Genomic DNA, 115,343 nt, shown 5'->3' on the forward strand with positions numbered 1-115,343 from the left:
ATCGCCCGCGCGGTGTACTTCGGGGCCAGGGTGCTGGTGCTGGACGAGCCGACCGCGGCGCTGGGGGTGAAGCAGTCCGGGGTGGTCCTCAAGTACGTGGCGGCCGCCCGGGACGCCGGTCTGGGCGTGGTCCTCATCACGCACAACCCGCACCATGCCTACCTCGTCGGGGACCGGTTCGTGCTCCTCAAGCGCGGCACGATGACCGGCAGCCATCTGCGCTCCGCCATCACCCTGGACGAACTCACCCGCCAGATGGCGGGCGGCAGCGAACTCGAAGAACTCAGCCACGAACTCCAGCGCGCCACCGGGCCCGGCGAGCCCGGCGGCCCGTCCGACAGCGAGTGAGCCGGCCGCCCCGGGCCACCGGGGCGGCCCCTCCGCGCGAGGTCCGCGTTCCGGCGGGGTGGCAGAATCGGGCTCGATGACCACGTACCGCGACTTCGCCCTAGCCCACCGGGGTTCCGCCCGTGCCACCGTGCTGCGCACCGTAGGCACCCGGGAACGCCGCTCACACCTCACGGCCCCCCGGGTCCCCACCGTCGGCATCGACATCGGCGGGACGAAGGTCATGGCCGGCGTCGTGGACGCGGACGGCAACATCCTGGAGAAGCTCCGCACGGAGACCCCGGACAAGTCCAAGAGCCCCAAGGTCGTCGAGGACACCATCACCGAGCTCGTCCTCGACCTCTCCGACCGGCACGACGTGCACGCCGTCGGCATCGGCGCGGCCGGCTGGGTCGACGCCGACCGCAGCACCATCCTGTTCGCCCCGCACCTCGCCTGGCGCAACGAGCCGCTGCGCGATGCCCTCCAGGCCCGCCTGGCGGTCCCCGTGATGGTCGACAACGACGCGAACACGGCCGCCTGGGCGGAATGGCGCTTCGGCGCCGGACGCGGCGAGGACCACCTGGTGATGATCACGCTGGGTACCGGCATCGGCGGCGCGATCCTGGAGGACGGGCAGGTCAAGCGCGGCAAGTACGGGGTCGCCGGTGAGTTCGGCCACATGCAGGTCGTGCCCGGCGGACACCGCTGCGCCTGCGGCAACCGCGGCTGCTGGGAGCAGTACAGCTCCGGCAACGCCCTGGTCCGCGAGGCCCGGGAACTGGCCACCGCCGACTCCCCTGTGGCGTACAACATCATCGAACGCGTCGGCGGCAACATCCCCGAGATCACCGGGCCGCTCATCACCGAACTGGCCCGCGAGGGCGACGCCATGTGCGTCGAACTGCTCCAGGACATCGGGCAGTGGCTGGGCGTCGGCATCGCCAATCTGGCCGCCGCGCTCGACCCGTCCTGCTTCGTCATCGGCGGGGGCGTCAGCGCCGCCGACGACCTGCTGATCGGGCCCGCGCGGGACGCCTTCCGCCGCCACCTCACCGGCCGCGGCTACCGCCCCGAGGCGAGGATCGCCAAGGCGCAGCTCGGCCCCGAGGCGGGTATGGTCGGCGCCGCCGACCTCGCCCGGCTGGTGGCCCGCCGCTTCCGCCGCGCCAACCGCCGCCGCGTCGAGCGGTACGAGCGGTACGCCAAGGCCGCCGAAGCCGTCCGCAGGACGGGCACCACCCGCACCACCCAGGAATCCGACTGATGACCCCATCCGACCGCCCCGCAGTGCCGCGCCAGTCCTCGCCGCCGGACGAGAAGCCCCCGGAGACCCGGCGGCAGATGATCCGGCGGCGCTGGATCACCGCGGTGATCATCGTGTTGCTCATCGGCGTGCCCGCGGGCTATCTGGCGATCTCCGCCGAGCAGAGCCGCACCAGCGGCCGCGACAGCGAGGCGGCTTCCTCGCCGCACGGCCTCCAGCACGACTGGCCGTCCAAGACCCAGCGGCGCATCTACGACGTGCCGGTCCCGACGGACGCGATCTACGTCGCCTACTACGAGACGAACAGCTGGAAGGTCAGCAAGCTGTACGTCCAGTTCAAGACGAGCGCGGCGGGCCTCGCCGAGTTCATGAAGGACACCGGCACCAGTACGGCCGCGCTCAAGCCCGGCAACGTGACGATCGTCGCCGAGGACGCCCAGAAGGTCGGCTGGACCTTCCCCGCGGGCCACGACTGGGCGGGCACCACCCACGCCCAGAAGGACCCGCTGCCGACGCAGAACATCACCGTGGATGAGACGGACCCTGACAAGCCGGTCGTTTTCGTCGTGGCCACGGCAACCCCCTGACCCCTCGCCGGGGAGCGGGGGAGCCGGGTGTCGGGCTATGAAACGTGCTGCGCCTGGCAGGTGAGGTCCTTGGCCGGGAGCCTGCCCGTGGTCAGATAGGCCGTGGCGCTCTTGTCCGCACAGGAGTTGCTGACACCGTAGACGCCGTGCCCCTCGCCTCCGGCGACGGTGACCATCCGGGAGCCGTGCAGCGCCCGGTGCATGCCTTGGGCCCCGGCCAGGGGCGTTTCGGGGTCCCATTGGTTCTGCAGGATCAGCGCACCGACCTTGTTGTTCACCGTCGTCGCGGGCTCGCTGCCCTGCTTCCAGAAGGCACACGGCTTGATGCCGGACGCGAAATCGCCGTACAGCGGATACCGCGCCTTGTCGCGGATCGCGTCGCGCCGGTACTGCCCGGGGTCGCGCGGCCACGACGTGCGGGTGTCGGCGCAGAGAACGGCCCAGGCGCTCGCGGCGTCGTTGTCCGGGGGAACGTCACGGGCGGACGCCGACGGGACGGGGCTCGGGTCCTGCTCGGGCGTGCCGGACGGCGCCGGCTTCTTTCCCTCGGCCGCCTTCTTCAGCTCGGCAACCCATGCGGCAGCGCGCTGAACGCGGAAGAACGTGGCGCGCTCGGCGCGGATGGCGTCACCGGTGAGGAGTTCCCCGCCGACGTCGATGGGCGTGTGGTCGGCCCGGGTGACCAGGCTCCAGAAGGTCTCGCGGACCTCGGCCGGGGTATCGCCCAGGTTGTACGTCGTGTGCCGCCGGGCGGTCCATTCGCTCCATCTCGTGAAGGCGGGCTCGGTCCCCGCCGCCATCGCCTGGAACATCCCCCGTCCGTACAGCGCGGGGTCGACGGCACTGTCCAGCACGAACCGGTCGGTCCGCCGGGGGAACATCTGTGTGTAGACGGCGCCGAGGTAGGTGCCGTAGGAGTACCCCAGGTAGGAGATCTTCTTCTCGCCCAGCACGGCACGGATGACGTCCATGTCGCGAGCGGTGTTGCGGGTGGTGAGGTGCCGCAGCGTGTCGCCCGCCTTGGCCTGGCACTTGGCGGCCACCGTACGCGCCCAGTCCACATCCTTCGCGAATGTCCCGGCCTTGTACGGGCGTTCAGGATTCTGTTCGTCGTCAGTCAGCCCGCAGCTGACGGGAGAGCTCTGCCCGACGCCCCTCGGGTCGAACCCGATGAGGTCGTACTGTCTCTTCACCTCCTCGGGGAGGTGCGGTACCGGGCTGACCGGCATGTCCAGGCCCGGCCCGCCGGGGCCCCCGGGGTTGAGCAGCAGAACGCCGCGACGTTCCTGTGCGCTGCTCGCCTTCAGCCGGGATATGGCGATGTCGATCGTCTTGCCGGGATGGCTGTAGTCGCTGTAGTCCAGCGGCACCTTGAGAGTCGCGCACTGATAGGTGGCGGGGTTCTTCGTGTCGCAGCGCTGCCATCGGAGCTTCTGCTCCGTGTACTGCCGCAGCGGGTCCTTGGGCGCAGTGGTCCGGGAGGCGGCGAAGGCCGTTGCGGGTGCAAGCGCCGAGATGACGGTCGCCGCGGTGCCGATGGCCAGAAGAGATGCCGTTCGTCTGTTTCGCACGAGGGTGCAGGTCCTTGCCGAGTCGGCCGAACCGCCGAAGGTCGTGGTGATCACCACCTTCGAGAACGACGGCTACGTCACCGCCGCGCTCAGCGCGGGGGCCAGCGGGTTCGTCCTCAAACGGCTTCCGGTCCGGCAGATCGCGGAGGCCGTGCGGGTGGTGGCGGCGGGGGAGGCGATCCTCTTCCCGGCGGCGCTGCGCCAGATGGTCGCCGCCCGCCCCCTGGGCTCCGCCGAGGCGCTGCCGAAGGCGGCGTTGACGGGGCGGGAGGAGGAGGTGCTGCGGTCGATGGCCACCGGCCTGTCCAACCCGGAGATCGCCGAGTCGCTCACGGTGAGCCTGGAGACGGCGAAGACGCACGTCGGGAACGTGCTGACCAAACTCGGCGCGCAGAACCGGACCCACGCGGTGGTGATCGCGTACGAGTCCGGCCTCGTGGTACCGGGGTTCGCCGGCTGAGGCGGCCTGAGGTTGCCAGACCCCGTACGGACCCTGCGCGTCTGGGGGCAGCGGGTGCCGCGGTCGTAGGCCACCCCGGCCAAGGGTTGGGGTTTGCTGCGTACATCCGTGACGGGGTCGCATCTGCGGCTCGGTGCAGAGAGCCGCCGCGCTGTCCGATGAGGACGGCCGTCGCCGCCGGGCAGCTCGTGGCCTTACATATGCGGTGTCGCATATTCGGCCGTATGTCGGCTCCTTTGCCCGGCGGGGTTCTGGGACCCCTGGGCTGCCCCTCCGTCCCCGCACCAGGGGGAACAGGACCATTCATGGCAGTGCAGGCCGATTTGCCCCCTGACTGGAAAACGGCCGCAGGGCCCGGGAGTTGAACCGTACGTGAGACGTCGGTCACCCAGTGCGTGCCATGATGCCGCCCGGTGCCGGGTCCGGCGCCGACGGCCCTCGTCCGGGGGGAATTCATGGCCCTTTCCTTGCAACAGTTACGCAGGCTGTTCCCCGTTCCGGGCGGGGATTTCGAGCTGCCCGTCGACCTGCTCAACGATCTTCCGGGGGTCGGCCCACTGCTGGCGACCTGGCTGGACTCGGCGGATCTGACGGTCCGGACCACCGTTCCCGACCTGGACGAACTGACCGTGCAAGGCGCGTTCTCCTTCACGGTGGCCGACGGGCCGTGCACGGTGCTCGTCTCGTTCGGCATCAGCAATACCGACTACGTGAACGCGATGACCCTCGACTTCGCCCTTCCGGCGACGGCGGACGACGCAGGGGAGGAAGACCCCTTCGCCCTGCACCTGGTGCTGTCCGCCGGTGCGGACCTCTCCGCGTCGCTGGCGCTGAGGTTCGCCGACGCGGACGGCAAACCCAAGGAGATGCTGTTCGCCGCCTCCTACGAGGGCGGCGTCCTCACCGGCAACTTCTCCTCGGCGGAAGGGATTTCCTGGAACGACGTCGCCCACGCCATCGGCACTTCCCCCACCGATCTGCCGCCCGCGCTCGTTCCTGTTCTCCATCAAGTCGTGTTCAGCTACGCCAAGCAGAAGAAGGCGTTCGTGCTCTCGGCCCGCACCGGGCACGTGCAGCTGGCCTTCGCCTCCCTGCCGCAGCGAGCCGCTGCCGGGGTCCCCGGAACACGGCTGCGCGCGGTGCTGCTCCAGGGGGAGTTCAAGGCGGGGATCGCCGATCTGCCCGCGATCGGCGCGCAGATTCCGCTGGACGAGGATCTGCTGTTCGCCGGGCTCCAGGCGTTCCATCTCTCCACTGCGCTCAAGGCCGAGAAGGTCGCGGCGCTCAATGAGCTGCTGGCCGGGGTCGCGGTCGAACTCGGCTTGCCTGGACGGGACTTGACCGTCGGAGGGTCGCTGGCCGTGACCGCCACCCTCGGTATCGTCGACAAGACCCACAGCCTCGTGTATCCGCTGCGGCGTCGGCAACAGACCGTTGCCCGGCGGGCCGGAGACGTGTTCCCTTCCGAGGTCAGCATCCCCGTCGACGCCGTCTTCGGCCCGCTCCGCATCCACGAGCTCGCCCTCTCCTACACCGACGGCACGGCCCGCATCACCCTCGACGCGACGCTCGACTCCGGCGGTCTGGAGCTGAGCGTGAACGGGCTCGGCTTCGAGATTCGGCTCGCGGACGGCAGCTGGGACTTCCGGCCCACCCTCGGCGGGCTGGGGCTGCTCGTCGAGCGGCCGCCGGTGCGGATCGGTGGCGCGTTCCTCGTCAAGGAGAAGCAGAAGCCGTACGACCTGCTGTTCGCCGGCATGGCCGTGATCGAGGTGCCGGTGGTGAGCGTCAAGGTGCTCGGTGCCTACGCACGGGCGGAGGGCGGGTATCCGTCGCTGTTCCTGTACGGCACCCTGGGCGGACGGCGCGGCATCGGCCCGCCCCCGTTCCAAGTGCGCGGAGTCGCGGCCGGGTTCGGCTACAACAGCTCCGTACGTCTGCCCGCGCCGAGTGAGACGCCGTCCTTCCCGTTCGTGTCCGAACTGGGCAGCGGAGGCGAGCAGCGCCCGCCGCTGGACGTGCTGGACGACCTGCTCGTCGGGACCGGCGGCAATCCGCCGTGGCTGAGCCCCGCGCAGGGGCAGGTGTGGTTCGCCCTCGGGCTCGACTTCACCGTCTTCCAGCTGGTGGAGGGCAAGGCGCTGGCCCTGGTCGAGTTCGGCGACGACTTCACCGTCGCCGTGCTCGGTCTTGCGACCGCCTCGTTCCCGGTCTCCGGGCGGGCCTACGCCCGGATCCAGCTCGCCATGCAGGCGCTGTACACCTCCGCCGACGGGATGCTCGCCCTGGCGGCGGAGCTCACGCCGCAGTCGTACGTCCTCGACCCCGAGTGCCGGCTGACGGGCGGACTCGCGTACCGGACCTGGTTCAGCGGCGACCATCAGGGCGACTTCGTGTTCAGCCTCGGCGGCTACCACCGCGACTTCGACAGGCCCGGCCACTATCCCGAGGTGCCGCGGCTCGGCTACACGTGGGGCATCTCCAACTGCGTGACCGTGCGCGGCGAGGCGTACTGCGCGCTGACCCCGTCGGCGTTCATGGCCGGTGGCCGACTGGAGGTGTCGTTCCACTCGGGCATCGTCGACGCGTGGCTGGTGGCCCGGCTGGACGTGCTGATCCAGTGGAAGCCCTTCTACTTCCGGCTCGGTATCGGGGTACGGATCGGGTTCGCCGTCGACCTGTGGCTGTTCACGGTCCGCGGGGAGGTCGGGGTCGACGTCGATCTGTGGGGGCCGCCCGTCGGCGGCATCGCCACCGTGCACCTGTGGTGCATCGACTTCGACGTGTCGTTCGGGGCGAGCGCGGGCCGCAAGCCCGAAGCGGTGAACTGGAACGAGTTCCAGGAGCAACTCCCCGCGCGCGATCAGATGCTGCGAATCACGCCGCTGACCGGGATCCTGCCCGAGACCGAGGACGTCCGCGCACGTCGGCGGGCCGCCGGAGACGACCGGTGGGTGGTCTCCGCCGACGGGTTCTCCTTCGCCACCGCGACCGCGCTGCCCGCCTCGGAGGCGACGGCCGGATCGCGGCGGGTCGAGGGCAAGACACTCGACATCCGGCCCATGGAGGCCACCGGTCTGTCCTCCCGGCACAGTCTGCAAGTGACCCTGAACAGCGCCCCGTTCGACCCCTTCGCCCCGTCTCTGCCGGAAGAGCAACGCTGGCGGCTCACCCCGGAGCGGACCAACGTGCCCCAGGCCCTGTGGGGCAGGGGCGACCCCGATCCCACGGACCAGCTGGTCACCGGCCAGCTCATCGGGGTCACTGTCACCGTACCCAAACCGGTGGACGGCCCGACCCCCGGCGAAATGACCGACGTCTCCCTCGGGTTCGAGCCGCTCGACCCCAGCGACGCCCTGCCCATCACCCCGGGCGATCGGCCCACCGGACCGGTGCCCCGGCCCTGGCAGCCGGGGACGCCCACCACCATCGCGGCCATCGCCACCGGAATCGCGACGACCACTGTCGCCGCCCGGAACGCACTGCACGCCGAACTCTCCGCACTCGGCCTCGAACCGCCCACGCACGACCGCCTGGACGGCTTCGCCGCCCTCGCCGCCAGCACGTTCACCGCCGAACCGATGACGATCTAGCCGCGCGAGGGCAGCAGACATGACATCCACGGCACGAACCAACTGTCCCGAGGACGAACCCCGGTTCAGCGTCCACTTCCACGACGACCACGTGGCCCCCGCACCGGCCGGCCGCTACCGGCTGACGCTCAACCACCAGGTGTCCGGCGCCGGGGTGGGCAGCGACAGCCTGCCGCCCGCCGAGCAGGAATTCGACGTCCGCGCACCGCAGTTCACACTCGACGAGTCCTTCGTCCACGCCGTCCACCCGGCGCCCGCGGCGAGCGGCGCCTTCGAGTACGTACTGCCGCACATCACCCTCAACCGGCTGATCCTGCCGTGGGAGCGCGTTCCCGGGGCCTCGGCACCCGGGCTGCCCTGGCTGGCCCTGCTCCTGTTCGCGGAGGAGGAGCTGCCCGAGGATCCCAAGTCCCAGGGACACGTGGGCACATGCACGGTTCGTGAGCTCCTCTCCACCTCCGACAGCGGTGTTCTCGTCCCCGGTATCCGCCTCGGCGATGTGCCCGCGGAGCTGCACGACAGCGAGTGCGCCACGGTCGACGTACCGTCGGACGTGTTCGCCGCGCTCGTCCCCCGCCGCGCGGATCTGCCCTATCTGTGTCACGTCCGCAAGGTCGGCGACCTGCAGGCAGCTCGCGTACGGGGACGGGACGGTGAGGAGTTCGAGGTCGGTGACTACGCCGTCGTGACGGCGAACCGCTTCCCGCGCACGGCCGGCCGGTACGCCGCGCACCTGGTCTCGCTGGAGGGCTTCGCCGACCACCTCGACGGCCGGCGGCCCGCACAGTCTCTCGTCCGGATGGTGTCCCTGCGGGCCTGGTCCTTCGAGGCCGTGCCCGATGCCGACAGCCATTTCGACGCGCTGATCCAGCGGATGGCCGACGACCCGGCCGGCCTCGGTCTGCGCCTGAACCCCCAGCCGCAGACCGGAGCCGCCACGGGCCCCGCCACCGAACGGCTCGGCCTCGGCTACGTGCCCGTGAGCTACGGACTCCCCTCGGGAGAACGGACGTTCGCCTGGTACCGCGGCCCGTTCACCCCGGTCGTGGCGCAGAACGTACCGAAGCCCACCGCCTACGCGGACGCCGACGAGGCGCTGGTCTACCTCAACGACGCCGGGGTCTTCGACGTCAGCTACGCGGCCGCGTTCACCCTGGGCCGGTCGCTCGCGCTGTCCGACTCCGCGCTGGCGAGCGCGCTGACGTCCTTCCGCTCGCGGTCGCGGCGCACCCTCGGGCGGGCGCTGAGGCGCGCCACGCGTACGGGCGAACGTGCCGACACCGCCGCGCTGTTGGGCGCCCACCCGGCACGCGACCGGTTCCATGAGCTGATCGGTGACGGGCTCGGCAGCCGTCTCCACGCGGCCGCCACCGCGCCGCCCGCCGACCGCGCCACAGCGCCCGTACCGCGCCGCCGGGCCCGGGGCGTGCCGCGGCCTCCGGCGATGGCGGGGCTGAATGAGCAACTGCGCGACGGCACGCGGCGGGAATTGCTGCGGCACGCGCTGGCCGACGACCTCGGTCCGCTGCTGGGCGCCGTCGCGCAGGTGACCCTGCTGGCCGCGACCCCGCTGCACCATCTGGTGCCGGACGCGCGCATGCAGCCCCCGGAGAGCCTGCGCTTCTTCCATGTCGACCCGCAGTGGTGTGCGGCGCTGCGCGACGGGGTGCTCAGCACCGGGATCGGAACCTCGCTCGACGCCGCGGTCAACGACCTCGTCCGCGACATCCTCGAACCGCCGACTCCGCTGTCCGGGCTCCTGATGCGGTCGGCGCTGGTGCGGAACTGGCCCGACGTGGTGGTCGAGCCGCTGGGCGCGGACCGGCCGGAGCCGCTGGACATCGTGGACCGAGTGATCATCGGCCAGGACCTGCTGCTGTGCCTGATCGACGGCGTGCCCGACCAGGTGGTCTTCCGCGAGCCGCACGAGGGCATCCACTTCGGCATCGACAAGGACGCCCGCGAGATCGAGCGCATCCGCCTGCGCCGCCTCACCGAACCCGTGGGGTGCCCGCTCGGCGCGTACTTCCCGCCGGAGGGCGAGGGGAACATCACCCGCTTCCTGCGCGCCGCCACCGATGCCGGTACGGCCGAGATCCTCCAACTCGCCGTCGGTGACGACCCGTTGGTCCCCGCGCTGGCCGCCGCACTGCGGGCGGCCGGTGAACTGGGCCCCGACGACACCCTCACGCCCGGCGCACTGGCAGTGGAGCTCGTCAACGCCCCGCAGCGCATCTCCTTCACCCCGGGCCGGACCGGCCGCCGGTGACCCGGCCGACAGCGAAGGCGCCGACCGCGAAAGCGTCGACAGAGACAGTGAGGACGAGCACGATGAGCTCTCAGCCACCCCTGATCGTCCCCGTCCAGGTGGACGCGCTCCTGGTCAACGACGGCGTGCTGCGCAACGAGACATTCCACCGCTGGCACGCCAGATTCGACCGGCTCGACAAGCGGCAGCCGCCCGAGCCCGACCCGTACGACACCGCCGCGAGCGACCCGAACCCCGGCATCCATCTCCAGTGGCTGATCCCCGACGCGCTGCGGCGCGGACGGCAGGACGGTCCCGCCGGGCGGGTGAAGTTCCCGTTCGTCCCCAACCGTTGGCTCGTCGTCCGCTACAGCCGCCCGGCCGACCAGCCCGACGACACGCCGTCCGCGGCGGGCTGGATCGTCGACAGCGACTGCCTCGGCGACGACGGCGAGACGCCCTTCCTCGACCCGTGGGCGGACGGCCTGGAGCCGGAGTGGATCGGCCGCGTACACGACCTCGGCCGCCGCCCCTGGGAAGAGCCCGAGGGGCGCCGGCAGTTCCTCACCGCGGTGGGGCCTGGCCTGCCGACGTTCGCGATGTTCCAGCCGTACAACGAGAACGTCTTCTCCTTCCGCGACCCGCTGACCGGTGTGGACGGCCCGGTCCTGCTCAGCTATCTCGTCGTCGGCTGGTACTCGGAGGCCACGTGGGACATCCTGACCACCGCGCCGGGCGGGAACGTGCGCGCCCTGCTCGACTCCTTCCGGTGGTCCACGGCCGACGAAGCGCTCCGCCCCGCCCGCTCGTTCTACGCGGGGACCGCGCTGCGGCTCCTCTGGAAGCGTGACGGCGACTCGCCGCGCAACGGCAAGCCCGGCGTGGACGAAACCCGCGTCGCCGTGGGGCACATCGCCCCCGACGCCGAGACCGCCCTCCACCCCGCCACGCTGGACGACCCCGAAGCCGCCCTGTTGTGGGAGGCGTTCACCTACGACCTGCTGGACGTCCTCGACGAGGACGAGGAACACGCCCTCGACCAGGCCACTCACCGGACCTGGTTCGGCGCCGAGCCCGGCGGCTACACCTGGCGCGTCGTCGACCGGCCCGCCCCCGCCGACGGCGCCTGGCCGCAGCGAACCGCGCGGCAGATCGACGACGAGCGGCAGTGGCTGGCCGAACTCAACGCCACCCAGGCCGAACACGACCACGCGAGCCGTGAGTTGGCGAGCCTGCAGCAGCGGCTGTACGGGCTGTGGTGGCTGCGCGGGCGCGAGCGCCGACCGGGCCAGGGGTGGGATACGGCGTGTGACAACCAGCTCGATCCGGACTGGGTGGGACCGGACGAGGAGAAGTCCGTCGCCGGGCAGGTCCGGGAGAAGCTCACGGACATCTTCGGCCCCGGGGGGCTGCGCTCGCGCATCCCCTGGGGGGACACCGCCGAAGAACTCGCGGACGCCGTGGCGGAGTACGGGCACGAACCCGCACCGGGGCGCGAACTCCAGCGGTGCGCCGAGCCCGAGTTCCACCGCGTCCCCGACCCGACGGTCATCGTCAGCGGCGCCAAGCTGGACCGGCCGCTCACCGACGAACAGGACCTCTCGTGCCGCACCGTCGCGGAGACGGTGAGCGCGGTCCGCATCCGCGAGCAGATGGTCGAGCCGCCTTCCGAGCTGCCCCGGCCGGATCTGACCCGGCTGCCCGAACCCGCTCTCCTGGCCGCTCTCCTCGGCGAGTTCTACCTCCTCGACCGCGCCGCCGTCACCCCGGGCCGCGCGCCCGGCAAGACCGCCCTGGACGAGGCGCTGGAGTATCCCGGCGCCAACGTCACCGGCACGCTTGCCCGTTGGACGCGCTCGTGGGAGCGGCAGCCCTGGTCGCCGCTGTTCGTCATCTGGAAGACGAACGTCTACCCGACGCCGTACCGCAGCGCCGGCGAGGACAACTGGGAGTTCGACGGCACCGGTTACCGCTGGAAGGGCAGCAACGCCGTGACCGCCCCGACCGCCCTCTCGGGGCGCGCCATGCTCAACCCGCTGCCCGGGTTCAACACCCGGGCCCGTCTCGCGCAGCACGCCGCGACGCATCCGCGCGGACCCGTGGCGAAGCTGCTCGAACTGCGCCAACAGGCCGATGACTGGGACATGCTGTCCCAGAGCCTCGACGGCACCAACGACTGGCTGGCCCAGCATTCCCCGTCGACCAACATCGCTCCCGTGGGCGCGCTCGGGGATCTGACCGACACCAGCAAGTCGCGGGTATCGCTGAGCGAGGTGCCCGACCCGGGGCCGGGCTCGGCCGGCGACGGCCGGGAGTTCCGGCCGGTCCGCGCGGGGCAGTTCACCTTCGAGGAACTCCTGGTGGTCGACCGGTTCGGCCAGTCCCTCGCGATCATCAGCACGGACAACGTGCGCCGCTACCCGGTGGAGCGCGCGGACAGCGTCACGCCGGACATCACCGTGCATCCCGACGATCCGGATCGCTGGGTCGAGCTGCCGCCGCGGATTCTCCAACCCGCCCGGCTGCGCTTCGACTTCGTCTCGGCGCGTGACGACCAGCACCGCATCGACGTCGACGCGGGCCCCGGTGAGGCCGACGGGCAGACACCGCTCTGCGGCTGGCTGCTGGCCAACCGGCTCAGCAACTCCCTGCTCGTGCTCGCCCCGGACGGCCGGGGGCTGGGCGAGATCCGTACCGTACTGGACACCGCGCACCGGCAGATCGCCGTCTGGTCCCCGCTGCCCGGCTCGCCCTACCCCGACGTCGAGGCCGGTTCGCCGTCCGAGCGGGAGTTCGCCGCGGACCTGCCTCATCTGCACGGCTTCGTCACCGAACTCCTGGATCCCCGGCGCGGAGCGCCCGCCTTCGCCGAACTCCTGGCCGTGGTCGACGCCGCCATGTCGGCGACCGCGCCCGGCGGGGACGACGACAGCCTGGCCGCACTGGCGGGCCGGCCGCTGGCACTGCTGCGGGCCCGGCTGGGGTTCGAGCTGGACGGGCCTGCGATGACGTCCTCGTCCTGGGGCGATGTGGTGGCCCCACCGGCGCCGGAGTTCACCGACTACCTGTGGAACGTCCGGCTGGGCGCGGCGGACATGCTCGGTGACGGGCTGGCGGGGTTCTACGCCGATACCGACTACACGCGTCTGCACAGCGTCGCCGAACTCACCTCGCCGCAGTACGCCGTCCCCGTCGACGGCCAGGAGATCGCGATCCCGGCGCGGCCCGCTCCCGGGCCCGCCGGTGCCGGGAACGCCGAGGCGGCCTGGGTGACGCTCCTCGCCGACCCCTGGGCCGCCGTCCACGCGGTCACCGACATCCTGCCCGTGGGGCGGCTGCTGCTCCCGCCGACGTGGGTGCGCGAGCCCCTGTCCCGGATCAAGCTGTCCTTCCGGATGGGACCGCTGCTCGCGGGGACACGTGCGGTGCCGGGGGAGGAGGGCGACGCGCCCGTCGAGCACGTGGTCATGCCCGGCCCGTCGGGCTGGCGCGGTACTTGGGCGTGGGCCGAGCCCACCGTGGGCACTCGCCTGACGGCGACGGGTCCGGAGAGCTGGACCACCTTGCCGCTGGCGGAGCCCGATGCGGCCCTCGCCCTGTCGGACGCGGCACCCGCGGCCCGTACCGGATTCCTCCAACTCTCCGGCGCGCTGGGGGAGTTCGATGAATCCGCGCGTCGCAGGCCGCCCGTCCAGAACCCGCCGGCCTCCGGGAGCACCTCATGACCGCCGCTCTCTCCTATGCGGTGCACACCAGCCCCGCCCCGCTGCGGGCCGGCCAGGACGCCACCGTGCGGATCACCGTCACCAACCCGGGCCCCGACCCCGTGACATGCGAGGGGATCACGGTCACCGTGCCGACGGGGCCGGGCATCGACGCGCTCACCTCCGTACCGGAAGCGATCACGGCCCGCACCGACGACGCCGGCTGGCTGCCCGAGCACCGGGGCGGCGGGGTCTTCGCCGTACGCTCCACCGCTCCCGGCGCCCAACTCAAGCCCGGCGCACAGTTCGAGGTCACCCTCGACGGCATCGAGGTCGGCCGGACCATCGGCACCGCGACGCTCGGCATCAGCGAGGTGACGGGCTCCGGCACCCTGCGCCGTGAACACGCCACGGGCGGCAGGCTGCTGGCCAAGGCGCCTGCGGACGCGCTGCTGGAGGACTTCGTGCCCGACCGGGTCTCCGTCCAGAACGGCGAGTGCGTGACGCTGACCTGGAAGTGCTCGCCGGGCCCGGACTACGATCTCTACTACGGCACCGAACCGCCCGTGCGCGTCAACGACTTCATCGTCGACGGCAGCGGATCCTGGCCTTCTCCTCCGCTCCACACCGCCACGGCCTTCATGCTGCTGGCGTCGACGAAGGACGCCGGTGGGTCGCCCGTGACCTACGGTCTCACCACCGCCGTGATCGTCAGAGAGCCGGACCTCGTGGTCGGCAGTCTCGACGCCAACGGCAGCGTCCGCCTCTTCGGAGCGGTCCAGGAGATCGCCGGAGGCACCCAGTCCAAGACGTCCACGTACTTCGCCGACACGGACGGGGTGATCACCGGCTACATCAAGACCGCCGAGACCGGGAACCCGGCCTACCTGACCGTCACGGTCACGCCGAAGGACGCACGACAGTCACCGCAGCAGTTCGCGACACAGTCCTGGGACCCCCGAGGGGGCGATCAGAACCAGGAGGCGAGCCTGCTGGTTCCCGTGCCGCGGAACTCGACGGTGAAGGTGGTGCAGAAGGGGGACGGCGACTTCGACGCGTCCGTCACCTGGTTCCCGTTCGGCACCGGACCGTTGCGGGAGTACCAGCCATGACCCTGCCGCGGGAGTACGAGCCGTGCACCGACCCCGACGGACGCGAGGAGCCCCGAACATGACCGAGACCACCGCCGACCACACGCCCGCGGGAATCGGCGCCGCGTTCAGCGTCCCCGACACGGGGGGCGCTCAGGCCGCCGTCTTCATGATCCGCGGAGGCTGGGCCGTCCAGCACGACGCGGCACTGAGCGAGCCGCCCCGGCGCGGCACCACCGTTCGCGAGCTGTGGCCGAACCTTCCCGGCGCCTTCCCGAACGGCTTCGACGCCGCCTGCTCGACCAACACACCACGTGTGTATCTGTTCAAGGGCTCGACCTGTGTGCTGTACGACATGGAGCGCAACGCGCCGGTCGGCGGTGTCGCCCCGATCGAAGGCAAGTTCCCCGGCCTGCTCAAGGACGATCCGGCCTTCACGGGAGGGATCGACGCAGGCCTCCCGGCACCCGACGGCACGATCCACCTCTTCCGTGGCGACCGGTGGGTCAACTACGACGTCGAGTACGACGAAGTGGTGGACCGGGGTGCGATCGCCGAGCGCTGGGGCAGCCCCGAGTTCCCGGGCTCCGAGGTCCACGGCGGCGTGGCGGCGGCGTTCAACTCCCCGAACAGCCGCAACGGCTTTCTGGTCGCACCCGGCGGGAAGCGCTACGTGGAGTGCGACACCCGCACCCACCGCATCACCTCGGCCGGGAAGGCGCTGCGGGACCGCTGGCCCTACCGCACGTTCGTCGGCGTGGTCGAGGAGACCGAGGGGATGCTGTGGGTCTTCGACGCCGCGAGCGGGCAGAAGATCCGGCAGGTCCAGGCCGGCCGTTCCGGCAGCGTGTCGATCGCGCCCGACGGGTTCCGGGCACTGGCGCCCGTCGACCGGGACGGACAGCTCGCGCTCGTCGACATCACGGCGGGCACCCGGACCACGCTGGCGACAGGGGGACGGCCGTACGGTGTGGCGGCGCTCCCCGACGGTTCCGCCGCGTACGTCGGCGATACGAGCGGGCCGTCGATCCGTGCCGTCGACCTCACCACCGGTACCACGACGTCGATCGACGTGGGCAGCGACGTCTACGGACTCGTGGCCGCCCCCGACGGCCGCTACGTGTACGCCAGTTGCTACCCCCGGGCCGAGGTGGCGGTCGTCGACACGGAGAGGCAATCGGTGGTCCGCAGGCTCGACGCCTTCAACAAGCCGAGCCAGACGGTGATCACCCCCGACGGCAGCGTGCTCGGTATCGCCAGCTCCGAGGCGGGCAACGGCTACGTCGTCCTCGCGTCCACGTCCGGCGGCAGTGCCCGTACCGTCCGGATCGGACAGGACGCCATGGGCGTCGCCGCCTCTCCCGACTCCCGGATCGTGTACGCGGTCGACCTCGCCTCCGAGGTGAAGGTGATCGACATCGCGAGCGCGAGCCAGATCGGCGCGATCGGTGGAAGCGGACGGCTGTCCTCGGTCGTGGCCGATCCCGACGGCCAACACCTCTATGTCACCGCCTACATGGGGAACGCCGTGCAGAAGCTCTCGGTCTCCACCGGTGAGAAAGTCGACGAATTCCCCCTGGGAATGTCGCTGAACCAGTACGCGTACGTCGGCATCGGCCAGGCCTGGGGCTGACCGGCGGTGATGCGGTGACGACCGGATACGAAGGAGGAGTTCGCGCCATGGGAAGCGGGCGAGCGGACGACGAGGACCCCTGCGTCCTCGACTACAGGGTGGTGGCCGAACCGGCCCCGATCCAGGTCTCGCAGGGATCCACGCCCGCGAGGGCGACCCTTCGGATCACGGTCACCAACCGTCATGAGGAGGACGTCGCACTGGATCGGGTCCGCTTCTCGTTTCCCGAAGGGAGCGGGCCCGATGACCTGACCGCCAATCCACGGAGCGCCAAGCCCAGGATGGCGCCCGAGACGTCGGCCTGGGCATTCGAGCGCGACGACGAGGATCCCGCGACATTCTCGCTGTACTCGCCGCGCAACCGCCCCTTCAAGCCCGAGGACAGCTTTGACCTCACTCTCGCCGACATCGAGGTCAACTCGACCGTCGGAACCAGCAAGTTGGCAGTAGCCGAGCACATCAGGGACATCGACAGGCCCAACCGCAAGGAAGAGCTCTTGGCGAAGGTCCCGGCGAAATTCACCGTCGGCGACTTCCGTCCCCGGCACATCCTGGTCGACAGCGGCAAGCCCGCCGAGCTGACCTGGCGGGGCGACTCCCTCCCCACCGCGACGTACACGATCCTCCACGACGGCGAGCCCGAGGACGTCACGAGAGTCAACTACTGGAAATCACCGGCACTGCACCACGACACCGCGTTCGCGCTCGTGGTCGAGGTGACGGGGGTCCACGGTGTCGCCAAGTACGCGATGACCACTCTGGTCACGGTCGCCCGCCCGCATCTGGTGGTGCGTGACCTGACGGTCAACGGACACACCGACCTCACCCGCATTCCGGCCGAGTTCGACCTCGGCGGCGAGTCCAGCCGTACGTACACCGCCGAGACCGACGGCTTCCTCATCGGGCATGTCCTCGCGGACGAGGACGTGCCCGACCGAGAGGATCCGCCGCCCACCCTGACCGCCACGGTCACCGCCGGCGCGGCCGCCCCGCGCACCACCAGCGTCCAGTCCCGCCAGGCCAAACGCGACGGCGCCGACGGCAGCGACCCGGGCAGCCGGCTGATCGCGGTGGTCCCGCGCGGGGCCACCGTCGTCGTCGGCCACGCCGGGACCACGTCCAGCACGCACCGCCTGGCGTGGCTGCCTTTCGGCAACGGCGAGTTGAGGGAGGCCGAATCCGCTGGAGGACGCTGAGGCACTGATCTCCGCCGATGCCTGGCGGTGCGACAGGTGCACACCAGCCCCACGACCTGCACCTTCACGATGCGCACCGCTCAGTGATCCCTACGTTGTTGCACGGGCTGAGCGAGCCATTCGTTGGGCTGGCTTACCCAGGGGTCCGGGTGTGGCTCTCAGTATTCTGCCGTCCATGGTCAACGTCGATCGGCCGCCCGGACCCTACGGCGACCCGGCTGCTGATTTAGAAACTGCGACACCGATCGCTCAGTAGGGACTTGACAGCGAGGTCGTCCGGGCACCTGTCCGCGTACGACCTGCGGAGACGAACGTGACAGCGATCCGGGCCGGCATCGGCGCCGGGAAGAACCACCACCACTGCGTGGCCATCAACGACACGGGAAAGCGACTGTCGTCCCGACGGGTGGCCAAACGACGAGACAGAACTGATCAAGCTCCTGGGCGACGTGCTCGCCCTGGGCGATGTCACCTCGTGGGGCATCGACCTGGCCGACGGGGTGCCGCCCTGGTCATCACGCTCTTGCTCGACCATGGCCGGCAGCTGCTGTACATCCCTGGCCGGGTCGTCAGCCGCGCCTCCCCGGCAATGTCGGCCCGCTGGTGCTGCTGGCCGGCCAGCAGACCCCGGCCGTGATCCGCCGCACCGGAACCACGGGCCTTGCCGCTTGGTTACGCAGGCGGAAGGTGCGCGGCGCCGACCGGCTCGCGGCCACGGCTGTCCGGGCAGCCGAGGGCCAGCACGCCTCTCTGCGGGGTGAGCGGATCACCGCCCACCTGGTGCAGGTCCTCGCCGAGGAGGTACTGGCCCTCAACCAGAAGATCACCGAGACCGACCAGCTCATCGCCAGCCGCTTCCAGCAGCACCAACACGCAGGCGTGATCACGAGCGCCCGGGATCGGCCCACTGCCGGGGGCCGAGTTCCCCGCCGCCACCGGCGGAGACATGGCCACCTTCGGCCGCGTCGACCGACTCGCCGCGTTCGCCGGAGTCGCTCCCGCCGCGCGAGACTCCGGTCGGATCAGCGGCAACCTCCACCGCCCCCACCGCTACAGCCGCCTCCAACGCGTCTTCTGCACCTCCGCGTTGATCAGTATCCGATGCTGTCCCGCCTCGCGCTGCTTCTACGACCGCAAGCGCGCCGAGGGCAAGCGGCACGTCCAGGCAGTCCTCGCGCTCGCCCGCCGACGCGTCAACGTCCTGGGGCTCTGCTGCGAGACGGGCGCCACTACGGCCCGACCCCCTCGTCACTGCGGCCCGGGTGTCGCCGGGGCCGCAGGGCACGGTCACCGTCGCCGCGATCCGTCTGTGACTTCGTTCGTGGGCGGCAATCCGGTTCAGGGCGTCAACGTGCCTGACAGGATGGCCAATCCCGCCCGCCGATCACCGTCCCAGATCAATGTGGTGTCCGTGCCGGACATCCGGCCCCACAGCACGGGCAGAAGCTGCTCTGCCGACACGGAGAGCGTGGCGACAGGAACGGCCAAGTCGCCATCGAGGCACGCGGAACGCGGAACGCGTTGAGCTCATCATGCAGGTGGTGAAGCAGCGAAGCCGAGTTCATGACCGGTGAACCTAGCCCAGCCCTCTGAGGAGGCCAGCTTCACGGCCCACCTTGCCCAGGCCGAACGCACCTTGCCCGAGCCCCACCGGTCCAGGCCTGGGCTGCCGCCTCCCGGACTCCCAGCACTCGCAGAGGAACGCTTGTACCAGGAAAACGGTGCGCCGGCCTCTCAGCTCTGCCGAGAAAACAGACATGGCGGGCAATCTCAGAGGCGGCGGCCCCCATCTGAGAAGAACGGGCACCGCGGGCCATCTGGGATACGGACGGCACCGATCACCCCACCGCTTGCTCTACCGGGACAACCATCCCCCGCCCCCCTCACCAAGCCCCTGAACTGCGGGTACCGCCCGCATCCGCAGCCTGGTGAGCGAGGTGGTCGACAGCACCGTGAGAACCCGTCCTCGAACCTGGCCTCAGCCGAGCAGGCCGCCCAGCAGTCCGGTCACGGTGCCCAGCAGTCCGGTCACGGTGTTCAGGAGGCCGCCGAGGAGGCCTCCTCCGTCGGAACCGCCACTGCGGGCTTCGTTGAAGCCGGTGTCGTCCTGCACGACCGCGGGGCCGTGGTGGTGAGTACCGGCCGGCACGGCCGCGGCAGCGGATGGAACCAGCAGCGTCAGGCAGAGCACCGGAGCGGCGATGACCGCCGCGACCCGGGCGCGGGTCGATTTGCGTATGCGATGTGACATGGCTGTCCTTTCAGCGGGTCGCGAGGACCGCGACGCGATCACGCTCACCCAGTTCGATGCGTCGCGCAACCTGAAATCACTCTCAGTAGTCGCGGAGGCGGGACTCGGCGAGTGCGGATGTCGTGTTGCCTACCTGCTCTCACGGAGGCCAAGTCACACCAGAGGGCGACTGTGCCGCCGGTGAGGGGGATGATGCGCCGGCCGGGTGACTGGTGGTCGGGTGCGGATGCGACGGTGATGCCGATGCCCGTTCCGTCCGCCTCGCAGAGCGGCGACAAGCTGGCGGTCCTGGAGCAACTGGCGGTCTTCGTCGCGCAGATGGGCATGCAGTGGATCGGCGTGGGCGACATGCCGGGCAACAACTGGAGCGGTGGCGGCCCGCGACGATGTGAACCGGCTGGGCTCGCGGCTGGGTCTGATGAGCCAGAGCCACGCCGACCAGGGGCCGGAGCACGCCGGATCGTGCGGCGACCGGATGAACGCGGAGCGGTACGGCGAGCGGATCGCCCGGCTGACTCAGCGTTGGTCGTTGAGCCGGACCGTCAAGCGAAGCGCACAGCGAGGCCCCGGGCCCTCGTGGTCCCGGGGTCTCGTGCCGTCAGTGCTCCGGCGCGGGAAGGCCGGCCGCCGAGCATGCCTCCCCCGATGCCGCGCTCCCGGGAGGGGAGTTGGCGGCGGTCAGGCCGTGGGTGTGAGCATGCCTTGGGCCACCGCCGCGTCCCTGACTTCCTGGTACAGGGCGGTGAGGGTCTCGCTCACCTGGACGCGCGGCAGTTGGAGGCGGTCCAGTGCCTGCGCGTCGGCGCCGACGTCCTGCCAGCCCTGGCCGGTCAGGTAGCGCATGAGCGCGGGGTTGAGCCGGTCCACTCCGCGTACGATCCGGGCTTCGAGCGTTTCCCCCGCCTCGTACTCGTGCCACAGGCCGAGGAACTCGGTGCCGAGCCCTCCCGGCAGCGGTGAGAACCGGCGTTGGGCAACCTCCTCCTCGATCCGGGCCTTGTCGTCACCGGGCCGGCTGCTCCAGGCCGACGGGTCACCCGCTTCGATTTCCACGAGATCGTGCATGAGGCACATCTTGAGCATTTTTTCCAGATCGAGGCCGTGGCCACATTCTCGTTCGAACTCGCGGTGCAGGATCCAGCTGCCCAGTGCCAGGTGCCACGAATGTTCGGCCACGCTCTCTTTTCTGGTGGAGGTGGCATTGTTGTGTCGTTCCACTTCCCGCAGTCGGGCGGTGAACGAAATGAAGTCGAATAATTCCCGAAGACTACCGTCCATGACATTTGCCCTTCTTTTCGTGACTTTTACTTGGCTCCGCCGTCGAGAGGATCCCGAGGCGCCCGAGCCGCTCTACGAACCGCTCGCGTCGCTGCTGCGTGAACGGGCCCAGGAGCCCGGCGCCTGGCCGCCCCGCCTGGCCGACGCCGCCGCCTTCCGCGACGTGTCGCGCCACCCGGCGCGGATCAAGTGCGCGCTGCTCTCCTGGACGGCACTGCGGAAGGCGCTGTCATGAGCCAGCGCGTCATCCTGGACGGCGACTACGGAATCGACGATGCCCTGGCACTGCTGTATCTCGCAGGCACGGGCACCGTGGAGATCCTCGCCGTGGGCAGCGTGCACGGCAATACCGGAGCCGACAAGGCCGCGGACAACGCTCTCCACGTCCTCGGCCTGGCCGGGCTGCCGGACGTACCGGTGGCCGTCGGCGCCCGGCGGCCACTGGCCCAGGCGGTGCACCTCAGCTCCCTGGTCCATGGAGAGGACGGGATCGGCGGGCAGTTGCACCCCTCGCACATGACCGGCGGGTGGTGCGTGCGTCCGCCGCGGAACAACTGGTCCAGGTCGCCCGCACGCACCCGGGGGAGTGCGCGATCCTGGCCACCGGCCCGTGCACCAACCTGGCGCTCGCCCTGCTCATGGAGCCCGAACTGCCGTGCCTGGTACGGCACGTCGTGGTGATGGGAGGTGCCGTCGCCGAACCGGGCAACGTGACAACCGCGGCCGAGGCGAACGTCTACCACGATCCGGAAGCAGCCGAGATGGTCCTCTCCGCCGACTGGCCGGTCACCATGGTGACGCTGGACGCGACCATGAGCACCTGGCTGGAGCCGCCGGACCTCGATCGCATCGAGTCCGCCACCACTCCACCAGGTGCGTTCGTCCGGGCATCGCTACATCACTACCTGCGGTTCCACCGCGAGAACTACGGCCGTAACAGCTGCCCTCTGCACGACCCCTCCGCCGCCGTGGTGCTCGCGCACCCCTCGGTGGCGACCTGTGTGAACGCGCCGGTGAAGGTCGAACTGCGCGGGGAACACACACGTGGCACGACCGTGATCGACCGGCGTGACAACGCGGATCCCAAACCGTCGGGAACCCCCGACGCGCGGGTGGTCGTCGCGCTGGACCGCGACCGGGTAGTGCGAGAGGTGCTCGACACCGTGGTGGGCCCGCGGATCTGAGGCCATCCCGCGGCAGGCCGGCTGTCGTCCCCGCCCGACGGAGCGGGGACGACAGCGCAGCACCGGCAGGGGACCGGGACGCGGACTTCGGGACGGCGCCCCGGGTTGGTCAGGAGCCGTGACTGCGGCATGATGGGCCGTCAACAACACTGCAAGTAAAGGGAGTTGGCGTTCATCACGCTGACAGGCGCAGCGGTGTGGCCCCTCGGTCGTGCAGTGATCGGGGTGGGCACCGGACTGTGTCTGTACGCCGCCTCCTGTTCCTGAACGGCCGGTGACTCGGACAGGGCCGATCGTGGCGACCGGCCCGGACAGGACGTCGTGTTGAACAGATCGAACCTCAACCCGCTGAATCGGCGTGGGCTGCTGGCCGCGGCAGGCGCGGTGGCTGCGGGTGGCGCGGCCGCGGGTCTGGTCGGCCAGCCGGCTTCGGCCGCCGCGGCCGATACCGGCGCGGCGGGGGAGGAGAGTCGGTTCGGGCCGGTGACGGTCCGTCCGGGCGACACCCGGTACGACAGCCTGCTGCGCGGCAACAACTTCCGCTTCGTGGGGCGGCCGGACGAGATCCGTGTCGTCGGCTCGACCGGGCAGGTGGTGCGCGCGGTGACGGACGCCGTACGGTCCGGGCGCACCGTCGCGGTCCGCAGTGGCGGGCACTGCTTCGAGAACTTCACCGCCGACCCGGCCGTGCGGATGCTCCTGGACCTGTCACCCATGGACGCGGTCGGCTACGACGTGGCGCGTGGCGCGTTCGCGGTGCAGCCGGGAGCCACGCTCGGGCACGTCTACCGGACGCTGTTCAAGGGCTGGGGCGTGACCGTTCCCGCGGGCGGCTGCCCGGAGGTGGGCGCGGGCGGGCACTTCGCCGGTGGCGGGTACGGACCGCTGTCGCGCCGGTACGGATCGGTGGTGGACCACCTGTATGGCGTGGAGGTGGTGGTCGTCGGCCGGGAGGGCACCGTCCGCGCCGTGGTGGCGACGCGGGAGCCGGGCGACCCGCACCGCGACCTGTTCTGGGCGCACACGGGCGGAGGCGGCGGGAACTTCGGGGTGGTCACCCGGTACTGGCTGCGTTCCCCCGGGGCGAGCGGGAACGACCCGTCCCGGCTCCTGCCGCCCGCCCCGCGCGAACAGCTGGCCTGCCTGGTCACCTGGGCCTGGGACAGGCAGACGATGACCCAGCGGGCGTTCACCAGGCTGCTGCACAACTTCGGGACCTGGCACGAACGCAACAGCGCGCCCGGTTCGCCGTACGCGGGTCTGTACGCGATCCTCATCCCGACCCACAGCAGCGCGGGCGGCTTCCTGATGACCGTCCAGATCGACGCGGACATCCCCGACGCCCGGCGGCTGGTCACCGAGTTCCTGCACGCCGTGTGCGCGGACACCGGCCTCAAGGGCAAGGAGACCTGGCTGACGATGCCCTGGCTGCACCCGACCACCTGGCCGGGCACCGGCGAGCCCGGCAACGTCGGCACCCGCCGCTACAAGATCAAGGCCGGCTATCTGCACCGCTCGTTCACCGACGCTCAACTCGCGGCCGTCTACCGGAACTTGACCAACAGCACGGGCACGTCGGGCGGCGGCATGCTCCTCGTCGGGTACGGCGGCCAGGTCGGCGCCGTACCGTCGAACGCCACTGCCGTCGCCCAACGCGACGTGATCATGAAGGCCGTCTACCAGACGATCTGGTCCGACGAGTCCGACGACGCCGCCAACCTCGCCTGGGTCCGCAACTTCTACCGCGACGTGTACGCCGACACCGGCGGCGTCCCCGCGCCCGGCGCGGTCAGCGACGGCTCGTACATCAACTACCCCGACACCGACCTGGCCGACCCCGAATGGAACACCTCCGGCGTCCCGTGGCACACCCTCTACTACAAGGACAACTACCCGCGGCTCCAACAGGTCAAGGCCCGTTGGGACCCGCGCGACGTCTTCCACCACGCACTGTCGGTCCGACCGCCCACCTGATGCCGGCGCGGTCAGGGCCCATGACGCGCGGACCCCAGCGCCGATCCATGCTCCGCGAGCCTGTCCGGCTATTGCTCAAGGCGGGTCGTGTCGGGTGCGCGGGCGCCGGCGGCATGGCCCACTGCCGCGGCCGTGGCCCGTAACTGGCCGTTGGTCAGGCTCAGTTGGAGTGCGTCGATGTTCTCGCGCAGGTGGGTCCGGCGGCGGATGCCGGGGAGAGGGATGATGTCGGGGCCCTGGGCGAGGAGCCAGCCCAGCGCGAGCTGCGCGGGGGTGCAGCGGGTTTGTGCCGCGAGGGTCTGCAGATGGTGGGCGAGGTTCAGGTTGGTGGTGAGGTTGGAACCGAGGAAGCGGGGCTGCTGCCGGCGGATGTCGTCGTCGGCCAGCTGGTCCACCGTCGTCACGCGGCCGGTGAGGAGACCGCGGCCCAACGGCGCGTACGCGACCAGGGTCACCCCCAGCGCACGGGCGGTGGGCAGGATCTCCTGTTCCAGACCGCGGGTCCACAGCGAATACTCGCTCTGCAGCGCGGCGATCGGCGTCTGTGCGCAGGCGCGGCGCAGGGTGGCGGAGTTGACCTCGGACAGGCCCAGGTGGCGGACCTTCCCGGCGGTGACGAGTTCGGCCATGGCCCCGACTGTGTCCTCGATGGGGATGTGGGGGGCGCGCCGGTGCAGGTAGTAGAGGTCGATGTGGTCCACTCCGAGCCGTTTCAGTGATGCCTCGCACGCGCGCTTGGCGTACTCCGGGGAGGAGTCGACCCGTCGTGCTCTTGGGTCCCTGCCGCGGACGACGCCGAATTTGGTGGCCAGGAAGACCTCGTCCCGTCGTCCGGCGATCGCGCGACCCACGAGTTCCTCGTTCGTGTGCGGCCCGTACATGTCGGCTGTGTCGAGGAAGGCCATGCCGTGGTCGAGGGCCTCGTGGAGGGTGGCGATCGACTCCGCGTCGTCGGCGGGGCCGTAGAAGTCGGACATGCCCATGCATCCCAGCCCCAGGGCCGACACCCACGGCCCGCCGTGGCCCAGCTGCCGCACCTGCACGCTTCACTACCCCTTCCCGCGCTCCCCGGCGTGGAGAGCAGGGGCCCGAACCGCCGCTGCACGAGGGCGGGTCAGAGCCTTCCTGCCCGGGACCGGGCCGCCCTAGGGGGTGTCCGGTGGGTCATGGCCGGGGTCGCGGCGGCTGGCACGGCACCTCGCCGCGCTGCCGAAACGTCCCCATAGCTCCTCCCCCAAGGCCTCAAGGGCCAGGGGGGACCCCCATTGAAGACGCTCCGGCGCCTTGCGATGCACCGCACCAGCCGCCGCGCCCTGTCCGACCCTGACCCACCGGACACCCCCTAGCCTGAACCCTGGACGGGGCAGCGGCAAGTAGGGGTGGTGCGCTGTGGCAGGGACGGAGCACGGCTGGGACCAGCAGAGCTTCACCGGTACGGAGTCCTGCACCATCGACTACGACCGGGACCACCGGGCGCTGGCCCGGCGCCTGTGCGAACGTCTGGACCACGGCGACGGCTTCGCCGTGGTGACCGGCGTCCCGGTCCGCTCAATGACCACCACGCAAGCCCAGGAACTGGCCGCCGCGCTGTGCCGGCCCCTCGGCGGCCTCCTGCGGCAGGGCAGGGGGAGCGATACGGCCATCACCTGGCTGGTCCGGGACGAGGGCGTCTCCGCCTACACCGACGGCCGAAGGTTCACCGAGGGCGCCTACACCTCGAAGTCCCGCGGCGATCTCCACCTGCACAACGACACCGCGGTGACACCCTTCGGCGCCGAACCCGACTACATCGCACTCCTCGCCCACCGTGCGGCCCGACGGGGCGGTGACTCCCTCCTCGCGGACGCCGTCACCGTGCACCGCGTCCTGGCCCGCGACTACCCGCGCGAACTCGCCCTCCTCCACACGCCCTTCGCCTTCGACCGGCGTCACGTCACCCCGCCCGGTCGGCAACCGGTCGTCTGGGGTCCGCCCTTCGACGCGGCGGCCGGCCGCATCCGCGTACGGTGCAACGTCCGACGCATGCGCAGCGCCTACGACCTGCTCGGCGAACCTCTGCCTCCGGAACGCAGCGCCGCGATCGACGCCCTGGACGAAGTCCTCACATGCCCCGGAATCGCGATCAGCATCCCACTGGCGGAAGGGGACTGCCTCCTCGTGGACGACCGGCGCATCCTCCACGGCCGGACCACCTACGAAGACCACGAGGATCCGTCCCGCCGCCGCTGTCTGGTCCGCGTCATGGTCCAGAAGCACCCGGCGGAGAAGACGTCCACCAGGATCACCGCGGGATTCTCCGGGTAGGACGCTCGGTCATATCTGTGCTGCGCGCTATGACCCTGTGGTGTGCTCCACGGGGAAGTCGGCGCTGAGAGTCACCGCCCGCCACCCGTCGAAGCTGGTTTTGAGGGAGTCGAGCTTGGCGGTGGCGATGTCGTACGCGGCCTTGCCCAACAGCAGCCGCAGCGGCGGCTGTTCGGCCGTGACGGCGTTGATGACGGCTTGTGCGGCGCGTGCCGGATCTCCGGGCTGGTGGCCGTGAGTGGCCAGGGTGCCGGCGCGCCGTGCGCCTGCGGTGAGGGCGTAGTCCTCGATGGTGGTGGCCGACTGGCGCATGGAGGGCCCGGACCAGTTGGTGCGGAATGCGGCAGGCTCGGCGATCGTCACTTTGATGCCCAGGGGAGCAACCTCAGCGGCGAGTGACTCGGAGAGACCTTCTACGGCGAACTTGGTGGCGTGGTAGTAGCCGGTGGCGCCGAAGCCGACCAGGCCGCCAAGGGAGGAGATGTTCACGATGTGGCCGACGCGACGGGCGCGCATGCCCGGCAGGACGGCCTTGGTGGTGCTGATCAGGCCGAAGACATTGGTGTCGAACAAGGCGCGGACCTCGTCGTCGTCGCCTTCTTCGATGGCGGCGAGGTAGCCGTAGCCGGCGTTGTTGACCAGTACGTCGATTCTTCCGAAGGCCGCATGTGCCTCGGCGACCGCTTTCGCGATCTGCTCGGCGTCGGTGATGTCCAGCGCAACGGTGAGAGCGCGGTCCTCGTGCCCGGCGACCAAGTCGGCGGTCTCGCGCGGATTCCGGGCGGTGACCACCGCCCGCCATCCGCGTTCCAGCACGGCGGTGGCCAGCGCCCGGCCCAGGCCGGAGGAGCAGCCGGTGATGAACCAGACAGGGGTGTCAGAGGAGGCCATGCGGGAGGTGTCCTTCGCTTGGAATGTCGTGGAAATCGGTGAGCGTGAAGCTGCCCAGCAGGGCCAGTGACTGTTCGGCTGCGGTGCCGGGTTCGGCTCGGTAGACGACAAGGTGCTGGCCGGGGGCGCTGTTGACGGAGAAGGTCTCGAAGCCCAGCGTGAGGTCGCCGACCAGCGGATGGCGGAACCGCTTGGCCGAGGCCGTCTTGGCTCGTACCTCGTGGCGCGCCCACATGCCTGCGAACTCGGGGCTACGGAACGACAGTTCGCCGGTGAGTTCCTTCAGCCGCGGATCGCCCGGGGTGGGATGCGCGGCTCGTAGCGCGGCCACGCACCCCTGCGCGACGACGTCCCAGTCCCGGTAGAAGTCCCGGGCGCCGGGCGTGAGGAACATTGCTGTGATCAGACTCGTCTCGCTGCCGAGCCATGAGAACAACGCCTCGCCCAGCGGGTTCACGGCCAGCAGGTCGAGATACCGGCCGTAGACCAGAGCCGGTGTGTCCGCCCAGGCGTCCAGCAAGGACACCAGTTGCGGGCCCGCGTACTGCGGAGTGTGCGGGGGCCGCCCGTGCGGGGGCGGATCGACCAGCGCGCGCAGGTACGCGGCTTCCTCGCCCTTCAGCAACAGGGCGGTTGCCAGCGCCCGCAGGACCTGGGGCGAGGGATTGCACTCACGTCCCTGTTCCAGCCGCACGTAGTAGTCCGTGCTCACCCCGGCGAGGACCGCGATCTCCTCGCGTCGCAGACCCGGAGTACGGCGCGCTCCGGCGGGCATCCCGTGGTCCTCGGGACGCACCAGTGCACGCCGGGCCCGTAGGAACTCACCCAGCCGTTTCGTGTGCATGCCGACCAACGTACGGGCAGGCGCCGCGAAGAGGGTGGCCCTGCGGCACCCACTCTGATGACGGCTCAACAGCTGTCGCAGGCCGAGCCGGCCGTGACCCCATCGGTCGAGGAGGGGGTTGGAGAGGTAGGAGCGCCAGCGATGTCATGGGCGGAGCGCGGCGCGCTGACCGGGAAGAGGAAGAACCGGATCCGCTCGCGCAGTAGGGCGGGGCCCTGAGGGGCGGCGAAATGATTTTGCTGACGCCCCTCTCCCGTATCGTTCCGCGGTCCCTGCCTGAAGGCCAGACGACCTGGACGCTGCGGTAGGGGGAACCGCTGTCCGCCTTCGACGTCGTGCAGGAGTGGTGTCGCGGACGTCGGTGACATGGTCGGCCGGGCGTACGGCAATCCGCAGACGGCGTTCAGTGGATGTCGGCCTCCTCCGGGACCACCACCTGATCGATCATCTGCTGGATCTTCTCGGTCGGCAGGGCCACCGCGAGCGCCCAGTAGTAGATCGCGAGGCTGAACGCCGCCACCGCGAGCATGTCCCACCACAGCGGGAACCATGGGTGCGTCAGCGGGCCGAAGTCGCTGGCGTAGACGATCAGTCCCATGCCGATCAGATACACGGGCAGCCACTGCGCTGCCCGCAGATCGAGCTGAGGCGTGATCGGGTTCATCTTGAACACCCGGTTGGCGATGAGGATGACGTAGCCGATGAGGATCGCCACGCCCAGCTTCCAGTCGGTCTGCCATCCCGACCACAGGATCAGCAGGTTGGCGACGACGAAGGCCAGAGGCGACATCCAGGACCCGCCGGGCAGACGGTAGGGACGGTCGGCGTTCGGCAGGCGGTTGCGGAAGACACCGAAGGACAGCGGCGCACCGGCGTACATGAGCACGCTGGCGCTGGTGATCAGCCCTACCAGCGACTGCCAGCTCGGGAACGGCAGGAAGCAGATGCAGCCGGTCACGAACGCGGCGATGAGGCCGGGCCAGGGAACACCGCGCCGGGTGGTCTTCTCGAAGACCTGCGGCACATAGCCGTTGCGGCTGAGGCCGTAGGAGACTCGGGAGGACCCGGTGATGTAGATCAGGCCCGTACCGGCAGGGGAGACCACCGCGTCCAGATAGAGGACGGTGGCCAGCCAGCCCAGGCTGATGAGCGTGGCGAGCTGGGCGAACGGACCGGTCAGGGTGTTGAACGCGGCGGTGGTCCAGGTGCCCTGGACCTGCGAGGCGGGGAGCGCTGCGAGGAAGACGACTTGCAGCAGGATGTAGATGATCGCGCCGATCACAATGGAGCCGATCACCGCACGCGGAATGTCGCGTTTCGGGTTCGCGCTCTCGCCGGCGAGCTGGTCGGCCTGCTCGAAGCCCAGCAGCGCGAAGATGATGCCGCTGGTGGAGACCGCGCCCAGGATGCCCTTCGCGCCGTAAGGGTTGAACCCGTTGGCGGCTGTGAAGTTGCTTCCGTGGAACTGGATGATGGCGAACACGAAGATCGTCAGCAGCGGGATGCCGACCTTCCACCAGGTCGCCGCGCTGTTGGTACGTGCCAGCAGCCGGATGCTGAGGAAGTTGATGGCGGTGATGACCGCCATCAGCACGATTGCGACGGCGATCCCGGAACCGGTCAGCAGGTCCTGGCCGCCCTTGATCTTCAGCCAGCCTTTCGCCCAGGAGTAGTGCTGGCCGTACGTGATCATCGCCAGCACCTCGATGGGTGCGACCGTGGCCGCCTGCAGCCAGGAGAACCATCCGAACGACGCTCCGGCGGCTCCGCCGAACGCGTAGTGCGGGAAGCGGGCTGTGCCGCCGGAGACCGGATACATCCCGCCGAGCTCGGCGTGCACCAGAGCCAGGATCAAGATCGCGACACTGCCGATTCCCCAGGAAATGATCGCGGCCGGCCCGGCCACTCCCAGCGCCTTCTGCGCGCCGAAAAGCCAGCCGGATCCGATGATCGACCCCTCCGAGGCCCAGATCAGCCCCACAAAGCCGATCTCTCGCCTCAAGCCGGGATGGCCGCTGTGCGTGACGGGTGCCGCTTCGGATACGCCCATGGCCCGCACCCTTCATTCAAGGTGAGGTACATCACAAGCGTATCGCTAGTCGGCGGGACTCCGTGAGGTCTGTCGCGATGGTGGGGTCGTGCTGGGCAGGGGCTGGTGGCGGGTGTGCAGACGCCTGTCCAGCACCTCAGGGTGCCTGCGTCGCTGGGCCAATGCTCAGTTCCTTCCTCGCCTGTCCGCAGTCGTGCAGGGGTGCACGAGATGCCGAAGGCATGGCCTACAGGCGGCGAAGTGAGGTGAGCGGGCGCCGGTGCCGTGGAAGGCGAGGCGGTGCGGGGCGGACTGTGGCGGGGGCCCCGTCGTCGGCGTTCGGTTTGGAGCCGATCGGCAGGAGGTTCTGCGCGTATCCGTCAGTGGCCGGGGGTGGTCAGGGCGCGGCGGCTGCCAGGTCGGTGTCGGCGGGGGTGTCGTGCAGGCCGAGGCGTAGGTGTTCCACGTGGTAGAGGGCCTGTTCGAGGAGTTCGGCGACGTGGTTGTCGTAGAGGCTGTAGATGATGGAGCGGCCGTGTCGCTCGCCGGTGACCAGGCCGAGGTTGCGCAGCAGGCGGAGCTGGTGGGAGCAGGCGGACTGTTCCATGCCGACCGCGTCGGCCAGTTCACCGGCCGCGCAGGGGCCCTCCTGGAGGTGGGCGAGGATCCGAAGTCGCGACGGGGTGGCCAGCGCCTGCAGCGTGGCGGCGACGTCACCGGCGCCCACCGCCTCCAGCCGTTCGCGCGGGGTGGTGGTTTTGTCGTCGACTCCGTGACCCATGACGCCATCCTACAGATTACGAATGAAGAGGTATTCATTCATTCCTGTACGGTGGAGGTGTTGCAGTCCCCACGCCCGTGAAGGGTCTCTTTGTCATGCCTTCTGCCCTTACCGAACGCCCGGCTCCGGTTGCGGCCACGGCCGCGCGCGGCGCGGCCGCCCCCAAACGCCGCACCCGTGTGTTCGCGCTGGCCGAGGCCCGCTGGGCCGCAGCCGCCCTGCTGCTGTTCCTGATCGCGCTGCCGCTCCAGCTGACCGGCGCACCGGCCTGGGCGTGGGGGCCGCTGTACGCCCTCAGCTACGTCACGGGCGGCTGGGAGCCGGGATGGGAGGGCCTCAAAGCCCTCAAGGACAAGACGTTGGATGTGGATCTGCTGATGGTCGTCGCCGCGATCGGTGCGGCGTCCATCGGGCAGGTGATGGACGGCGCGCTGCTGATCGTCATCTTCGCCACCTCCGGCGCTCTGGAGGCGGTGGCCACGGCCCGTACCCAGGACGCGGTCCGCGGCCTGCTCGACCTCGCGCCGGTCACTGCCACCCGCCTTGGGGACGACGGCAGCGAGGAGACCGTTGCCACGGCCGATCTGGCTGTCGGGGACACCATCCTCATCCGTCCCGGCGAGCGGGTCGGCGCCGACGGCCGCGTGCTGGACGGGGCCAGTGAAGTCGATCAGGCCACCATCACCGGCGAGCCCCTGCCGGTCGCCAAGGAGGCCGGCGACGAGGTGTTCGCGGGCACCCTGAACGGCGCCGGCGCGCTGCGGGTCAAGGTCGAGCGTGATGCCTCCGACTCGGTGATCGCCCGGATCGTGGCCATGGTCGAGGAAGCCTCCGAAACCAAGGCCCCCACCCAGCTGTTCATCGAGAAGGTCGAACAGCGGTACTCCCTGGGCATGGTCGCCGCAACCCTGGCCGTCTTCGCGATCCCGCTCGGCTTCGGCGCCGACCTCACCAGCTCGCTGCTGCGCGCCATGACCTTCATGATCGTCGCCTCGCCGTGCGCCGTGGTCCTGGCCACCATGCCGCCGCTGCTGTCCGCCATCGCCAACGCCGGACGCCACGGCGTTCTGGTCAAGTCCGCCGTCGTCATGGAACGCCTCGGCCAGATCGACTCAGTCGCCCTGGACAAGACCGGCACCCTGACCGAAGGCACTCCCCGCGTCACCGACATCCGCCCCCTGGCCGGCAGCAACGTCGACGAGGACAGCCTGCTTGCCCTCGCGGCAGCCGCCGAGCACCCCAGCGAACACCCCCTGGCACGCGCCATCGTGGACGCCGCCCGCGAACGCGGCCTCGCCATCCCCGAGACGCGGGACTTCAATTCCGCCCCCGGCATCGGAGTGACCGCCACCATCAACGGCGCCGCCATCGCCGTCGGCGCCCCGGCGAGGCTCCTCAACAACGCCACCGACCCGTGCTCCGCCCGGACCGCGGCCGTCGCCGAGGAGCTGGAGTACGGCGGCCGCACCGCCGTACTCGTCGAACGCGACGGCATCCCGGTCGCAATCCTCGGCATCGCCGACCGGCTCCGCCCGGACGCCGCCACCACCGTCGCCGCCCTGAAGGCGCTGACCGGCACCAGCCCACTGCTGGTGACCGGCGACAACCCGCGCGCCGCCGCCCGCCTCGCGGCCGAGGCCGGCATCGTGGCCGACGACGTTCACGCCGGGCTCCTGCCACAGGACAAGGTCGAAGCGGTACGGCGCCTGGAGGCTCGTGGCCGCAAGGTGCTGGTGATCGGCGACGGCGTCAACGACGCCCCGGCACTGGCCGCCGCCCACACCGGCGTCGCCATGGGCCGCGCCGGCTCCGACCTCGCCCTGGAAACCGCGGACGCCGTCATCGTCCGCGACGAACTCGCCACCGTCCCCAAGGTCGTCGCCCTGTCCCGTGCGGCCCGCCGTCTGGTGGTCCAGAACCTGGTCATCGCCTGTGTGTTCATCACCGGCCTGGTCGTCTGGGACCTCGTGGCCACCCTGCCCCTGCCTCTCGGCGTCCTGGGCCACGAGGGCTCCACCGTCATCGTCGGCCTCAACGGCCTGCGCCTGCTGCGCGACGCCGCTTGGAAGCGCGCCGGCACCGACGGTGTCCAGTGAGCAAGCGCACCCGCCGGGCCGCCTCCGCGCCGAAGGCGGCGACGGGGGCCGCCCGGCCCACCGTGACCGTGTGCCGGGGCTGCTGCTGCGGCACCTCGGCCAAAGTCCCGCACCTGGACCACGAAGCCCAACTCACCGACCTGCGCACCTCGTTGGCAGGAGTCGCCCTGGTCCGGCGCACCGACTGCCTGGACGCGTGCGAGCGCGCCAACGTCATCGTCATCCAGCCCTCCGCCGAAGGCCGCAACGCCGGCGGCCGGCCCGTCTGGCTCGGCCAGGTCAACAACCCGGACGCCGCTGCTGACATCACCGCCTGGGTCAAGAACGGCGGACCCGGCCTCGCCGACCCACCCGACATCCTCGACCTCTACACCTTCCAGCCCTCGCGCCGCGTCCGACACGAACTCGACGACTGATTGCCCAGTTGAGCGCATCCGGCACGGCACATGCCGATACCCCGTGCCCGCGCCACGCCTGCGGAATCCGCTCGTTCCTCAAGGGGGCTGCTGACCGTCAGGTCGGCGGGGTCCCGTGATCGCCCGTCAGTGCTCGGCGTATGCCGGTCAGGCCGTACTCGAAGGCCCGGTCGACGTCGCCGCCGAGCCGGAAGGCGCCGTTGGTTCCATCTCGATGAAGCCGGTGACCCAGGCCGTCACCAGACGCGCGGCGTCGAGCGCGTCCTGTTCCCCCGCGAGTTCCCTGGAGGCGCGCAGTAGCGGGCCGACTGCGCGAGTGAGGGCCTGAGGTGACGCGTGCGCGGACTGCACCAGCCGGAAGCCCGCGGGCCGTGCCCCGGCGAATTGCCGGTAGCGGCGTGCCAGTTCCTCAAGCGAGCCGTCGGCCGACTCCAGTTGAGCGGCCAGGTCGTCGATGATGGCCTCGGCCACGGCAGCCAGCAGGGCCGTGCGGTTGTCGACGTGCTTGTACAGCGACGGCGCCCCCACTCCCACTCGCTCGGCGACGCGCTGCATCGTCAATCCCTGCTGGCCGCCCGCCTCCAGCAGGTCGCGGCCCGCGGTGACGTCACTCGTTGCAACGACGGTCGGGGGCCACTCGGCGAAGCCGTTGGGGACTTCACAGCAAGCCGGGCTCCTGCCCGGCAGTGAGCGGGAAGTAACCAAGGAAGGTCACGTTCTCGTCCAAGGCGTCGAAGTGCGCGATGGGAACCCCGGCGGGCTCGAAGAACACATCGCCCGGACGCAGAATCACCTCGGCCTCGCCCTCGACCTGGAACAGGACCGAGCCCTTGACGATGCTCCCGAATACCGGCCCATCGTGAACATGCCGCCCCGCGGGGTGCCCCGCGAGAATGTGGATGCGCCTCACCTCAACCCGCTCAGTCGCCAGTGCCACTGGCAGCCGTCCGTCCAGCAGCACCTCGCGGGTCATCGGTTGCTCAGGGGGTCGGGGCACTTCCCATGATCGAATCCTTCTACGCCTCGTGATCAAGCCGGGCGTGAGTCTACGAACCACACATGTGGCCATACGCGCCGCCCCGGCAGGAGAGGACCTTCTTCAGCCGCCTCCAGCAGATGAGGCCGCAGCCCAACGCGAGGAAGGCGTCGCGGAGTTCGAGGCGCCGTTCCCATCGGACGGCGAGGCGTTTGAACTGGTGGAGCAGGGCGAGGGTCTGCTCGACGACGAATGGGGTCTCCCCTGCTCGAGCGAAGCCGAGAGCTTGGGGATGCAGCTTGCCCAGACCCTTGATGTTCGGGGCGCCTCCGCGGGAGATCACCGGCGTGATCCGACGCTTGCGCAGTTCACGGCGGACGGCCCGGGAGTCGTACGCCTCGTCGCCCGGCACGGCGCCGGGGCGCCGACGGGGATGGCCCGGACGCCCGGCCCCCGGCGGGATGCCGTCGACCAGGGCCGGGGGTCTGCGTGATGTCGTTGACGTTCGCCGCGGTCGTGACGATGTGGAGCGGGGTGCCCTTCGCGTCGCAGGTCGGGTGGTGTTTGCTGCCCGTCTTGCGCGGGTCGACCGGCGACGGCCGGTCGCGGCGCCCCCCTTTTTTCGCGCGGACGTGGGAGCCGTCCACGCAGGCGCGGGACCAGTCCAGCTCGCCCGCCGCGTTCAGTTTCGCAGGCAGGATGCGGTGCAACTGCTCGAAAACCCCCGCCTGTTGCCAGCGGTCGAGACGTCGCCAGCAGGTCTGCCCGGAACCGAACCCCAGCTCCAGCGGTAGGAACTGCCACGCGATGTCCTGGTGCAGGACATACGGGATCCCCTGCAAGCACAGCCGGTCCGGCACCGGTTTCGGCCCCGGCGACCGCTTGGGCCAGGGCGGCAGCAGCGGCTCGATCAGCATCCACAAGTCGTCGTCCACGATCCACGGCCGAGTCGTCACCACCCACCCGAACGGTCAGATCGTCACAACAGTCACGCCCAGCCTGGAACGTTCGGCAAGATCCTGTTACGAGCCCGTAGGGCGCGAAAAGAGGAGCGAAAAAGCTGTCGGCTCTGGTGCTGGCCGCCCTCAAGGCGTTCAGGGCTCTCCAAGCGGAGCAGGCGTGAGCCCCGCGGGTCCACCAGCCGAGCGACTTGCCGAGCCGCATGGCCAGCAGGATTGAGGTGGATCTGGAGTCCGGCTGCTGGCTGTGGACCGGTAGCAGTAACCGGGAGGGCTCATCCGGCTACGGTCAAGTCTCCTACCAGGGGAGGACAGACCTTGTTCACCGTGTGGTGTTCAAAGCTGCTGGTGGGCGAGATTCCCGAAGATTTCCAGGTGAGTCACACCAAGCCTCGGCCTCGCCACCACGCTCGATGCTGCAACCCGAACCGCCTGGAGGCCGTGACCGGGAGCAAGGTCTTGCTCGCAGAGGCTGGGGGAGAGCGCGAGCCGAGGGGACTCACCTGCGACACGGGAGGAGTACGTGCTGGAGAACACATACCTGGACCTCGGGTGGGTTCGGCAGTGCCGGACTTGTCGCCGTGAGCGGGACAGGGCCCGCTTGCTTCACCCCGGCGATGTGACATCTCGTGAGAGATGAGAGGGTCGGGCGGGTGAGCGAGACACCGAAGAACACCCTGCAATACCGCGTTGACGGGCCAGAAGACGCTCCTGTCCTGATCTTGGGTCCCTCACTGGGTACCACATGGCACATGTGGGACCGCCAGATACCCGAGCTGGCCGGCCAGTGGCGGGTCGTCCGCTATGACCTGCCGGGTCACGGCGGCGCCCCCGCCCAGGCGGCCGACTCCGTCGCCGAGCTCGGTGACCGCCTGATCGCCACGCTCGACGGACTCGGCGTCCAGCGCTTCGGCTACGCCGGCTGCTCCATCGGTGGCGCGATCGGTGCCGACCTGGCCCTGCGCCACCCGCACCGGGTCGCCTCGCTGGCCCTGGTGGCCGCCTCGCCCCGGTTCGGCACCGCCGACGAGTTCCGCCAGCGCGGCGTGATCGTCCGCACCAACGGCATGGACCCGATGGCGCGCTCCGCGCCCGAGCACTGGTTCACCGCCGCCTACGCCGCCGCCCAGCCCGCGATCGTGGAGTGGGCCGTGCAGATGGTCCGCACCACCGACCCCGCCTGCTACGTAGCGGCCTGCGAGGCGCTCGCCGCCTTCGACATCCGCGCCGAGCTCGGCCGGATCGGCGCCCCCACGCTCGCCCTGGTCGGCGCCGAGGACCGGGTGACCGGGCCCGGCGAGGCCCGCACCCTGGTCGCGGGCATCCCCGGCGCCGGCCTCGCCGTGGTGCCCGGCGCCTCCCACCTCGCCCCGGTCGAGCAGCCGGGCGCCGTCACCGACCTTCTCGTACGCCACTTCTCGACGTCCTGGCAGGCTGTGCTCGATTCGAGTACGGGGCACACCGCGATCCCCGCACTCCCCGCCGTACCGGCGCCCCTGGCCCCCCTCTCGCCTCCGGTCCCGGCCGAGGCGCCCCCGGCCGCGGTCGAACCCGCCGCCGCGAGCCCGGACCCGTACGAGCTCGGCATGAAGATCCGCCGCGAGGTGCTCGGCGATGCCCATGTGGACGCCGAGACGGCCGGCGCCGACGCGTTCGGCACCGACTTCCAGCAGCTCGCCACCCGCTACGCCTGGGGCGAGGTGTGGTCCCGGGACGGGCTCGACCGGCGGACCCGGGCCGTGGTGGCCCTGGCCGCGCTGACCTCGGGCGGCCACCTGGACGACCTCGCGGCCCACACCCGGGCCGCGCTGCGCGCCGGGCTCACCCCGGACGAGATCAGGGAAGTGCTGATCCAGACCGGCGTGTACTGCGGCGTCCCGCAGGCCAGTGCCGCGTTCCGGGTGGCGGGCGCGGTCGTCCGGGAGGAGACGACGCCCCGCGGATGACCTGATCCCGTGCCTGTCCGCGCCGCCGGGAGCAGGATGGGGGGCATGACCTTGAAGCTGACCAAGAAGACCCATGCCTGCATCCAGCTGGAGAAGGACGGCCGGACCCTCGTCATCGATCCCGGCACCTTCAGCGAACAGGACGCGGCGCTCGGCGCCGACGCGATCCTGGTCACCCACGAGCACCTCGACCACTTCAACGAGGAGCGGCTGCGGACCGGCCTCGAAGCCAACCCGGCCGCCGAGATCTGGACCCTGCGCAGCGTCGCGGAGAAGATCTCGGTGGCCTTTCCCGGCCGCGTCCACACGGTCGGCCACGGCGATGCCTTCAGCGCGGCCGGGTTCGACATCCAGGTGCACGGCGAACTGCACGCCGTGATCCACCCGGACATCCCGCGCATCACCAACGTCGGCTATCTCGTGGACGGTTCGGTCTTCCACCCCGGCGACGCGCTCACCGTCCCCGACCACGCGGTGGACACCCTGATGCTTCCCGTGCAGGCGCCCTGGAGCAAGATCTCCGAGGTGATCGACTACGTGCGCGAGGTCAAGCCGCGCCGGGCCATCGACATCCACGACGCCCTGCTCACGGAGCTCGCCCGGCCCATCTACGACGCGCAGATCGGCGGCCTCGGCGGGGCCGACCACGCCCGTCTCACGCCCGGGGACTCGACCGAACTGTGACTGTCACAGCCGGGCGGTAGGTTGGGATCCATGCGCATCGCCACCTGGAACGTCAACTCGATCACCGCCCGGCTGCCCCGCCTCCTGGCCTGGCTGGAGGCCACCGGCACGGACGTGCTGTGCATCCAGGAGACCAAGACCACCGCCGAGGGCTTCCCCACCGCCGAGCTGCGCGAGCTCGGCTACGAGTCCGCGGTCAACGCCACCGGCCGGTGGAACGGGGTGGCCCTGGTCTCCCGGGTCGGCCTCGACGACGTCGTGCCCGGACTGCCCGGCGGCCCCGACTACGAGGGCACGCAGGAGCCGCGCGCCATCTCGGCGACCTGCGGCGGGGTCCGCCTCTGGTCGGTCTACGTGCCGAACGGCCGCGAGGTCGAGCACGACCACTACGCGTACAAGCTGAGCTGGTTCGAGGCCCTGAAGGCGGCCGTCGCCGAGGACGCCGCGGGACAGCGGCCGTTCGCGGTGCTCGGCGACTTCAACGTGGCCCCGACCGACGAGGACGTCTACGACCCGAAGGTCTTCGAGGGACTGACGCACGTCACCCCCGCGGAGCGCGCCGCGCTCGCCGCGCTGCGCGAGGCGGGCCTGTCCGACGTGGTGCCCCGCCCGCTCAAGTACGACCGTCCGTACACCTACTGGGACTACCGCCAGCTGGCGTTCCCCAAGAACCGGGGCATGCGCATCGACCTGGTCTACGGCAACGAGCCGTTCGCCAAGGCCGTGCAGGACAGCTACGTCGACCGCGAGGAGCGCAAGGGCAAGGGCGCCTCCGACCACGCTCCGGTCGTCGTGGACCTGGAGGTCTGACCCGGGGCGCGGCCGCCCCGGGCGGTACGGGATTTGCGCGTGGCTGTGGTGCAACCTCGCGTTCGAATGGGAGCCTGGAGCGTATGAACTTCCTCCAGAACTGGCGAAAGCGGCACACGTCGGCCCACGGTGTGGCGGTCTACGGGGCCGTCAGGGAAGACCCGGAGGGCGTCGCGGAGCTGCTCTCCGAGTGCGAGCTGCTGCGCGCCCGAGCCGCGCAGAACCAGCTCGAACTCGACGACTCCCCGGCCTCGTTGGGCGCCCTCGACCAGCTGACCCCGCGCTGGCGCGAGGACCCGGAGGAGCTGCCCTGGCTCGGCAACGACGCCGGGCTCTATCTGGGCACCGTCATCGTCCGCACCGTCCCGGGCGCGAGCTGGGACGTCTGGCCCAGCGGCCAGCCGGTGGTGCGGCTCGCCTCCGGCCGCGAGGTCGACGTGGTGGACGCGGGCCTCACCTGGGCGGCCACCGGCGCGCCCGAGCTGTTCCAGGTGTACGCCGAGGCCTCGGAGGCCTGAGCCCCCTCGCACTCGAACATCCCCCGCAGACCGCCGAGGTCAAAATACGGTTTATGCCCTATTCGTGCGTGTCGAAGTGAAGTGCCCTACCGGGCTGGATAGTTTGCGCTGACCTCGACACAGCGATGAGTGGGCAGGACAGCGTATGGCCGTCGATCCGTTGATCGAGCTGCGTGACGTCAACAAGTACTACGGGAAGTTGCACGTCCTCCAGGGCATCAACCTCACCGTCGACCGCGGGGAGGTGGTGGTGGTCATCGGCCCGTCCGGCTCGGGCAAGTCGACGCTCTGCCGGACGATGAACCGCCTGGAGACGATCGAGTCGGGCTCGATCGCCATCGACGGCAGCCCCCTCCCTGAGGAGGGCAAGGGCCTCGCTGCGCTCCGGGCCGAAGTGGGCATGGTCTTCCAGTCGTTCAACCTCTTCGCGCACCGGACCGTCCTCGCGAACGTGTCGCTGGCCCAGATCAAGGTCCGGGGCCGCAAGAAGGAGGACGCCGACCGGCGCTCCCGCGAACTCCTCGACCGGGTCGGTCTCGCCTCCCAGGCGGAGAAGCTCCCCGCCCAGCTCTCCGGCGGCCAGCAGCAGCGCGTGGCGATCGCCCGCGCCCTGGCCATGGACCCCAAGGTCATGCTCTTCGACGAGCCCACCTCGGCGCTCGACCCGGAGATGATCAACGAGGTGCTCGAAGTCATGCAGCAGCTCGCCCGGGACGGCATGACCATGGTCGTCGTCACTCATGAGATGGGCTTCGCGCGTTCCGCCGCCAACCGCGTCGTGTTCATGGCCGACGGACGGATCATCGAGGACCGCACCCCCGACGACTTCTTCACCAACCCGCAGAGCGATCGGGCCAAGGATTTCCTCTCCAAGATCCTGAAGCACTGAACGGGGGGTGTACGCAACGATGATGGCCAAACGACGTGCGCTCGCCGCACTGCTTCTCGCGCTGGCCGTGGCCGGCTGCGGCAAGTCGGGCAGCCCGCCGGTGAAGGGCCCGAAGGCCGAGCTGCTGCCGCACTACACGGTCGCCCAGGGCTTCAGCCTCCCCGGCTCCTCGGTGTGGCAGCGGGCGAAGAACCGCGGCCACCTGGTCGTCGGCGCCAAGGAGGACCAGCCCTACCTGGGCGAGAAGGACCCGGCCACCGGCGTCTACACCGGCTTCGACATCGAGATCGCCAAGATGATGTCGGCCTCGCTCGGCTTCGACCCCAACACCATCGAGTTCAAGACCATCGCCTCGGCGAACCGCGAAACCGCCCTGCAGAACGGGCAGATCGACTACTACGTCGGCACCTACACCATCAACGCCAACCGCAAGAAGCTGGTCGGCTTCGCGGGCCCGTACTACCAGGCCGGCCAGGGCCTGCTGGTGCGCACCGACGAGAAGAAGGTCAGCGCGCCCCAGGACTTCGACGGCAAGCGGGTCTGCTCGGCCGCCGGGTCGACCCCGTACCAGCGGATGCAGAAGGAGTACCCGAAGGTCGAGATGGTCGCCTACGACACCTACTCGGTGTGCGTGGACAACCTGCTCACCTTCCAGGTCGCGGCCGTCACCACCGACGACACCATCCTGAGCGGCTACGCGGCCAAGGTGCCCGACGAACTCAAGGTCGTCGGCAAGCCGTTCTCGAAGGAGCCGTACGGCGTCGGCGTACCCAAGGGCGACAACACGCTGCGGTTCGCGCTCGACGACGCCATCGAGGCCCACGAGAAGAACGGCGACTGGCAGAAGGCGTACGCCGCGACGCTCGGCCTGTCCGGGCGCCCCGCCGCACCCGCTCCGCCCATCGACCGCTACCCGGCGAGCTGAGGCCGCACCATGGACGTACTGACCAAGAACTTCTCGCTGTACGGCAAGGGCTTCCTCGGCACCGTCGAACTGACCGTCTACGCCTCGGCCCTCGCGCTGGTGCTCGGCTTCGTCATGGCGTCCTGCCGGGTGTCGCCGGTCGGCTCGTTCCGGGTGCTCGGCACGGTGTGGGTGACCGTGCTGCGCAACACCCCGCTGACCCTGCTGTTCTTCGCCGTGCTGCTCGGCCTGCCGCGCTTCGGCCTGGTGCTGCCCTTCCAGCTCTTCGCGGTGATCGCGCTCGGCTGCTACACCTCGTCGTTCATCTGCGAGGCGCTGCGTTCGGGCATCAACACCGTGCCCACGGGCCAGGGCGAGGCGGCCCGCAGCCTCGGGATGACCTTCGGCCAGACCCTCTCCGCGGTGGTGCTGCCGCAGGCCTTCCGCTCGGTGATCCCGCCGGTCGGCTCGACGTTGATCGCGCTCGCCAAGAACTCCGCGATCGCCGGGGCGTTCAGCGTCACCGAACTCCTCGGCACGTACAAGACGTTGAGCGAGCTCGGCTACAACATCATCTGGACCTTCGTCTGGATCGCCATCGGCTACCTGATCATCACCCTCTTCATCAGCGCCGTCTTCAACATCCTCGAAAAGCGCTGGGGAGTCGCCCGATGACCGCGCAGCTGTCCACCCAGTCCACCGCTCTCTACGACGTCCCCGGGCCCAGGACCCAGCAGCGGCACTTCGTCTACGGGATCATCTCGACTGCCCTGATCCTCGCCCTGTTCGGCTGGATCATTTATCTCCTCTTCGACACCAACCAGTTCACCTCCACCAAGTGGACGCCGTTCGAGTACAAGGGCATCCAGGACCTGCTGCTCACCGGGCTCGGCAACACCCTCAAGGCCTTCGCCTTCGCCTCGGTGTTCTCGCTGGCGCTCGGCGCGGTGCTCGCCACCGGGCGGCTCTCCGAACACCGGCCGGTGCGCTGGATCGCGACCCTGCTCGTCGAGTTCTTCCGCGCGATGCCCGTCCTGGTGATGATCTTCTTCATCTTCGTGGCGCTGAAGGTGCAGCCGCTGCCCGCGCTGGTGGCCGGGCTGACCCTCTACAACGGCTCGGTGCTCGCCGAGGTCTTCAGAACCGGCGTCAACTCCGTGGAACGCGGCCAGAAGGAGGCGGCATTCTCACTCGGCATGCGCAAGACGCAGGTCATGACGTACGTGCTGGTCCCGCAGGGGATCCGGGCAATGCTGCCGACCATCATCAGCCAGCTGGTGGTCGCCCTGAAGGACACCTCGCTCGGCTACCTGATCACCTATGAGGAGTTCCTGCACGCAGGGAAGCTCATCGCGTCGAATCTCGACTACGATTTGCCGTTCATCCCCGTGGTGATGGTGATTTCGCCGATCTACATCGGGATGTGCATGCTGCTCTCCTGGTTCGCCACCTGGATGGCCAGGAGACAGAAGCGCAATCCCAAGACGGAGGCCGTGGACGTCGCACCGGCCGAACCAGGGACGCTGCTGCCGAGAGGGCCCCTCCAAGGCCCTTGAGGCCTTGAAGGAGTGCAGTAGCTCAGGGGCAATGGCCCGCCCGGCAGCAGCCGGTGATCACTTCTCGCGGAGCGGGACCGTCAGCGACGACGGGTCCGACGCGGGCGAGGAGAAGGTCAGCTGCGCGCCGAGCGGGTTGTGCTCGATGTGGAGCGGGTCGACGGTGTCCACCACCCGTGCCAGATGGTGGCCCTTGCTGACCGGCTTGCCGAGGCCGAGCGGGCCCACGTCGTAGGCGTACGGCGGGGGTGCCGCTCTCCTTGGGGCCGGGGGTCAGTTGCCCGTGGTGCCGGTGTTGCCCGCCAGGGCGCTCTTGGCCTTCCAGGCGTCGTAGCTGAGATTCCATTCGCCGTAGCCGTTGTTGAGGGCCTGGGTGCCCTTGGCGTCGTCGCCGGTGATCTCGAACGGGTCGCCGACCTGCACCGCGTCGTAGATGAACTTGGCGTCGGTGTCGCTCATGCCGATGCAGCCGGAGCTCTTGTTGGCGGAGCCGAAGTACTCGGCGTTCCACGGCGCCGCGTGCGCGTACATGCCCGACCAGGTGAGCCGCATCGAGTAGTCGACCATCTTGTCGTACGACTTCCCGAGGCCGACGGTCTCCGAGTTCATGTTGATCGTCCCCTCCTTCGCCATCAGGACGGTCTTGCCGCGCCAGGACGCCTTGTCGCCGCCGGGGGTGCCGGCCGACACCGGGGTGTCCTTCACCAACTGGCCGTCGCGGTACAGCTTGAGGCGGTGGTTGTCCAGGTCGACCTTGATGAGCTGGTTCTTGCCGATCGTGAAGTTCACCGGGTAGTCGCGGACGAACCAGCCGTTGCCGGAGTCCACCCCGTTGAGGTCGGCCTCCAGCTTCACCTTGGTGCCGGACTTCCAGTACTCCTTGGGCCGCCAGTCCACCCGGTCCTTGCCGTCGTAGTCCTTCATCCAGCCCCAGGAGCCCTCGGTGTTGTTCGAGGTCGTCACCTTGAGGTGCTTCTCCACCTCGGCCTTGTTCTTGACCGAGTGGTCGAAGGTGAGCGAGATGGGCTGGCCGATGCCCACCGTGGCGTTGTCGCCGGGCTTCCAGTCCATCTTGTTGACCTTGTCGGGGGCGGCGGTGGCGAAGTCGGCCTTGGCGCTGCCGCCCTTGTCGTCCTTGGCCTCCACGGTGTACGAGGTGCCGGGCGCGGCGGTGCGGTCCGAGGTCCAGGTCCTGCCGTCGGCGGATATCTTCCCGTCGAGCCTGCCGCCCTTGGCGTCGGTGACCGTGACCGTCTGGAGCCTGCCGTCGGCGAGCGTCACCCGCACCGGCTCGCCGGCCTTCGCCTGCTTGCCCGTCAGGTTCACCGATATCTCGGTCTTCTTCGCGGCCTTGAGGTCGGCCTTCGAGTCACCGGAGGAAGAACCGCCGCCCCCGCAGGCGGAGAGGGCGGCGGCGAGGACCGCCGTTCCCGCGATGGCGGCGAGACGGACCGGGCGGCGGGGCGAGGTGGTGCGGCGCATGCGGCTCAACTGGAAAACCTCCGTTGCAAATGCTTTTCCGTAGGTGAGAGTCACCAGCTGGACTTTAGGTTGCGGGACACGCCGAAAATCTCGGAATTCCCTGTGTGACGAGGACCGCAGAGCAACGGTCATCGTCCCGTCACATGGGCCGCGCGGGCCCGTCATGGACCGCTGTGAGCATCCTGTGCATCCCCCGAAGAACCGACGACGGGGCACAGTTGGGAGGCCACAGACGTGTCCGCACTGCTGGTGACGGGTGACCGCGACCAGGACGCCGGGGTCCGCGGCCTCGGCACCGCCGAGTACAGCTCCTTTCTCGCGGGCCGCGGCGACGCGAGCTTTCTCCAATGTCCGTCGTGGGCCGAGGTGAAGGACCAATGGTTTGCGGAAAGGGTCGGATGGTCCCTTGACAAGGGAGAATTGACCGGAGCGGCCCAGGTGCTCTACCGGCAATTTCCGGGCACCCGGAAATACTTCGCGTATCTGCCGGAGGGGCCGGTGGCCGACTGGGCCGATCCTGAAATGGACCGCTGGCTCGGCCCGTTGCTGCGCCATCTGCGGCGGGCGGGCGCCTTCGCGGTACGGATCGGCCCCGGGCCCGCCTACCGGCGCTGGGACGCCGCCCGGCTGAAGGCGGCCACCGGAGCCGGCCGCAAGGTCGGCGACGTACTGGCCACCGAGGTGGACCCGCTCGGCTCGGCCGTCGCCGAACGGCTGCGGGCCCGCGGCTGGCAGCGCTGCGGCGGGGACGACGGCGACGCCGACGCCCAGCCCCGCTACGTCTTCCGGCTGCCGCTGGCCGGCCGCACCACCGACGAGCTGTGGCGCGGGCTCAACCAGGAGTGGCGGCGCAATGTGCGCACCGCCCGCAAGGCCGGCGTGCAGGTGCTGGTCGGCGGACCCGAGTACCTCCCCGAGTTCTACCGGCTGCTCAGGATCACCGAGGAGCGCGACGGATTCCGGCTCGGCCGCTCCCTCGCGTACTACCAGCGCCAGTACGAGGCCCTCAACGCCGAACAACCCGGCCGGATGCGGCTCTACCTCGCCGTCCACCAGGGCGAGCTGCTCGCCGCGCACACCATGATCACGGTGGGGAGGCGGGTCTGGTACCAGACCGGCGCCTCCGCCGACCACCGCCGCGAGGTCCGCCCCAGCAACGCCCTGCAGTGGCAGATGATCCAGGACGCCCACGCACTGGGCGCCGAGGTGTACGACATGCGCGGGGTACCCTCCACTCTTGATCCGCGGGACCGGCCCTTCGGACTGCTGCGCTGGAAGCTCGGCACCGGCGGCCAGGTTGTCGAGACGCTGGGGGAGTGGGAGACATCCATGGGCGGCACCGCCAACAACGCGCTGTACCGCGCCTTCCAGGCGTATCTGGCCCGCCGATGACGGCGACGGCGACCGCCGCCGCGGCGGAGCGGAGCGACGGCGGGGGCGGCGCGCTGCTGCGCAGCAGCGCGCTGATGGCGGCGGGCTCGATCGTCTCCCGCGCCACCGGATTCGTACGCTCCGCGGTGATCGCGGCCGCGCTGGGCGTCGGGCTGCTCGGCGACGGCTACGCGGTCGCCAACAACGTGCCCAACATCCTCTACATGCTCCTCATCGGTGGCACCCTCAACGCGGTCTTCGTGCCCGAGCTGGTGCGCGCCGCCAAGGAGCACGCCGACGGGGGCGCCGCCTACACCGACCGGCTGATGACCGCCTGCACGACCGCGCTGGTCGTGGTCACCGCCGTCGCGGTGCTCGCCGCGCCCTGGATCGTCGGCGGATACACCGACTACACCGGAGCCCAGGCCGACCTCACCGTCGCGCTGGCCCGCTACTGCCTGCCGCAGATCCTCTTCTACGGGCTGTTCACCCTGTTCGGCCAAGTCCTCAACGCGCGCGGCAGGTTCGGCGCCATGATGTGGACGCCGGTGCTCAACAACCTCGTCGTCATCGGGGTGTTCGGGCTCTACCTGGCGCTGGCATCCGGCAGCGGCGGCACGCTCGGCGCCGCCGACACCCGCCTGCTGGGCTACGGCACCACCGCCGGCATCGCCGTCCAGGCCCTCGCCCTGATCCCGTCCCTGCGCTCGGCCGGGTTCCGCTGGCGGCCCCGGTTCGACTGGCGCGGCAGCGGGCTCGGCCGGCCGCTGAAGTCGGCGGGCTGGGCGGTGCTGCTCGTCGTCTCCAACCAGCTCGCGTACTGGGTGGTGACCCGGCTCTCCACCACCGCCGGCGCCGAGGCCGTCCGGGAGGGCGTCGGCGGGGGCGCGGGATACACCGCGTACACCAATGCGTATCTGCTCTGGATGGTTCCCCACGGCATCGTCACCGTGTCCCTGGTCACCGCCCTGATGCCGCGGATGAGCCGGGCCTCGGCCGACGGCGACCGCGCCGGGGTCCGGCGGGACCTCTCGTACGCGCTGCGGACCAGTGCCGCGGTGATCGTCCCCGCGGCCTGCGCGCTCTTCGCGCTCGCGCCGTGGATCCTCGGTTCGGTCTTCGAGTACGGGAAGACGGGCGCCGCCGACATCACGGTGATGGCCGGGATGCTGATGGCGTTCGCACCCGGCCTGATCGCGCTGTCGGGACAGTACGTCCTGTCGCGCGGCTTCTACGCGCTCGGCGACACCCGCACCCCGTTCCTGCTCAACCTCGTCATCGCCGGGGCGAACGCCGCGCTCACCGCCGTCGCCTACCTCGTGCTGCCCGCGCGCTGGGCGGTGACCGGGATCGCCGGGGCCTACTCGGTGGCGCTCTTCGCGGGGCTCGCGGCCACCGCGTACACCCTCGACCGCAGGCTCGGCGGCGGGCGGCTGCTCCGCTCCCCGGCGCTGCTCGCCCAGCTGCGGCTGCTGCTCGGCTGCGTGCCCGCGGCGGCGCTCGGCTACGCTGCGGCCCGTGCGGCCGACCCGCTCGGCAACATCGCGGCCGCCGGCGCGGGAGCCGTCGCCCTCGTCGTCGCCCTCGCCCTGCTCGCCCGGCCGCTGGCCCTCGTCGACATCACCGCCGTGCTCGACAGGGCGCGCGGCCCCCGGCGCCGAGGCCGGCACCGGGACAATTGAGACCCTTGGGATACTGACACCTATGCCACGCGTGCTCCTCATAGAAGACGACCCCTCCGTACGCGAAGGGGTCGAGCTCGGGCTGCGCCGGCGCGGCCACGAGGTGCGGGCGGCCGAGACCGGCGAGGCCGGGCTCGCCTCGCTCAAGGCCTTCCAGCCCGAACTGGTGCTGCTCGACCTGATGCTGCCCGGCATGAACGGCGTCCAGGTCTGCCGCCGCATACGCGAGACCAGCCAGCTGCCGATCATCATGCTCACCGCGCGCGGCGACGACTTCGACGTGGTGGTCGGCCTCGAAGCGGGCGCCGACGACTACATAGTCAAGCCTGCCCGCACCGAGGTCATCGAGGCGCGGATCCGGGCCGTACTGCGCCGGCTCGCCGACCCCGGCACCCGGCCCGGAGTGGAGTTCCACGACGAGCTCGCCGTGGACCGCGCCGGGCTCACCGCCGCCAAGAACGGCGAGCGGCTGGCGCTGGCCCCCTCCGAGCTGAAGCTCCTGCTCCACCTCGCCGCCTCGCCCGAGCAGGTCTTCAGCCGCCAGCAGCTCCTCGAATCGGTGTGGGAGCACAGCTATCACGGTGACGCCCGCCTGGTCGACGCCTGTGTGCGGCGGCTGCGGCAGAAGCTCGGCGACACCGGCGGCACCGACGGCGGCCCCCGCTACATCCAGACCGTGCGCGGCTTCGGCTACCGCTTCGGGCCGCTGTGAGGTTCCCGGCGCGCCGCACCCGGCGCCTGGGGCTGCGCAGCCGGCTGATCGCCGCCTTCCTCCTGGTGGCCGCGATCAGCGCGCTCACCACCGCCGCCCTCACCTACCAGTCGGCCCGCTCGGCCATCCTCAAACAGGCCCAGGACCAGGCCGTCGACCAGTTCCGCGACCAGATCGCCAACCAGTACTTCGTGCTGCCGACCTCCACCAAAGCGCTGCAGGAGACCTGCCTCGTGCTCGCCAGGGCGGGCAAGCCCCACCCCTGGTTCGTGTTCGCCGAGTACGGCAGCCTGCGCGCCTCCTCCACCGACCGGTCCACCTCCACGGTGATCAGCGACGAGCTGCGGCGGCAGACCCACGGCAGCACGCACGCCTCGTTCCAGCGGGTGGCCAAGGACGGCAGGCCGTATCTGACCATGGGCATGCCGATGATGTTCGGCAGCAGCGGCAGCCAGCCGAGCGGGGTCTACCTGTACGCCGTGATGGACCTCAGCCCGGAGGGCGTCACCATCAAGGCCATGGTGTCGGCCGCCAAGAACGGCGCGCTGCCCGCCCTCGCCGTCGCCGTGGTGCCCGCCCTGCTCGCCGCGCGCAGCGTGCTGCGCCCGGTGCGCGACCTGCGGCGGGCCGCCAGCAGCATGGGCAAGGGCCGGCTCGACACCCGCATCGAGGTGAAGGGCTCCGACGAACTCGCCGATCTGGCCTGGACGTTCAACGAGTCGGCGGAGGAACTGGAGCGCTCGGTCGAGGAGTTGCAGAAGGCCGAGGCGCGGGCCCGGCGCTTCGCCTCCGACGTCTCGCACGAGCTGCGCACCCCGCTGGCCGGCATGCTCGCCGTGACCGAGGTGCTCGACGAGGACGCGGAGAGCCTCGATCCCGACACCGCGCGCGCCGTCCGGCTCATCTCCGCCGAGACCGGCAAACTCGCCACGCTGGTCGAGGACTTGATGGAGATCTCCCGCTTCGACGCCAAGGCCGCCGAGCTCAACCCCGACGAGGTCGACGTCGCCGAGACCATCCGCAAGACCCTCCAGCGACGGCACTGGGAGGACCGCGTCGCCACCGAACTCCCCGAGGGCGTACGGGCGATGATCGATCCCCGGCGCTTCGACATCGTGGTCGCGAACCTCGTCGGCAACGCGCTGCGGCACGGCTCCGAGCCGGTGACCGTACGGCTGCGCCCCGGGGCCGGCGGCGGTCCGCTGGTCGTGGAGGTCGCCGACAGCGGGCCCGGCATCGAGGCGGCCGTGCTGCCGCACATCTTCGACCGCTTCTTCAAAGCGGACGCGGCTCGCACCCGGTCGGCGGGCAGCGGCCTCGGTCTCGCGATCACGCTGGAGAACGTACGGCTGCACGGCGGCACCGTGCGGGCGGCGAACGGCGCGCACAGCGGCGCCGTGTTCACCGTCGAGCTGCCGACCGGCCTTGCGGCCGCCGGTCAGGTCCGGCCGGGGGAGGCGGCGCGGTGAGACTCGGGATCGGATCGGCGCGTGCGCTGGCAGCGGCGGCGCTGCTGCCCACGGCGCTCCTCGCGGCCGGCTGCGGCATCCAGTCCACCGACGTCATCGCGGTGGGCGGGCCCGCGACCGCGCACGTGGAGGGGAGCGAGGGCGGATCGACCGTGCTCTACTTCACCGGCCCGGACGGGCTGATGCCCGTCGTGCGGTCCGGCCGGGGCGTGGGGCCGGCCCTCCCGCTGCTCTTCGCGGGACCCGGCAAGGCGGAGGCGGCGGCCGGGGTGCGCACCGAACTGCCCCCGCTGCGGGGCCCGGCGAGCATGAACGTGGCCGAGGGCATGGTGACGGTCGTGCTCGGCCAGGAGGTCGGCGGCCTCTCGCCGCTCGCGCAACGGCAGATCGCCTGCACCGTCCTGCACCAGGTGGCCCGGAGCGGGCACGTCCGGGTGACGATCACCGGAACCGACGCCCGGAGCTCGCTGAGCCCCATCGCCTGCGAGACCTGACCCGGGGGCCGGGCGAGGCCGCCCGTTGACTTCAATTCAGTAAACCCATGGGTAACACTCTGGCGTCCTGCCCGCTGACGGACCAAGCTCTGCGTGTGGAGAATTCAGCCGGCGCAACCGAGCCCGTGGCCGCCCCGATCGTGCTGCGGCTGCGGCGCACCCTGACCTGGATCCCGCTCGCCGCGGTCGCGGTGGCCGTGCTCTGGTGCCTCGCGGCCGCCGCCGTCTTCGACGGCCCGAACGGCGGCTTCGCGGGGCCGGTCATGGCCGTGTCCGGGGCTGCCGTCCTGGTGGCCGCGGCCACCTTCGCGGGCTATCTGGTGCGCCCGCTGCGGCTCGACGTGGACGCCGACGCGCTCACCGTGCGGCTGCCGACCTGGCTCGCCGGACGCATCGACTGGGACGACGTCATCGCCGTGTCCGCGGTCGCCGTGCGCACCGGCGCCAGGGTCCGCCGCTTCCTCGTCGTGGACCTGCGCTCGCCGTCGCTGCCCTACATCAGCCGCCCGAGGTCGATGTACCGCCGCCTCGCGCCGGTGCTCGGCCGGGCGAAGGACGCGCACGGGCTGTGCTTCGAGGAGCAGGTCTTCGACTTCGACGCGGCCGAACTGCTCGATCCGGTACGGCGGTTCGCGCCCCAGGACGTGAGCATCGAGAACCGCTCGGTGGAACCGGCCGACAGTCCATGGGAGTTCTGACCGGCTTCTTGCCTCGTGGCGGGGCGACCGCCACCGTGTACGCGTACGTCTCGCGCGCCGACCGCACCACCTCGCGAGGCCGTATGCCCGTACGACGACCGCTGCCCGGAATCGGAGTCTCCCATGGCCGGATTCACGCTGCCCCACACGCTCCACGGCGACGGCCCGCACCGGGTCGTCGCGGTGCACGGCTGGTTCGCCGACCGCGGCGCCTACGCTGCCGTGCTGCCCGACCTCGATCCCGCCGCCTTCACCTACGCCTTCGTCGACCTGCGCGGCTACGGCGAGGCCCGCGACGCCACCGGCGCGTTCACCACGAGCGAGGGCGCGGGCGACCTCCTCGCACTCGCCGACCGGCTCGACTGGCACCGCTTCTCGCTGATCGGGCACTCGATGGGCGGTGCCGTCGTCCAGCGCGTGCTGGCCGCCGCCCCGAACCGGGTGCGGCGCATGGTCGGCGTCTCGCCGGTCCCCGCGAGCGGCATGCCGATGGACGAGGCGACCCGCGACCTGTTCACCGCGGCCGCGGACGAGCCCGCCAAACGCCGGGCCATCATCGACCTCACCACCGGCGGAAACCGGCCCGACGCCTGGCTCGACCGGATGACCCGGCGCTCCGTGGAGCGCAGCGACCCCAAGGCGTTCCGCGCCTGGCTCGACTCCTGGTCCGGCGAGGACTTCCACGAGGAGACCGAGGGCTCCCCGGTGCCCGCGCTCGCGGTGTGCGGAGCGCTCGACCCGGCGATCAACTCCCGTTTCCTGAACTCCACTTGGCTGCGCTGGTACCCGGCGGGACAGCTGGTCGAACTGCCCCTCGCCGGGCACAACGCCATGGACGAGGCCCCGCTCGACCTGATCCGCACCGTCGAGGACTTCCTGCGGGCGGACAGTGTCTGAGGCCGCCCGCCGTGCCTGACGCGCCCGACGTCTTCGACCCCCGGCTGTATGCGGCCGGGCCGCCGCACGCCGCCTACCGCGAGCTGCGCGAGCACCGTCCGGTCGCCTGGCAGGCGGAGCCCGAGGTGCTGGGCTGGCCGGCCGGGCCCGGCTTCTGGGCGGTCACGCGGCACGCGGACGTCGTAGGCGTCCTGAAGGAGAGCGGCGCCTTCTCCTCGGCGCTCGGCGCCACCCAGATCCGCGACCCCGACCCGGCCGACCTGCCGTTCATCCGCCGCATGATGCTCAATCAGGACCCTCCCCCAAGCTCTCAACTTCGTTCGAGCAGGGGAGACCCCCATGACCACGGCAGGCTGCGCCGCCTGGTCAGCCGCGCCTTCACCCCGGGCCGGACCGACCGCTTCGAGGCGCTGGTGCGGGAGCGGGCCCGCGCCCTGCTGACCGGGGCCCGCGACGGCGCCGAGGACGGGGTGTTCGACCTGGTGGCCGACGTCACCGACGACTACGCGCTGCTCAACCTCACCGATCTGCTCGGGATCCCGCCGGGCGACCGGGGACTTCTCCTGGAGTGGACCGAGCGCGTCATCGCCTACCAGGACCCGGACGAGCCGCCGGTGCTCGGCCCCGACGGGCGGCCCGTCAACCCGCGCTCGCCCGCGATGCTGGCGGAGATGTTCGCGTACGCCCAGCAGCTCGCCGCGTACAAGCGCGAGCGCCCCGCCGACGACATCATGACCTCGCTCGCCCACTCGGAGCTCGCCGACGCCGAGCTGGAGATGTTCTTCTTCCTGCTGACGGTGGCGGGCAACGACACCGTGCGCGGCGCGGCGCCCGGGGGCTTCCTCGCGCTGGCCGAACACCCCGATGAACAGCGCCTGTTGACGACAGATCAGGTGGCGCCGCACACCGCCGTCGAGGAACTCCTGCGCTGGCACCCGCCCGTGCTGAGCTTCCGGCGCACCGCCGTGCGCGACACCGTCCTGGCCGGGCAGCCCGTCGCCGCCGGGGACAAGGTCGTCGTCTTCCACGCCTCGGCCAACCGCGACGAGCGGGTCTTCGCCGGCCCGGACCGCCTGGACCTCGGCCGCACCCCGAACCCGCACGTCTCCTTCGGGGGCGGCCCGCACGTCTGCCTCGGCGCGCACTTCGCCCGGCTGCAACTGCGGGTGCTGCACGAGGAGGCGCTGCGCGTCCTGCCCGGCACCGAACTCGCCGGGCCGCCCAGGCGCCTCGTCTCCAACTTCATCAACGGCATCAAGTCCCTTCCGCTGAAGGTGAGTTAGCCGGTTGCCCGGTGCGAGGTGCGGATCACCGGGGCCGGTTCCTGGGCGGCCCGTGTCACGTCGGCGACCAGCTCCACCACGTCGGGTCCGTACGCCTGCGAATTGACGACCTTCAGGAGCAGGCAGAACGAGTGGTTGCCGTACTTGCGGGCGAGCTTGTCGGCATTGCGGGCGAGATAGCGGCTGGCGGCCTGGTTGTTGATCGCGCGCTGGCCGCAGAAGAGGAACACCGGGCGGGCGTCCTGACCGGCCGTGATCCGGGCCAGGATCACGTACTCGGCGACGCCGCGCTCCATGCGGTAGCGCTCGGGGCCTATCTGGAACGAGCCGCGGTCGGGGCTCGGGTCGGTGTCCAGGTTGATCTTCACGCCGGGCAGCAGGGAGCCGAGGTGCGCCGCCGTCCGGCGATTCGAATAGGGGCCGCCCAGGCAGAACTCGGTGCGCTCGCCGAAGCCCTGCTGCGCGAGGTCGCTCTGGATGATCTGGGCGTGTGCCCCGCAGTCCTTGATGAGGGAGGCGAGTTCGAGGAGCGCGAACACGTCGAAGCGGTGCACGGCCCCGTCGTGTCCCGCGTCGCGGTTGACGACGAGCAGGCACTCGGAGTTGTCGGGCAGCCCGAAGAAGGCCTGCTTGCGGTGGAGCTTCCGCTTCCAGAGGTAGGTGCGGGTCAGCCAGCCGAGGGCGGCGCTGATGCCCGCGGCCACCACTCCCAGCACGATGTTGCGTACGTCGTCGTTCATGGGCGGGCATGCTAGCGGGAGTTCGCCCCCCTGTTCGACGTGCTCATGACGTGACCCTCGTGACGGCGTTACGCTGCGCGGACGTTCGCCAACGGGAGGTATGCATGCGTCGTCCTGCTGCCCGGAGTCTGTCCCTCCTCGCCGTCGCGGCCGCCGTGGCCGCCTCGGTCGCCGCGGCCCCGCCCACGACGGCCGCGCCGCCCGCCCGGACCCCCGCCAAGGTGCCGGAGGCGGTCGGTTACGGGGGAGTGGTCTCCAGCGTCGACGCGGACGCGTCGGCCGCGGGCCTGGAGGTCCTGAAGAACGGCGGCAACGCGGTGGACGCGGCCGTCGCCACCGCCGCGGCGCTCGGCGTCACCGAGCCGTACTCCGCGGGCGTCGGCGGAGGGGGCTACTTCGTCTACTACGACGCGAAGAGCCGTTCCGTGCACACCATAGACGGCCGCGAGACCGCGCCGGGTTCGGCCACCTCCTCGCTCTTCCTGGAGAACGGACAGCCGCTGCCGTTCGCGGACGCGGTGACCAGCGGGCTCAGCGTGGGCACCCCGGGCACCCCGGCCACCTGGGACACGGCGCTGCGCACCTGGGGCAGCACGTCGCTGCGCACGCTCCTCAAGCCCGCCGAGCGGCTCGCGCGCGACGGGTTCACCGTCGACGACACCTTCCGCTCGCAGACCGCGGGCAACCAGGCCCGGTTCGCCGACTTCCCCGACACCGCCAAGCTGTTCCTGCCGAACGGGCAGCTGCCGGTGGTCGGCTCCACCTTCAAGAACCCCGATCTGGCGCGCACCTACGAGGAGTTGGGCCGCAAGGGCGTCGGCGCGATCTACCGGGGTGACCTCGGCGAGGACATCGTACGGACGGTGCGCAAGCCGCCCGTCGACCCCAAGTCGACCCGCAAGGTGCGCGGCGGCGACCTGACCGATAAGGACCTGCGCGGCTACGCGGCGAAGTTCCGGGCCCCCACCAAGGTCGACTACCGGGGCCTCGACGTGTACGGCATGGCGCCGTCCTCCTCCGGTGGCACATCGGTCGGCGAGGCGCTCAACATCCTGGAGCACACCGACCTCTCCAAGGCCTCGGACGTGCAGTACCTCCACCACTACATCGAGGCGAGCCGGATCGCGTTCGCGGACCGGGGCCGCTGGGTCGGCGACCCGGCCTTCGAGGACGTACCCACCAAGGGGCTGCTCTCCCGGCGGTTCGCCGACTCGCGGGCCTGCCTGATCAAGGACAACGCGGTCCTGACCAGCCCGCTCGCGCCCGGTGACCCCCGCCACCCCGCGGCCTGCGGAACGTCGGGCGCCGCCGCGCCGACCACGTACGAGGGCGAGAACACCACGCATCTGACGGTCGCCGACAAGTGGGGCAACATCGTCGCGTACACGCTCACCATCGAGCAGACCGGCGGCAGCGGCATCACCGTGCCCGGCCGGGGCTTCCTGCTCAACAACGAGCTGACCGACTTCTCCTTCGCGCCGGCGAGCCCCGCCGTCCCCGACCCGAACCTGCCGGGTCCGGGCAAGCGGCCGCGCTCCTCCATCTCGCCGACGATCGTCCTCGACCGGCACGGCAGGCCGGTGCTCGCGCTCGGCTCGCCGGGCGGCGCGACCATCATCACCACCGTCCTCCAGACGCTCATCAACCACCTGGACCGGGGCATGCCGCTGGTCGAAGCGATCGCCGCGCCGCGCGCCAGCCAGCGCAACGCGGCGAAGACCGAACTCGAACCCGCCCTCTACAACAGCCCGCTGCGGGCCCAGTTGGAGGCGCTGGGGCACTCCTTCACGCTGAACCCGGAGATCGGCGCGGCGACCGGAGTGCAGCGCCTGCCCGACGGCCGCTGGCTGGCCGCGGCCGAGAAGGTGCGGCGCGGCGGCGGCTCCGCGATGGTGGTCCATCCGAGTGGAAAGCAGTAGCCCCGGCTGAAGTTGCCGGTGAGGCCCGTGGCCCCGTCCTGAACGGCCGGGAGCCACGGGCCTCTTGATGTGCGCGGGATTGACGCGATCGTGACGAGGAGCCGGATCGTTGCGCAACGGGTAAGGAACTTTCCTAACAGAAAGGGTGCCCACGTGCGTACCAGAACGCTCGCCCTCGCCGCCGCATCCGGTGCCGCCCTGCTCGCCTCGGCGGTGCTCCCCGCCACCGCGCGGGACGCCCGCGTCGTCGGCGTGCCCGCCTCGGCATCGGAGGGCTCGGTCAGCGCGGCCGCGCTCCTGGCCAAGGTGACGACCTGCTCCCAGATTTCCCAGGGAAAGTACAAGACGGACACGCAGGCCGCGGCGACCGTCCCGGTCTGCGGCAAGATCGGGGCCGTGTTCTGGAAGGCCGACCTGCACATCGACTGCGACGGCCAGACCACCGCGGCCTGCAACGAGGACACCGACCCCTGGTTCCAGCCCGACACCCGCTTCCGCCAGTCGAACGGCAAGTCGCTGAACGCGGAGAAGCTGCCGTACGTGGTGGTGCCGAGCGCCGGCCCCATCTGGAACTACGCCTCGGCCGGCATCAAGGGCGGCGGTGCGGTCGCCGTCATCTACCACCACAAGGTCGTGTACGCCGTCGTCGGCGACACCGGGCCGAGCACGGTCACAGGCGAAGCCTCGTACGCCACCGCCAAGGCGCTCGGCATCGACCCCGATCCGAAGACGGGCGGCGCCGATTCCGGCGTCACCTACATCCTGTTCAAGAACTCCCAGGTCAAGCCGATCGAAAGCCACAGCGCGGCGGTGAGCCTGGGCGAGAAGCTGGCCCGGCGGTTCCTGGCTAACAACTAGGGAGTGTCCGGCGGATCACGGCCGGGGTCGCGCGGTTGCTCCTTATGATGTTCCGGACTACTCAGCCGCCCCGGGAACGCGGACGCGTGGCCGGGGGCACGGGAAAGTACAGGGGACATGCACGGAGACAAGCTTCGCTATGCGCTGCTTGGGCCGGTCAGGGTGGTGGGCGACGAGGGGGAACCCATCGCGCTCACACCGCAGCAGCAGGCGATCGTGGCGATGCTGCTCGCCCGGCGCGGCAGGGCCGTCACCGCCGTCGACCTCGTGGACGGGGTGTGGGGCCACGCCGTTCCCGCACGGGTCCACTCCACCTTGCAGACCCAGATCTCCCAGCTGCGCCGCAAACTGGAGCCCGGCCGGCCACCGCGTACGCCCGCCGCGGTCCTGGTCTCCGCACCTGGTGGCTACCGGCTGCTGACCGGCGAAGGCGCCTGCGATCTGGACCAGTTCGACACGCTCCTCGCCGAGGCCGACCGGGCCGTCCGGGACGGTCACCGTGAGGACGCCCGCCGACTCCTGCGCACGGCACTCGACTTGTGGCGCGGCGAACCGCTCACCGGCGTCTCGGGGCCGCACGCCGAGGGCCTGCGGGCCGTGCTCGCCGAGCGTCGGCTCACCGCCGTGGAGGCCCGCATCCGTCTCGACCTGGAGTCGGGCGCGCACGCCGGGAGCGTCCCGGAGCTGACCCTGCTGGCCGCCGAGCACCCGCTGCGCGAGGGCCTGCGGGCCCTGCTGATGCTCGCCCTCTACCGCTGCGGGCGACAGGCGGAGGCGCTCGCCTCGTACGCCGACGTCCGCTCCCTGCTCGCCACCGAACTCGGCGTGGACCCGGGGGCGGAACTGCGCGACCTGCACCAGCGGGTGCTGGGGTCCGACCCGTCGCTGGCCATCGCCCCGTCCCCGGAGGCCGCGGAGGGTCCGCCGCCGTCGGGCACCTGGCCGGGCGAGGCGGCAGGCTACCGGCATCCGATACCCGCCCAGCTCCCGGCGGCTCCTGCCGACTTCACGGGGCGCACGGCTGTGGTCGAGCGCCTTGTCGCCGCGCTCGACACCGAGTCGCCCCGGTCCGTCGTCGCCGCGGTGTCCGGTCTCGGCGGAGTCGGCAAGACCGCGCTCGCCCTCCACGCGGGCCACCGCGTGCGCGACCGCTACCCGGACGGCCAGCTCCACGCCGACCTCGGCGGCGCGTCGGCCGTCCCCGTCGAACCGGCCGAGGTCCTGGCCCGGTTCCTGCGGGCCCTGAGCATCCACTCCGTGCCGGACGGTCTCGACGAACGGGCGGCGCTCTACCGCTCCGCGCTCGCCGGGCGCCGGGTCCTGGTCCTCCTCGACAACGCGGCGGACATGCGGCAGATCGCGCCGCTGCTGCCCGACACCCCCGGCTGCGCCGCCCTGGTGACCAGCCGGGTCCGACTCCATCTGCCCTCCGCCCACGCCGTCGAGCTGAACGTCCTGCCCGCCGACGAGGCGATGGTGCTGCTGTCCCGGCTCGTCGGCCCCGCGCGCACGGCCGCCGAGCCGGAGTCCGCCGCGGCGCTGGTCGCCGCCTGCGGCCAACTGCCGCTCGCCGTACGCATCGTGGGCGCCCGGCTCGCCCACCGCCCCGCCTGGACGATCGCCGGACTCGTGGACCGGCTCGCCGACGAGCGGCGCAGGCTCGGGCAGTTGGAGATCGGCGATCTGGCGGTCGACGCGACGTTCCGGCTCAGCTACGACCAGCTGTCGCCGGAGCTCGCGCGGGCCTTCCGCCTGGCCGCGCACGCCGACGGCCCGCTGCTCTCGGTTCCGATGGCCGCCGCCCTGCTGGACCGGGACGAGCGGCAGACCGATTCGCTTCTCGAACAGCTCGTGGACGTAGGGCTGTTGGAGTCACCGGGCACGGGCCGCTACCGCTACCACGACCTGCTGCGCCTGTTCGCACGCGCACGGGCCGACGAGGCGAGTCCGGGCGCCGCCGAAACGGGAGCGGCGAGCGGGGCGAGGCAGTCGGAAGTCGACGCCGCACTCGACCGTCTCGTCGACTTCTGCCTGGCCACCGTACGCGGCGCGTACCGGCTGTCGCGCCCCGGTTGCACCACCCCCGACGACATGGCGGCCACGAGCTCGGCCCCCGTCCGCTTCGACCACTCCGCAGCCGGCCTCGCATGGGTGCGCGACGAAATCGACACGCTGCTGGACGTGTTGCGGCAGTCCGCCCGCAGACCGGGCGTGCGGCTCGCGCCCGCGGCCGACCTGCTCCTGGCTCTCGACCCGTTCGGCGAACTCGACTTCCTGTGGCCGCGTTTGAACGGCCCCGCCGCAGCCCTCGCCGACGCTGCCGCCGTGCGCGGCGAGCCGGACGCCGAGATCCGCGCCCGTTACATGCTGGGCGGCGGACTGTGGCAGGTCGGACACTCGGACGAGGGGCGCGCGCAGGTGGTCCGCGCACTGGAGCTGAGCCGCGCCACCGGCGACGAGGTGATGCTCGGCAAACTCCTCAATGTGAGCGGCCTGTTGGAGTCGACGGGGCCGTCGATCCCCGAGGGTTACGAGGTCGGTCTCGCCCTGTTCCGCGAGAGCATCGCCGTCCACGCCCGGCGCGGAAACCTCTGGGGCGAGCTGGAGTCGCGCTACAACAGCGCCTATCCGCTGCGCCGGTTGGGCCGCACCCCGGAGGCTCTGGACTGCCTCACGGAGGCCTTGTCCCGCGCCTCCTGCCTCGGCTGGACGCTGGTTCGGGTGTACATCCAGGCGGGCCACGCCCGCACCCTGGTCCACCTCGGCCGCACCGCCGAGGCGGTGGTGAGCTACACCAAGGCCCTGGGCGGTTGCCGGGAGATCGGCTCGGAGCACATGGAGTTGATCGTGGAGCGCGGTCTGGGCGAGGCCATGCACGCGCTCGGCCGGTACGGACAGGCGGCAGCACACCTGGAGCGGAGCCTTGCGGGCGCGCGGCGACTGGGCAACGAACCGCTCCAGGCGATGGCGCTGCTCGCCCTGGGCACGACACTGTCCGCCGCGGGCCACACCGAACGCGCGGAGGCTTGCCTGCACGCCGCCCACGGTCTCCACGTACGCCTCGGCATGGCCCTTCCGGAGCTGCTGACCGCGTACGAGACCGGCACCTGACGTGTGGGTGCTCAGTACCGGTTTCCTCTTCGGGCGCGGCGCGCCGGCATGGGGCGTACGGGGTCGACGGCCGGCGCCCTACGGCCGGGTGAGGATCCGGGGTCCGGCATCGGTGACGGCCACCGTGTGCTCGGCGTGTGCCGCCCGCGCCCCGCTCAGCGTGCGCAGGGTCCAGCCGTCGGACGCCGGGTAGTAGCCGTCGCTCCCGTCGGCGATCAGCATCGGCTCGATCGCGAGCACCATCCCGTGCCGCAGCACCATGCCCCGCCCGGCCCGGCCCTCGTTGGGCACGGCCGGGTCCTCGTGCATGTGGCGGCCGATGCCGTGCCCGCCGAACCCGTCCGGGATGCCGTAGCCCGCGCCCCGGCACACCTGCCCGATCGCGTGCGCTATGTCGCCGATGCGGTTGCCGACGACCGCCGCCGCGATGCCCGCCTCCAGCGCCCGGAACGCCGTCTCGACGAGGCGTACGTCCTCGGGCCGGGCCCGGCCGACCGTGAAGCTGATCGCCGAGTCCCCGGCCCAGCCGTCGAGCACCGCGCCGAAGTCGACGCTGACCAGGTCGCCGTCGCGCAGCCGGTAGCCGTCCGGGATGCCGTGCACGATCGCGTCGTTGACGGAGACGCAGGCGGTGGCGGGGAAGGGGACGGGCGCGAACTCGGGGTGGTAGTCCAGGAAGGGTGAGGTGGCGCCCGCCTTCCCCAGCATCTCCTGTGCGGCGGCGTCGAGTTCGGTCAGGCTCACCCCGACGTCCGCCGCGTCACGCGCCGCGGCCAGGGCGTTCGCGACCACGCGGCCGGCCTCGCGCATCGCATCCATCTGGGCATCGCTCTTGATCTCTACCATGCCCATTACTATACCGGTATTTGAATGGGGTGCGTGCCGGGGTTCCGGACTGACGGGCGAGAGTCTTGATGTGACGGTGCGTCAGACAGCTTCCAGGATCGTCGCGTTGGCGAGGCCGCCCGCCTCGCACATGGTCTGGAGCGCGTAGCGCGCCCCGCGTTCCCGCATGGCGTGCGCCAGCGTGGTCATCAGCCGGGCGCCGCTCGCGCCGAGCGGGTGGCCGAGGGAGATCGCGCCGCCGTGCACGTTCACCTTCGCCGGGTCGGCGCCGGTCTCCTGCTGCCAGGCCAGGACCACGCTCGCGAAGGCCTCGTTGACCTCGAAGAGGTCGATGTCGCCGAGGTCGAGCCCCGCCTTGCGCAGCACCTTCTCGGTCGCCGGGATGACGCCGGTCAGCATCAGGACCGGATCGGAGCCCGTCACGGCGAAGCTGTGCAGCCGGGCGAGCGGGCGCAGCCCGAGGCGGGCCGCCGTCTCGCTGGAGGTGATCAGGACCGCGGAGGCGCCGTCATTGGTCGGGCTGCTGTTGCCCGCCGTCACCGACCAGTCGATCTGCGGGAAGCGCTCGCCGAAGCCCGGGTCCATGAACGACGGCTTGAGCCCGGCGAGGATCTCGGGGGTGGTGGCGGGGCGTACCGACTCGTCGCGGGTGAGGCCCGCGATCGGCGCGGTCTCGGCGTCGAAGAGGCCGTTGCTCCAGGCGTGGGCGGCCTTGTGGTGCGAGGCCGTGGCGAACTCGTCCATCGCGCCGCGCCCGATCGACCACTTGGCGGCGATGAGTTCGGCGCTGATCCCCTGCGGAACCAGTCCCTCCGGATAACGTGCGGCGACCCCTGGCCCGAACGGGTCTTTCCCCGCAGGCACGTTGGACCACATCGGCACCCGGCTCATCGACTCGACGCCGCACGCGACGACCAGGTCGTAGGCCCCGGAGATCACGCCCTGCGCGGCGAAGTGCACGGCCTGCTGCGAGGAGCCGCACTGCCGGTCGACCGTCGTCGCGGGCACGGAGTCCGGGAACCCGGCCGACAGCCAGGCGTACCGGGTGGTGTTCATGGCCTGCTCGCCCACCTGGTCGACGGTGCCGCCGATGACGTCGTCGACGAGCGCCGGGTCGACGCCGCTGCGGTCCACGAGGGCGCGCAGGGTGTGGGCGAGCAGCTCGACCGGATGGGTCCCGGAGAGGGCCCCGCCCGGCTTCCCCCGGCCGATCGGTGTGCGTACGGCTTCCACGATCACGGCGTCACGCATGATGCGCTCCCTCGGCTGTACCCGCGAGTAGGTTGGAAAACTGGATTCACTGTATCTCTGTGGGTAGGGAAATCCAACGGACTGGGTGCGGCTGGATTACGGTGGGGCCATGACCGTGTCCGACCAGCCGCAGCAGAAGCCGTCCCGGAGCGCCGCCGGGCAGCAGTCCCGCACGTCGGGGACTTCAGGGACCGCCGGGATTTCGGGGGCCTCGGAGGCTTCCCGTTCCCCCCGTTCCTCCCGGGCGGCGCGGGGCAAGAACCCGCGCCCGTGCTCGATCGCCGACGCCCTCGCGGTGGTCGGCGAGAAGTACTCCCTGCTCGTCCTGCGCGAGATCTTCCTCGGCGTCCACCGCTTCGACGCGATCGCCAGGAACATCGGCGCCCCGCGCGACATCCTGACCACCCGGCTGCGCAGCCTGGTCGACGCGGGCGTCCTGGAGCGCACCCTCTACAGCGAACGCCCGGCCCGCTACGAGTACCGCGCGACGCGGGCGGGACAGGAACTGCGCCCGGTCCTGCTGATGCTGATGAACTGGGGCGACCGCCACCTCGCCGAGGTGCCGCCGACGGTGTGGCGGCACAAGTGCGGGGCGGATCTCGACCCGGCGGTGATGTGCCGCTGCTGCGGCGAGGAGGTGCACCGCTCCGACATGACCGTACGGTTCCAGGTCCCGGGCTGGTCGGCGCAGGGCCCCGAGTGACGTGACGCCGGGCGGCCTCGTGACCGGCCGGTCACGGCCGGGCCCGTGCCACCCGACACCCCCTAGAATCGCCACATGGTCCGCACTCCTCTCACCCCCGAAGAGCGTGAACGCGGCGAGCGGCTCGGCCGGTTGCTCCGCTCGGCGCGGGGCGACCGCAGCATGACGCAGATCGCGGCGGCGGCGGGCCTGTCCGCCGAGACCCTGCGCAAAATCGAGACGGGCCGCGCCCCGACCCCGGCGTTCTTCACGGTGGCGGCGCTGGCCGCGGTCCTCGGCCTGTCCATGGACAAGATCGCGACCGCCTGCGAACCCCCGCCGGCGGTCGCCGCATGAGACACGCGGCCGCCCGCGCGGCGAGGCGGGCGGCCCGTCCTGCCCGGATTCAGTCGGACACCGCCAGCTGAACCCGCGAGTGCCGGGGCTCCTCGATCTCGTCCAGGACGGCGACGGCCAGGTCGGGGTGCGCGATGTGCCCAGGGCCCTCGATCGCCGTGCCCACCGCCGAGCGGTAGCGGCCGGTGCGCGGGGCGGCGGCGTCCAGGTCCATCGGCGGCACCACCATCAGCCAGTCGAGCCCGCCCCCGGCGCCGGCCAGCGTCTCCAGTTCGGCGACGTGGCCCTGCGAGAAGAGCCGGTACTGCTCGGGAAAGTCCGGCGCGTCCATGATCCGTACACCGGGCGAGGTCTCCAGGGTGGTGGCGATCCCCAGCACCACCAGCCGGGCGACACCGGCCTCGGCAAGACCCTCGATGAGGGCCTTCGCCGCCGAGACGAGGTACTCCTCGGACGGCACGTCCAGCCGTACGGAGGCGTTGACGGCCGCGTCGTGGCCCGCGGCGACCGCCGCCACCGAACGGGGGTCGGTCGCGTCACCGCGTACGACGGTGACGGAATCCGACGCGAGATCCGCGTACTTGGCGGGGTCGCGGACGACGGCGGTCACGCGATGGCCGCGCGACACGGCCTCCGCGACGACGGCCCGGCCGACGCGGCCGCCGGCTCCGAGGACAACAAGGCGCAGGGAAGAGTTCGTTGAGGTCATGGCGGGGACGTTAGGACGGAACCCCCTGGTTACTGCAAAGGTACTGGGCTAGCGTCAGCCCATGACCGACCGCCTGACGCCCGACATGTTCGACGATCCGGACTGCTCGGGACGGTTGCAGCCGTTCCGGGTCGGCGACAAATGGACCGGGCTCGTGCTGCGCTGCCTGGAGAGCGGTCCGCGCCGGTTCTCCGAACTGCGGGTTCCGCTGCACTGGATCACCCCGAAGGTGCTCACCGAGACGCTGCGCGCGATGGAGCGGGACGGCTTCCTGACACGTACCGAGTACGACGAGAACCCGCCGCGCGTCGAGTACGAACTGACCGGGCTCGGCCGCTCCTTGCTCGGGCCGCTGGACGCCGCCTGCGACTGGGCCCGCAGCCATGTGCCCCAGATCGCCGAGGCCCGCGCCTCCTATCTGCGCGGGGCCTGAACGAAGGGGAGGCCCCGCGCTGCCTGATCGGCGCGGCTCACATCGCGGAGGCGTCCTGGCGGCAGGGCGTCGACCTGTACGGGCCGACGGCCGAGCGGCTGAAGGCGGCCCTGGAGTTCCACGCCCGCCGCCAACCGGGCGCGCCGGTCCCGAGCTGGCCGTGCGGCGGCATGATCGTGCTTCCATGGGCCCGGACGTCGAGGTCGCGCTCAACCACCTCCACAACCGGCTGCACACGGAACTGCCCGAGACCGAGAAGCCGCGATGGACGCGCGCACCGCGCATTTCCGGACTTTCAACAGAACGTTGAAAAGTTGGGATTGAGGTGAGTGGGCGGGTGGGCATGGTCCGTAGCAATGGACATGAACACCCGCATCCACCCCGAGGGCCGCGAGCGACGGCCCGCCGCCGCTGCCTTCTTCGACGTGGAGGGGACGCTGCTCGCCGCGTCCGATCTCGCCGCCGTCACCCAGCCGCTCGGCCGGCTGTGGCATCCGCCGGTCCTGGCGGCGCTCCACGGCCACGCGGCGTGCGGGCACCTCGTGGTGCTGGTCTCCGGCGCCAGCGCCGCCGAGCTCGAACCGGTCGTCCGGCACCTCGGCCCCGACGCCGTGCTCTGCTCCCGGCCGCAGGCCCCCATGCTCGGCCAGGGCAAGGGATACGCGGCCCGCAACCTGCTCCGCGAGCACGGCATCGCGGCCGCCGCCTCGTACGCCTACGCGGACGAGGCGGCGGACCTTCCGCTGCTCGCCGAGGTCGGACACCCCGTGGTGGTCGGCGACGACCCGGTGCTGCTCCGGCACGCCCGCCGCGGCAACTGGAACCGCCTCCCGGCCCCCGAACCGCGCGGCCACTGACTCGGATCCGGGCCCCAGGACCCGTACGAACGCCGAGTGGCCGGTCCGAGATTGCGGCCCGCCGCGGTGGCGGCCCGAAGCGGCCGGCCCGAGTCCACCGGCCGGCGGCGGATCGCCCGGCTCGCGGCCGTCGTCGTCGGCCGGTCCGTCAAACGCCCGACCGCCCGCACCGCCATCGGCTGACCTGTGGCGCCGCAATTAGCCTCGCCGTAACTGCGATGGTCTTGCCACGGTGCGTGACGCGCCTTACGGTCTCATCCACACGCGGATCTACGCGTGTGGATTTGGCTGGCTGACGACCCGTCGAAGGAGCAGCTCATGGCCAATGTCGTGCGCGCCGCACTGGTTCAGGCGACCTGGACCGGCGACACCGAATCCATGATCGCCAAGCATGAGGAACACGCCCGCGAGGCGGCCCGGCAGGGTGCGAAGATCATCGGCTTCCAGGAGGTCTTCAACGCCCCCTACTTCTGCCAGGTGCAGGAGGCCGAGCACTACCGATGGGCCGAACCCGTACCGGAAGGCCCCACCGTCACCCGGATGAAGGAACTCGCCCGCGAGACCGGCATGGTCATCGTGGTCCCGGTCTTCGAGATCGAGGGCGAGGGCTTCTACTACAACACCGCGGCCGTCATCGACGCCGACGGCAGCTACCTCGGCAAGTACCGCAAGCACCACATCCCCCAGGTCAAGGGCTTCTGGGAGAAGTACTACTTCAAACCGGGCAACCTCGGCTGGCCGGTCTTCGACACGGCCGTCGGCAAGGTCGGCGTATATATCTGCTACGACCGCCACTTCCCGGAGGGGTGGCGCCAACTCGGCCTCAACGGAGCCCAGTTGGTCTACAACCCCTCGGCCACCTCGCGCGGACTCTCCGCTTACCTCTGGCAGTTGGAGCAGCCCGCCTCCGCCGTCGCCAACGAGTACTTCATCGCCGCCATCAACCGGGTCGGCCGCGAGGAGTACGGCGACAACGACTTCTACGGGACCAGCTACTTCGTGGACCCGCGCGGCCGGTTCGTCGGCGAGGTCGCCAGCGACAAGGAGGAGGAACTCCTCGTCAGGGACCTCGACTTCGGCCTCATCGAGGAAGTGCGCCAGCAGTGGGCGTTCTACCGCGACCGCCGCCCCGACGCCTACGAGGGCCTGGTGAAGCCGTGACCCGTCACCTCCACGACCGCCACAAGGCCGTCCTGCCCGACTGGCTCGCCCTCTACTACAAGCAGCCCATCGAGATCACGCACGGCGAGGGCCGCCACGTCTGGGACGCCGACGGCAACAAGTACCTCGACTTCTTCGGCGGCATCCTCACCACCATGACCGCCCACGCCCTGCCCGAGGTCACCAAGGCCGTCGCCGAACAGGCCGGCCGGATCATCCACTCCTCGACCCTCTACCTCAACCACCAGATGGTCGAACTGGCCGAGCGCATCGCCCAGTTGTCCGGAATCCCGGACGCCCGGGTCTTCTTCACCACCTCCGGCACCGAGGCCAACGACACCGCCCTGCTGCTCGCCACCGCGTACCGCGGCTCCAACCAGGTCCTCGCGATGCGCAACAGCTACCACGGCCGTTCCTTCAGCGCGGTGGGCATCACCGGCAACCGCGCCTGGTCGCCGACCAGCCTCTCGCCCCTCCAGACGCTGTACGTGCACGGGGGCGTCCGGGCCCGCGGCCCGTACGCGCACCTCAGCGACAGCCAGTTCGTCGAGGCCTGCGTCGTCGACCTCGAAGACCTGCTCGGCCACACCCGCAACGTGGCCGCGCTGATCGCCGAACCCATCCAGGGCGTGGGCGGTTTCACCTCGCCGCCCGACGGCCTGTACGCCGCGTTCCGCGAGGTCCTCGACCGGCACGGCATCCTGTGGATCACCGACGAGGTGCAGACCGGCTGGGGCCGTACCGGTGACCACTTCTGGGGCTGGCAGGCCCACGCCCGGAGCGGCCCGCCGGACCTCCTCACCTTCGCCAAGGGCATCGGCAACGGCATGTCCATCGGCGGTGTCGTCGCCCGCGCCGAGGTCATGAACTGCCTGGACAGCAACTCCATTTCGACCTTCGGCGGTTCCCCGGTCACCATGGCCGCGGGCCTCGCCAACCTCACCTACCTCCTCGAACACGACCTCCAGGGCAACGCCCGCCGCGTCGGCGGACTGCTCATCGAGCGGCTGCGCGCGATCGCCGCCCAGCTCCCCGTCGTCCGCGAGGTGCGCGGCCGCGGCCTGATGGCCGGCATCGAACTGGTCAAGCCGGGCACCGACGAGGCCGACCCCGAAGCCGCGGCAGCGGTGCTCGAAGCGGCCCGCGAGGGCGGCCTCCTCATCGGCAAGGGCGGCGGCCACGACACCAGCGTGCTGCGCATCGCCCCACCGCTCACCCTCACCGTCGCCGAGGCGGAGGAGGGCGCGGCCATCCTGGAACGCGCCCTGCACACGGTGTAGTTGAAGAACTTGTACGTGATGTGTACGTGAACGTGTACGTGATGGTGCACGCGAACGTGTACGTGTACGAAAGGGAGCTCCACCCATGAGTACCCGCACCCTCATCCGCGGCGGCCTGGTCATCACCGCCGCCGACGAGATGCACGCCGATGTACTGATCGAGGACGGCCGGATCGCGGCCATAGCGGCACACGGCTCGGCCGCCGCGGAGAGCTGGACGGCGGACCGCACCCTCGACGCCACCGACAAGTACGTCATCCCGGGCGGCGTCGACGCCCACACCCACATGGAACTGCCTTTCGGCGGCACCTTCGCCTCCGACACCTTCGAGACCGGCACCCGGGCCGCCGCCTGGGGCGGCACGACCACCATCGTGGACTTCGCGGTGCAGTCGCAGGGCCAGTCGCTGCGAGCCGGGCTCGACGCCTGGTATGCCAAGGCCGACGGCAACTGCGCCGTCGACTACGCCTTCCACATGATCCTCTCCGACGTCAACGAGTCCTCCCTCAAGGAGATGGACCTGCTGGTCGAGGAGGGCATCACCTCCTTCAAGCTCTTCATGGCGTACCCCGGCGTCTTCTACAGCGACGACGGGCAGATCCTGCGAGCGATGCAGCGTTCCGCCGCCAACGGCGGGCTGATCATGATGCATGCCGAGAACGGCATCGCCATCGACGTCCTGGTCGAGCAGGCGCTGGCGCGCGGTGAGACCGACCCGCGCTACCACGGCGAGGTGCGCAGGGCCCTGCTGGAGGCCGAGGCCACCCACCGGGCGATCCAGCTGGCGCGGGTCGCGGGGGCTCCGCTGTACGTCGTGCACGTATCGGCCGAGGAGGCCGTGGCCGAACTCGCGTCCGCCCGGGACAAGGGTCTTCCGGTCTTCGGCGAGACCTGCCCGCAGTACCTCTTCCTGTCCACCGACAACCTCGCCGAGCCGGACTTCGAGGGCGCGAAGTACGTCTGCTCAACTCCCTTGCGCCCCAAGGAACATCAGGCGGCGCTGTGGCGCGGGCTGCGCACCAACGACCTCCAGGTGGTGTCCACCGACCACTGCCCGTTCTGCTTCGCGGGACAGAAGGAGCTGGGCCGCGGCGACTTCTCCAAGATCCCCAACGGCCTGCCCGGGGTGGAGAACCGCATGGACCTCCTGCACCAGGCCGTCCTGGACGGGCACATCACACGCCGCCGCTGGATCGAGATCGGCTGCGCGAGCCCGGCCCGGATGTTCGGGCTCTACCCGAAGAAGGGCACGATCGCCCCGGGCGCCGACGCCGACGTCGTCATCTACGACCCGCATGCCGAGCAGGTCATCTCCGCCGAGACCCACCACATGAACGTGGACTACTCGGCGTACGAGGGCAGGCGGGTCACCGGCCGCGTCGAGACGGTGCTGTCGCGGGGCGAACTCGTCGTCCACGAGCGGCAGTTCACCGGCCGGGCCGGACACGGCAGCTACGTCCCGCGCGCCACCTGTCAGTACCTCGGCTAGGAGCACCGCACCATGGACTTCGGACTCGTCCTGCAGACCGATCCGCCGGCCGCACAGGTCATCAGCCTGATGAAGCGGGCCGAGCGCAATGGGTTCCGCTACGGCTGGACCTTCGACTCGGCCGTGCTGTGGCAGGAACCCTTCGTCATCTACAGCCAGATCCTGGCGAACACCAAGCGGCTGACCGTCGGCCCGATGGTGACCAACCCCGGCACCCGCACCTGGGAGGTCACCGCCTCCACCTTCGCCACCCTCAACGACATGTACGGCAACCGCACGGTCTGCGGCATCGGCCGCGGCGACTCCGCGATGCGGGTGGCCGGACGCAAACCCAACACGCTGGCCCGGCTCGGCGAGGCCATGGGCGTCATCCGCGACCTCTCCGAGGGTCGAGCGGCCGACGTCGACGGAAAGCGCCTGCAACTGCCCTGGGTCAAGGACGGAAGGCTGCCGATCTGGATGGCGGCGTACGGCCCCAAGGCCCTCGCCCTGGCGGGGGAGAAGGCGGACGGCTTCATCCTCCAGCTCGCCGACCCGTTCCTGACCGAGTGGATGGTGAAGGCGGTCCGCAAGGCGGCGGCGGACGCCGGCCGTGATCCCGAGTCGATCACGATCTGCGTCGCCGCACCCGCCTACGTCGGCGACGACCTCGACCACGCGCGCGAGCAGTGCCGCTGGTTCGGCGGCATGGTCGGCAACCACGTGGCCGACCTGGTGACCCGCTACGGCGAGCACTCCGGACTCGTACCCGAGGCACTCACCGAGTACATCAAGCAGCGCCAGGGCTACGACTACAGCCACCACGGCCGCACCGGAAACCCCGACACCGCCTTCGTACCCGACGAAATCGTCGACCGCTTCTGCCTCCTCGGACCGGCCGAGGCGCACATCGAGAAGCTGAAACGGCTGAAAGCGCTGGGCGTCGACCAGTTCGCTGTCTATGCGATGCATGACGCCCGCGAAAGGGTCATTGACGGCTACGGGGCCACCGTGATTCCGGCGTTGCGGGACTGACCGAGAGTGAACGGGCGGGTCAGGAGGAGTTGACTCCCTATCGCCTCGCTGCCGTGACGTTCAGAACGGCATCGGGTGCTGACCTGCGCTCTACACGGAGCTCCTGCAGGCTAGGAGGAACTGCGCTCGCTGTTTCTCACTGGCCTGCAGGGCTTTCAACCTGATGTGCTGCAGACGCCACCTTTCAAGGCACATTGGTCGGGCTGTGCTGATTTAGGAGTGACTGTACAGGGTCTGGATCTGGGTGGCGGTGAGGGCCATCGGGTAGGTGCGGACGTCGGAGATGGAGCCGTTCATGGGGTCGTACGGCTGGTGGGTGGTGTCTGCCGTGGAGGTGTTGCCGCCGATGGTGAGCGGCGCTGAGGAGTCGTAGGCAGGGTTGTTGTTGATGGCGGCGTTTTGGGTGAGGATGCCGTTGACGTAGAGGGATACGACGTGGCTGTCCGCGTCGTAGACGCCGGTGAGGTGGGTCCAGGTGCCGGTGGTGGGTGTGGGGCCGCCTGTTGCGGTGGGGTAGGTGGTGCTCGGACTGGCGCTGGCGGTGGTGGTCATGAACTGCCAGGTTTTGTTGCTGGTGTAGCCGAGGTAGAACGCCTGGTGGTTGGCGGTTCCTTGGCTGACGGCGACCTCGGTGGTGGCCAGGGAGTTGAGATTGACCCAGGCGGAGACCGTGTAGCTGTGGGTGGTGTCCACGGCTGTGTTCTTGGTGGCGAGGTAGCCGCCGGTGCCGTCGAAGGTGGCCGCACTGGAGGCGGTGCCGGTGTGACCGGGGCCCCAGCCCACAGTGTTGTAGGCCGTTGCCGGATTGGGGCCGTCTGTGTCGGTGGTGTTGCCTGCCAGGCGCCACTGGTCGGCGGCGATGTTGGTGCTGCCTATGGTGCTGGCGGTGTCGAACGCGGTGACCGCGGTGGAGGCGGTGCCGTCCGTGGTCTTGCCGGCCCAGGTTTTCACCTGTCCGTCGCTGGTGACGGCCCATAGGTCGGAGATGCCGTCGCCGGTGAGGTCGCCGTCGGAGCCGACGGTCGGGTAATCGGCGGCCGGGAGGTTTCCGATCTTGGTGCCGGTGGAGATGCCGGTGAGGGTGGGCACGGTTGCCGGGGGTGTGTCGGTGCTGCCCGGGACAGGAGTGGTGCCGGTGGTGAAGGCATAGGCGGTGATGTCGCCTGTGGTGCGGTCGCGAGCCCACAGGCCGGGGCGGCCCGTGTGGTTCCAGTCGCCGGGTGACATGAGGTCCAGGTTCTTCCAGCCGGTGGCCGCCAGGCGGACGGGGGATCCGAGATGGGAGTCGGAGACGATGGGGTAGAACCACAGGGCCGCGTCCCCTGACGGGTTGGTCTCCTCGGTGAGCAGGCCGGTGCGGTTTTGGAAGTGTCCGGCGTTCAGGGTGGTGGTGGAGACGTCGCCGAGAGCTGCGATCTGCGTGGCCGTGGACCAGTCGCTCTGGTAGCCGGTGCAGTCGGTGCCGGAACTGCTGTCCGCACAGGTGGGTTTGGAGATGGATACACGCTTGTCGAAGCGGCCGTCGGTGCCGGTGTTTCCGGGGTTGTAGTAGAAGAACAGCGAGCTGGCGCCGTCCTTGTGGACGATGAGATCGTCAACGTTGAGGCCGCCGCGCAGACTGCCTCGGTGGGTGAAACGGTAGTTCTTCCACGAGTCTCCGTTGAGCGAATTCAGTTTGACCGCAGCGAGCGAGGTGGCGGGGCTGGTGGCCTGAGTGTTGCCGGGGACGCTGTGGGCGTAGAGGTTGTCGTCGCTGTGGGGGACGAGGATGTCGGGGGAGCCGTCGCCAGTGGTGTCGCCGAAGACTGGTGCGGGGCCGCTGGGGTTCCAGGGGACGTAGAAGGCGTAGGGGGCTATCTGGGAGTAGTTGCCGGCGTTGTCCTGAGCTTGGATGTAGAGGATGTTGGTGCCCCAGTGGGTGGGGGTCACCGTCAGATTTCCGGTGGGGCGGGTGCTGCCGCACTGCCAGGTGGCGCCGGCCATCGTGGGATCGAAGCCCCAGCGAACGCAGGCGAGTCCGGAGGCGATCCCGGTTGCGGGACTGGGGTCGGCGGCGGTGAAGGGTACTTGCCCGCTCTGCCCGACGTGCAGGGTGGTGGTCTGGCCGTTGCCGGCGGGAGGGAACGTGGTGCTCGGGTCGGCGACCTGGCCGGTGGGTGTGGTGACGGTGGGCGGGGTGAGGTCTACACGGAAGTGGCAGGTGCCGTTGGCCGCTGAGGCGAGGAGGCCGTCGCTGGCCGATACATCCCAGGCGTAGGCGTGGCCGTCGGTGAGGTCACTCTGCGGGATGGTGAAGGACACCTGCTTGCCGGAGGACACGTAGCCGCCGCCGTTGCTGTAGCCGGCGCCGTGCGAGGTGGTGGGGAATCCGCTGACGGAGTCGTCCCACAGGTCGAAGTAGCCGCGCACGGGCTGGGAGGCGGGGCTGGTAACGGTGGCGTTGAGCTGGAGACCCTGGGCCAGGCCCGGGTTGCCGACGAAGGCCCGGTCGGTGGGGTTGGTGGTGGGCTCGCACGGCTGGGTGGTGTTCGTAGAGGTGTACTGCGGGTTGGGTGTTGCATTCAGGGACGTGGGCAGGCTTGGGGTCCGGTCGTAGGTGACGGTGAGGCTGGGGCTGTAGGTCAGGCGCTTGAAGCCGATCTTGTCCTCCTCCATGCCGTGCAGGCCGAAGGCGATGCGAGTCCAGTTGCCGCTGGCAGCGCGCTGAAGTGTGGAGGTGACATCGAAGGAGAACGGCACGTTGCCGTAACAGCCGGACGAGCCTGAGCCGCCGACCTGCACGTTCTGGTTGAGGGAGACTTCGGTGGGAGCGTTGTTCCAGGTGGTGCTGTTAGTGATACCTGCTTCGGCGAGTTCCAGGTACACCGGGTAGGTGTTGGTGCACGACCAGTCGGACGAGAGGTACTCGGACAGGTTCAGCGTCGCGGAGTGGATGACGGCGCCGCCCAGCGCACCGATGTTGTTGAACTGGTAGAAGGTCCGCTCCAGGCCCGTTGCTACCTGGTAGTCCTGCAGCCCGATTCCGGGATGGTCACTGTCTCCGCCGGTCTTGCCGAAATTGGAGGTGCCCGGATACGCCTGCTGGATCCACGTCCAGTCGGGGGCCGTGGAGTCGAAGGGGAGCCAGGACGGGTCGATGTAGACCGGGTACTGGGTGCCCGAGCCGGCCAGCACGCTCTGCACCGGAGTGATGTTCACGTTGCCGGCGCTCGCCGAGGTGGACATCACGGCGGTCTGCGCACGGGAACCGGGGCCGTCCGCGCTGCTCGCGGCCGGGTTGGGACTGGCGACTTCAGCGGGACTGGCGGCTCGGGCCGTCATCAGCCGTGAAGCGGATTTGCTGGGGGCCGGGGTGGTGCTGGAGTCCCACATCAACGGGGCTGAGGCGACGAAGCCTGGGGTATTGCTGGTGGTGTCGACGGCCTGAAGGTTGCCGTTCGCGTCGGCTGAGACGTTCAGTCCGCTGCCCGAGGTGGCCAGCTTCAGTTGCGCCAGAGCCGGATTGGCTGCGGCCGTAGCGGACTTGACGATCAGCACATGCCGGATGCCGCCCTGCGCGGTGACCTTCGCCTGGAGGTCGACGCCGGGCAGAACCTCGGCATAGGTGGCGTCATCCCCGACCAGGGTCGGCTTGGGCAGGGTGAACGGCACACTCACCGACAGTGTCTTGCCCGCTGCGTTGGTCAGCGTGGCCAGCGGTCCGCTGCCGCCACCCGACAGCCGCACCGGATCGACCACGGCCTTCGGGGAGATGGAACCGTCGCTGTTCGATATCAGCGTCACGTCCACCGGGACCCAGTTCGAGCCACTTTTGGCCCGGGCGGGCTGCATGCCGGTGGTCGTGGCCAGGGTGCCGTCCGGGTTGGCGAATGTCTGCGCATAGGGCGTGGTCAGTGTATCGATGACCTGGGCCTGCCCGGTGGCCTTGGCCCTGGCCTGCGCAGCGGCGGTCGCCGCCTCGTCCGGAGGTACTTGGGCCAGATGCTGGGCGTCGCCCCGCGCCGGGTCGGGCGGTGTGTCGGCCTGAGCCGGCAAGGCCAGCCCGAACACGGCGGTGACCAGGGCGATGACCAGCGATCCGCCCGTACGCCGCCGCTGCGATCTGCGCCGTCTGCCCTGCCTGTGCGTACTGCTGCCCCCCATGCGGGCTCCCCTCCCAAAAGCGAACGCGCCGGTATGGGCGCGTGGTTGGAGCACAGTAGCCGGGCTGAAGAGATGCAGGTCAAGGACACATTTCGGATGTTCCCCACTACCTGCTGACAGGGCGGGTGTTATTCACGCACCGCAAGCTAATGATGAGGCCAAGTGTGGGTCATGTGTTGGTTTGGTGTTCGAAATCCCCGTTACCGTCGCGAAGTTGACGCCGTCTGCCATGGGCATGGCGGTTCTTTGTTGTGTGAGGGGTGGGGTACATCGTGGGGGGTTGGGGTAGAACGTGGCGCCGCTGGGCGCGCGGACGCCGGAGCGGTTGGCTTGGCACGGTCACTGTGGTGGTGACCACAGCGACGCTGATGGGCCCGGTGCCCGCGCAGGCGATGGACGCCGCCAAGCCGGTGGATTCGCACAAGAAGTGGACCCCGCCGCACACCGCTCTTCCCCGCGCCATCCCCGTGCACACCACCAAGGCGCCAGGCCCGTCGGCGGTGAAAACGCATTACAAGGTGCCAGGAAACTGGGCCGGACCGGTAGCTGCGGCCCCGGCTCCCGAGGGCACTGCACCGCTCACTCTCACTGCCCAGGTGGACGCGGCTTCGAAGCAGGCTCCCCGAGCGGGCAAGCTCCCGGTCTGGGTGACCCCGGCCGACGGCGGACGCAAGCAAGCGGCCTCTGACCGGCAGGCCGAGACAGCTCAGCCCGCCAAAGCTGGCACGGCGTTGACGGTCGGCGTCCTTGATGCCGCGACGGCACACTCCATCGGCGCCCAGGGGCCCGTGGTGACCGTGGACCGCGGTGGAGCCGGCCCGGCAGGCCGGATCGAGGTCGGCCTCGATGTCCGCCAGCTCGATGCATCTTTTGGCGCCGACGCGTCGTCGCGGTCCCGTCTGGTCGCCCTGCCGGCCTGCGCACTGACCACCCCCGCGGCGCCGGACTGTCGCCAGCAGACCCTCCTTCCCTCCCGCTTTGACTCCGCAACGGGCCGTTTGGTGGCCGCTGTCACCCTGCCCGCCGCGGCACCGGCCCCCGCCTCGGCGGAGAAGTCCGCGGCAGTCGATACCCAGCCGCTGGTGCTCGCCGCGACGACGACCTCCGGCGGCGGGGGCGGCACGTACACGGCCAGCAGCCTCTCGCCGAGCGCGGCCTGGGAGGCCGGATCCAGCAGCGGCGGCTTCACCTACAGCTACCCGATCCAGGTCCCCACCCCGATGGGCGGGGACGCGCCGAAGATCGCCCTGTCGTACGACTCGTCCGCGGTGGACGGACGCACCTCCTCGACCAACAGCCAGGCGTCGTGGATCGGGGACGGCTGGGACTATTCACCGGGCTTTGTCGAGCGCACGTACAAGTCCTGTGACCAGGACGGCCTGAAGTACTCCGGCGACTCCTGCTGGGGCGGCTACAACGCCACCCTGTCCTTGCCCGGGCACTCCAGCGAGCTGGTACGCGACGACACCTCTGGAACCTGGAGACTGAAGAACGACGACGGCTCGAAGGTCGAATTCCTCACCGGCGCCGACAACGGCACCAGCACCGGCGAGTACATCAAGGTCTCCACGACCTCCGGCAGCACCTACTACTTCGGACTGAACCACCTGCCTGGCGGCGACAAGAGCGACCCGGCCGCCAACTCGGCCTGGACCAAGCCGGTGTACTCGCCCAAGAGCGGTGACGCCTGCTACGACGCGGCCAAGGGCGATGCCTCCTGGTGCCAGATGGGCTGGCGGTGGAACCTCGACTACGCCGTGGACCCCCACGGCAACCTCACCACGTACAGCTACACGGCCGAGTCCAACTACTACGCGCGCGGCGGCGGTCAGAACCAGGGCACGGGCACCCAGACCTCCTACACCCGCGGCGGAGCCCTCGCCTCCATCGCCTACGGGCAACTCCTGTCCGACCAGGTGACCGCAAAAGGCAAGCTCAATCCCGCAGCGAAGGTGCTCTTCAACGCGGCGGCGGAGGGCCGCTGCTCCACCGCGGGCAGCTTCACCTGCACCGGCGCGACCCTGTCCGCCTCGAACGCGGCCCACTGGCCTGATGTTCCGTACGACCAGAACTGCACCAGCACCGGTACCTGCACCAACTACGCGCCGAACTTCTGGTCCAATATCCGCTTGGCGTCGATCAGCACGCAGGTGCTGTCCAACGGCGCGTACAAGAACGTCGATACCTACGCGCTGACCCACACCTACCCGGACCCGGCAGACAGCAACAAGCCCACCATGTGGCTGGCCGGCATCCAGCGCACCGGCCAGGACGGCACCCCGGCGATCACGCTGCCCCAGGTGTCGTTCACGGCAGCCGAGCTGCCGAACCGGGTCGACGGGACCAGCCTGGTACCCGCGCCGACCATCTTCAACCGGCCCCGCATCCAGACGATCACCACCGAGACCGGTGAGCAGATCCAGGTCGACTACAACCTGCCCGCCTGCTCCCGGGTGAACAAGGTCATGCCAGCCTCGGCCGACACGGACACGCTGGCCTGCTACAACGTCAAGTGGTATCCGCCGGGAAGCATCTACGGGGCGGACCCGGCCTCGGACTGGTTCAACCGCTACACCGTCGCCAGCGTGACCGAGAACGACCCGGTTGCGCACACCACCTCCAAGGTGACCAAGTACCAGTACGGTGCCGCCGCCTGGCATTACGGCACCAGCGAGGTGATCGACCCCAAGACCCGTACCTGGGACGAGTTCCGCGGCTTCGCGTCGGTGACCACGGCCACGGGCAATGGTCAGGACGGCCCGGTCACCCAGGCCGTCACCAAATATCTGCAGGGCATGGACGGCGACACCCTGCCCGGAGGCGGCACCCGTTCGGTCAAGGTCGCCGATTCGCTGGGCGAGCAGGTCACCGACTCCGACTGGCTCTCCGGCCGGACCCTGGAATCCGACACGTACAACAAAGCCGGCGGCAGCCTGACTGCTTATTCGGTCACCACCGCCACCGACCCCGCCACCACCGCCACCCACGTGCGGGGCTCCGGACTGCCCGACCTGGTTGCCCGCTACAACGCCACCACCGCGGTTGCCACGTCCAAGGCCCTCAAGGCGGACGGAACCTGGCGCGCCACCGTCACGACTACACGCACCGACGCGGCCCATGCGAACCGCACCACCAGCGTGGACGTCGCCGCCGACGGGCAGCCGGAGCAGTGCACCCTCACCTCGTACGCCGACAGCAGCAACGCCCTCATGACCGGCATGGCCGATGAGGTCAAGACACTGTCCGGCAGCGGTGCCTGCACCGCCACCCCGACTGCGGCGAACACGGTGAAGGACACCCGCACCCTGTTCGACGGGCAGCCTTTCGGCAAGTCCGGCACCCAGGGCGACGCCACCAGCGGCCAAGTGCTCGACCACTACGACGGCTCGGGGACCCCGGTATTCACCACTACCGGAGTCAACACCTACGACGGCTACGGGCGCATCACGTCGGTAACCGACCCCAACACCACCGACACCCAGCACCCGGGCGGTGCCACCACCAGCACCGTCTACACGCCGGCCAAATCCGGCGAGCTGCCCGCCACCGTCACGGTCACCAAACCCGCCCCGGGCAGCAGCACGGACTGGACGTCCACCACCACCATGGACGTGGGGCGCAATCAGGTACTCGCCAGCACGGATCTCAACGGGAAGACCACCACCAAGAGATACGACGCGCTCGGCCGCGTCACCGCGGTGTGGGCGCCGGGCCGCACCACCTCCCAGAACGCAAACGCCACGTTCACCTACGCCGTGAACGGCAGCACCGGCCCATCCACGGTCACCTCGGGTGTGCTGCGCAACGACGACGGCTACAAGCAGTCGTTCGCCCTCTTCGACGGATTTGGGCGGCAACGCCAGACTCAGGCCACCCCGGGCCTGTCCGCCTTCACCGGGCGGCTCATCACCGACACGTACTACGACTCCCATGGCTGGCCGGTCGAGACCCGCAGCCCGTACTACGATGACGCCACCGCCCCCGGCACTAGCCTGGTCACCACCACTGACAACCAGACCCCTGGCCGGACCAGCACCGTCTACGACGGCCAGGGACGCCCGACCGCGTCCGTCTTCTCTTCCTACGCCGCCGAACAATGGCGCACCACCACGGCATACCCGGGCGTGGACGAGACGGATGTGACCCCGCCCCAGGGCGGCACCCCAACCACTGCCATCACAGACGCCCTTGGGCACACCAGCGAGCGGTGGCAGTACAAGACACCGACGGCGACCGGCCACGCCAGCGATGCCGACGTCACCGCGTACACCTACACACCGGACGGCAAGCCGGCCACCCACACCGATGCCACCGGCCAGAACCGCTGGTCGTACACCTACGACCTCATCGGCCGGCAGACCTCCACCACCGACCCCGACACCGGCACCACCACCCTCACCTACGACCGCGACGGGCGGCTGGCCACCTCCACCGACGCGCGCAAGCAGACACTCAGCTACGACTACGACCTGATCGGCCGCAAGACCGCCGAATACAGCACCACCTCGCCGTCCACCACCCCGGTGCCGCTCGCGGCCTGGTCGTACGACAGCGTCAGCAGCGCCAAGGGCCAGCCCGTCAAGGCAAGCCGGTTCGTGAACGGCAAGACCGACGCCCCCTACACCAGCGAGATCACCGGGTACGACAACGGCTACCGGGCCACCGCCACCACGGTCACCATCCCGGCGAGCGAGGGCAAGCTCGCCGGGACGTATACGTCGACGGCCACCTACGACCCGGTCACCGGGGAAGTGACCGAGTCGTCCACAGGCGCCCGCGGCGACATTCCCGCCGAGACCCTGGACTACAGCTACGACGTCTACGGTCCGCTGGGCTCCTTCGGGTCGAGTGCCACCACCTACGACGTGTCCACCGACTACGACGCGTTCGGCCGGGCAGTGCGTACCACGGCCAACCCGTGGGGCACCCAGATCGTCGCGACCGACAACTACGACCAAGCCACCGGCAACCTGCTCTCCTCCTGGATCGACAAGCAGACCGCCGCCAACGGCGCAGTTCAGCAGACCAGTTACAGCCGCAACCCGGCCGGGCAGCTCACCGCCATCCAGAACATCCCCGACAACGCCCCGGCCCAGACAGACCTGCAGTGCTTCAGCTACGACTACCTAGGCCGCCTTACCACCGCATGGACCGACACCGGCGCCACCAGCGCCAAGGCGCAACCGTCCGTGCCGAACATCGGGGGCTGCAAGAACACCACGCCCACCAGCGGGGCAGCAGCGGGCAAGACCACCGTCGGCGGGCCGGCCGCCTACTGGTCCTCCTACGCCTACGACACCACCGGCAACCGCACCGGCCTCACCCAGCACGATCCCTCCGGTGACACCACCAAGGACGTCACCACCACCCCGGCATTCGCCCCTGCCGGACAGGCCAACCAGCCGACCACGGCGGCGAACACTGGCGGCGGCACCGGCGGCGCCCATGCCCTGCTCTCCACCACCAGCAGCGGTCCCGGTAACCCCGGTTCGAGTGCATACCAGTACGACGCCACCGGCAACACCACCGCCATCACCACCACTGCCGGCACCACGTCCCTGACCTGGGATGCCGAGGACAAGCTCGCCACCGTCGCTTCCACCGGCAGCAGCGGCACCACCAGTTACGTCTACGACACGTCCGGCAATCAGCTCGTCCGCCGTGACCCCGGCAAGACCACTCTCACCATCGGAACCGACGAACTCACCCTCGACACCAACACCAACCAGGTCACCGACACCCGCACCTACGCCCTGCCCAACGGCCTCAGCGCCGTCCGCACCGGCAGTGCCATCACCTGGCAGTCGAGTGACAACCACGGCACCGCCGCCCTCTCCCTCGACTCCAAGACCCTCGCCGAAACGCGCCGCCCCACCGACCCCTTCGGCAGCCCCCGCGGCACCCAGCCCACCAGCTGGGCCGGCGACCACGGTTTCGTCGGCGGCACCCAGGACCCGGCCACCGGCCTGACCAACCTCGGGGCCCGCGAGTATCAGCCCTCAACCGGCCGCTTCATCAACCCCGACCCGATCCTCGACCAGGCGCAGCCTCAGCAGTGGAACGGCTATGCCTACAGCAACAACAACCCCGTCAACCTCTCCGACCCCACCGGACTGTGCCCACGCGACCTCTGCGGCGACGGCTACCTCATCGGCGGAGACGGCTCCCGCGGCTACACCGGCGAACGACCGGGCGACGTGGAATGCAAGTCGTGCAATGACCGGCTCGGCAGCATCGGCAGCGGCCCTGTAAGGGATGACTCGTCCAGCGACGACACGTCCAGCAAATCCACCTGCTATTACGCGATGGGGATGAACATGTGCAGCGACGGCGGTGCCCCGGCGGCCGCAGACGCTACACGAGACACCACCAACACCTACAACCCCCGGGGCAATCCGGGCGGCTACCCCGTCGGCGACCCCAGCCAGAACGGCCCGTGCACTACCGCATGCAAGGTGGCACTTGGCGGCACCGCAGTGATCGGGTGCGCGCTGCTCTGGGAAGCCTGCCTGACCGGAATGGCAGACCTCGCGGCTGGAGGCACCGCCTCCATCGAGCTCCAGGCTGCCGGCACCGGAGCAGCAACAATCGGGGCGGGAGACACAGCCTGGAACCTCTTCAAGGGAGGCTCCGAGGCAGGCGAAGGAAAAACAGCCGGATCCCTCGGAAACTGCTTCCTCGCCGGCACCCAGGTCCTCATGGCCGACAAGTCGACCAAGAACATCGAACAGATCAAGGTCGGCGAAGAAGTACTGGCCACCGACCCAACAACCGGCAGGGCATCAAGAAACAAGGTCACCGCCCTCATCGTCACCGAGGGAGACAAGCACCTCAACGAACTGACCATCACCACCAAGGACGGCCCGAAAAAGCTCACCGCCACAAGCCAACACCCCTTCTGGGTCCCCGCCGAACAGCGCTGGGTACTGGCCGCAGACCTCAAGCCCGGCACCGCCCTGCTCACCGACCAGGGCGCAACGGTCACCCTCCAGGCCAATCGCGCCTTCAGTAAGCGCACACGCACCTACAACCTGACCGTTGCCGACGTCCACACGTACTATGTGCTGGCAGGGGCAACGCCGGTGCTGGTGCATAATTCCAACTGCCCCGACGTAACTGTTTTCCACTACACCGACAAGAAGGGCTTCAATGGAATCCGGAGCCAAAGCCCTTACCGAATCGATCCTGGTGACTCAAAGAATGGGGCTGGTCCGTTCTTTACGACAAAGAGCCCAGATGACCTGACTGCTCCGAGTGCATTTAAGAAGCTCGGGATCACGAATGCCAAGTCGCAATTTGTGATGCAGTTTACAGTTCCCAGGAGTTCGCTCGTGCCGCTGCGCGGCGATCGCGGCCAGTTCATCTTTACGATCCCTCAGGGAGTCACTATTCCGAGGCCTAATGCACCATACTTCGGACCTACGAACGGTTGGAGCGGCCAGTGATCACAGGTAGTGACAGCGTCTTCGTGGCATGTGGGCCAGTCTCAAGAACCATCGAGCGATTCCTGGATGATTGGCTACTCCGATGGCCGGAGCTCAGGATCGCGCTTGGCGACGATCCTGAGGTGGGATTTTCTGCTTGGGCTTCGGCCGAGTTGAGGATCCCAGACTCGGGCCAAATTCTCATTGCTCGAGATGAAGTAATGGAAGCAGAGTGGGATGAACTCGGCTACGAACTTGATTCAAGTCAAGAGGGTCCGTTCTGTATCGCGTATGAGCCTTGCCAGCGCAGGACCTTGAACGTAACCGCTCTCGAGGATCCATATGTGCGCGATGGATTCGGTTACGATCCCTATGACGTCACGCTAGTCGGGCCCCGGCTTCATCTGGTTTCGGTGGTGACGCCAGACATTGAAAGTGGATTTTCTCGTGCAGTTCTTGCGGGTCTAAGGAAGCGGCTTAGCGAGGCCGGAGAATCCGCAACCCAGTAATGTGCCAAAAGTGCAGGAAGCTTCGCCGGGGGTCGCTCCGGCGAAGCTTCTGCACTGCAGCTGCACACCTTGTGACGTCTTATCGCTGTCGTCGTTAAAATCCCGGCTGGCACTGCTAATTAGCCGCCGGGGTTGATCTGTTACTGCATAGGCTGCACTGAGGCAAGTGCTGATCGGTCATAGATAGACGAAGCCTATCCAGATGGAACGGCGCTGCCCCTGGGGCATGTTCGTCTTCTCTGGCGATCCGCGGCTGGCGACGGAAACAGCCGAGCTCGTGCAACGAGGCGGCCTGATCCTGCGTCTGGATGGAGGCTGGGAACAACGGGAGGCGATGTCTCTCTTCCAGGCAGCCTGCGCCCGGGAGCTTGTGCTACTTCGGCCGGCTTCACTGTGAACTCCACTGCGTGCGGCCAGGGCTTCTATTCGTGCCGTCGGCTACACCTGGCTGCTGTAGGGAGCTGAGTCGGGTGGGCAGTTCGCGGGCTGTACCGGAACAGAGTCAGGCACGACCCCTGCGCGATCTCGAGGTGTCGAGTCCCTGATCGCCGACGGAAGACCGCACCTGGCCGTCCATCATCACTCATTCCGGGGGGATCGGCTCGCCGCTGCACTATCACCGCCGACGCCACGTCACCCTCGTACGCATCTACGCAGTCACCGACCTGACGGCCCACCAGGCTGGCACCCCCGAGATTGCGCACCGCTTGCATCGGCCCTGGGACGTCGAGAACAAGATCCACCACCCCACGCCATGGCCAGCCTGTGCGACCTGGCCATCGGAGTCCTTAGCCTCGCCGGCCACGCCAACATCGCAGTCAGCTTCCGCCAGCACTCCCGCAATGCCACCCGACTCCAATCCACGACCGACATCACCTGGCCAACCTGCACTGGTCCCCTGAACGACGTCCGCTGGACCGCGATTCGCATGCCAGCTAGGGCGCGTTCGCATGCGAGTCGGACGATGACGCGCAGGTAGTCGCTGCGGTCGCCGGTGTCGTAACGGCGGTAGATGAAGACCACGCCGTATACGGGGGCCGTCGTCGTTCTCGCTGGGGGACATCTCCTGCGGGGCGGCGGTGAGCTGGATCTTGTCGCCGCGGCCGGGCGGGATCTTCTTGATGGATTCGAAGACTGCCGGGTCGACCACGTACCGGCCGGTGATCGCGTAGGCGGAGGGGGCCTCGCCGGGCGGTGACGCTGCCGCCGCATCTTCCTGCAGGTCGATCATGCGGGACAGCAGAGGGTGCGCGGGGCGATGAGGTCGTCGCCGAGCAGCACGGCGAAGGGCTGGTCGCCTACGTGGGGTTCGGCGCAGAGCACCGCGTGCCCAAGGCCCTCGGGGTCGCCCTGGCGCACGTAGTGCAGGGTGGCCAGTTCACTGGACTCCCGTACCCGGGCCAGACGGGAGCCGTCGCTCTTGCGGATGAGCGCCTCTTCGAGCTCGTGGTTGCGGTCGAAGTGGTCTTCCAGGGCGCGCTGGGTCCAGCCGATGATCACCAGGATGTCGGAGAGGCCCGCCGCCCGCGTCGCCTCGACCACGTACTGGATGGCCGGCTTATCGACGATTGGCAGCATCTTCCTGGGCGTGGCCTTCGTCGCCAACAGGAGGCGGGTGACGAGGCCGGCCGCTGGGATGACGGCCTTGGTCACGGCGCAGGGTCGGGGAGTGCGTGACGGCATTGCTGTGCGCGTTTCCTTGGCGGTCGTAGACGCCTACGATCAGCAGATCATCCCTGCCCTGCGCTGACCCACCGCCGCTCAACTCCCCTACCCGCACGGCCCGTTCGCCTCCCGCATCGTCTCCCCGAACGAATGGCCTGTTTCATGACCGAACCCACCGTCATACCCGTACCCGCCACCGACGACGCTCCCGACGGCCGGTTCGCCAATGAGGATCTGCGGCCGGTGCCGCCCGGGGAGCGCCGCTGGACGACGTACAACTTCGCCGCCCTCTGGGTCGGCATGGCCCACAACATCCCCTCCTGGACGCTCGCTTCCGGTCTGGTCGCCCTCGGCATGGACTGGAAGCAGGCGGTCTTCACCATCGCGCTCGCCAACCTGATCGTCCTGGTCCCGATGCTCCTGACCGGGCACGCGGGACCCAAATACGGCATCCCGTTCCCCGTGCTCGCCCGTGCCTCGTTCGGACTGCGCGGGGCCAACCTGCCCGCGATGATCCGCGCCGCCGTCGCCTGCTGCTGGTTCGGCATCCAGACCTGGATCGGCGGGCAGGGCATCTTCGTCCTGCTCGGCAAGATCTTCGGCGGCTGGAGCGAGGTGTCGCACATCGGCGGCCAGCCGTGGACGCTCTGGCTCTGCTTCCTCGTCTTCTGGGCGCTCGAACTCGCCCTCATCCACCGGGGGATGGACACCCTGCGCCGCTTCGAGAACTGGGCGGCGCCCTTCGTCCTGGTCGGCGCGCTGGTCCTGCTCATCTGGATCGCCCACAAGGCAGGCGGCTTCGGTCCGCTCCTGGACCAGCCCTCCAAGCACGGCTGGGGCCCCGGTTTCTGGCCGGTGTTCTTCCCGTCCCTCATGGGCATGATCGGCTTCTGGGCGACGCTGTCGCTGAACATCCCGGACTTCACCCGCTTCGGCAAGGGCCAGCGCGCCCAGGTCTGGGGTCAGACGCTCGGCCTGCCCACGACCATGACGGCGTTCGCGCTCCTCTCCGTCCTGGTCACCTCCGGCTCCCAGGCGGTGTACGGGACGCCGATCTGGAACCCCGTCGACCTGGTGGCCAAGACCGACAACGTCTTCGGCCTGCTCTTCGCGCTGCTGACCGTCCTGGTCGCCACCGTCTCCGTCAACGTGGCGGCGAACGTCGTCTCACCCGCGTACGACCTCGCGAACCTCGCCCCGAAATTCATCAACTTCCGCAGGGGAGCGCTCCTTACGGGCGTGATCGGCGTGGTGATCCTCCCGTGGAAGCTGACCTCCACTCCCGAGCTGTACATCTTCACCTGGCTCGGCGTCGTGGGCGGGCTCCTCGGCACGGTCGCCGGGATCCTCATCGCCGACTACTGGGTGGTGCGCCGCACGGTCCTCGATGTCGCCGACCTGTACCGGCCGGGCGGCCGCTACTGGTACACCGGCGGCTGGAACTGGCGGGCGGTGGCCGCCTTCCTGGCCGGCGGCCTGCTGGCGGTGGGCGGCTCGTACTCCACGCTGGACGCGAAGGGAGCCAAGCTGGGCCCGTTCCCGGCGGACGGCCTGATCCCGTTCCTGAAGCCCCTGGCGGACTACGGCTGGGCGGTGGGGCTCGGGTCGGCGCTGGTGCTGTACGTCCTGCTGTCGGTGGGCCCGGGTTCCGCACGGCGCGGCGCCGGTCAGCGGTAGCCGCAGGCGCTCGTGCCCGCGCCTACGGCACGCGCGCCGTCCACTCCTCGCTGCTGAACTTCGTCGCCGCGAGCTCCCGCGCCCGGGTCATCTCCTCGTCCGTGACCCTGCCTTCGGACAGGCCGTACCGGGAACGGAAGGACGCGATCATCCGCTCGATCACGGCCTCGCGCGGCAGACCGGTCTGACGCCGCAGTGGGTCGACGCGCTTCTTGGCGCTCTTGGTGCCCTTGTCGGACAGCTTCTCCTTGCCGATGCGCAGCACGTCGAGCATCTTGTCCGCGTCGATGTCGTACGCCATCGTCACGTGGTGCAGCACCGCGCCGTCGTCCGCCACCATCCGCTTCTGCGCCGCGCCCGCGATCTTCCCGGCCTCGGTCGCGATGTCGTTGAGCGGCTGGTACCAGGCCTTGACGCCCATGTCGCCGAGCGCGCCGAGGACCCAGTCGTCCAGGTAGGCGTAGCTGTCCGCGAACGACAGGCCCTGCACGAGGGCGTCGGGCACGGACAGCGAGTACGTGATCGTGTTGCCGGGCTCGATGAACATGGCGCCGCCGCCGCTGATCCGCCGCACGACCGTGATGCCGTGGCGCTCGGCGCCCTCCGGGTCGACCTCGTTGCGCAGCGACTGGAAGCTGCCGATGACGACGGCGGGGGCGCCCCACTCCCACACGCGCAGGGTGGGCGGGCGGCGGCCTGCGGCGACTTCGGCGGTGATGACCTCGTCCAGGGCCATGTGGAGCGCGGGGGACTGCGGGGCCTCGTGGATGAGCTGCCAGTCGTAGTCGTTCCAGTCGGTGGCGTGGGCGAGCGCCCGGCGGACGGCGACCGCGACGCCTTCCGAGGTCAGGCCGTACATGGTGGTGCCGGGCGGCAGTGCCGCGTCGATGCGGGCCGCGAGTCCCGCCGCGTCGGTGTCGGCCGGGGCGCCCTCCAGGGCCCGGTTGATCGCCAGGATCGCCTCGTCGGGCTCCAGGAAGAAGTCGCCCGCGACCGTCACGTCCCGCAGGACTCCGTCGCGGGTGTCCAGATCGACCACCACGAGCTTGCCGCCGGGGACCTTGTATTCGCCGTGCACCGCTTTGCCTCCATCTGCTCCGAGCGGGCTCAACGGTAATCGGACCCGTCGTATTCCGGCGCCGCTGCCGGCGCGCGGGACGTGGCGGCGCCGGGTTGCCACGTGCGGCCCGTTCACCTCGATGTCCTGCGGTGTTGGCCGGTTCGTCGGAGGAGGCTCGCCGATTGTCAGTGCCGCGTGATTTGCTGGACACATGATCGACGAAGGCTTTCTCGCAGGTGGTACGGCAGCGGTCGAAGAGGCGGTCCGCAAGGCGGCCGCCGTCGAGATCATGCCGCGCTTCCGGCAGCTCGCTTCGCACGAGGTGGTCGAGAAGAACGGCCCGCACGACCTGGTCACGGTCGCCGACCGGCTGGCGGAAGAGCATCTGACCGCCGCGCTCACCGCGATACTTCCCGGCTCGGTGGTCGTCGGCGAGGAGGCCGTGCACGCCGACCCGGCGGTGTACGAGGCGCTGCTCGGCGACGCGCCGGTGTGGATCGTCGACCCGGTGGACGGCACCCGCCAGTTCGTCCACGGCGAAGCCGGATTCTGCACCCTGGTGGCGCTCGCCCACCGCGGCGAGCTGCTGGCCTCCTGGACGTACGCGCCGGCGCTGGACGAGATGGCGGTGGCCGTCCGGGGCCGTGGCGCGACCCTCAACGGCGAGCCGCTGCACGCCGGTTCGCCCGAACCCGGCGCCGTCATCGAGGTCGCCACCTCCCACCCGGACTACACGACACCCGAGCAGAAGCGCGCCCTGCTCGGCCTGCGGGTCGACGGTGTGCAGCCCCGGCCGTGCGGCTCGGCGGGTCTCGAATACCTGGCGATAGCCCGCGGCGAGCTGGACGCCCTCGCGTTCTCCTGGGAGTACGCCTGGGACCACGCGGCGGGGCTGCTCCTGGTGGCCGAGGCGGGCGGCGCCCAGACCACGGTCGCCGGCGAGCCGTTCCGGATCACCGGGGGCAACGCGCTCCCGTTCACCGCGGCCCGCGACGCGGCGACGGCGGAGCTGGTACGGAGGCTGCTCGCGGGCGAGTAGGAGCCGGTGTCCGAGCCCCCGCCCGGGTCCGCGGCTCGCCCGGGTCCGCCTGGGCTCGCTCGCGGGGGAGCGAGGCCACGGCTCGTCCCAGGGCGGGACCGAGGCCACGGCTCAGGAGAGCGCTGCTCGCACCTCGCGCACCAGGTCGTCGGCCAGATCGACCGCCCCGGCGTCCAGCGCGCGCAGGGCTGCCGCCGCCCCCTCGGCGAAACCGGCCGGGGCGGCGTCCAGAGCGGCCGCCGAGGCCAGCGCTCCCTTCTCGTTGAGGAGCCAGCGCCGGTGATGGGCGTGCAGGGACTGGGCCAGGACGCCGAACGCGCGGGACAGGCAGAGCGACACATGCAGCGCGTCGCGACAACCGGCCGACTTGCGAGCGGCCGCCACCGAGAACTCCGCCTCCCAGGCCGTCGCGACCAGCGCCGCGCGCAACGGCTCCGGGTAGTGGCGGGTCTGTTCCTGAAGGACCGTCAACTCGCCCTGCGGATCGGCCAGTACGAGTCCGAGGGCGACCTCCCCCGGATAGGCGGGCGACCAGAACCCCAGCGGGTGGCCGGGCTGGACACCGACCTCGTACCGGCCTGCCAGACAATCGGTCCAGACGCGTTCGACGCGGTCCAGGTCGCGCAGGATCCAGTCGACCGCGACGCCGTCGAGCGTCAGCCAGGCGCCGCCGTTGACCCAGGGGCCCCAGCCGCCCGGCCCGGCCACCTCGACCGGAGTGCCGCAGACCTCGGAGGCCAGCCGGGACAGTGCGGGAACGTCCAGGTCACCGCGGTAATACAGGCCCAGGTCCCAGTCGGAGTCCGGGCGGTGGGTGCCTCGGGCGCGGCTGCCGCCCAGGGCGACGGCCCGCACCCCGGGCACCTCGGCGAGCCGCTCGGCGAGGGCGGCCATACGGTGGCTGACAGCGGGGTGCGCGGGCGAGTTCACCGGCCGGACGCTACCCCGAGCCGGATTGTCGGTGCACCGGAATATCCTGGGTGCCTTGGCCGACGTGGCGTGAGGAGTCCGAGGTGCCGTCGATGATCGATGCCGTCGTCGTGGGGGCGGGGCCCAACGGACTGACCGCTGCCGTCGAACTGGCCAGGAGGGGCTTGCGCGTTGAGGTCTTCGAGGCCAAGGACACCGTGGGCGGCGGAGCCAGGACCGAGGAGCTCACGCTGCCCGGCTTCCGCCACGACCCCTGCTCCGCGGTCCACCCGCTGGGCATCGGCTCGCCCGCCTTCAAGAACATGCCGCTCGACCGGTACGGGCTGGAATGGCTGCACCCCGAGCTGCCGATGGCGCACCCCTTCGACGACGGGACGGCCGCCGTGCTGTCCCGCTCGGTCGCCGAGACCGCGGCCTCCTTCGGACCGCGCGACGCCGGTACGTACCGCCGTCTGCTCGCCCCCTACCACGGCAAGTGGGACGTGCTGGCACGGGACTTCATGTCGCTGCCGCTCACCGCGCTGCCGCGCGATCCCATCGGGCTCGCCCGGTTCGGGACCGTGGGCCTGCCGCCGTACACCTGGCTGATGCGCCGCTTCCGGGACGACCGGGCGCGCGCCCTGATGGCCGGGCTCGTCGCCCATGTCATCGCCCCGCTGGGCGGCCTCGCCACCGGAGGCGTCGGCATGCTCTTCGCGCTGGCCGCGCACGAGAACGGCTGGCCGCTGCCGCGCGGCGGCTCCCAGTCGATCTCCGACGCCCTGACCGCGTACCTGCGCGACCTGGGCGGCGCGGTTCACACGGGCTTCGAGGTCAAGCGGCTCGACGACCTGCCGCCGGCCCGCGCCTACGTCTTCGACACCTCGCCCACCGCCCTCGCCCGGATCGCGGGCCTGGGCAGGGCGTACGAGCACTACAAGTACGGCGCCGCCGCCTTCAAGATCGATTACGCCCTGGACGGGCCGGTTCCGTGGACGGCGAAGGAGGCCAGAATCGCCGGGACCGTCCAGATCGGCCCCTCCAGCCGCGACATCGGCACCGCCCTGAACCAGGCCTCCGGCGGCACGGCCCCCGAGACGCCCTTCCTGATCACCGCCCAGCCCAGCCTGGTCGACCCGTCCCGCGCGCCCGAGGGCAAGCAGGTGTTCTGGGCGTACGGACACGTCCCCAACGGCTGGGAGGGCGACCTCACGGACGCCATCGAGCGACAGATCGAGCGCTTCGCCCCCGGCTTCCGCGACCGCGTCCTCGCCCGCGCGACGGCGGGCCCGCCCCAGCTCGCCGCGCGCAACGCCAACTACGTCGGCGGCGACATCGCCTGCGGCGCGGCCCGCGGCATCCAGCTGCTGCTCCGCCCCAAGATCTCCCTGTTCCCGTACACGACACGGCACCCGTCGGTGTTCCTGTGCTCCTCGGCCACCTGGCCGGGCCCCGGCGTGCACGGAATGTCCGGTCACAACGCGGCGAAGGCCGTGTGGCGCAGCCTGCGCAAGGCCGATCAGCGATGAGCCGGCCCCGGGCGGACATCGTGCTGGTGCGCGGCGACATCACCGAGCAGTCGGTGGACGCGATCGTCAACGCGGCCAATTCCTCACTGCTCGGCGGCGGAGGCGTGGACGGCGCGATCCACCGCCGAGGCGGGCCCGCCATCCTCGAAGACTGCCGCAGGCTGCGCGCCTCCCAGTACGGCAAGGGTCTGGCGACCGGGCAGGCGGTCGCCACCACCGCCGGGCGGCTGCACGCGCGCCATGTGATCCACACCGTCGGTCCTGTGTCCACCGACGCGGTGGACCGGTCGGAGCTGCTGGCTTCCTGCTACCGGGAGTCGTTGCGGGTGGCGGATGAGCTGGGCGCCCGTACCGTCGCCTTCCCGGCGGTCTCCGCGGGCGTCTACGGGTGGCCGATGGAGGACGCTGCGCGGATCGCGGTGGAGACGGTGCGGGCGGCGGAGACGTCGGTCGAGGAGGTCAGGTTCGTCCTCTTCGACGAGGCGGCGTACGAGGCGTTCGCCCGGCAGATCCGCTGACCGTCCTGCTGCGGGGACACGCTCATCCGGGTCCCTGGGCCTGTACCCGGGCCAGGTGGGGGAAGCGCTGCCGCCAGCGGGGGTACGCGGGGTTCCCGGCGCAGGCGGCCAGGTAGCCGTCGCCGACCCTGCGCAGGACCTCGGCACCGTGGGCGGCGAGCGGTCCGGTGCGGTGCCACGCCAGAAGGTGGCGGTACCAGAGGGGGTTTCCGGCCAGCGGGCGGACGGTGACTCCGGGGACCTCGATGAAGGTGGCCTGGCACAGGGTGACGGCCAGTCCCGCCCGTACGATCTCGACCAGCTGCCTGCCCTCGGCCTCGTACGGGGTGAAGGGACGGCGGTGCGTCAGGGCGCAGACGGAGGACCAGTACTCCCGGGTGCGGTCCCGGTCGGGGCGCGGCACCGCCCAGTCCTCGTCGAGCAATTGCGCCAGGGAGACGTCCTCCTGGGCGGCCAGGGGATGGGCCGTGGGAAGCAGCGCGAACACGGGCTCGGTGACGAGCGGGGCGAGGGTGACGCCATCACGCGGCAGGAGTTCCTGCTCGGGGTTGTCGCCGAGGACGGCGGCCTCCAGGCGGCCCGCCGCCAGGTCGTCCAGGAGCGGGGCCGGGGAGTGCTGGCAGCGCGAGGTCACGTCGGCTCCGGGCAGCAACTCCCGTACCGCCAGGATGAGATGGGCGAGCAGGGGGGCGCCGACGGATCCCAGGCGAAGGCGGTTTACGGGTGACCTGTGGCGGGTGGCGCGGGCGGTGTCGGCGAGCAGTGCGTCGATGCCGGGCAGGATGGTCTGGGCGCGGGCGAGTACGAGTTCGCCGAAGTCGGTGGGGACCGCACCGGATCGTCGGCGGTCGAAGAGCATCCCGCCGAGCATGGCTTCGATGCGTCGCAGTTGGGCGCTGACCCCGGGCTGGGTCATGCACAGTGAGGCGGCGGCCTTGGTGAGGCTGCCGGTCTCGGCGATCGCGCAGACCACTCGCAGGTGCCGTACCTCAAGATCCATGGCGCGGATGTTATGGACCGCCGACATCTTTCGGCCAGAGACGGCCTCCTTCAGTCTTATGTGAAATGTCACACGGCGTTCATTGAGGGGTCGCGCATCCATGAGACGTTCCGATTCTCCAAGGGCGGCAGCCCGCAAAACGCTCCTGTCCGCCCTGGTCACCGGCCTGCTCCTGCTCCTGTTGGGCGCACCGGCCGCCCATGCGCAGGGGGACGGCGCGTCCGCCTGCGCTCTGCACGGGACGACCGGCTGGACGGACGAGGGGCATGACACCGACTACTCCGTCTTCCAGCGTCCCGCCGGCACCATCAGGGTGGCCATGATCTTCGTGGACTTCCCGGACGCCCCGGCCACCGAGTCCCCGGCGAGCGACGCCGCCCAGCTCACACCGGGCGCGGACTGGGTGTGGAACGCCTCCTACGGGAAGGTGTGGCTCGCCATCTCGCAGCACCAGCAGTGGGTGCGGATGCCGCGCAACTCCACCGACTACGGCTTCGCGCGCGGACTGAGCCACGAGGCACACGAGGCGTACGTCAAGGACGCCGTGACCGCCGCCGACCCCGATGTGGACTTCTCGCAGTACGACATGGTCTATGTCGTCCCCACGAGGAACGCGGCGGCCATCTCCTTCACACCCACCTATGTGTACGAGCCGGGCACGGCCGGTGTCGTCGCCGACGGCACCACCATCAAATGGGCGGTCACCTTCGGCCAGGACATGTGGAACTGGGGGCCCAAACTGCTCGGCCACGAGACCGCGCACACCTTCGGGCTGCCCGACCTGTACGCCTTCGACGCGGGCACTGACGCCCACCGGTTCGTCGGCGGCTGGGACGTGATGGGCCTGGTCGGCGGGAAGGCGCCGCAGTACTTCGGCTGGGAGTCCTGGAAGCTCGGCTGGACCGACGACAGCCAGGTCTACTGCCAGGCTTCGAGCGGCAGCGGCACCGTGTCCCTCACGGCCGTCGAGTACGGCAGCGGCACCAAGTTCGCCGTGGTGCCCACCGGACCGACGACCGCGTACGTCGTCGAGTCCCGCCGGGCCGTCCAGGCCGATGCGGGGGCCTGCTCGACCGGCGCGCTGATCTACAAGGTCGACACGTCCGCGCAGTCCGGCTACGGCCCGATCCAGGTCATGGACGCCAAGCCCGCCGCCACCCCGGTGAGCGGCTGCCGCCCGCTGGACGACGCTCCGTACTGGGCCGGTGAGTCGTTCACCGACTCCTCTGCCGGCGTGCGCATCGATGTGCTGGGCGCGGACGGGTACGGAGAGACGGTGCGTGTCACCAAGTCGTAGGCGAATATGGGCAGTTGCGGCCCGGCCGTCGTGATGGGCGACCGGGGCGCAACTGTGTTCAGACGCTTCCGGGGAAGTGGCGGGCGACCTGCCGTGCCTCGCCCGGTGCGGCGGTCCGCCGAACCGGTATCGCCCGCGCCGGTGGGTGACCCGCTGGCCCGGCGAGGTCGATGTCGGATTCTCGCCAGCCGGGGCGGGTGCCCGTGCCCGATGCTTGACGCATGCACCCCGCCGCTCCCGCCCCGATGCACACCGACACCGAGCGTTGCGTGCGCGCCGTCCAGTCCAAGGACGCGCGCTTCGACGGCTGGTTCTTCACGGCCGTCCTGACCACCCGCATCTACTGCCGGCCCAGCTGCCCGGTCGTGCCGCCGAAGGTCGAGAACATGACCTTCCACCCGAGCGCGGCCGCCTGCCAGCAGGCCGGATTCCGGGCCTGCAAGCGATGCCGCCCCGACACCACGCCCGGCTCGCCGGAGTGGAACGCCCGCGCCGACACCGTCGCCCGCGCCATGCGCCTGATCAGGGACGGAGTGGTCGACCGCGAAGGCGTCCCCGGCCTCGCGACCCGCCTCGGCTACAGCGCCCGCCAGATCGAACGCCAACTGCTCGCCGAGCTCGGTGCCGGCCCCCTCGCCCTGGCCAGGGCGCAGCGGGCGCAGACCGCGCGGATCCTCATCGAGACGACCCCGCTGCCCATGGCCGAGGTCGCCTTCGCCGCCGGGTTCTCCTCGATCCGCACCTTCAACGACACCGTCCGCGAAGTCTTCGCGCTCGCCCCGACCGAGCTGCGCGCCCGCGCCGCCCGGGGCATCGCCCACCAGACGCCGGGCGCGATCACGCTCCGGCTGCCCTTCCGTGCCCCGCTCAATCCCGACAACCTCTTCGGCCACCTCGCCGCGACCGGCGTCCCCGGAGTCGAGGAGTGGCGCGACGGCTCCTTCCGCCGCACGCTGTCGCTGCCGTACGGCCACGGCATCGCCGAACTCACCCCGCAGCCGGAACACATCGGATGCGTGCTGCACCTCACCGATCTGCGCGATCTCACCATCGCCATCAGCCGCTGCCGCTGGATGCTCGACCTCGACGCCGACCCGGTCGCCGTCGACGACCGGCTGCGCACCGATCCGCTGCTCGCGCCGCTGGTCGACAAGGCGCCGGGCCGCCGCGTGCCGCGCACGGTGGACGCCGCCGAATTCGCCGTACGGGCTGTGCTGGGCCAGCAGGTCTCGACAGCCGCCGCCCGCACCCACGCGGCCCGGCTCGTCGTCGCGCACGGCCGGGCGATCGACGACCCGGCGGGCGGGCTCACCCACCTCTTCCCGACCCCCGCCCAGCTCGCCGAGATCGACCCGGAGCGGCTCGCCCTGCCGCGCAGCCGCCGCACCACCCTCACCACGCTGGTCGCCGCGCTCGCCGACGGCACCCTCAAGCTCGGCCTCGACAGCGACTGGGACCTGGCGCGGGCCCAGCTCATGGAGCTGCCCGGGTTCGGCCCCTGGACCGTGGAGGTGATCGCGATGCGGGCGCTCGGCGACCCGGACGCCTTCCTGCCCTCCGACCTCGGCATGCGCCGGGCGGCCGGAAAGCTCGGACTGCCGTCCACCCCCGCCGCGCTCACCGCGCGCGCCGCCGCCTGGCGACCCTGGCGGGCCTACGCGGTGCAGTACCTCTGGGCGACGGAAGACCACGCCATCAACCACCTTCCCGCATAAGGGAGTTCAGTCGTGCACATCACCCACACGGTCATCGGCAGCCCCTACGGCCCGCTCACCCTCGTCGCCGCCGACGGGGTCCTCAGCCGCCTCTACATGGAGGGCCAGCGCCACCGGCCGTCCGAGGAGACCTTCGGCGAGCCCGACCCGGACGGCCCCTTCCCCGAGGTCGTCCGCCAGCTTCAGGCGTACTTCGCCGGTGAGCTCACCGAGTTCAAGCTGGACTTGAACCTTCGGGGCACGCCCTTCCAGCAGCGCGTCTGGGCGCAGCTCCAGCAGATCCCGTACGGCGAGACCCGCTCCTACGGCGAGCTGGCCGAGGCCCTCGGCAACCCGAACGCCTCCCGCGCGGTCGGCCTCGCCAACGGCAAGAACCCGGTCGGCATCATCGTGCCCTGCCACCGAGTCATCGGCGCCAACGGCAGCCTCACCGGCTACGGCGGCGGCCTCGACCGCAAGCAGCGGCTGCTGGCCTTCGAGCGCGGGGAGGCAGCGGACGCGCTCTTCTGAAGGGGCGTCCGGCTAGGGGGTGTCCGGCGGATCTGGTCGCCCACAGCGGGCGGTGCCCCTTGGGCGCTGGTGAGCGGGGGTCTGGTGCGTGCAGCTGCAAGGCGGAGGAGGGAGTCGACGCGGAGCGTCGGCGAGTGACGACAACGCGGCAGATGTGCGTGCCAGACCCCCGCGTCCCAGACAAGATCCGCCGGACACCCCCTAAGGGGCGTCCGGTGCCACCGGGCGGCCGTTCTCCAGCTCCACCGTGCCGCGGCCCCCGGTCACCGCGTCCAGCGCGGCGAGCACGCGGCCGTACAGCGCGCCGGAGAGATGGCCGGCGAGCTCCTCGCGCGGCACCAGGCGCCACGAGAGCAATTCCTCCTCCTGGAGCCGGATCGCCTTGAACTGCTCCTCGTCCAGCACCCCGCCGTCGTAGACGTAGCCGACGATCGGCGGACGCGCCGTGCCGTGGGCCCAGTCCACCGCGAGCAGCCGGCCCGGCTCCACGTCGAGGCCGATCTCCTCGAAGGTCTCGCGGCGGGCCGCCTGGCGCGGGGTCTCCTCGGTGTCGGACTCGATGGTGCCGCCGGGCAGCGCCCATCCTTCGCGGTAGTTGGGCTCGACGAGCAGCACCCGGCCCTCGGCGTCCCGGAACAGGGCGGCGGCTCCGGCCAGGACGCGGGGGAGCCCGGCGATGTAGGTGGTGTAGTCGTTGCTGATGTTGTCGGTCACGTGGCCAGGGTAGGGGGCGCGCGGCGGCCGCCGAAGCCTTGGCCAACGCCGGTGCCCGCCGCCGTCAGGCCTCCGGCGTGCCCGAACCGTCCTCGCTCGTACGGGACTTGGCGGCGCGGCGCAGACGGTGGTGCAGGGCGGGACCCTGCTCGGTGATCGCGTCGCCGACCATCGCCCGTACCGCGTCGCCGAGCCCGTGCAGCGCGCCGTGGCGGGAGGGGCCCGCGCCCGGGTCCTCGCGCAGTTCCTTCACCAGCGACCAGCACAGGCCCAGCATCACGAGCACGAAGGGCAGCGCGACCAGGATCGTCGCCGTCTGGAGGGACTTGAGCCCGCCCGCGACGAGCAGCACCGCCGCGACCGCCGCCATCAGCACGCCCCACATCACCACCAGCCACGTCGGCGGGTGCAGCGAGCCCCGGCTGGTGAGCGAGCCCATCACGAGGGAGGCGGAGTCCGCGCTGGTGACGAAGTAGGTCATCACCAGGGCCATCGCGATGTACGAGGTGACCGTGCCGATGGGCAGCGCGTCCAGCATCGCGAAGAGCGAGGCCTCGGCGCCGTTCTTCACCGCGCCCGCGAGGTCGGCGGCGCGGGTGGATTCCAGCCGGATCGCCGTGCCGCCCATGACGCAGAACCAGATGACGGTCGCGCCGCTGGGCACGAGCAGCACCCCGATGAGGAACTCGCGGATGGTGCGGCCGCGCGAGATCCGGGCGATGAAGGTGCCGACGAACGGCGCCCAGGACAGCCACCACGCCCAGTAGAAGATCGTCCAGGCGCCCAGCCACGCGCGGTCGGTGAAGGCGCCGGTGCGGCTGGCCATGGGGAGCAGATCGTGCAGATAGCCGCCGATGGAGGCCGGGACGGTGTCGAGGATGTAGACGGTGGGGCCGAGCAGGAAGACAAAGGCCATCAGGAGCGCGGCGAGCACGATGTTGATGGTGGACAGCCACTTCACCCCCTTGTGCAGACCCGAGAACGCGGAGAGCACGAAGGCCGCCGAGAGCGCGGCGATGATGACGAGTTGTGTCGACTGTGAGTTGTTCACGTTCGAGGTGATGTCGAGGCCCTCGGCGACCTGGAGGGCGCCCAGGCCCAGGCTGGTCGCGGTGCCGAAGACGGTCGCGAAGACCGCGAGCAGGTCGATGCATCTGCCGGGCGAGCCGGCCGCCCGCCGCTCGCCCATGAGCGGCACGAACGCCGAGGAGAGCCGGTTGCCGCGTCCCTTGCGGAACCCCGCGTAGGCCAGCGCGAGCCCCGCGATGCCGTAGATCGCCCAGGGGGTGAGCGTCCAGTGGAAGAACGAGTACTCCAGCGCGGTGCGCGCCGCGTCGCCCGTGCCGCTCTTGGCGCCGCCCGGCGGCGGGGTCAGGAAGTGGGTGAGCGGTTCGCCGACTCCGTAGAACATCAGCCCGATGCCCATGCCGGCGCTGAACATCATCGCGATCCAGGCCAGATTGGTGAACTCCGGCTCGGAGTCGTCGGCGCCCAGCCTGATCCGCCCGTACCGGCTGATCGCGAGGACCACGCACAGTACGAGGAACGTGTCGGCGGCGACCACGAAGAGCCAGGCGAAGTTGTCGAGCACCCAGGCCAGCGCCGTCGACGAGGCGCTGTCGAAGGAGCTCTTGCCCAGGGCCGCCCAGGCGACCACGGCCGCCACCGCGACCACACCGATGGCGATGACGGTGTGGTCGGGGGAGGGATCGGGCGCCGGGGCGGGGCCGCCCGGCGGAGGGCCCGAGGCGGAATGATCGATCGAATCGCTACTCATGGCGCCCCACTATGGTGTGGAATCTTTGCATTTTGCGGGGTGGCGCGCCGTCCGTGGGACCTGGCAGCTATGGGCAGGCGCGCGCCGGGCGGATAGGGTCTGAAGCGGCGCGACTGCCTGTTCGAAAGCAAGGGATAGCAAGGTGACGGACGGCGCAGTTTTGGAGACCGCCCGCGTACTCGTGGCGGCGGACAAGTTCAAGGGCTCGCTCACGGCCGTACAGGTCGCGGAGCGGGTGACGGCCGGGCTGCGGCGGGTCGTCCCGGATCTGCGGGTGGAGACCCTGCCGGTCGCCGACGGCGGCGACGGCACGGTGGCGGCCGCGGTGGCGGCCGGATTCGAGCGCCGCGAGGCGCGGGTCACCGGGCCGCTCGGCACCCCCGTGACCGCGGCGTACGCGGTACGCGACGGTGTCGCCGTGGTCGAGATGGCGGAGGCCTCCGGGCTCCAGCACCTTCCCGAGGGCGTCTTCGCGGCGCTCACCGCCACCACCTACGGCTCGGGGGAGCTGCTGCTCGCCGCGCTCGAAGCGGGCGCGCGGACCATCGTGTTCGGCGTCGGCGGCAGCGCGACGACGGACGGCGGCGCCGGCATGCTGGCCGCGCTCGGCGCCCGCCTCCTGGACGCGTCGGGCGAGCCGGTCGGCCCCGGCGGCGGTGCGCTCGCCGACCTCGCGACGGCCGACTTCTCGGGCCTCGACCCCCGTTTCGAGGGCGTGGAGCTCGTCCTCGCCAGCGATGTCGACAACCCGCTGACCGGCCCGAAGGGCGCCCCCGCGGTCTACGGCCCGCAGAAGGGTGCCTCGCCCGAGGACGTGGCGGCCCTGGACGCGGCCCTGGCCCACTACGCCAAGGTCCTCGAAGCCACGCTCGGCGCGAAGGCCGCCGCGGCGGCGCTCGCCCCGGGCGCCGGTGCGGCCGGCGGCATCGGCTACGGCGCGCTTGTCGCGTTGGACGCCGCGTTCCGGCCCGGCATCGAGGTCATGCTCGACGTGCTCGGCTTCGCGCCCGCGCTGGCCCGAGCCACCCTGGTGATCACCGGCGAAGGCTCGCTCGACGAGCAGACCCTGCACGGCAAGGCTCCGGCGGGCGTCGCCGCCGCGGCACGCGCGGCCGGCATCGAGGTCGTCGCGGTATGCGGCCGCCTCGCCCTCCAGCCCAAGCAGCTCGGCGACGCGGGCATCCGCCGGGCCTACCCGCTGACCGAACTGGAGCCGGACCCGGCCCAGTGCATCGCCAACGCGGGCCCGCTCCTGGAGCGCGTCGCCCAGAACATCGCGCAGGACTTCCTGCGGTAGCCCCCCGCACGACAAACGGCCCCCGACGCGAGTGATCGCGCCGGGGGCCGTTTTCGTATCCCGGCGGACGCAGGGCACCCGAGAGGCACACCCAGCAGAATTGTGAGACACTGATGTCTCATTCGATACTGGAGTGTTCCATGACCGCGCACCTCGACCCCCGGCGCTGGGCCGTCCTCGCGATTCTGTCGGGCAGCCTGCTGCTCATCGCCATGGACACCACGATCCTCAACGTCGCCTTCCCCTCCCTCGTTGGCGACCTGCGCCCCAGCTCCGTACAGCAGCTGTGGATCATCGACATCTACGCCCTCGCGCTCTCCGGCCTGCTGGTCACGGCGGGTGCGCTGGGAGATCGCTGGGGGCGCAAGCGGCTACTGCTCATCGGGTTCGGCATCTTCGCGGCCGCCTCGCTGATGGCCGTCTTCGCCACCGAGGCCTGGCACCTCATCGCCGCTCGGGCGCTGCTCGGCATCGGCGGCGCCGCGATCATGCCGTCGACCCTGTCGATCCTGCGCCACGTCTTCACCGACGCCCGTGAGCGCGCCTTCGCCTATGCCGTGTGGGCCGCCGTGTTCGGCGGCGGCATGGCGCTCGGCCCGGTCGTCGGCGGACTCCTCGTCGAGCAGCAGGGCTGGCACTCGGCGTTCCTGATCAACATCCCGGTGGCGCTGGTCATCATCGCGCTCGGCGTGCGGCTGATCCCCGAGTCCCACCAGCCCCGCGCCGGGCGCTGGGACTGGTGGGGCGTGGCCCAGTCGATCGTCGGCATGCTCGCCCTCGCCAGCGGCATCAAGCAGCTCGGCAAGGGCGGCCCCGCCGACCCGCTCGCCTGGGGGCTGCTGGTGATGGCGGCTGTGACGCTGACAGTATTTGTCCGGCGTCAGCTGAAACTGCCCCAACCGCTGCTCCAGGTAAGGCTGTTCGCCAACCGTTCCTTCACCATCGCCGCCGTCTCGATCTTCCTCGGCATGATCGCCCTCGGCTCCGCGCTGTTCCTGGTCACGCAGTGGTTCCAGTACGGGCAGGGGTACACCCCGCTGGAGGCGGGCGTGCGGCTGCTGCCGGCGCCGCTCGGTCTGATGGCCACCTCGATGGCCACCCCGGCGCTGATGCACCGCCTGCCCATCCGGTACGTGCTCGGCGGCGGACTGCTGCTCATGACCGCCGGCCTCGCGCTGCCCTGGTTCCTGGGGCAGTCCGGCGCTCTCGGATACCCGGCCGTCGCGCTGGCCCTCGCCGTGATCGGCTGCGGCGTCGGCATCGCCACCACGGCCGCTTCGGTGACGCTGATGGCCTCCGCCCCCGCGAAGGACGTCAGCGGCGCGGCCGCCGTCGAGGAGACCTGCTACGAGCTGGGTGCGGCCATGGGCGTGGCGGTCCTCGGCAGCGTGGCGACGGCCCTGTACCGGGTGCACCTGCCCGACCTCGGCCTGGCCGGCCCGACTGCCGAGGCCGTCCGGGACTCCGTCGGCGAGGCCGCGCACGTGGCCTCGGGCATCGGCGGCCCCGCGGGTGCGGCGCTGCTCGGCAAGGTCTCCGAGGCGTTCACCTCGGGCATGACGCCGACGTTCCTGCTCGCCGCGGCCCTGCCGCTGGCCGCCGCCGTACTGGCCTGGGCGAAGATCCCGAAGGACCTCCGCCCTACGGAACACGCCCACTGACCACCTCAAGCCCGTCATGGGGGTCCCCCTGGCCCTTCAGGCCTTGGGGGAGATTGAGGACGGCACCCGGGCGGCCGCCCGGCTCCGGGCAAACAGCGAGTGGCCCCGGACCAGATGGTCCGGGGCCACTTCGTTCGCTCACGCCGCGCAGCGTTACGGAAGCTGCGCCGCCCGCGCCTCGCGGCGGTTGTCGCGGAAGGTGTTCACCCGGCGCGCCGTGGCGAACAGCGGGATCGTCGCCGCCAGCACGATCTGCAGAGCGCAGCCGGTCTGGAGCAGCATCTGACCGCCCGGAGCGTCGAACGCCCACGCCGCGAGCAGCCCCATCGCACCGATGATCCAGCTGAGCATCGCCACCGCGAGGATGCCCCGGGGCTTCGGGTACTCGACCCGGCTCACCATCAGCCAGGCGACCCCGATGACGGCGAGCAGCGTCGGGACGAACGGCAGCTCAAGGAGGACGATCGAGACGACCGTGAGCGCACCGAACGGGCTCGGCATGCCCTGGAACATGCCGTCCTTCATCGTCACGCACGAGAAGCGCGCGAGTCTCAGCACCACGGCGAGCAGCACCGTGATCGCGGCGACCGCGGCCACCCGCTGGTGGGCGTCGTCCGCGACCATTCCGTACACGAGCACGAAGTAGGCCGGGGCGAGCCCGAAGCTGATCAGGTCGGAGAGGTTGTCCAGCTCGGCGCCCATCGGCGAGCTGCGCAGCTTGCGGGCGACCAGACCGTCACAGAGGTCGAAGATCGCCGCGAGCAGCATCAGGATCACGGCGGTCGCGGCGGAGTGCCGCGCCATGCCGGTCTCCTGGCTGCCGGACAGGTGCGGGATGAGGATGCCCGTGGTGGTGAAGTACACCGCCATGAATCCGCACGTGGCGTTGCCGAGGGTGAGGGTGTCCGCTATCGATAGCCGCAGCGACAGCGGCATCTCCTCGACGTCGTCCTCGGACTCCGCCTCGGGGACCCAGCCGGCCTGTGTCTCGGGATCAATCACGGTCAATTCGAGTCACCCCCGCCGTGGTCGCCTGCCCGACCTCGACCGCGACCTCGACACCCTCGGGGAGGTAGATGTCGACCCGCGAGCCGAAGCGGATCAGGCCGATGCGCTCGCCCTGCTCCACCTTGGTGCCCTGCGGGACGTACGGCACGATGCGCCGCGCGACCGCACCGGCGATCTGCACCATCTCGATGTCGCCGAGCTCGGTGTCGAAGTGCCAGACAACGCGCTCGTTGTTCTCGCTCTCCTTGTTGAACGCCGGAACGAAGCCACCGGGGATGTGCTCCACCGACGTCACCGTGCCCGCGAGGGGCGCGCGGTTGACGTGGACGTTCAACGGGCTCATGAAGATCGCGACGCGGGTACGCCCGTCCTTCCACGGCATGATGCTCTGCACCACACCGTCGGCGGGGGAGATGACCCGCCCCTGCGTGATCTCACGCTCGGGGTCGCGGAAGAACCACAGCATGCCCGCCGCGAGAGCGGTGGCGGGCACGGCCACGATCGCGGCGCTCCTGGAGCGGCGCGATCGGGCCAGGCTGAGGGCTGCGGTGGCGACGGTCGGCAGAAGCCACGGCGATGCTCCGCGAGCAAGGCGTCCCTTGAGGAAGCCGTCGCGTGTTGCAGAGGTTTGGCTGTGGGGCATGGATGACCTTCGTAGCGGATGATGCCGCGCTGGCAACGGGGGACGGCGGCTGGTTTACCGGCGATGGTATCGGTTGCGAGCCGCAACTGGGCAAGCCAGAAGCCGAGTCGGCGGCCGGAAGACGATGACAGGGTGTGATCTTCTTCGCGGCCAAACCGACCTAAAAGCGGCAATCAACCCTGGAACCGGTACTCCTCGAGAAGCCGGCGCCCAATGATCATTTTCTGGATCTCGGCGGTACCCTCACCGATGAGCAGCATCGGCGCCTCGCGGTACAGGCGCTCGATCTCGTACTCCTTGGAGAAGCCGTAGCCGCCGTGGATGCGGAAGGCGTCTTCCACCACCTCCTTGCAGTACTCGGAGGCGAGGTACTTCGCCATCCCTGCTTCGAGGTCGTTTCGTTCCCCGGAGTCCTTTTTGCGTGCTGCGTTGACCATCATCGCATGGGCGGCTTCGACCTTGGTAGCCATCTCGGCGAGCTTGAACTGGATCGCCTGGTGCTGGGCGATCGGCTTGCCGAAAGTGTGACGTTGCTGGGCATAGGAGACGCCGAGCTCAAATGCACGCTGCGCGACCCCGCAGCCACGTGCCGCGACGTTGACGCGGCCGACCTCGACGCCGTCCATCATTTGGTAAAACCCTCGGCCGGTGACCCCGCCGAGCACGCGATTGGCCGGAATGCGCAGTCCGTCCATGATGAGCTCGGTCGTGTCGACGCCCTTGTAACCCATCTTGTCGATCTTGCCGGGGATGGTCAGTCCGGGCCGGACCTCGCCGAAGCCCGGCTCCTTCTCCACCAGGAAGGTCGTCATCGACTTGTGGGGCGCCGTGCCCTCGGGGTGTCCTTCGTCACTCCGGCACAGAACGGCCACCAAAGACGACGTTCCGCCGTTGGTCAGCCACATCTTCTGGCCGTTCAGGACGTACTCGTCGCCGTCCTTGACACCCTTGGACGTGATCGCCGACACGTCCGAGCCGAGCGCCGGCTCCGACATCGAGAACGCGCCGCGCACCTCGCCCGCCGCCATCCGCGGCAGGAAGGTGTCCTTCTGCTCCTGGGTGCCGTGCTGCTTGAGCATGTACGCGACGATGAAGTGCGTGTTGATGATGCCGGACACCGACATCCAGCCACGCGCTATCTCCTCGACGCACAGCGCGTACGTGAGCAGCGACTCACCCAGGCCCCCGTACTCCTCGGGGATCATCAGGCCGAACAGGCCCAACTCCTTGAGGCCCTCGACGATCTGCGTCGGGTACTCGTCCTTGTGCTCCAGCTGGGTCGCGACCGGAATGATCTCCTTGTCGACGAAGTCCCGCACGGTGGCCAGGATTTCCTGCTGGATGTCGGTCAGACCGGCGGTCTGGGCGAGACGTGCCATCGCTACTTCTCCGACTTCTTCGAGGGCTCGATCAGCTCCGGGCGGCCGGGCTGTTCCCCGCCGCGCTCCTTGATGTACGTCTCGGTCGGCACCATCACCTTGCGGCGGAAGACACACACCATGGTGCCGTCCTGCTTGTAGCCCTTGGTCTCCACGTACACGATGCCGCGGTCCGACTTCGACTTCGACGGGGTCTTGTCGAGCACCGTCGTCTCGCCGTAGATCGTGTCGCCGTGGAAGGTCGGCGCCACGTGCTTGAGCGACTCGACCTCCAGGTTGGCGATCGCCTTGCCGGACACGTCCGGCACGCTCATGCCGAGCAGCAGCGAGTAGATGTAGTTGCCCACGACGACGTTCTTCCCGAAGTCGGTCGTCTTCTCCGCGTAGTTGGCGTCCATGTGGAGCGGGTGGTGGTTCATGGTGAGCAGACAGAAGAGGTGGTCGTCGTACTCGGTGACCGTCTTTCCGGGCCAGTGCTTGTAGACGGCGCCGACTTCGAACTCTTCATAGGTGCGGCCGAACTGCATGGTGCTCACGCCTCCGGGATCTCGAACTTGGACGTGCGCTGCATGCCCGCCGCCCGGCCCTTGCCCGAGATGACCAGGGCCATCTTGCGGCTGGCCTCGTCGATCATCTCGTCGCCCAGCATCGCCGAGCCCTTCTTGCCGCCCGCCTCGGACGTGCAGTACTCGTACGCGTCCAGGATCAGCTCGGCGTGGTCGAAGTCCTCCTGCGAGGGCGAGAACACCTCGTTCGCAGCCTCGACCTGGCCCGGGTGCAGCACCCACTTGCCGTCGAAGCCGAGCGCCGCGGCGCGTTTCGCGACCTCGCGGTAGCCGTCCACGTTGCGGATCTGGAGGTAGGGGCCGTCGATCGCCTGGAGGTCGTTGGCCCGCGCGGCCATCAGGATCTTCATGAGGATGTAGTGGTACGCGTCCGCGCCGTAGCCGGGCGGCTGCTCGCCGACGACCAGGGTCTTCATGTTGATGGAGGCCATGAAGTCGGCCGGGCCGAAGATGATCGCCTCGGTACGGGGCGAGGCTTCGGCGATCGCGTTGACGTTGTTCAGGCCCTTGGCGTTCTCGATCTGCGCCTCGATGCCGATCTTGCCGACCTCGAAGCCCATCGTCTTCTCGATCTGGGTCAGCAGCAGGTCGAGCGCCACGACCTGCTGGGCGTCCTGGACCTTCGGCAGCATGATGCAGTCGAGGTTCTGCCCGGCGCCCTCCACCACCGTGACGACATCGCGGTACGTCCACTCGGTCGTCCAGTCGTTGACGCGCACGACCCGCGTCTTGCCCGTCCAGTCGCCCTCGTTGAGGAACTTCACGATGGTGTGCCGCGCCTCCGGCTTGGCCAGCGGGGCGCAGGCGTCCTCCAGGTCGAGGAAGACCTGGTCGGCCGGCAGGCCCTGGGCCTTCTCCAGGAAGCGGGGGTTCGAGCCGGGTACCGCCAGGCACGAACGGCGCGGGCGGAGACGGTTGACCGTGGTCATGCGGGGACCTCCAGAGGGTCGAGCTTGTTCGCTTTCCGGATCTCGTCGACGATACGGCCGATGATCTCCGTGATACCGAAGTCCTTAGGGGTGAAAACGGCGGCAACGCCCGCCTTGCGCAACTCTTCGGCGTCCGCGGGCGGAATGATCCCGCCGGCGATCACCGGAATGTCGGCCGCGCCCGCCTCCCTCAGACGTACCAGGACGTCCGGGACGAGTTCGGCGTGCGAGCCGGACAGAATGGACAGACCGACGCAGTGCACGTCCTCGGCGAGGGCGGCGCTCACGATCTGTTCGGGGGTCAGTCTGATGCCCTGGTAGACCACCTCGAAGCCGGCGTCCCGGGCACGCACCGCGATCTGCTCGGCGCCGTTGGAGTGCCCGTCCAGGCCCGGCTTGCCGACCAGGAGGCGCAGCCGCCCCGAGCCGAGGTCCTCGGCCGTCCGCGCCACCTTCTCGCGGACCAGCGCGAGCGGCGTGCCCGCCTCGGCGGTCACCGCCACCGGGGCGGAGGAGACGCCGGTGGGCGCCCGGAACTCGCCGAACACCTCGCGCAGCGCCTCGGACCACTCGCCGGTGGTGACCCCGGAGCGCACGCACTCCAGGGTGGCCTCCATGAGGTTGCCGGTCCCCTGGGCGGCCTCCTTCAGCTTCTCCAGCGCCTTGCAGGGGCGCGGGTGGTTGAAGGGCGGCTGGTAGCGGGAGTCGCGCCAGTTCTTGAGCGAGGCGACGACGCGGGCCTCGACGGCCGGGTCGACCGTCATGATCGCGGCGTCCAGGTCGGCGGTGAGCGGGCTCGGCTCGGTCGACTCGTAGCAGTTGACGCCGACGATCTTCTCCTCGCCGGCCTCGATGCGGGCCCGCCGCTCGGCGTGCGAGGAGACGAGCTGCGACTTGAGGTAGCCCGACTCGACGGCGGCGAGCGCCCCGCCCATCTCCTGGATCCGGTCGATCTCGGCGAGGCATTCCTCGACCAGGGAGCTCACCTTGGCCTCGATGACGTGCGAGCCCTCGAAGATGTCCTCGTACTCCAGGAGGTCGCTCTCGTGCGCCAGGACCTGCTGGATGCGCAGCGACCACTGCTGGTCCCAGGGGCGCGGCAGGCCCAACGCCTCGTTCCAGGCGGGGAGTTGGACCGCGCGGGCGCGGGCGTCCTTCGACAGGGTCACGGCCAGCATTTCGAGCACGATCCGCTGCACGTTGTTCTCGGGCTGGGCCTCGGTCAGTCCGAGGGAGTTGACCTGGACGCCGTAGCGGAAGCGGCGCTGCTTGGCGTTCTCGATTCCGTACCGCTCCCGCGTGATCCGGTCCCAGATGCGGCCGAAGGCGCGCATCTTGCACATCTCCTCGACGAAGCGGACGCCCGCGTTCACGAAGAAGGAGATCCGGGCCACCACATCGCCCTTGCGGTCCTCGGGGATCTGCCCGGAGGCGAACACCGAGTCGAGCACGGCGATCGCGGTGGACATCGCGTACGCGATCTCCTGGACCGGGGTGGCGCCCGCCTCCTGCAGGTGGTAGCTGCAGATGTTGATGGGGTTCCACTTGGGGATGTTGTTGACGGTGTAACAGATCATGTCTGTCGTCAGCCGCAGCGAGGGGCCCGGCGGGAAGACGTGCGTCCCGCGCGAGAGGTACTCCTTCACGATGTCGTTCTGGGTGGTGCCCTGGAGCTGGGTGATGTCGGCGCCCTGCTCCTCGGCGACCACCTGGTACATCGCGAGCAGCCACATCGCGGTGGCGTTGATCGTCATCGAGGTGTTCATCTGCTCCAGGGGGATGTCCTGGAACAGCCGCCGCATGTCGCCGAGATGGGACACCGGGACCCCGACCCGGCCCACCTCACCGCGGGCGAGGATGTGGTCGGGGTCGTATCCGGTCTGCGTCGGAAGGTCGAACGCGACCGACAGACCCGTCTGACCCTTGGCGAGGTTGCGGCGGTACAGCTCGTTGGACGCTTCGGCGGTCGAGTGGCCGGCGTACGTCCGCATGAGCCACGGCCGATCCTTCTGACGCTCTGTCATGAATGGTCCTGGCCTCAGATGTTACGGAAGCGGTTGATGGCGTCGATGTGCTGCGCGCGCAGTTCGGGGTCGCTGACGCCGAGGCCCTCGCGGGGGGCGAGCGCGAGCACGCCGACCTTGCCCTGGTGCAGGTTGCGGTGCACGTCGTAGGCGGCCTGCCCGGTCTCCTCCAGGGAGTACACCTTGGAGAGCGTCGGGTGGATCTTGCCCTTGGCCACCAGGCGGTTGGCCTCCCACGCCTCGCGGTAGTTGGCGAAGTGCGAGCCCACGATCTTCTTCAGCGACATCCACAGGTAGCGGTTGTCGTACTCGTGGTTGTAGCCCGAGGTCGAGGCGCAGGTCACGATGGTGCCGCCCTTGCGGGTGACGTACACGCTCGCGCCGAAGGTCTCGCGGCCCGGGTGCTCGAAGACGATGTCCACGTCCTCGCCGCCGGTGAGTTCGCGGATGCGCTTGCCGAAGCGCTTCCACTCCTTGGGGTCCTGGGTGTGCTCGTCCTTCCAGAACTTGTAGCCCTCGGCATTGCGGTCGATGATCGCCTCGGCGCCCATGGCCCGGCAGATCTCCGCCTTCTGCGGCGAGGACACCACGCAGATGGGGTTGGCGCCGCCCGCGAGCGCGAACTGCGTGGCGTACGAGCCGAGTCCGCCGCTCGCACCCCAGATCAGGACGTTGTCGCCCTGCTTCATCCCGGCGCCGTTGCGGGAGACCAGCTGGCGGTACGCGGTCGAGTTGACCAGACCGGGCGCCGCCGCCTCCTCCCAGCTCAAGTGCCGCGGCTTCGGCATGAGTTGGTTGGACTTGACGAGCGCGATCTCGGCGAGGCCGCCGAAGTTGGTCTCGAAGCCCCAGATGCGCTGCTCGGGGTCGAGCATCGTGTCGTTGTGCCCGTCGGAGCTCTCCAGCTCGACCGACAGGCAGTGCGCGACGACCTCGTCGCCGGGGCGCCAGGCGTTCACGCCGGGCCCGGTGCGCAGCACGACGCCCGCCAGGTCGGAGCCGATGATGTGGTACGGCAGGTCGTGGCGCTTGGTGAGCTCGCTGAGCTTGCCGTAGCGCTCCAGGAAGCCGAAGGTCGCCATCGGCTCGAAGATCGAGGTCCAGACCGAGTTGTAGTTGACCGAGGAGGCCATCACGGCCACCAGGGCCTCGCCCGGCCCGAGTTCGGGCACCGGCACGTCGTCCAGGTGCAGGGACTTGCGGGGGTCCTTGTCGCGGGTGCTGAGCCCGGCGAACATCTCCGTCTCGTCCTTGTGCACGGTGATCGCGCGGTACGACTCGGGGAGCGGCAGAGCGGCGAAGTCGGCGGAGGTGGACTCCGGCGACTGGATCGCGTCCAGGATTTCCTTCACGGTGTTGCCTCCGGCGAAGCGCCCGAAAGGGGCGTTGAGGGTCTTCGGGGGTGGTGCTGTGGAGGTGTGCCGTCGGTTCGGCGGTGTGGTGCTCGTGCGGCGGCGCCTGGTGGGCGCGGGAGGGGTGCCTGTGACGCAGGCGTCCGGGCGCACTCGCCAGTGGCGGCTTGTGGGGACAGCCGGCGTACGAAAGGTCTCTGCACGCCGGCCGCCCGGACAACATCAACGTATGACACCCGGTGCCAACTGACAAGGCACTGCGTGCCAACAATTTCTCTCAATTGCGTAATGACCTGCGCAGATGAGCGATGATCGATCGTTGCAGGTCAGGGCGTACGCCGATGGCCGCACCCCTCGGTGAGGGATGCGGCCATCGGGGCGGAGCGCGGCTACCTGGTCTTGAGAGCCTGCTTGATGCTCTGCATGATCTCGTCCAGCGGCGCGTCGGTGCGGGCCACCGCGACCAGCACCTCGTCGCTGGTCGACACGGTGGCGGCGGCCGGCCGGGGCTTGGCCGTGCGGCCCGCTCCTATGCCGGATCCGAAGGTGTCCCGGACGATCGCGAAGGCGTGGTCGAGCTGGGCCTCCACATCGCCCTGGCCGCCGGCCCGCAGCCAGCGGCGCAGCACGTGGTTGTGCGCGGTGACGACCGCGGACGCGGCGACCTCGGCGAGCAGCGGGTCGTCGTTCCCCGGCTGGTGGTCGTGCTCGTCGAAGTGGCCCAGCAGGTAGCGGGTGAAGAGGCGTTCGTAGCGGGCGACCGAGGCGATCTCGGCCTCGCGCAGGGTCGGCACCTCGCGGGTCAGCTTGTAGCGCGCCACGGAGACAGAGGGGGAGGCCGCGTACATCCGCATGACCTCCTTGATGCCTCGGCACACCGTGTCCAGCGGATGCTCGTGCGGCGGCGCGGCGTTGAGCACCGCCTCGGCCCGTACCAGGGTGTCGTCGTGGTCCGGGAAGATCGCCTCTTCCTTGGAGCGGAAGTGCCGGAAGAAGGTGCGCCGGGCCACCCCGGCGCGGGCCGCGATCTCGTCGACGGTGGTCGCTTCGTACCCCTTGGCGGAGAACAGCTCCATCGCCGCGGCCGCCAGCTCGCGGCGCATTTTGAGACGCTGGGCGGCCGCCCGGCTGCCCGCGGCACTCTCCGGGGCGTCGGGCACAGCGTTCGTACGGGAGGACCTGGCTGGCTGGGGCATGGACCGAACGTACTGCATATGTGCAGGAAGCCGCGTCCCTGGGGGCGAGCTGCCGGGAGGCTGGAGCAGCCCGCCCCACCCTGCTTGCGGGTCAGCGCCGGGCATACTCGCGGAATCCGCGGCCCGTCTTGCGGCCCAGGCAGCCGGCCGCGACGAGGTGTTCGAGCAGCGGCGCGGGGGCCAGGCCCGGGTCGCGGAACTCGGCGTGCAGCACCTTCTCGATGGCGAGCGAGACGTCCAGGCCGACCACGTCCAGGAGCTCGAAGGGCCCCATCGGGTAGCCGCCGCCGAGCTTCATCGCGGCGTCGATGTCGTCCAGCGTCGCGTAGTGCTCCTGCACCATCTTGATCGCGTTGTTGAGGTACGGGAAGAGCAGCGCGTTGACGATGAACCCGGCCCGGTCGCCGCAGTCCACCGGGTGCTTCTTGATCTTCGCGGTGACCTCGCGGACGGTGGCGTGCACCTCGTCGGAGGTGAGCACGGTGCGGACCACCTCGACCAGCTTCATGGCCGGCGCCGGGTTGAAGAAGTGCATGCCGATCACGTCCTGCGGGCGCGAGGTGGCGCGGGCGCAGGCGACGACGGGCAGCGAGGAGGTGGTGGTGGCGAGCACCGCGCCCGGCTTGCAGATCTTGTCGAGGGCGGCGAAGAGCTGCTGCTTGACCGCCAGGTCCTCGGCGACCGCCTCGACCGCGAGGTCGACCTCGGCGAAGGCCTCCAGGGCGCCGGCGGGCGAGATGCGGTTCAGCGTCTCCTGGCGTGCCTCGGCGGTCATCCGGCCCTTCTCGACGGAGCGCGAAAGCGACCTGCCGATACGGGACTTGGCGGTCTCCGCCTTCTCCAGACCGCGGGCCGCGAGCACCACGTCGTACCCGGCCTTGGCGAAGACCTCCGCGATGCCGGACGCCATGGTCCCCGAGCCGGCCACGCCGACCGAGCGGATCTCGCGGCCGCCGCCCGAGCCCGCGGTCGGGTCCGGGGTCTGGGCGTCGGCCACCACGACCGAGCTGCCCTCGGCTTCGTAGGTGTAGAAGCCGCGGCCCGTCTTGCGGCCGGTGAGTCCGGCCTCGGCGAGCTGGCCGAGGATCGGCGCGGGGGCGTGCAGCCGGTCGTGCGAGGCGGCGTACATGGCCTCCAGAACGGTGCGGGCGGTGTCGATGCCGATCAGGTCGAGCAGCGCGAGCGGGCCCATCGGCAGCCCGCAGCCCAGCTTCATCGCGGCGTCGATGTCCCCGCGGGAGGCGTACTTGGACTCGTACATCGCGGCGGCCTGGTTGAGGTAGCCGAAGAGCAGCCCGTCGGCGACGAAGCCGGGGCGGTCGCCGACCGCGACGGGCTCCTTGCCGAGTTCGACGGCGAGCGCCTGCACGGCGTCGACCGCCGGGGGAGCGGTGAGCACGGACGAGACGATCTCGACCAGCTTCATCGCGGGCGCCGGGTTGAAGAAGTGCAGACCGAGGACGCGCTCGGGGTGCGCGGAGTCGGCGGCGAGCCGGGTCACCGAGAGGGCGTTGGTGCCGGTCGCGAGGATCGCGGTGGGCGCGACGATGGTGTCCAGCGCGTGGAAGACCTGCTGCTTCAGTTCGTACGACTCGGGCACGACCTCGATGACGAGCTCGGCCTCGGCGGCGGCCTGGAGGTCGGTGAAGGTACGGAACCGGGCGAGGATGTCGCCGCGCTCCCGCTCGGTGATCCGCTCGCGGGCCACCGCACGGGCCGTGGAGGCCTCCAGCGAGACGACGGCCTGGCGGGCGGCGCGCTCGCTGATGTCGATGCCGATGACCTCGCGGCCCGCGCGGGCCAGGACCTCGGCGATGCCGGTGCCCATGGTGCCGAGGCCGACGACGGCGACAGTGTTCAGGGGGATGTCCATCACGGGACTCCAGGGATGAGTGACGACTGAGAGAGGGGCGCACGGAACCGGCGTACGGGAACGCTCGGATACGCCGACGGGCGTACGGCGTGCGGGAGTTGAGTCGTGGTGCAAAGGGCCGACGGCCCTGTCCCGGGGCGCGTCGTACAGAACTGCCGAACCGACGAACACTCGCGGTGGCTGCGTCACCAGGCCACCGGAGTCGACGGGGGTTACCCGCTCACTTGAGGTTAACTGGCGAGTAACGAGCGCGCCAGACCCTGGATACAGGCAGTCGATGTGATCTGGCTCGCCCCAGTGGCGCGGCCCGGACGCCGCGCCTTACCCGGCCCTGATCCGCCGGACACCCCCTAGGCTTTTGGTCATGGATGAGGAGTTCCGGTCGCTCGCGGACCGGGTGCGGGACGAGGCGGGCGCGTCGGAGTCGTACGGACGGCTGCTCGCCACCACCGACCACGACGAGCTGGCCGCGGTGCTCACCGAGCGCGAACGCCCGCTGTGGGCGCGGGAGATCGCCGCGTTCCGGCTCGGCGTGGCGGGCGACCGGCGGGCCTTCGAGTCGCTGGTCCTGCTGCTCAACCACCGCGATCCGGAGCGCTGTGTGAGCGCCGCGTACGCGCTCGCCAGGCTGGGCGACCCGCGCACCGCGCGCGCGGCGGCGGCCCTGGCGACCAATGGACTGCGCACGGCCTACGCGCTGCACCCGGTCCGGCTGCTCACCGAACTCCGCGCCCCCGAATCCGTACCGGCCCTGATCGCCACCCTCCAGCCGCTTCTGTCTGCGCACACCCCCTACTGGCGGGTGGCGCTGGCCTGCGTCGAGGGTCTGGGCCAACTCGGCGACGAGCGGGCCGCCGATGTCCTGACCGAGGCCCTGGCCCACCCCCGCCTCGCCCGAGCGGCGGCCATGTCGCTGCGCCGGATCACGGCGAACCGGGCGTGAACGCCCTTCGTTTCGGCGGCAGTTAACGCCCGGACCGGCCTCACGCCTCCCCGGTCACCGCGAACGCCTCGATCTCCACCAGCAGTTCGGGCCGGAACAGGGCGGACACCTGGACCGCCGAGCTGGCCGGCAGATGGTCGGGGCCTATCACGGCGTCACGGGCCGCCCGGACCGCCGGCAGATGGGCGATGTCGGTGACGAAGTAGGTCAGCTTCACCACGTCCTCGAACGTGGCTCCCGCCGCGGCCAGGCAGCGGCGCAGGTTCTCGAAGACCTGCTCGGCCTGGGCCCCCGCGTCGCCCTCGCCGACCACGGCGCCCTTCTCGTCCAGCGCGCACTGGCCCGATATCGCGACGAACCGGCCGGTGCCCCACACCACATGGCTGTAGCCGTTGCCGGGAGCGACGCCCTCGGGCGCGGAGATGCGAGTCAGCGAAGTCATGCGGACATCCTCGCGCACGCCACTGACAATCCGGCCCCGGGGCCCGGTGACCAGGTCACAGCAGGGTCAGCTGGGTCGGCTCCGGTGGGGCGGGTGCCACCGCGGCCGGGATGCGGCGGGCCGCGCCGCGGTGGGCCGGGCCGATGCCGAACTCGGTGGCCAGCTCGTGCACCTGGCCGGTGATCCGGCGCTGGTACCACTTCGGCGCGTACGCCCCCTCCGCGTACAGCCGCTCGTACCGGCGCACCAGATGGGGGTGGTGCTGCCCGAGCCAGGCCATGAACCACTCGCGGGCCCCGGGCCGCAGATGAAGCACGAGCGGGGTCACCGACGTCGCACCCGAAGCGGCGATCGCGCGGACCGTGGCGCGCAGCTGGTCGGGGTGGTCGCCGAGGAACGGGATCACGGGGGCCATCAGGACCCCGCAGCCGATGCCGTGCTCGGTGAGGGTGCGTACGACGTCCAGGCGGCGCTCCGGTGCGGGCGTACCCGGCTCGACCGTGCGCCACAGCTCCCGGTCCACGAAGCCGACCGAGACCGAGATGCCCACCTCGGTCACCGCGGCCGCCTCCTTCAGCAGCTCCAGATCGCGCAGGATGAGCGTGCCCTTGGTGAGGATGGAGAACGGGTTCGCGTGGTCGCGCAGGGCCGCGATGATGCCCGGCATCAACTGGTAGCGGCCTTCCGCCCGCTGATAGCAGTCGACGTTCGTGCCCATCGCGATGTGCGCGCCCTGCCAGCGGCGGGAGGCGAGGTGGCCCCGGAGCAGCTCCGGCGCGTTCACCTTCACCACGATCTGCGAATCGAAACCCAGCCCCGTGTCCAGGTCCAGATAGCTGTGCGTCTTGCGGGCGAAGCAGTACACGCAGGCGTGCGAGCAGCCGCGGTACGGGTTGACGGTCCACTCGAACGGCATGCGGGAGGCGCCCGGGACCCGGTTGACGATCGAACGCGCCCGGATCTCGTGGAAGGTGATCCCGCGGAACTCCGGGGTGTCGAACGTCCGGGTGGTCACCGCGTCCGCGGCGAACAGCGCGGCCGCCCCGGCCCGGACGGCCGAGTCGTCGTCATCGGCGAGATTCTCCCAGCGCATGAACGCCTCCTCCGGTCCCACGGGCCTGCTCGGTCACTCCCACCCCAGAATAGAACACATGTTCCCTTCTTGATCGCAACCCGGATTGTGGCGGCCGAGCCCGAGGTGATTGGCTTGGCGCACCCCGAAAACCCCGGAAACACAACTGCTGGAGGAAGTGCCATGGCGCAGGTCGAGGCCACGACGGAGCGGATCATCGCGGCGGATCCGGAGACCGTGTTCGACACGCTCGCCGACTACAAGGACGGCCGCCCGGGGCTCCTGCCGGAGCACTTCAGTGAGTACCAGGTGCGCGAGGGCGGCGACGGCGAGGGCACCCTCGTCCACTGGAAGCTCCAGGCCACCAGCAAGCGGGTGCGCGACTGCCTCCTGGAGGTCACCGAGCCGACCGAGGGGCAGCTGGTCGAGAAGGACCGCAACTCCTCCATGGTCACCACCTGGACGGTGACGCCCGCGGGCGAGGGCCGCTCCAAGGTCGTCGTCAGCACCGTGTGGAACGGCGCCGGCGGCATCGGCGGATTCTTCGAAAGGACCTTTGCCCCCAAGGGACTTGGCCGCATCTACGACGCCCTGCTCGGCAAGCTGGCCGCCGAGGTGGAGAAGTAGCCGGAGGGGGTCTCCCGCCCGGTCACCGGTTCGGGTGGTTTTCCGTACCGTTCCGTTGTGCGCCGCAGGGGCCCCCGCCAGCGCATAAGCCCCCGGCGCACGCCGCCCGTCCCCACTCGTCTCGCTTGCCCCGGTTGTCGCGTAATGCGAGAAATGATCGGCGCAAGCGCGACGAGGGGAGAGTTACGTGGGCGGGATCACTCTGGTGAAGGACGAGCGGGCCGCCGAGCCCGCCGCGGCCCCGGCGGCCCAACCGCCGGTTGGCCAACTCCCCACGCCACACCCGCCGTTGACCCCCCGCCGGGTGCGCACGATCTTCTTCGGGCTGATGCTCACCCTGCTGCTCGCGGCGCTCGACCAGATGATCGTCGCGACCGCGCTGCCGAAGATCGTCGGCGATCTGCACGGCCTCGACAAGGTGTCCTGGGCCGTCACCGCCTATCTGCTCGCCTCCACCATCGGACTGCCGATCTACGGCAAGCTCGGCGACCTCTTCGGCCGTAAACCCGTCTTCCAGTTCGCGATCGTCGTGTTCGTCGCCGGCTCCGCGCTGGCCGGCTGGTCGCGCACGATGGACCAGCTCATCGCCTTCCGGGCGATCCAGGGCATCGGCGGCGGCGGACTCATGATCGGCGTACAGGCGATCATCGCGGACATCGTGCCGCCGCGGCAGCGCGGCCGGTTCATGGGCCTGATCGGCGCCGTCTTCGGGCTCGCCTCGGTGGCGGGGCCGCTGCTCGGCGGCTTCTTCACCGACCACGCCTCCTGGCGCTGGTGCTTCTACATCAACGTCCCGTTCGGCCTGGCCACCCTCGCCGTCATCACCGTCGTACTGAAACTGCCGAGGCCCGATGCACGCCCCCGCCTCGACGTGCTCGGCGCGCTGCTCCTCGCCACCGCCTCAACCTGCCTGGTCCTGCTGACCAGTTGGGGTGGCACCGAGTACGCCTGGGGCTCGCGGACGATCCTCGGGCTCGCCGCGGGGGCGGCCGGAACGACCCTGCTGTTCCTCGTGGTCGAGACCTACGCGGCCGAACCGGTCATCCCGCTGCGGCTGTTCCGCGACTCGATCTTCAACGTCTC

At 70.3% G+C, this 115,343-nt stretch carries 93 protein-coding genes and 4 pseudogenes (1 of these 97 running past the window's edge); 60 read left to right on the forward strand and 37 right to left on the reverse strand.

What is annotated here, in order from left to right:
* From ACIQ8J_RS14740 to ACIQ8J_RS14750, 3 genes and pseudogenes are all read left to right on the forward strand, one after another.
* Window positions 1–348 (forward strand): annotated as a pseudogene (locus ACIQ8J_RS14740) (sugar ABC transporter ATP-binding protein); the annotation flags it as partial.
* A gap of 76 nt (window positions 349–424) precedes the next feature.
* The gene (locus ACIQ8J_RS14745) at window positions 425–1,594 is read left to right on the forward strand and encodes an ROK family glucokinase (protein WP_403272353.1); all 1,170 of its coding nucleotides are present in this window, start codon (window positions 425–427) and stop codon (window positions 1,592–1,594) included.
* The gene (locus ACIQ8J_RS14750) at window positions 1,594–2,181 is read left to right on the forward strand and encodes a hypothetical protein (protein WP_403272352.1); all 588 of its coding nucleotides are present in this window, start codon (window positions 1,594–1,596) and stop codon (window positions 2,179–2,181) included. Before ACIQ8J_RS14745 ends, ACIQ8J_RS14750 begins: the two co-directional genes overlap by 1 nt.
* Before the next feature lie 35 nt (window positions 2,182–2,216).
* On the opposite strand, the gene ACIQ8J_RS14755 is transcribed toward ACIQ8J_RS14750, so the two are convergent.
* Window positions 2,217–3,752 carry an alpha/beta hydrolase gene (locus tag ACIQ8J_RS14755; RefSeq protein ID WP_403272351.1) on the reverse strand — a complete coding sequence of 512 codons (1,536 nt, stop codon included), beginning with the start codon at window positions 3,750–3,752 and terminating at the stop codon, window positions 2,217–2,219.
* Here ACIQ8J_RS14755 and ACIQ8J_RS14760 point away from each other — a divergent pair.
* The 8 genes from ACIQ8J_RS14760 (at window position 3,652) to ACIQ8J_RS14795 (ending at window position 18,314) form a co-directional block, all read left to right on the forward strand.
* The gene (locus ACIQ8J_RS14760) at window positions 3,652–4,212 is read left to right on the forward strand and encodes a DNA-binding response regulator (protein ID WP_403272350.1); all 561 of its coding nucleotides are present in this window, start codon (window positions 3,652–3,654) and stop codon (window positions 4,210–4,212) included. The two genes, ACIQ8J_RS14755 and ACIQ8J_RS14760, sit on opposite strands and share 101 nt — an antisense overlap.
* Window positions 4,213–4,667: 455 nt before the next feature.
* On the forward strand, window positions 4,668–7,805 hold the full coding sequence (locus ACIQ8J_RS14765; RefSeq protein WP_403272349.1) for a DUF6603 domain-containing protein: 3,138 nt from the start codon (window positions 4,668–4,670) through the stop codon (window positions 7,803–7,805).
* A gap of 19 nt (window positions 7,806–7,824) precedes the next feature.
* Window positions 7,825–10,074 carry a hypothetical protein gene (locus tag ACIQ8J_RS14770; RefSeq protein WP_403272348.1) on the forward strand — a complete coding sequence of 750 codons (2,250 nt, stop codon included), beginning with the start codon at window positions 7,825–7,827 and terminating at the stop codon, window positions 10,072–10,074.
* Between the two features lie 62 nt (window positions 10,075–10,136).
* Window positions 10,137–13,778, forward strand: a complete 3,642-nt coding sequence (locus tag ACIQ8J_RS14775) for a hypothetical protein (protein WP_403272347.1) — start codon at window positions 10,137–10,139, stop codon at window positions 13,776–13,778.
* The gene (locus ACIQ8J_RS14780; protein ID WP_403272346.1) at window positions 13,775–14,869 is read left to right on the forward strand and encodes a hypothetical protein; all 1,095 of its coding nucleotides are present in this window, start codon (window positions 13,775–13,777) and stop codon (window positions 14,867–14,869) included. Before ACIQ8J_RS14775 ends, ACIQ8J_RS14780 begins: the two co-directional genes overlap by 4 nt.
* A 58-nt stretch (window positions 14,870–14,927) precedes the next feature.
* On the forward strand, window positions 14,928–16,481 hold the full coding sequence (locus ACIQ8J_RS14785) for a cell surface protein (protein ID WP_403272345.1): 1,554 nt from the start codon (window positions 14,928–14,930) through the stop codon (window positions 16,479–16,481).
* 47 nt (window positions 16,482–16,528) lie between these two features.
* Window positions 16,529–17,677: a hypothetical protein gene (locus ACIQ8J_RS14790; RefSeq protein ID WP_403272344.1), complete on the forward strand. Its 1,149-nt coding sequence runs from the start codon at window positions 16,529–16,531 to the stop codon at window positions 17,675–17,677.
* A gap of 364 nt (window positions 17,678–18,041) precedes the next feature.
* Window positions 18,042–18,314 carry a hypothetical protein gene (locus ACIQ8J_RS14795; RefSeq protein WP_403607833.1) on the forward strand — a complete coding sequence of 91 codons (273 nt, stop codon included), beginning with the start codon at window positions 18,042–18,044 and terminating at the stop codon, window positions 18,312–18,314.
* Window positions 18,315–18,349: 35 nt separating this feature from the next.
* Here ACIQ8J_RS14795 and ACIQ8J_RS14800 read toward each other — a convergent pair whose 3' ends face one another.
* Window positions 18,350–18,550, reverse strand: coding sequence for a hypothetical protein (locus tag ACIQ8J_RS14800; RefSeq protein WP_403272342.1), 201 nt, complete (start codon window positions 18,548–18,550; stop codon window positions 18,350–18,352).
* A 73-nt stretch (window positions 18,551–18,623) separates the two neighbouring features.
* Between ACIQ8J_RS14800 and ACIQ8J_RS14805 the strand changes: the two genes are divergently transcribed.
* Window positions 18,624–19,202, forward strand: a complete 579-nt coding sequence (locus tag ACIQ8J_RS14805) for a transposase (protein WP_403272341.1) — start codon at window positions 18,624–18,626, stop codon at window positions 19,200–19,202.
* A gap of 453 nt (window positions 19,203–19,655) precedes the next feature.
* Here ACIQ8J_RS14805 and ACIQ8J_RS14810 read toward each other — a convergent pair whose 3' ends face one another.
* Both ACIQ8J_RS14810 and ACIQ8J_RS14815 read right to left on the reverse strand, forming a co-directional pair.
* The gene (locus ACIQ8J_RS14810; RefSeq protein WP_403272340.1) at window positions 19,656–19,928 is read right to left on the reverse strand and encodes a hypothetical protein; all 273 of its coding nucleotides are present in this window, start codon (window positions 19,926–19,928) and stop codon (window positions 19,656–19,658) included.
* Window positions 19,929–20,606: 678 nt separating this feature from the next.
* Entirely contained in the window at window positions 20,607–21,206 is a 600-nt protein-coding gene (locus ACIQ8J_RS14815; protein ID WP_403272339.1) for an HD family hydrolase, read from the reverse strand.
* Window positions 21,207–21,225: 19 nt separating this feature from the next.
* Here ACIQ8J_RS14815 and ACIQ8J_RS14820 point away from each other — a divergent pair, with 19 nt between their 5' ends.
* The 4 genes and pseudogenes from ACIQ8J_RS14820 (at window position 21,226) to ACIQ8J_RS14835 (ending at window position 24,364) form a co-directional block, all read left to right on the forward strand.
* Window positions 21,226–21,441, forward strand: coding sequence for a hypothetical protein (locus ACIQ8J_RS14820; RefSeq protein ID WP_403607820.1), 216 nt, complete (start codon window positions 21,226–21,228; stop codon window positions 21,439–21,441).
* A pseudogene (locus ACIQ8J_RS14825) lies at window positions 21,438–21,707 on the forward strand (nucleoside hydrolase); the annotation flags it as partial. The gene ACIQ8J_RS14820 and the pseudogene ACIQ8J_RS14825, both read left to right, overlap by 4 nt.
* A gap of 29 nt (window positions 21,708–21,736) precedes the next feature.
* Window positions 21,737–22,390 carry a nucleoside hydrolase gene (locus ACIQ8J_RS14830; protein ID WP_403607835.1) on the forward strand — a complete coding sequence of 218 codons (654 nt, stop codon included), beginning with the start codon at window positions 21,737–21,739 and terminating at the stop codon, window positions 22,388–22,390.
* A gap of 324 nt (window positions 22,391–22,714) precedes the next feature.
* Window positions 22,715–24,364 carry an FAD-binding protein gene (locus tag ACIQ8J_RS14835; RefSeq protein WP_403272336.1) on the forward strand — a complete coding sequence of 550 codons (1,650 nt, stop codon included), beginning with the start codon at window positions 22,715–22,717 and terminating at the stop codon, window positions 24,362–24,364.
* A 68-nt stretch (window positions 24,365–24,432) separates the two neighbouring features.
* Here ACIQ8J_RS14835 and ACIQ8J_RS14840 read toward each other — a convergent pair whose 3' ends face one another.
* The gene (locus tag ACIQ8J_RS14840) at window positions 24,433–25,407 is read right to left on the reverse strand and encodes an aldo/keto reductase (RefSeq protein ID WP_403272335.1); all 975 of its coding nucleotides are present in this window, start codon (window positions 25,405–25,407) and stop codon (window positions 24,433–24,435) included.
* Between the two features lie 346 nt (window positions 25,408–25,753).
* On the opposite strand from ACIQ8J_RS14840, the gene ACIQ8J_RS14845 reads away from it, so the two are divergent.
* Window positions 25,754–26,668 (forward strand): TauD/TfdA family dioxygenase, encoded by a 915-nt coding sequence (locus ACIQ8J_RS14845; RefSeq protein WP_403272334.1) that lies wholly within the window; start codon window positions 25,754–25,756, stop codon window positions 26,666–26,668.
* Between the two features lie 27 nt (window positions 26,669–26,695).
* Here the strand turns inward: ACIQ8J_RS14845 and ACIQ8J_RS14850 are convergent, their stop codons facing one another.
* The 4 genes from ACIQ8J_RS14850 to ACIQ8J_RS14865 all read right to left on the reverse strand — a co-directional run bounded on the left by ACIQ8J_RS14850 (window position 26,696) and on the right by ACIQ8J_RS14865 (window position 31,213).
* Window positions 26,696–27,559 (reverse strand): oxidoreductase, encoded by an 864-nt coding sequence (locus ACIQ8J_RS14850; RefSeq protein ID WP_403272333.1) that lies wholly within the window; start codon window positions 27,557–27,559, stop codon window positions 26,696–26,698.
* Window positions 27,546–28,403 carry a helix-turn-helix transcriptional regulator gene (locus tag ACIQ8J_RS14855; protein WP_403272332.1) on the reverse strand — a complete coding sequence of 286 codons (858 nt, stop codon included), beginning with the start codon at window positions 28,401–28,403 and terminating at the stop codon, window positions 27,546–27,548. The genes ACIQ8J_RS14850 and ACIQ8J_RS14855 overlap by 14 nt, the downstream gene beginning before the upstream one ends.
* A 403-nt stretch (window positions 28,404–28,806) precedes the next feature.
* Window positions 28,807–30,453, reverse strand: a complete 1,647-nt coding sequence (locus tag ACIQ8J_RS14860) for an APC family permease (protein ID WP_403272331.1) — start codon at window positions 30,451–30,453, stop codon at window positions 28,807–28,809.
* A 376-nt stretch (window positions 30,454–30,829) separates the two neighbouring features.
* The gene (locus ACIQ8J_RS14865; RefSeq protein ID WP_403272330.1) at window positions 30,830–31,213 is read right to left on the reverse strand and encodes an ArsR/SmtB family transcription factor; all 384 of its coding nucleotides are present in this window, start codon (window positions 31,211–31,213) and stop codon (window positions 30,830–30,832) included.
* 95 nt (window positions 31,214–31,308) lie between these two features.
* On the opposite strand from ACIQ8J_RS14865, the gene ACIQ8J_RS14870 reads away from it, so the two are divergent.
* Both ACIQ8J_RS14870 and ACIQ8J_RS14875 read left to right on the forward strand, forming a co-directional pair.
* Window positions 31,309–33,309: a heavy metal translocating P-type ATPase gene (locus ACIQ8J_RS14870; protein WP_403272329.1), complete on the forward strand. Its 2,001-nt coding sequence runs from the start codon at window positions 31,309–31,311 to the stop codon at window positions 33,307–33,309.
* Entirely contained in the window at window positions 33,306–33,725 is a 420-nt protein-coding gene (locus ACIQ8J_RS14875) for a (2Fe-2S) ferredoxin domain-containing protein (RefSeq protein WP_403272328.1), read from the forward strand. The genes ACIQ8J_RS14870 and ACIQ8J_RS14875 overlap by 4 nt, the downstream gene beginning before the upstream one ends.
* 147 nt (window positions 33,726–33,872) lie before the next feature.
* Here the strand turns inward: ACIQ8J_RS14875 and ACIQ8J_RS14880 are convergent, their stop codons facing one another.
* The 3 genes from ACIQ8J_RS14880 to ACIQ8J_RS14890 all read right to left on the reverse strand — a co-directional run bounded on the left by ACIQ8J_RS14880 (window position 33,873) and on the right by ACIQ8J_RS14890 (window position 35,618).
* A complete protein-coding gene (locus ACIQ8J_RS14880; RefSeq protein WP_403272327.1) occupies window positions 33,873–34,280 on the reverse strand; it encodes a TetR/AcrR family transcriptional regulator in 408 nt (135 codons plus the stop codon).
* A gap of 103 nt (window positions 34,281–34,383) precedes the next feature.
* Window positions 34,384–34,698, reverse strand: coding sequence for a cupin domain-containing protein (locus tag ACIQ8J_RS14885; RefSeq protein WP_403272326.1), 315 nt, complete (start codon window positions 34,696–34,698; stop codon window positions 34,384–34,386).
* A 73-nt stretch (window positions 34,699–34,771) separates the two neighbouring features.
* A protein-coding gene (locus tag ACIQ8J_RS14890; protein ID WP_403272361.1) for an IS5 family transposase occupies window positions 34,772–35,618 on the reverse strand; the annotation gives its coding sequence in 2 pieces (ribosomal slippage) (window positions 34,772–35,182 and window positions 35,184–35,618; 846 coding nt in all).
* Between the two features lie 695 nt (window positions 35,619–36,313).
* On the opposite strand from ACIQ8J_RS14890, the gene ACIQ8J_RS14895 reads away from it, so the two are divergent.
* The 8 genes from ACIQ8J_RS14895 (at window position 36,314) to ACIQ8J_RS14930 (ending at window position 42,967) form a co-directional block, all read left to right on the forward strand.
* The gene (locus ACIQ8J_RS14895; protein WP_403272325.1) at window positions 36,314–37,606 is read left to right on the forward strand and encodes an alpha/beta fold hydrolase; all 1,293 of its coding nucleotides are present in this window, start codon (window positions 36,314–36,316) and stop codon (window positions 37,604–37,606) included.
* Window positions 37,607–37,651: 45 nt separating this feature from the next.
* A complete protein-coding gene (locus tag ACIQ8J_RS14900; protein WP_403272324.1) occupies window positions 37,652–38,290 on the forward strand; it encodes an MBL fold metallo-hydrolase in 639 nt (212 codons plus the stop codon).
* A gap of 30 nt (window positions 38,291–38,320) precedes the next feature.
* Window positions 38,321–39,100 (forward strand): exodeoxyribonuclease III, encoded by a 780-nt coding sequence (locus ACIQ8J_RS14905; protein ID WP_403272323.1) that lies wholly within the window; start codon window positions 38,321–38,323, stop codon window positions 39,098–39,100.
* Between the two features lie 83 nt (window positions 39,101–39,183).
* Entirely contained in the window at window positions 39,184–39,618 is a 435-nt protein-coding gene (locus ACIQ8J_RS14910; protein ID WP_403272322.1) for a DUF6278 family protein, read from the forward strand.
* Window positions 39,619–39,763: 145 nt separating this feature from the next.
* Window positions 39,764–40,507, forward strand: a complete 744-nt coding sequence (locus ACIQ8J_RS14915; protein WP_403272321.1) for an amino acid ABC transporter ATP-binding protein — start codon at window positions 39,764–39,766, stop codon at window positions 40,505–40,507.
* A 19-nt stretch (window positions 40,508–40,526) separates the two neighbouring features.
* On the forward strand, window positions 40,527–41,432 hold the full coding sequence (locus ACIQ8J_RS14920; RefSeq protein WP_403272320.1) for a glutamate ABC transporter substrate-binding protein: 906 nt from the start codon (window positions 40,527–40,529) through the stop codon (window positions 41,430–41,432).
* Window positions 41,433–41,441: 9 nt separating this feature from the next.
* On the forward strand, window positions 41,442–42,086 hold the full coding sequence (locus tag ACIQ8J_RS14925) for an amino acid ABC transporter permease (protein WP_403272319.1): 645 nt from the start codon (window positions 41,442–41,444) through the stop codon (window positions 42,084–42,086).
* Entirely contained in the window at window positions 42,083–42,967 is an 885-nt protein-coding gene (locus tag ACIQ8J_RS14930) for an amino acid ABC transporter permease (RefSeq protein ID WP_403272318.1), read from the forward strand. The genes ACIQ8J_RS14925 and ACIQ8J_RS14930 overlap by 4 nt, the downstream gene beginning before the upstream one ends.
* 57 nt (window positions 42,968–43,024) lie before the next feature.
* Here ACIQ8J_RS14930 and ACIQ8J_RS14935 read toward each other — a convergent pair.
* A pseudogene (locus tag ACIQ8J_RS14935) lies at window positions 43,025–43,207 on the reverse strand (acyl esterase); the annotation flags it as partial.
* Window positions 43,208–43,240: 33 nt separating this feature from the next.
* Window positions 43,241–44,449, reverse strand: a complete 1,209-nt coding sequence (locus tag ACIQ8J_RS14940) for an Ig-like domain-containing protein (protein WP_403272360.1) — start codon at window positions 44,447–44,449, stop codon at window positions 43,241–43,243.
* Window positions 44,450–44,683: 234 nt separating this feature from the next.
* Here ACIQ8J_RS14940 and ACIQ8J_RS14945 point away from each other — a divergent pair, with 234 nt between their 5' ends.
* From ACIQ8J_RS14945 to ACIQ8J_RS14980, 8 genes are all read left to right on the forward strand, one after another.
* Window positions 44,684–45,841, forward strand: a complete 1,158-nt coding sequence (locus tag ACIQ8J_RS14945) for a lipid II:glycine glycyltransferase FemX (RefSeq protein ID WP_403272317.1) — start codon at window positions 44,684–44,686, stop codon at window positions 45,839–45,841.
* The gene (murJ, locus tag ACIQ8J_RS14950) at window positions 45,838–47,502 is read left to right on the forward strand and encodes a murein biosynthesis integral membrane protein MurJ (protein WP_403272316.1); all 1,665 of its coding nucleotides are present in this window, start codon (window positions 45,838–45,840) and stop codon (window positions 47,500–47,502) included. The genes ACIQ8J_RS14945 and murJ overlap by 4 nt, the downstream gene beginning before the upstream one ends.
* Before the next feature lie 22 nt (window positions 47,503–47,524).
* Window positions 47,525–48,214, forward strand: a complete 690-nt coding sequence (locus tag ACIQ8J_RS14955; RefSeq protein WP_403272315.1) for a response regulator — start codon at window positions 47,525–47,527, stop codon at window positions 48,212–48,214.
* Window positions 48,211–49,683 carry an ATP-binding protein gene (locus tag ACIQ8J_RS14960; protein WP_403272314.1) on the forward strand — a complete coding sequence of 491 codons (1,473 nt, stop codon included), beginning with the start codon at window positions 48,211–48,213 and terminating at the stop codon, window positions 49,681–49,683. The genes ACIQ8J_RS14955 and ACIQ8J_RS14960 overlap by 4 nt, the downstream gene beginning before the upstream one ends.
* Window positions 49,680–50,177, forward strand: coding sequence for a hypothetical protein (locus ACIQ8J_RS14965; protein ID WP_403272313.1), 498 nt, complete (start codon window positions 49,680–49,682; stop codon window positions 50,175–50,177). The genes ACIQ8J_RS14960 and ACIQ8J_RS14965 overlap by 4 nt, the downstream gene beginning before the upstream one ends.
* 95 nt (window positions 50,178–50,272) lie before the next feature.
* Complete coding sequence (locus tag ACIQ8J_RS14970; RefSeq protein WP_403272312.1) at window positions 50,273–50,875, forward strand: hypothetical protein; 603 nt, start codon at window positions 50,273–50,275, stop codon at window positions 50,873–50,875.
* A gap of 123 nt (window positions 50,876–50,998) precedes the next feature.
* Complete coding sequence (locus ACIQ8J_RS14975; protein ID WP_403272311.1) at window positions 50,999–51,772, forward strand: alpha/beta fold hydrolase; 774 nt, start codon at window positions 50,999–51,001, stop codon at window positions 51,770–51,772.
* 11 nt (window positions 51,773–51,783) lie between these two features.
* Entirely contained in the window at window positions 51,784–53,055 is a 1,272-nt protein-coding gene (locus ACIQ8J_RS14980; RefSeq protein ID WP_403272310.1) for a cytochrome P450, read from the forward strand.
* Here ACIQ8J_RS14980 and ACIQ8J_RS14985 read toward each other — a convergent pair.
* Window positions 53,052–53,795, reverse strand: a complete 744-nt coding sequence (locus tag ACIQ8J_RS14985) for a hypothetical protein (RefSeq protein ID WP_403272309.1) — start codon at window positions 53,793–53,795, stop codon at window positions 53,052–53,054. The two genes, ACIQ8J_RS14980 and ACIQ8J_RS14985, sit on opposite strands and share 4 nt — an antisense overlap.
* Before the next feature lie 104 nt (window positions 53,796–53,899).
* Here ACIQ8J_RS14985 and ggt point away from each other — a divergent pair, with 104 nt between their 5' ends.
* The 3 genes from ggt (at window position 53,900) to ACIQ8J_RS15000 (ending at window position 59,683) form a co-directional block, all read left to right on the forward strand.
* Complete coding sequence (ggt, locus tag ACIQ8J_RS14990; protein ID WP_403272308.1) at window positions 53,900–55,714, forward strand: gamma-glutamyltransferase; 1,815 nt, start codon at window positions 53,900–53,902, stop codon at window positions 55,712–55,714.
* Window positions 55,715–55,867: 153 nt separating this feature from the next.
* A complete protein-coding gene (locus ACIQ8J_RS14995; RefSeq protein WP_403272307.1) occupies window positions 55,868–56,572 on the forward strand; it encodes a glycoside hydrolase family 75 protein in 705 nt (234 codons plus the stop codon).
* Window positions 56,573–56,689: 117 nt separating this feature from the next.
* On the forward strand, window positions 56,690–59,683 hold the full coding sequence (locus tag ACIQ8J_RS15000) for a BTAD domain-containing putative transcriptional regulator (protein WP_403272306.1): 2,994 nt from the start codon (window positions 56,690–56,692) through the stop codon (window positions 59,681–59,683).
* A 78-nt stretch (window positions 59,684–59,761) separates the two neighbouring features.
* Here ACIQ8J_RS15000 and map read toward each other — a convergent pair whose 3' ends face one another.
* Entirely contained in the window at window positions 59,762–60,529 is a 768-nt protein-coding gene (gene map, locus ACIQ8J_RS15005; RefSeq protein ID WP_403272305.1) for a type I methionyl aminopeptidase, read from the reverse strand.
* A gap of 81 nt (window positions 60,530–60,610) precedes the next feature.
* The gene (locus ACIQ8J_RS15010; RefSeq protein ID WP_403272304.1) at window positions 60,611–61,780 is read right to left on the reverse strand and encodes a thiolase family protein; all 1,170 of its coding nucleotides are present in this window, start codon (window positions 61,778–61,780) and stop codon (window positions 60,611–60,613) included.
* A gap of 277 nt (window positions 61,781–62,057) precedes the next feature.
* On the opposite strand from ACIQ8J_RS15010, the gene ACIQ8J_RS15015 reads away from it, so the two are divergent.
* The gene (locus ACIQ8J_RS15015; protein ID WP_403272359.1) at window positions 62,058–62,483 is read left to right on the forward strand and encodes a winged helix-turn-helix transcriptional regulator; all 426 of its coding nucleotides are present in this window, start codon (window positions 62,058–62,060) and stop codon (window positions 62,481–62,483) included.
* A 75-nt stretch (window positions 62,484–62,558) separates the two neighbouring features.
* Complete coding sequence (locus ACIQ8J_RS15020; RefSeq protein ID WP_399052484.1) at window positions 62,559–62,819, forward strand: helix-turn-helix domain-containing protein; 261 nt, start codon at window positions 62,559–62,561, stop codon at window positions 62,817–62,819.
* 49 nt (window positions 62,820–62,868) lie between these two features.
* On the opposite strand, the gene ACIQ8J_RS15025 is transcribed toward ACIQ8J_RS15020, so the two are convergent.
* Window positions 62,869–63,528: an NAD(P)-dependent oxidoreductase gene (locus tag ACIQ8J_RS15025; RefSeq protein ID WP_403272303.1), complete on the reverse strand. Its 660-nt coding sequence runs from the start codon at window positions 63,526–63,528 to the stop codon at window positions 62,869–62,871.
* 61 nt (window positions 63,529–63,589) lie between these two features.
* On the opposite strand from ACIQ8J_RS15025, the gene ACIQ8J_RS15030 reads away from it, so the two are divergent.
* Entirely contained in the window at window positions 63,590–63,961 is a 372-nt protein-coding gene (locus tag ACIQ8J_RS15030) for a winged helix-turn-helix transcriptional regulator (protein WP_403272302.1), read from the forward strand.
* A gap of 37 nt (window positions 63,962–63,998) precedes the next feature.
* Here ACIQ8J_RS15030 and ACIQ8J_RS15035 read toward each other — a convergent pair whose 3' ends face one another.
* A complete protein-coding gene (locus tag ACIQ8J_RS15035; protein WP_403272301.1) occupies window positions 63,999–64,178 on the reverse strand; it encodes a hypothetical protein in 180 nt (59 codons plus the stop codon).
* A gap of 139 nt (window positions 64,179–64,317) precedes the next feature.
* Here ACIQ8J_RS15035 and ACIQ8J_RS15040 point away from each other — a divergent pair, with 139 nt between their 5' ends.
* The 6 genes from ACIQ8J_RS15040 to ACIQ8J_RS15065 all read left to right on the forward strand — a co-directional run bounded on the left by ACIQ8J_RS15040 (window position 64,318) and on the right by ACIQ8J_RS15065 (window position 69,762).
* Window positions 64,318–64,818 (forward strand): haloacid dehalogenase-like hydrolase, encoded by a 501-nt coding sequence (locus ACIQ8J_RS15040; RefSeq protein ID WP_403272300.1) that lies wholly within the window; start codon window positions 64,318–64,320, stop codon window positions 64,816–64,818.
* A gap of 36 nt (window positions 64,819–64,854) precedes the next feature.
* Window positions 64,855–65,001 carry a hypothetical protein gene (locus ACIQ8J_RS15045; RefSeq protein ID WP_403272299.1) on the forward strand — a complete coding sequence of 49 codons (147 nt, stop codon included), beginning with the start codon at window positions 64,855–64,857 and terminating at the stop codon, window positions 64,999–65,001.
* A gap of 135 nt (window positions 65,002–65,136) precedes the next feature.
* Entirely contained in the window at window positions 65,137–65,979 is an 843-nt protein-coding gene (locus ACIQ8J_RS15050; RefSeq protein ID WP_403272298.1) for a nitrilase-related carbon-nitrogen hydrolase, read from the forward strand.
* Window positions 65,976–67,259 carry an aspartate aminotransferase family protein gene (locus tag ACIQ8J_RS15055; protein WP_403272297.1) on the forward strand — a complete coding sequence of 428 codons (1,284 nt, stop codon included), beginning with the start codon at window positions 65,976–65,978 and terminating at the stop codon, window positions 67,257–67,259. The genes ACIQ8J_RS15050 and ACIQ8J_RS15055 overlap by 4 nt, the downstream gene beginning before the upstream one ends.
* 85 nt (window positions 67,260–67,344) lie before the next feature.
* Entirely contained in the window at window positions 67,345–68,748 is a 1,404-nt protein-coding gene (hydA, locus tag ACIQ8J_RS15060; RefSeq protein ID WP_403272296.1) for a dihydropyrimidinase, read from the forward strand.
* A 12-nt stretch (window positions 68,749–68,760) separates the two neighbouring features.
* Window positions 68,761–69,762, forward strand: a complete 1,002-nt coding sequence (locus ACIQ8J_RS15065; protein WP_403272295.1) for a TIGR03842 family LLM class F420-dependent oxidoreductase — start codon at window positions 68,761–68,763, stop codon at window positions 69,760–69,762.
* Window positions 69,763–69,975: 213 nt separating this feature from the next.
* Here the strand turns inward: ACIQ8J_RS15065 and ACIQ8J_RS15070 are convergent, their stop codons facing one another.
* On the reverse strand, window positions 69,976–73,905 hold the full coding sequence (locus ACIQ8J_RS15070; RefSeq protein WP_403272294.1) for a LamG-like jellyroll fold domain-containing protein: 3,930 nt from the start codon (window positions 73,903–73,905) through the stop codon (window positions 69,976–69,978).
* Between the two features lie 347 nt (window positions 73,906–74,252).
* On the opposite strand from ACIQ8J_RS15070, the gene ACIQ8J_RS15075 reads away from it, so the two are divergent.
* Entirely contained in the window at window positions 74,253–81,350 is a 7,098-nt protein-coding gene (locus tag ACIQ8J_RS15075; RefSeq protein WP_403272293.1) for a polymorphic toxin-type HINT domain-containing protein, read from the forward strand.
* Window positions 81,351–82,780: 1,430 nt separating this feature from the next.
* Here the strand turns inward: ACIQ8J_RS15075 and ACIQ8J_RS15080 are convergent.
* Window positions 82,781–83,521 (reverse strand): annotated as a pseudogene (locus tag ACIQ8J_RS15080) (UTP--glucose-1-phosphate uridylyltransferase); the annotation flags it as partial.
* 144 nt (window positions 83,522–83,665) lie between these two features.
* Here ACIQ8J_RS15080 and ACIQ8J_RS15085 point away from each other — a divergent pair.
* Complete coding sequence (locus ACIQ8J_RS15085) at window positions 83,666–85,180, forward strand: NCS1 family nucleobase:cation symporter-1 (RefSeq protein ID WP_403272292.1); 1,515 nt, start codon at window positions 83,666–83,668, stop codon at window positions 85,178–85,180.
* Window positions 85,181–85,202: 22 nt separating this feature from the next.
* On the opposite strand, the gene ACIQ8J_RS15090 is transcribed toward ACIQ8J_RS15085, so the two are convergent.
* Window positions 85,203–86,258 (reverse strand): biotin/lipoate A/B protein ligase family protein, encoded by a 1,056-nt coding sequence (locus ACIQ8J_RS15090; RefSeq protein WP_403272291.1) that lies wholly within the window; start codon window positions 86,256–86,258, stop codon window positions 85,203–85,205.
* A gap of 193 nt (window positions 86,259–86,451) precedes the next feature.
* Here ACIQ8J_RS15090 and ACIQ8J_RS15095 point away from each other — a divergent pair, with 193 nt between their 5' ends.
* Window positions 86,452–87,279: an inositol monophosphatase family protein gene (locus ACIQ8J_RS15095; protein ID WP_403272290.1), complete on the forward strand. Its 828-nt coding sequence runs from the start codon at window positions 86,452–86,454 to the stop codon at window positions 87,277–87,279.
* A gap of 111 nt (window positions 87,280–87,390) precedes the next feature.
* Here the strand turns inward: ACIQ8J_RS15095 and ACIQ8J_RS15100 are convergent, their stop codons facing one another.
* Entirely contained in the window at window positions 87,391–88,173 is a 783-nt protein-coding gene (locus ACIQ8J_RS15100) for a nucleotidyltransferase domain-containing protein (protein ID WP_403272358.1), read from the reverse strand.
* A 119-nt stretch (window positions 88,174–88,292) separates the two neighbouring features.
* Between ACIQ8J_RS15100 and ACIQ8J_RS15105 the strand changes: the two genes are divergently transcribed.
* Together ACIQ8J_RS15105 and ACIQ8J_RS15110 are read left to right on the forward strand one after the other, a co-directional pair.
* Window positions 88,293–89,717, forward strand: coding sequence for a phytoene desaturase family protein (locus ACIQ8J_RS15105; protein ID WP_403272289.1), 1,425 nt, complete (start codon window positions 88,293–88,295; stop codon window positions 89,715–89,717).
* Window positions 89,714–90,235: an O-acetyl-ADP-ribose deacetylase gene (locus ACIQ8J_RS15110; RefSeq protein ID WP_403272288.1), complete on the forward strand. Its 522-nt coding sequence runs from the start codon at window positions 89,714–89,716 to the stop codon at window positions 90,233–90,235. The genes ACIQ8J_RS15105 and ACIQ8J_RS15110 overlap by 4 nt, the downstream gene beginning before the upstream one ends.
* Window positions 90,236–90,257: 22 nt before the next feature.
* Here the strand turns inward: ACIQ8J_RS15110 and ACIQ8J_RS15115 are convergent, their stop codons facing one another.
* Window positions 90,258–91,235, reverse strand: a complete 978-nt coding sequence (locus tag ACIQ8J_RS15115) for a LysR family transcriptional regulator (protein WP_403272287.1) — start codon at window positions 91,233–91,235, stop codon at window positions 90,258–90,260.
* 100 nt (window positions 91,236–91,335) lie between these two features.
* Here ACIQ8J_RS15115 and ACIQ8J_RS15120 point away from each other — a divergent pair, with 100 nt between their 5' ends.
* The 3 genes from ACIQ8J_RS15120 to ACIQ8J_RS15130 all read left to right on the forward strand — a co-directional run bounded on the left by ACIQ8J_RS15120 (window position 91,336) and on the right by ACIQ8J_RS15130 (window position 94,757).
* Complete coding sequence (locus ACIQ8J_RS15120) at window positions 91,336–92,532, forward strand: M6 family metalloprotease domain-containing protein (RefSeq protein ID WP_403272286.1); 1,197 nt, start codon at window positions 91,336–91,338, stop codon at window positions 92,530–92,532.
* A gap of 245 nt (window positions 92,533–92,777) precedes the next feature.
* Window positions 92,778–94,247, forward strand: a complete 1,470-nt coding sequence (locus tag ACIQ8J_RS15125) for an AlkA N-terminal domain-containing protein (protein ID WP_403272357.1) — start codon at window positions 92,778–92,780, stop codon at window positions 94,245–94,247.
* 12 nt (window positions 94,248–94,259) lie between these two features.
* The gene (locus ACIQ8J_RS15130; protein WP_403272285.1) at window positions 94,260–94,757 is read left to right on the forward strand and encodes a methylated-DNA--[protein]-cysteine S-methyltransferase; all 498 of its coding nucleotides are present in this window, start codon (window positions 94,260–94,262) and stop codon (window positions 94,755–94,757) included.
* A 201-nt stretch (window positions 94,758–94,958) separates the two neighbouring features.
* Here ACIQ8J_RS15130 and ACIQ8J_RS15135 read toward each other — a convergent pair whose 3' ends face one another.
* Window positions 94,959–95,471: an NUDIX domain-containing protein gene (locus ACIQ8J_RS15135; RefSeq protein ID WP_403272284.1), complete on the reverse strand. Its 513-nt coding sequence runs from the start codon at window positions 95,469–95,471 to the stop codon at window positions 94,959–94,961.
* A 64-nt stretch (window positions 95,472–95,535) separates the two neighbouring features.
* Window positions 95,536–97,248, reverse strand: coding sequence for a BCCT family transporter (locus tag ACIQ8J_RS15140; RefSeq protein WP_403272283.1), 1,713 nt, complete (start codon window positions 97,246–97,248; stop codon window positions 95,536–95,538).
* Between the two features lie 142 nt (window positions 97,249–97,390).
* Between ACIQ8J_RS15140 and ACIQ8J_RS15145 the strand changes: the two genes are divergently transcribed.
* Window positions 97,391–98,545: a glycerate kinase gene (locus ACIQ8J_RS15145; protein WP_403272282.1), complete on the forward strand. Its 1,155-nt coding sequence runs from the start codon at window positions 97,391–97,393 to the stop codon at window positions 98,543–98,545.
* Between the two features lie 140 nt (window positions 98,546–98,685).
* Window positions 98,686–100,206 (forward strand): MFS transporter, encoded by a 1,521-nt coding sequence (locus ACIQ8J_RS15150; protein ID WP_403272281.1) that lies wholly within the window; start codon window positions 98,686–98,688, stop codon window positions 100,204–100,206.
* Between the two features lie 153 nt (window positions 100,207–100,359).
* Here the strand turns inward: ACIQ8J_RS15150 and pssA are convergent, their stop codons facing one another.
* The 9 genes from pssA to ACIQ8J_RS15195 form a co-directional block, all read right to left on the reverse strand.
* Entirely contained in the window at window positions 100,360–101,214 is an 855-nt protein-coding gene (gene pssA, locus ACIQ8J_RS15155; protein ID WP_189389371.1) for a CDP-diacylglycerol--serine O-phosphatidyltransferase, read from the reverse strand.
* Window positions 101,201–101,857 carry a phosphatidylserine decarboxylase gene (locus ACIQ8J_RS15160; protein WP_403272280.1) on the reverse strand — a complete coding sequence of 219 codons (657 nt, stop codon included), beginning with the start codon at window positions 101,855–101,857 and terminating at the stop codon, window positions 101,201–101,203. The genes pssA and ACIQ8J_RS15160 overlap by 14 nt, the downstream gene beginning before the upstream one ends.
* 173 nt (window positions 101,858–102,030) lie before the next feature.
* Window positions 102,031–103,236 carry an acyl-CoA dehydrogenase family protein gene (locus ACIQ8J_RS15165; protein WP_403272278.1) on the reverse strand — a complete coding sequence of 402 codons (1,206 nt, stop codon included), beginning with the start codon at window positions 103,234–103,236 and terminating at the stop codon, window positions 102,031–102,033.
* Between the two features lie 2 nt (window positions 103,237–103,238).
* Window positions 103,239–103,763, reverse strand: coding sequence for a MaoC family dehydratase (locus tag ACIQ8J_RS15170; protein WP_403272356.1), 525 nt, complete (start codon window positions 103,761–103,763; stop codon window positions 103,239–103,241).
* 5 nt (window positions 103,764–103,768) lie between these two features.
* On the reverse strand, window positions 103,769–104,731 hold the full coding sequence (locus ACIQ8J_RS15175; RefSeq protein ID WP_403272277.1) for an HpcH/HpaI aldolase/citrate lyase family protein: 963 nt from the start codon (window positions 104,729–104,731) through the stop codon (window positions 103,769–103,771).
* Window positions 104,728–106,755, reverse strand: coding sequence for a protein meaA (locus ACIQ8J_RS15180; RefSeq protein ID WP_403272276.1), 2,028 nt, complete (start codon window positions 106,753–106,755; stop codon window positions 104,728–104,730). The genes ACIQ8J_RS15175 and ACIQ8J_RS15180 overlap by 4 nt, the downstream gene beginning before the upstream one ends.
* Before the next feature lie 14 nt (window positions 106,756–106,769).
* The gene (ccrA, locus tag ACIQ8J_RS15185) at window positions 106,770–108,107 is read right to left on the reverse strand and encodes a crotonyl-CoA carboxylase/reductase (RefSeq protein WP_403272275.1); all 1,338 of its coding nucleotides are present in this window, start codon (window positions 108,105–108,107) and stop codon (window positions 106,770–106,772) included.
* A 389-nt stretch (window positions 108,108–108,496) separates the two neighbouring features.
* Window positions 108,497–109,303 carry a TetR family transcriptional regulator gene (locus ACIQ8J_RS15190; protein WP_403272274.1) on the reverse strand — a complete coding sequence of 269 codons (807 nt, stop codon included), beginning with the start codon at window positions 109,301–109,303 and terminating at the stop codon, window positions 108,497–108,499.
* Between the two features lie 91 nt (window positions 109,304–109,394).
* Window positions 109,395–111,176, reverse strand: a complete 1,782-nt coding sequence (locus ACIQ8J_RS15195; RefSeq protein WP_403272273.1) for a 3-hydroxyacyl-CoA dehydrogenase family protein — start codon at window positions 111,174–111,176, stop codon at window positions 109,395–109,397.
* Between the two features lie 364 nt (window positions 111,177–111,540).
* Between ACIQ8J_RS15195 and ACIQ8J_RS15200 the strand changes: the two genes are divergently transcribed.
* Window positions 111,541–112,119 (forward strand): adenylosuccinate lyase, encoded by a 579-nt coding sequence (locus tag ACIQ8J_RS15200; RefSeq protein WP_403272272.1) that lies wholly within the window; start codon window positions 111,541–111,543, stop codon window positions 112,117–112,119.
* A 40-nt stretch (window positions 112,120–112,159) separates the two neighbouring features.
* On the opposite strand, the gene ACIQ8J_RS15205 is transcribed toward ACIQ8J_RS15200, so the two are convergent.
* Together ACIQ8J_RS15205 and ACIQ8J_RS15210 are read right to left on the reverse strand one after the other, a co-directional pair.
* Window positions 112,160–112,561, reverse strand: coding sequence for a RidA family protein (locus ACIQ8J_RS15205; RefSeq protein WP_403272271.1), 402 nt, complete (start codon window positions 112,559–112,561; stop codon window positions 112,160–112,162).
* Window positions 112,562–112,616: 55 nt separating this feature from the next.
* Window positions 112,617–113,654 (reverse strand): Rv2578c family radical SAM protein, encoded by a 1,038-nt coding sequence (locus tag ACIQ8J_RS15210; protein ID WP_403272270.1) that lies wholly within the window; start codon window positions 113,652–113,654, stop codon window positions 112,617–112,619.
* 162 nt (window positions 113,655–113,816) lie between these two features.
* On the opposite strand from ACIQ8J_RS15210, the gene ACIQ8J_RS15215 reads away from it, so the two are divergent.
* Window positions 113,817–114,260 (forward strand): SRPBCC family protein, encoded by a 444-nt coding sequence (locus ACIQ8J_RS15215; protein WP_403272269.1) that lies wholly within the window; start codon window positions 113,817–113,819, stop codon window positions 114,258–114,260.
* Between the two features lie 187 nt (window positions 114,261–114,447).
* Window positions 114,448–115,343: the start of an MFS transporter gene (locus tag ACIQ8J_RS15220; RefSeq protein WP_403272268.1), read on the forward strand. 1,498 nt of this gene lie beyond the right edge of the window; 896 of the gene's 2,394 nt are visible here — the first part of the coding sequence; it begins with the start codon at window positions 114,448–114,450; its stop codon lies off the right edge, out of view.

The organism is Streptomyces sp. NPDC094147, from assembly GCF_044764265.1.
Lineage (GTDB): Bacteria > Actinomycetota > Actinomycetes > Streptomycetales > Streptomycetaceae > Streptomyces.

Bases quoted from the DNA above. Each gene is read 5' to 3' on its own strand.
- ACIQ8J_RS14745 (WP_403272353.1), top strand. From the start codon at position 425: ATGACCACGTACCGCGACTTCGCCCTAGCCCACCGGGGTTCCGCCCGT.
- ACIQ8J_RS14750 (WP_403272352.1), top strand. From the start codon at position 1,594: ATGACCCCATCCGACCGCCCCGCAGTGCCGCGCCAGTCCTCGCCGCCG.
- ACIQ8J_RS14765 (WP_403272349.1), top strand. From the start codon at position 4,668: ATGGCCCTTTCCTTGCAACAGTTACGCAGGCTGTTCCCCGTTCCGGGC.
- ACIQ8J_RS14770 (WP_403272348.1), top strand. From the start codon at position 7,825: ATGACATCCACGGCACGAACCAACTGTCCCGAGGACGAACCCCGGTTC.
- ACIQ8J_RS14775 (WP_403272347.1), top strand. From the start codon at position 10,137: ATGAGCTCTCAGCCACCCCTGATCGTCCCCGTCCAGGTGGACGCGCTC.
- ACIQ8J_RS14780 (WP_403272346.1), top strand. From the start codon at position 13,775: ATGACCGCCGCTCTCTCCTATGCGGTGCACACCAGCCCCGCCCCGCTG.
- ACIQ8J_RS14785 (WP_403272345.1), top strand. From the start codon at position 14,928: ATGACCGAGACCACCGCCGACCACACGCCCGCGGGAATCGGCGCCGCG.
- ACIQ8J_RS14790 (WP_403272344.1), top strand. From the start codon at position 16,529: ATGGGAAGCGGGCGAGCGGACGACGAGGACCCCTGCGTCCTCGACTAC.
- ACIQ8J_RS14805 (WP_403272341.1), top strand. From the start codon at position 18,624: ATGGCCACCTTCGGCCGCGTCGACCGACTCGCCGCGTTCGCCGGAGTC.
- ACIQ8J_RS14810 (WP_403272340.1), bottom strand. From the start codon at position 19,928: ATGTCACATCGCATACGCAAATCGACCCGCGCCCGGGTCGCGGCGGTC.
- ACIQ8J_RS14815 (WP_403272339.1), bottom strand. From the start codon at position 21,206: ATGGACGGTAGTCTTCGGGAATTATTCGACTTCATTTCGTTCACCGCC.
- ACIQ8J_RS14850 (WP_403272333.1), bottom strand. From the start codon at position 27,559: ATGGCCTCCTCTGACACCCCTGTCTGGTTCATCACCGGCTGCTCCTCC.
- ACIQ8J_RS14855 (WP_403272332.1), bottom strand. From the start codon at position 28,403: ATGCACACGAAACGGCTGGGTGAGTTCCTACGGGCCCGGCGTGCACTG.
- ACIQ8J_RS14860 (WP_403272331.1), bottom strand. From the start codon at position 30,453: ATGGGCGTATCCGAAGCGGCACCCGTCACGCACAGCGGCCATCCCGGC.
- ACIQ8J_RS14865 (WP_403272330.1), bottom strand. From the start codon at position 31,213: ATGGGTCACGGAGTCGACGACAAAACCACCACCCCGCGCGAACGGCTG.
- ACIQ8J_RS14870 (WP_403272329.1), top strand. From the start codon at position 31,309: ATGCCTTCTGCCCTTACCGAACGCCCGGCTCCGGTTGCGGCCACGGCC.
- ACIQ8J_RS14880 (WP_403272327.1), bottom strand. From the start codon at position 34,280: ATGCAGCGCGTCGCCGAGCGAGTGGGAGTGGGGGCGCCGTCGCTGTAC.
- ACIQ8J_RS14885 (WP_403272326.1), bottom strand. From the start codon at position 34,698: ATGACCCGCGAGGTGCTGCTGGACGGACGGCTGCCAGTGGCACTGGCG.
- ACIQ8J_RS14900 (WP_403272324.1), top strand. From the start codon at position 37,652: ATGACCTTGAAGCTGACCAAGAAGACCCATGCCTGCATCCAGCTGGAG.
- ACIQ8J_RS14905 (WP_403272323.1), top strand. From the start codon at position 38,321: ATGCGCATCGCCACCTGGAACGTCAACTCGATCACCGCCCGGCTGCCC.
- ACIQ8J_RS14910 (WP_403272322.1), top strand. From the start codon at position 39,184: ATGAACTTCCTCCAGAACTGGCGAAAGCGGCACACGTCGGCCCACGGT.
- ACIQ8J_RS14915 (WP_403272321.1), top strand. From the start codon at position 39,764: ATGGCCGTCGATCCGTTGATCGAGCTGCGTGACGTCAACAAGTACTAC.
- ACIQ8J_RS14920 (WP_403272320.1), top strand. From the start codon at position 40,527: ATGATGGCCAAACGACGTGCGCTCGCCGCACTGCTTCTCGCGCTGGCC.
- ACIQ8J_RS14925 (WP_403272319.1), top strand. From the start codon at position 41,442: ATGGACGTACTGACCAAGAACTTCTCGCTGTACGGCAAGGGCTTCCTC.
- ACIQ8J_RS14930 (WP_403272318.1), top strand. From the start codon at position 42,083: ATGACCGCGCAGCTGTCCACCCAGTCCACCGCTCTCTACGACGTCCCC.
- ACIQ8J_RS14940 (WP_403272360.1), bottom strand. From the start codon at position 44,449: ATGCGCCGCACCACCTCGCCCCGCCGCCCGGTCCGTCTCGCCGCCATC.
- murJ (WP_403272316.1), top strand. From the start codon at position 45,838: ATGACGGCGACGGCGACCGCCGCCGCGGCGGAGCGGAGCGACGGCGGG.
- ACIQ8J_RS14955 (WP_403272315.1), top strand. From the start codon at position 47,525: ATGCCACGCGTGCTCCTCATAGAAGACGACCCCTCCGTACGCGAAGGG.
- ACIQ8J_RS14975 (WP_403272311.1), top strand. From the start codon at position 50,999: ATGGCCGGATTCACGCTGCCCCACACGCTCCACGGCGACGGCCCGCAC.
- ACIQ8J_RS14985 (WP_403272309.1), bottom strand. From the start codon at position 53,795: ATGAACGACGACGTACGCAACATCGTGCTGGGAGTGGTGGCCGCGGGC.
- ggt (WP_403272308.1), top strand. From the start codon at position 53,900: ATGCGTCGTCCTGCTGCCCGGAGTCTGTCCCTCCTCGCCGTCGCGGCC.
- ACIQ8J_RS15000 (WP_403272306.1), top strand. From the start codon at position 56,690: ATGCACGGAGACAAGCTTCGCTATGCGCTGCTTGGGCCGGTCAGGGTG.
- map (WP_403272305.1), bottom strand. From the start codon at position 60,529: ATGGTAGAGATCAAGAGCGATGCCCAGATGGATGCGATGCGCGAGGCC.
- ACIQ8J_RS15010 (WP_403272304.1), bottom strand. From the start codon at position 61,780: ATGCGTGACGCCGTGATCGTGGAAGCCGTACGCACACCGATCGGCCGG.
- ACIQ8J_RS15020 (WP_399052484.1), top strand. From the start codon at position 62,559: ATGGTCCGCACTCCTCTCACCCCCGAAGAGCGTGAACGCGGCGAGCGG.
- ACIQ8J_RS15025 (WP_403272303.1), bottom strand. From the start codon at position 63,528: ATGACCTCAACGAACTCTTCCCTGCGCCTTGTTGTCCTCGGAGCCGGC.
- ACIQ8J_RS15030 (WP_403272302.1), top strand. From the start codon at position 63,590: ATGACCGACCGCCTGACGCCCGACATGTTCGACGATCCGGACTGCTCG.
- ACIQ8J_RS15040 (WP_403272300.1), top strand. From the start codon at position 64,318: ATGGACATGAACACCCGCATCCACCCCGAGGGCCGCGAGCGACGGCCC.
- ACIQ8J_RS15050 (WP_403272298.1), top strand. From the start codon at position 65,137: ATGGCCAATGTCGTGCGCGCCGCACTGGTTCAGGCGACCTGGACCGGC.
- hydA (WP_403272296.1), top strand. From the start codon at position 67,345: ATGAGTACCCGCACCCTCATCCGCGGCGGCCTGGTCATCACCGCCGCC.
- ACIQ8J_RS15065 (WP_403272295.1), top strand. From the start codon at position 68,761: ATGGACTTCGGACTCGTCCTGCAGACCGATCCGCCGGCCGCACAGGTC.
- ACIQ8J_RS15070 (WP_403272294.1), bottom strand. From the start codon at position 73,905: ATGGGGGGCAGCAGTACGCACAGGCAGGGCAGACGGCGCAGATCGCAG.
- ACIQ8J_RS15085 (WP_403272292.1), top strand. From the start codon at position 83,666: ATGACCGAACCCACCGTCATACCCGTACCCGCCACCGACGACGCTCCC.
- ACIQ8J_RS15095 (WP_403272290.1), top strand. From the start codon at position 86,452: ATGATCGACGAAGGCTTTCTCGCAGGTGGTACGGCAGCGGTCGAAGAG.
- ACIQ8J_RS15100 (WP_403272358.1), bottom strand. From the start codon at position 88,173: ATGGCCGCCCTCGCCGAGCGGCTCGCCGAGGTGCCCGGGGTGCGGGCC.
- ACIQ8J_RS15110 (WP_403272288.1), top strand. From the start codon at position 89,714: ATGAGCCGGCCCCGGGCGGACATCGTGCTGGTGCGCGGCGACATCACC.
- ACIQ8J_RS15115 (WP_403272287.1), bottom strand. From the start codon at position 91,235: ATGGATCTTGAGGTACGGCACCTGCGAGTGGTCTGCGCGATCGCCGAG.
- ACIQ8J_RS15120 (WP_403272286.1), top strand. From the start codon at position 91,336: ATGAGACGTTCCGATTCTCCAAGGGCGGCAGCCCGCAAAACGCTCCTG.
- ACIQ8J_RS15125 (WP_403272357.1), top strand. From the start codon at position 92,778: ATGCACACCGACACCGAGCGTTGCGTGCGCGCCGTCCAGTCCAAGGAC.
- ACIQ8J_RS15140 (WP_403272283.1), bottom strand. From the start codon at position 97,248: ATGAGTAGCGATTCGATCGATCATTCCGCCTCGGGCCCTCCGCCGGGC.
- ACIQ8J_RS15150 (WP_403272281.1), top strand. From the start codon at position 98,686: ATGACCGCGCACCTCGACCCCCGGCGCTGGGCCGTCCTCGCGATTCTG.
- ACIQ8J_RS15160 (WP_403272280.1), bottom strand. From the start codon at position 101,857: ATGCCCCACAGCCAAACCTCTGCAACACGCGACGGCTTCCTCAAGGGA.
- ACIQ8J_RS15165 (WP_403272278.1), bottom strand. From the start codon at position 103,236: ATGGCACGTCTCGCCCAGACCGCCGGTCTGACCGACATCCAGCAGGAA.
- ACIQ8J_RS15170 (WP_403272356.1), bottom strand. From the start codon at position 103,763: ATGCAGTTCGGCCGCACCTATGAAGAGTTCGAAGTCGGCGCCGTCTAC.
- ACIQ8J_RS15175 (WP_403272277.1), bottom strand. From the start codon at position 104,731: ATGACCACGGTCAACCGTCTCCGCCCGCGCCGTTCGTGCCTGGCGGTA.
- ACIQ8J_RS15180 (WP_403272276.1), bottom strand. From the start codon at position 106,755: ATGACAGAGCGTCAGAAGGATCGGCCGTGGCTCATGCGGACGTACGCC.
- ACIQ8J_RS15190 (WP_403272274.1), bottom strand. From the start codon at position 109,303: ATGCCCCAGCCAGCCAGGTCCTCCCGTACGAACGCTGTGCCCGACGCC.
- ACIQ8J_RS15195 (WP_403272273.1), bottom strand. From the start codon at position 111,176: ATGGACATCCCCCTGAACACTGTCGCCGTCGTCGGCCTCGGCACCATG.
- ACIQ8J_RS15200 (WP_403272272.1), top strand. From the start codon at position 111,541: ATGGATGAGGAGTTCCGGTCGCTCGCGGACCGGGTGCGGGACGAGGCG.
- ACIQ8J_RS15205 (WP_403272271.1), bottom strand. From the start codon at position 112,561: ATGACTTCGCTGACTCGCATCTCCGCGCCCGAGGGCGTCGCTCCCGGC.
- ACIQ8J_RS15210 (WP_403272270.1), bottom strand. From the start codon at position 113,654: ATGCGCTGGGAGAATCTCGCCGATGACGACGACTCGGCCGTCCGGGCC.
- ACIQ8J_RS15215 (WP_403272269.1), top strand. From the start codon at position 113,817: ATGGCGCAGGTCGAGGCCACGACGGAGCGGATCATCGCGGCGGATCCG.